The 115,343-nt window shown below is 58.6% G+C and carries 102 protein-coding genes, 1 tRNA gene and 6 pseudogenes (1 of these 109 running past the window's edge); 55 read left to right on the top strand and 54 right to left on the bottom strand.

Annotated features, from left to right (window positions below; genetic code table 11):
- The 6 genes in view from QO231_RS15995 to QO231_RS15970 are tightly spaced (at most 15 nt apart) and all read left to right on the top strand, a layout consistent with a single transcriptional unit that may run on beyond the window.
- Positions 1–256, top strand: partial view of a c-type cytochrome gene (locus tag QO231_RS15995; protein ID WP_316778521.1) — the 3' portion only. The gene continues 197 nt to the left of window position 1, outside the view; 256 of the gene's 453 nt are visible here — the last part of the coding sequence; the start codon falls outside the window, past its left edge; its stop codon occupies positions 254–256.
- 15 nt (positions 257–271) lie between these two features.
- Entirely contained in the window at positions 272–1,636 is a 1,365-nt protein-coding gene (locus tag QO231_RS15990) for a cbb3-type cytochrome c oxidase subunit I (RefSeq protein WP_316778518.1), read from the top strand.
- Between the two features lie 5 nt (positions 1,637–1,641).
- A complete protein-coding gene (locus QO231_RS15985; RefSeq protein WP_316778515.1) occupies positions 1,642–2,448 on the top strand; it encodes a CbbQ/NirQ/NorQ/GpvN family protein in 807 nt (268 codons plus the stop codon).
- 10 nt (positions 2,449–2,458) lie between these two features.
- The gene (locus QO231_RS15980) at positions 2,459–4,387 is read left to right on the top strand and encodes a nitric oxide reductase activation protein NorD (RefSeq protein WP_316778512.1); all 1,929 of its coding nucleotides are present in this window, start codon (positions 2,459–2,461) and stop codon (positions 4,385–4,387) included.
- The gene (locus QO231_RS15975) at positions 4,384–4,932 is read left to right on the top strand and encodes a cytochrome c oxidase subunit 3 (protein ID WP_316778510.1); all 549 of its coding nucleotides are present in this window, start codon (positions 4,384–4,386) and stop codon (positions 4,930–4,932) included. The genes QO231_RS15980 and QO231_RS15975 overlap by 4 nt, the downstream gene beginning before the upstream one ends.
- Before the next feature lie 5 nt (positions 4,933–4,937).
- On the top strand, positions 4,938–5,204 hold the full coding sequence (locus QO231_RS15970) for a cytochrome C oxidase subunit IV family protein (protein ID WP_316778507.1): 267 nt from the start codon (positions 4,938–4,940) through the stop codon (positions 5,202–5,204).
- Between the two features lie 123 nt (positions 5,205–5,327).
- Here the strand turns inward: QO231_RS15970 and QO231_RS15965 are convergent, their stop codons facing one another.
- On the bottom strand, positions 5,328–6,032 hold the full coding sequence (locus tag QO231_RS15965; RefSeq protein ID WP_316778505.1) for a Crp/Fnr family transcriptional regulator: 705 nt from the start codon (positions 6,030–6,032) through the stop codon (positions 5,328–5,330).
- Between the two features lie 161 nt (positions 6,033–6,193).
- Between QO231_RS15965 and hemA the strand changes: the two genes are divergently transcribed.
- Complete coding sequence (gene hemA, locus QO231_RS15960) at positions 6,194–7,417, top strand: 5-aminolevulinate synthase (protein ID WP_316778502.1); 1,224 nt, start codon at positions 6,194–6,196, stop codon at positions 7,415–7,417.
- A gap of 69 nt (positions 7,418–7,486) precedes the next feature.
- Here hemA and QO231_RS15955 read toward each other — a convergent pair whose 3' ends face one another.
- The 11 genes and pseudogenes from QO231_RS15955 to QO231_RS15905 form a co-directional block, all read right to left on the bottom strand.
- Positions 7,487–7,912: a c-type cytochrome gene (locus QO231_RS15955; protein ID WP_316778499.1), complete on the bottom strand. Its 426-nt coding sequence runs from the start codon at positions 7,910–7,912 to the stop codon at positions 7,487–7,489.
- 28 nt (positions 7,913–7,940) lie between these two features.
- Positions 7,941–8,843, bottom strand: coding sequence for an FAD:protein FMN transferase (locus tag QO231_RS15950; RefSeq protein WP_316778497.1), 903 nt, complete (start codon positions 8,841–8,843; stop codon positions 7,941–7,943).
- A gap of 589 nt (positions 8,844–9,432) precedes the next feature.
- Positions 9,433–9,591 carry a hypothetical protein gene (locus QO231_RS15945; protein ID WP_316778494.1) on the bottom strand — a complete coding sequence of 53 codons (159 nt, stop codon included), beginning with the start codon at positions 9,589–9,591 and terminating at the stop codon, positions 9,433–9,435.
- A 35-nt stretch (positions 9,592–9,626) separates the two neighbouring features.
- Positions 9,627–10,037, bottom strand: a pseudogene (locus tag QO231_RS15940) (transposase); the annotation flags it as partial.
- A gap of 136 nt (positions 10,038–10,173) precedes the next feature.
- Entirely contained in the window at positions 10,174–13,764 is a 3,591-nt protein-coding gene (locus QO231_RS15935; protein WP_316778490.1) for a hydantoinase B/oxoprolinase family protein, read from the bottom strand.
- A gap of 74 nt (positions 13,765–13,838) precedes the next feature.
- The gene (locus QO231_RS15930) at positions 13,839–15,122 is read right to left on the bottom strand and encodes a TRAP transporter large permease (protein WP_316778488.1); all 1,284 of its coding nucleotides are present in this window, start codon (positions 15,120–15,122) and stop codon (positions 13,839–13,841) included.
- Positions 15,122–15,685, bottom strand: coding sequence for a TRAP transporter small permease subunit (locus tag QO231_RS15925; protein WP_316778485.1), 564 nt, complete (start codon positions 15,683–15,685; stop codon positions 15,122–15,124). The genes QO231_RS15930 and QO231_RS15925 overlap by 1 nt, the downstream gene beginning before the upstream one ends.
- Positions 15,686–15,768: 83 nt before the next feature.
- Positions 15,769–16,812 (bottom strand): TRAP transporter substrate-binding protein, encoded by a 1,044-nt coding sequence (locus tag QO231_RS15920; protein WP_316778482.1) that lies wholly within the window; start codon positions 16,810–16,812, stop codon positions 15,769–15,771.
- A complete protein-coding gene (locus tag QO231_RS15915; protein WP_316778479.1) occupies positions 16,809–17,651 on the bottom strand; it encodes a putative hydro-lyase in 843 nt (280 codons plus the stop codon). The genes QO231_RS15920 and QO231_RS15915 overlap by 4 nt, the downstream gene beginning before the upstream one ends.
- A gap of 83 nt (positions 17,652–17,734) precedes the next feature.
- Positions 17,735–18,631, bottom strand: coding sequence for a LysR family transcriptional regulator (locus tag QO231_RS15910; RefSeq protein WP_316778477.1), 897 nt, complete (start codon positions 18,629–18,631; stop codon positions 17,735–17,737).
- A 203-nt stretch (positions 18,632–18,834) separates the two neighbouring features.
- Positions 18,835–19,047 (bottom strand): annotated as a pseudogene (locus QO231_RS15905) (transposase); the annotation flags it as partial.
- Between QO231_RS15905 and QO231_RS15900 the strand changes: the two are divergent.
- Positions 19,016–19,114: pseudogene (locus QO231_RS15900) on the top strand (ATP-binding protein); the annotation flags it as partial. The pseudogenes QO231_RS15905 and QO231_RS15900 overlap by 32 nt on opposite strands.
- A 205-nt stretch (positions 19,115–19,319) precedes the next feature.
- On the opposite strand, the gene QO231_RS15895 reads toward QO231_RS15900, so the two are convergent.
- The 4 genes from QO231_RS15895 to QO231_RS15880 all read right to left on the bottom strand — a co-directional run bounded on the left by QO231_RS15895 (position 19,320) and on the right by QO231_RS15880 (position 22,746).
- Positions 19,320–19,808 carry a universal stress protein gene (locus QO231_RS15895; protein WP_316778475.1) on the bottom strand — a complete coding sequence of 163 codons (489 nt, stop codon included), beginning with the start codon at positions 19,806–19,808 and terminating at the stop codon, positions 19,320–19,322.
- Between the two features lie 27 nt (positions 19,809–19,835).
- Positions 19,836–21,176 (bottom strand): TRAP transporter large permease, encoded by a 1,341-nt coding sequence (locus QO231_RS15890; RefSeq protein WP_316778473.1) that lies wholly within the window; start codon positions 21,174–21,176, stop codon positions 19,836–19,838.
- The gene (locus QO231_RS15885) at positions 21,176–21,724 is read right to left on the bottom strand and encodes a TRAP transporter small permease (RefSeq protein WP_316778467.1); all 549 of its coding nucleotides are present in this window, start codon (positions 21,722–21,724) and stop codon (positions 21,176–21,178) included. The genes QO231_RS15890 and QO231_RS15885 overlap by 1 nt, the downstream gene beginning before the upstream one ends.
- A 62-nt stretch (positions 21,725–21,786) precedes the next feature.
- Positions 21,787–22,746: a TRAP transporter substrate-binding protein gene (locus QO231_RS15880; RefSeq protein WP_316778623.1), complete on the bottom strand. Its 960-nt coding sequence runs from the start codon at positions 22,744–22,746 to the stop codon at positions 21,787–21,789.
- Positions 22,747–22,978: 232 nt separating this feature from the next.
- On the opposite strand from QO231_RS15880, the gene QO231_RS15875 reads away from it, so the two are divergent.
- The 3 genes and pseudogenes from QO231_RS15875 (at position 22,979) to QO231_RS15870 (ending at position 25,195) form a co-directional block, all read left to right on the top strand.
- Positions 22,979–23,896, top strand: a complete 918-nt coding sequence (locus QO231_RS15875; RefSeq protein ID WP_316778463.1) for a LysR family transcriptional regulator — start codon at positions 22,979–22,981, stop codon at positions 23,894–23,896.
- A gap of 162 nt (positions 23,897–24,058) precedes the next feature.
- Positions 24,059–24,184, top strand: a pseudogene (locus QO231_RS26280) (IS6 family transposase); the annotation flags it as partial.
- Positions 24,185–24,265: 81 nt separating this feature from the next.
- Positions 24,266–25,195, top strand: a complete 930-nt coding sequence (locus QO231_RS15870; RefSeq protein ID WP_316778460.1) for a hypothetical protein — start codon at positions 24,266–24,268, stop codon at positions 25,193–25,195.
- Positions 25,196–25,648: 453 nt separating this feature from the next.
- Here QO231_RS15870 and QO231_RS15865 read toward each other — a convergent pair whose 3' ends face one another.
- From QO231_RS15865 to QO231_RS15855, 3 genes are read right to left on the bottom strand one after another with little or no spacing between them, the layout of a single operon-like run.
- Entirely contained in the window at positions 25,649–25,951 is a 303-nt protein-coding gene (locus QO231_RS15865; RefSeq protein ID WP_316778457.1) for a chorismate mutase, read from the bottom strand.
- On the bottom strand, positions 25,929–26,495 hold the full coding sequence (locus QO231_RS15860) for a TetR/AcrR family transcriptional regulator (protein ID WP_316778454.1): 567 nt from the start codon (positions 26,493–26,495) through the stop codon (positions 25,929–25,931). The genes QO231_RS15865 and QO231_RS15860 overlap by 23 nt, the downstream gene beginning before the upstream one ends.
- Entirely contained in the window at positions 26,483–26,836 is a 354-nt protein-coding gene (locus QO231_RS15855; protein WP_316778451.1) for an amino acid synthesis family protein, read from the bottom strand. Before QO231_RS15855 ends, QO231_RS15860 begins: the two co-directional genes overlap by 13 nt.
- Before the next feature lie 706 nt (positions 26,837–27,542).
- On the opposite strand from QO231_RS15855, the gene QO231_RS15850 reads away from it, so the two are divergent.
- Positions 27,543–28,112 (top strand): tetratricopeptide repeat protein, encoded by a 570-nt coding sequence (locus tag QO231_RS15850; protein ID WP_316778449.1) that lies wholly within the window; start codon positions 27,543–27,545, stop codon positions 28,110–28,112.
- 4 nt (positions 28,113–28,116) lie between these two features.
- On the opposite strand, the gene QO231_RS15845 is transcribed toward QO231_RS15850, so the two are convergent.
- The 4 genes from QO231_RS15845 to QO231_RS15830 form a co-directional block, all read right to left on the bottom strand.
- Positions 28,117–28,515, bottom strand: coding sequence for a hypothetical protein (locus tag QO231_RS15845; RefSeq protein ID WP_316778446.1), 399 nt, complete (start codon positions 28,513–28,515; stop codon positions 28,117–28,119).
- Between the two features lie 66 nt (positions 28,516–28,581).
- Positions 28,582–31,923, bottom strand: a complete 3,342-nt coding sequence (locus QO231_RS15840) for a M10 family metallopeptidase C-terminal domain-containing protein (protein ID WP_316778443.1) — start codon at positions 31,921–31,923, stop codon at positions 28,582–28,584.
- Positions 31,924–32,877: 954 nt separating this feature from the next.
- Positions 32,878–34,188, bottom strand: coding sequence for a glutamine synthetase family protein (locus tag QO231_RS15835; protein WP_316778440.1), 1,311 nt, complete (start codon positions 34,186–34,188; stop codon positions 32,878–32,880).
- Complete coding sequence (locus QO231_RS15830) at positions 34,185–35,042, bottom strand: MurR/RpiR family transcriptional regulator (RefSeq protein ID WP_316778437.1); 858 nt, start codon at positions 35,040–35,042, stop codon at positions 34,185–34,187. The genes QO231_RS15835 and QO231_RS15830 overlap by 4 nt, the downstream gene beginning before the upstream one ends.
- A 213-nt stretch (positions 35,043–35,255) precedes the next feature.
- On the opposite strand from QO231_RS15830, the gene QO231_RS15825 reads away from it, so the two are divergent.
- The 9 genes and pseudogenes from QO231_RS15825 (at position 35,256) to QO231_RS15785 (ending at position 43,339) form a co-directional block, all read left to right on the top strand.
- Positions 35,256–36,029 (top strand): N-formylglutamate amidohydrolase, encoded by a 774-nt coding sequence (locus QO231_RS15825; protein ID WP_316778434.1) that lies wholly within the window; start codon positions 35,256–35,258, stop codon positions 36,027–36,029.
- A complete protein-coding gene (locus tag QO231_RS15820) occupies positions 36,026–36,664 on the top strand; it encodes an isochorismatase family cysteine hydrolase (RefSeq protein WP_316778432.1) in 639 nt (212 codons plus the stop codon). Before QO231_RS15825 ends, QO231_RS15820 begins: the two co-directional genes overlap by 4 nt.
- The gene (locus QO231_RS15815; RefSeq protein WP_316778428.1) at positions 36,665–37,984 is read left to right on the top strand and encodes a M20 family metallopeptidase; all 1,320 of its coding nucleotides are present in this window, start codon (positions 36,665–36,667) and stop codon (positions 37,982–37,984) included. It begins immediately after the preceding gene.
- Positions 37,981–38,817, top strand: coding sequence for an alpha/beta fold hydrolase (locus tag QO231_RS15810; RefSeq protein ID WP_316778425.1), 837 nt, complete (start codon positions 37,981–37,983; stop codon positions 38,815–38,817). Before QO231_RS15815 ends, QO231_RS15810 begins: the two co-directional genes overlap by 4 nt.
- Before the next feature lies 1 nt (position 38,818).
- Positions 38,819–40,036, top strand: a pseudogene (locus QO231_RS15805) (ABC transporter substrate-binding protein).
- Between the two features lie 55 nt (positions 40,037–40,091).
- Positions 40,092–40,826: an ABC transporter ATP-binding protein gene (locus QO231_RS15800; RefSeq protein ID WP_316778424.1), complete on the top strand. Its 735-nt coding sequence runs from the start codon at positions 40,092–40,094 to the stop codon at positions 40,824–40,826.
- Positions 40,823–41,542 (top strand): ABC transporter ATP-binding protein, encoded by a 720-nt coding sequence (locus tag QO231_RS15795; protein WP_316778421.1) that lies wholly within the window; start codon positions 40,823–40,825, stop codon positions 41,540–41,542. Before QO231_RS15800 ends, QO231_RS15795 begins: the two co-directional genes overlap by 4 nt.
- Before the next feature lie 11 nt (positions 41,543–41,553).
- Positions 41,554–42,405, top strand: coding sequence for a branched-chain amino acid ABC transporter permease (locus QO231_RS15790; protein ID WP_316778418.1), 852 nt, complete (start codon positions 41,554–41,556; stop codon positions 42,403–42,405).
- A 1-nt stretch (position 42,406) separates the two neighbouring features.
- Entirely contained in the window at positions 42,407–43,339 is a 933-nt protein-coding gene (locus QO231_RS15785; RefSeq protein WP_316778415.1) for a branched-chain amino acid ABC transporter permease, read from the top strand.
- Between the two features lie 305 nt (positions 43,340–43,644).
- Here the strand turns inward: QO231_RS15785 and QO231_RS15780 are convergent, their stop codons facing one another.
- The 3 genes and pseudogenes from QO231_RS15780 to QO231_RS15770 form a co-directional block, all read right to left on the bottom strand.
- Positions 43,645–44,673 (bottom strand): bestrophin family protein, encoded by a 1,029-nt coding sequence (locus QO231_RS15780; protein ID WP_316778412.1) that lies wholly within the window; start codon positions 44,671–44,673, stop codon positions 43,645–43,647.
- A gap of 633 nt (positions 44,674–45,306) precedes the next feature.
- Positions 45,307–45,584: pseudogene (locus QO231_RS26275) on the bottom strand (transposase); the annotation flags it as partial.
- Between the two features lie 44 nt (positions 45,585–45,628).
- Positions 45,629–46,564, bottom strand: coding sequence for a LysR family transcriptional regulator (locus tag QO231_RS15770; protein WP_316778406.1), 936 nt, complete (start codon positions 46,562–46,564; stop codon positions 45,629–45,631).
- Positions 46,565–46,686: 122 nt separating this feature from the next.
- Here QO231_RS15770 and QO231_RS15765 point away from each other — a divergent pair, with 122 nt between their 5' ends.
- Positions 46,687–47,700, top strand: a complete 1,014-nt coding sequence (locus QO231_RS15765; protein ID WP_316778403.1) for a D-cysteate sulfo-lyase — start codon at positions 46,687–46,689, stop codon at positions 47,698–47,700.
- Between the two features lie 166 nt (positions 47,701–47,866).
- On the opposite strand, the gene QO231_RS15760 is transcribed toward QO231_RS15765, so the two are convergent.
- Entirely contained in the window at positions 47,867–48,751 is an 885-nt protein-coding gene (locus QO231_RS15760) for a LysR family transcriptional regulator (RefSeq protein WP_316778399.1), read from the bottom strand.
- 271 nt (positions 48,752–49,022) lie between these two features.
- Between QO231_RS15760 and QO231_RS15755 the strand changes: the two genes are divergently transcribed.
- The 4 genes from QO231_RS15755 (at position 49,023) to QO231_RS15740 (ending at position 53,384) form a co-directional block, all read left to right on the top strand.
- Positions 49,023–49,988: an ABC transporter substrate-binding protein gene (locus QO231_RS15755; RefSeq protein ID WP_316778396.1), complete on the top strand. Its 966-nt coding sequence runs from the start codon at positions 49,023–49,025 to the stop codon at positions 49,986–49,988.
- Between the two features lie 86 nt (positions 49,989–50,074).
- Positions 50,075–51,130, top strand: coding sequence for a quaternary amine ABC transporter ATP-binding protein (locus tag QO231_RS15750; protein ID WP_316778394.1), 1,056 nt, complete (start codon positions 50,075–50,077; stop codon positions 51,128–51,130).
- Complete coding sequence (locus QO231_RS15745) at positions 51,127–52,668, top strand: ABC transporter permease (RefSeq protein WP_316778391.1); 1,542 nt, start codon at positions 51,127–51,129, stop codon at positions 52,666–52,668. The genes QO231_RS15750 and QO231_RS15745 overlap by 4 nt, the downstream gene beginning before the upstream one ends.
- Positions 52,665–53,384: an alpha/beta fold hydrolase gene (locus tag QO231_RS15740; RefSeq protein WP_316778388.1), complete on the top strand. Its 720-nt coding sequence runs from the start codon at positions 52,665–52,667 to the stop codon at positions 53,382–53,384. The genes QO231_RS15745 and QO231_RS15740 overlap by 4 nt, the downstream gene beginning before the upstream one ends.
- A 128-nt stretch (positions 53,385–53,512) precedes the next feature.
- On the opposite strand, the gene QO231_RS15735 is transcribed toward QO231_RS15740, so the two are convergent.
- Positions 53,513–54,295 (bottom strand): dimethylarginine dimethylaminohydrolase family protein, encoded by a 783-nt coding sequence (locus QO231_RS15735; RefSeq protein ID WP_316778386.1) that lies wholly within the window; start codon positions 54,293–54,295, stop codon positions 53,513–53,515.
- Positions 54,296–54,515: 220 nt separating this feature from the next.
- Here QO231_RS15735 and QO231_RS15730 point away from each other — a divergent pair, with 220 nt between their 5' ends.
- From QO231_RS15730 to QO231_RS15715, 4 genes are read left to right on the top strand one after another with little or no spacing between them, the layout of a single operon-like run.
- Positions 54,516–55,316: an ABC transporter ATP-binding protein gene (locus QO231_RS15730; RefSeq protein WP_316778383.1), complete on the top strand. Its 801-nt coding sequence runs from the start codon at positions 54,516–54,518 to the stop codon at positions 55,314–55,316.
- Positions 55,317–55,354: 38 nt separating this feature from the next.
- Positions 55,355–56,128, top strand: coding sequence for a transporter substrate-binding domain-containing protein (locus QO231_RS15725; RefSeq protein WP_316778380.1), 774 nt, complete (start codon positions 55,355–55,357; stop codon positions 56,126–56,128).
- 6 nt (positions 56,129–56,134) lie between these two features.
- Positions 56,135–56,887 carry an ABC transporter permease gene (locus tag QO231_RS15720; protein ID WP_316778378.1) on the top strand — a complete coding sequence of 251 codons (753 nt, stop codon included), beginning with the start codon at positions 56,135–56,137 and terminating at the stop codon, positions 56,885–56,887.
- The gene (locus QO231_RS15715) at positions 56,887–57,654 is read left to right on the top strand and encodes an ABC transporter permease (RefSeq protein ID WP_394356608.1); all 768 of its coding nucleotides are present in this window, start codon (positions 56,887–56,889) and stop codon (positions 57,652–57,654) included. Before QO231_RS15720 ends, QO231_RS15715 begins: the two co-directional genes overlap by 1 nt.
- A gap of 178 nt (positions 57,655–57,832) precedes the next feature.
- Here QO231_RS15715 and QO231_RS15710 read toward each other — a convergent pair whose 3' ends face one another.
- Entirely contained in the window at positions 57,833–59,467 is a 1,635-nt protein-coding gene (locus tag QO231_RS15710; protein ID WP_316778376.1) for an MFS transporter, read from the bottom strand.
- Between the two features lie 583 nt (positions 59,468–60,050).
- Between QO231_RS15710 and QO231_RS15705 the strand changes: the two genes are divergently transcribed.
- From QO231_RS15705 to QO231_RS15695, 3 genes are all read left to right on the top strand, one after another.
- On the top strand, positions 60,051–61,622 hold the full coding sequence (locus tag QO231_RS15705; protein ID WP_316778374.1) for an inorganic phosphate transporter: 1,572 nt from the start codon (positions 60,051–60,053) through the stop codon (positions 61,620–61,622).
- A 7-nt stretch (positions 61,623–61,629) separates the two neighbouring features.
- Positions 61,630–63,471: a Na/Pi cotransporter family protein gene (locus QO231_RS15700; protein ID WP_316778371.1), complete on the top strand. Its 1,842-nt coding sequence runs from the start codon at positions 61,630–61,632 to the stop codon at positions 63,469–63,471.
- A gap of 63 nt (positions 63,472–63,534) precedes the next feature.
- Entirely contained in the window at positions 63,535–63,831 is a 297-nt protein-coding gene (locus QO231_RS15695) for a hypothetical protein (protein ID WP_316778368.1), read from the top strand.
- 395 nt (positions 63,832–64,226) lie between these two features.
- Here QO231_RS15695 and QO231_RS15690 read toward each other — a convergent pair whose 3' ends face one another.
- From QO231_RS15690 to QO231_RS15675, 4 genes are all read right to left on the bottom strand, one after another.
- Positions 64,227–65,510: a TRAP transporter large permease gene (locus tag QO231_RS15690; protein ID WP_316778615.1), complete on the bottom strand. Its 1,284-nt coding sequence runs from the start codon at positions 65,508–65,510 to the stop codon at positions 64,227–64,229.
- Positions 65,511–65,571: 61 nt separating this feature from the next.
- Positions 65,572–66,108: a TRAP transporter small permease gene (locus QO231_RS15685; protein WP_316778365.1), complete on the bottom strand. Its 537-nt coding sequence runs from the start codon at positions 66,106–66,108 to the stop codon at positions 65,572–65,574.
- Positions 66,109–66,204: 96 nt separating this feature from the next.
- A complete protein-coding gene (locus tag QO231_RS15680; protein WP_316778363.1) occupies positions 66,205–67,254 on the bottom strand; it encodes a TRAP transporter substrate-binding protein in 1,050 nt (349 codons plus the stop codon).
- A gap of 20 nt (positions 67,255–67,274) precedes the next feature.
- Entirely contained in the window at positions 67,275–68,348 is a 1,074-nt protein-coding gene (locus tag QO231_RS15675; RefSeq protein WP_316778361.1) for a pyridoxal-phosphate dependent enzyme, read from the bottom strand.
- Positions 68,349–68,450: 102 nt separating this feature from the next.
- Here QO231_RS15675 and QO231_RS15670 point away from each other — a divergent pair, with 102 nt between their 5' ends.
- The 7 genes from QO231_RS15670 (at position 68,451) to QO231_RS15640 (ending at position 77,520) form a co-directional block, all read left to right on the top strand.
- A complete protein-coding gene (locus QO231_RS15670) occupies positions 68,451–68,915 on the top strand; it encodes an Lrp/AsnC family transcriptional regulator (RefSeq protein WP_316778358.1) in 465 nt (154 codons plus the stop codon).
- Between the two features lie 199 nt (positions 68,916–69,114).
- Complete coding sequence (locus QO231_RS15665; protein ID WP_316778355.1) at positions 69,115–70,269, top strand: amidohydrolase; 1,155 nt, start codon at positions 69,115–69,117, stop codon at positions 70,267–70,269.
- Positions 70,266–71,429, top strand: coding sequence for a M24 family metallopeptidase (locus QO231_RS15660; protein ID WP_316778353.1), 1,164 nt, complete (start codon positions 70,266–70,268; stop codon positions 71,427–71,429). Before QO231_RS15665 ends, QO231_RS15660 begins: the two co-directional genes overlap by 4 nt.
- A gap of 9 nt (positions 71,430–71,438) precedes the next feature.
- A complete protein-coding gene (locus tag QO231_RS15655) occupies positions 71,439–72,194 on the top strand; it encodes a maleate cis-trans isomerase family protein (RefSeq protein ID WP_316778350.1) in 756 nt (251 codons plus the stop codon).
- Between the two features lie 459 nt (positions 72,195–72,653).
- Positions 72,654–74,066 carry an APC family permease gene (locus tag QO231_RS15650; RefSeq protein WP_316778347.1) on the top strand — a complete coding sequence of 471 codons (1,413 nt, stop codon included), beginning with the start codon at positions 72,654–72,656 and terminating at the stop codon, positions 74,064–74,066.
- A gap of 223 nt (positions 74,067–74,289) precedes the next feature.
- Entirely contained in the window at positions 74,290–75,450 is a 1,161-nt protein-coding gene (locus QO231_RS15645; protein ID WP_316778345.1) for a TAXI family TRAP transporter solute-binding subunit, read from the top strand.
- Positions 75,451–75,537: 87 nt separating this feature from the next.
- Positions 75,538–77,520: a TRAP transporter permease gene (locus QO231_RS15640; protein ID WP_316778343.1), complete on the top strand. Its 1,983-nt coding sequence runs from the start codon at positions 75,538–75,540 to the stop codon at positions 77,518–77,520.
- A gap of 246 nt (positions 77,521–77,766) precedes the next feature.
- Here QO231_RS15640 and QO231_RS15635 read toward each other — a convergent pair whose 3' ends face one another.
- The 6 genes from QO231_RS15635 to infA all read right to left on the bottom strand — a co-directional run bounded on the left by QO231_RS15635 (position 77,767) and on the right by infA (position 81,264).
- Positions 77,767–78,873 carry a mechanosensitive ion channel family protein gene (locus tag QO231_RS15635; protein WP_316778339.1) on the bottom strand — a complete coding sequence of 369 codons (1,107 nt, stop codon included), beginning with the start codon at positions 78,871–78,873 and terminating at the stop codon, positions 77,767–77,769.
- A 227-nt stretch (positions 78,874–79,100) separates the two neighbouring features.
- Positions 79,101–79,175: transfer RNA gene (locus QO231_RS15630), tRNA-Phe, on the bottom strand.
- A gap of 83 nt (positions 79,176–79,258) precedes the next feature.
- Positions 79,259–79,441: a DNA gyrase inhibitor YacG gene (locus tag QO231_RS15625; RefSeq protein WP_316778336.1), complete on the bottom strand. Its 183-nt coding sequence runs from the start codon at positions 79,439–79,441 to the stop codon at positions 79,259–79,261.
- Positions 79,438–80,460, bottom strand: coding sequence for a ribonuclease E/G (locus QO231_RS15620; RefSeq protein ID WP_316778333.1), 1,023 nt, complete (start codon positions 80,458–80,460; stop codon positions 79,438–79,440). Before QO231_RS15620 ends, QO231_RS15625 begins: the two co-directional genes overlap by 4 nt.
- Positions 80,457–81,035, bottom strand: coding sequence for a Maf family protein (locus tag QO231_RS15615; protein WP_316778331.1), 579 nt, complete (start codon positions 81,033–81,035; stop codon positions 80,457–80,459). The genes QO231_RS15620 and QO231_RS15615 overlap by 4 nt, the downstream gene beginning before the upstream one ends.
- 10 nt (positions 81,036–81,045) lie before the next feature.
- Positions 81,046–81,264: a translation initiation factor IF-1 gene (gene infA, locus QO231_RS15610; protein ID WP_010137880.1), complete on the bottom strand. Its 219-nt coding sequence runs from the start codon at positions 81,262–81,264 to the stop codon at positions 81,046–81,048.
- 424 nt (positions 81,265–81,688) lie between these two features.
- On the opposite strand from infA, the gene QO231_RS15605 reads away from it, so the two are divergent.
- The gene (locus tag QO231_RS15605) at positions 81,689–81,958 is read left to right on the top strand and encodes a hypothetical protein (RefSeq protein ID WP_316778310.1); all 270 of its coding nucleotides are present in this window, start codon (positions 81,689–81,691) and stop codon (positions 81,956–81,958) included.
- A 41-nt stretch (positions 81,959–81,999) separates the two neighbouring features.
- On the opposite strand, the gene QO231_RS15600 is transcribed toward QO231_RS15605, so the two are convergent.
- The 3 genes from QO231_RS15600 to QO231_RS15590 are packed head-to-tail and all read right to left on the bottom strand — an operon-like array spanning position 82,000 to position 84,972.
- On the bottom strand, positions 82,000–83,406 hold the full coding sequence (locus QO231_RS15600) for an efflux transporter outer membrane subunit (protein WP_316778307.1): 1,407 nt from the start codon (positions 83,404–83,406) through the stop codon (positions 82,000–82,002).
- Between the two features lie 19 nt (positions 83,407–83,425).
- Positions 83,426–84,571, bottom strand: a complete 1,146-nt coding sequence (locus QO231_RS15595) for an HlyD family secretion protein (protein ID WP_316778304.1) — start codon at positions 84,569–84,571, stop codon at positions 83,426–83,428.
- Positions 84,572–84,573: 2 nt separating this feature from the next.
- Positions 84,574–84,972, bottom strand: a complete 399-nt coding sequence (locus tag QO231_RS15590) for a hypothetical protein (RefSeq protein WP_316778302.1) — start codon at positions 84,970–84,972, stop codon at positions 84,574–84,576.
- Between the two features lie 485 nt (positions 84,973–85,457).
- Here QO231_RS15590 and QO231_RS15585 point away from each other — a divergent pair, with 485 nt between their 5' ends.
- The 4 genes from QO231_RS15585 to QO231_RS15570 are packed head-to-tail and all read left to right on the top strand — an operon-like array spanning position 85,458 to position 90,517.
- Entirely contained in the window at positions 85,458–86,708 is a 1,251-nt protein-coding gene (locus QO231_RS15585; protein WP_316778299.1) for a sarcosine oxidase subunit beta family protein, read from the top strand.
- Between the two features lie 11 nt (positions 86,709–86,719).
- Entirely contained in the window at positions 86,720–87,007 is a 288-nt protein-coding gene (locus tag QO231_RS15580) for a sarcosine oxidase subunit delta (protein ID WP_316778298.1), read from the top strand.
- Complete coding sequence (locus tag QO231_RS15575; RefSeq protein ID WP_316778296.1) at positions 87,004–89,961, top strand: sarcosine oxidase subunit alpha family protein; 2,958 nt, start codon at positions 87,004–87,006, stop codon at positions 89,959–89,961. Before QO231_RS15580 ends, QO231_RS15575 begins: the two co-directional genes overlap by 4 nt.
- A gap of 1 nt (position 89,962) precedes the next feature.
- Positions 89,963–90,517 (top strand): sarcosine oxidase subunit gamma, encoded by a 555-nt coding sequence (locus QO231_RS15570; protein ID WP_316778612.1) that lies wholly within the window; start codon positions 89,963–89,965, stop codon positions 90,515–90,517.
- Between the two features lie 51 nt (positions 90,518–90,568).
- Here the strand turns inward: QO231_RS15570 and QO231_RS15565 are convergent, their stop codons facing one another.
- The gene (locus QO231_RS15565; RefSeq protein ID WP_316778293.1) at positions 90,569–91,573 is read right to left on the bottom strand and encodes a GlxA family transcriptional regulator; all 1,005 of its coding nucleotides are present in this window, start codon (positions 91,571–91,573) and stop codon (positions 90,569–90,571) included.
- 117 nt (positions 91,574–91,690) lie between these two features.
- Between QO231_RS15565 and QO231_RS15560 the strand changes: the two genes are divergently transcribed.
- Positions 91,691–92,320: a helix-turn-helix domain-containing protein gene (locus QO231_RS15560; protein WP_316778289.1), complete on the top strand. Its 630-nt coding sequence runs from the start codon at positions 91,691–91,693 to the stop codon at positions 92,318–92,320.
- Positions 92,321–92,322: 2 nt separating this feature from the next.
- On the opposite strand, the gene QO231_RS15555 is transcribed toward QO231_RS15560, so the two are convergent.
- From QO231_RS15555 to QO231_RS15540, 4 genes are all read right to left on the bottom strand, one after another.
- Entirely contained in the window at positions 92,323–93,390 is a 1,068-nt protein-coding gene (locus QO231_RS15555) for a heme-dependent oxidative N-demethylase family protein (protein WP_316778287.1), read from the bottom strand.
- Positions 93,391–93,398: 8 nt separating this feature from the next.
- Positions 93,399–94,364, bottom strand: coding sequence for a PDR/VanB family oxidoreductase (locus tag QO231_RS15550; protein ID WP_316778285.1), 966 nt, complete (start codon positions 94,362–94,364; stop codon positions 93,399–93,401).
- Complete coding sequence (locus tag QO231_RS15545; RefSeq protein WP_394356609.1) at positions 94,361–94,969, bottom strand: dimethylamine monooxygenase subunit DmmA family protein; 609 nt, start codon at positions 94,967–94,969, stop codon at positions 94,361–94,363. Before QO231_RS15545 ends, QO231_RS15550 begins: the two co-directional genes overlap by 4 nt.
- A gap of 83 nt (positions 94,970–95,052) precedes the next feature.
- Entirely contained in the window at positions 95,053–96,189 is a 1,137-nt protein-coding gene (locus QO231_RS15540; protein ID WP_316778278.1) for an aminomethyltransferase family protein, read from the bottom strand.
- 277 nt (positions 96,190–96,466) lie between these two features.
- Here QO231_RS15540 and QO231_RS15535 point away from each other — a divergent pair, with 277 nt between their 5' ends.
- From QO231_RS15535 to glnT, 6 genes are all read left to right on the top strand, one after another.
- Positions 96,467–97,825 carry an ammonium transporter gene (locus QO231_RS15535; RefSeq protein ID WP_316778275.1) on the top strand — a complete coding sequence of 453 codons (1,359 nt, stop codon included), beginning with the start codon at positions 96,467–96,469 and terminating at the stop codon, positions 97,823–97,825.
- Between the two features lie 14 nt (positions 97,826–97,839).
- On the top strand, positions 97,840–98,055 hold the full coding sequence (locus QO231_RS15530; protein WP_316778271.1) for a hypothetical protein: 216 nt from the start codon (positions 97,840–97,842) through the stop codon (positions 98,053–98,055).
- Positions 98,056–98,201: 146 nt separating this feature from the next.
- Entirely contained in the window at positions 98,202–99,098 is an 897-nt protein-coding gene (locus QO231_RS15525; protein WP_316778268.1) for a class II glutamine amidotransferase, read from the top strand.
- A 1-nt stretch (position 99,099) separates the two neighbouring features.
- On the top strand, positions 99,100–99,783 hold the full coding sequence (locus QO231_RS15520; protein ID WP_316778265.1) for a GXGXG domain-containing protein: 684 nt from the start codon (positions 99,100–99,102) through the stop codon (positions 99,781–99,783).
- A gap of 10 nt (positions 99,784–99,793) precedes the next feature.
- Positions 99,794–101,134: an FMN-binding glutamate synthase family protein gene (locus tag QO231_RS15515; RefSeq protein ID WP_316778263.1), complete on the top strand. Its 1,341-nt coding sequence runs from the start codon at positions 99,794–99,796 to the stop codon at positions 101,132–101,134.
- 67 nt (positions 101,135–101,201) lie between these two features.
- Positions 101,202–102,533, top strand: coding sequence for a type III glutamate--ammonia ligase (gene glnT / locus QO231_RS15510; RefSeq protein ID WP_316778261.1), 1,332 nt, complete (start codon positions 101,202–101,204; stop codon positions 102,531–102,533).
- Positions 102,534–102,605: 72 nt separating this feature from the next.
- On the opposite strand, the gene QO231_RS15505 is transcribed toward glnT, so the two are convergent.
- From QO231_RS15505 to QO231_RS15475, 7 genes are read right to left on the bottom strand one after another with little or no spacing between them, the layout of a single operon-like run.
- On the bottom strand, positions 102,606–103,046 hold the full coding sequence (locus QO231_RS15505; protein WP_316778259.1) for a group II truncated hemoglobin: 441 nt from the start codon (positions 103,044–103,046) through the stop codon (positions 102,606–102,608).
- A 36-nt stretch (positions 103,047–103,082) separates the two neighbouring features.
- On the bottom strand, positions 103,083–104,378 hold the full coding sequence (glyA, locus tag QO231_RS15500) for a serine hydroxymethyltransferase (protein ID WP_316778256.1): 1,296 nt from the start codon (positions 104,376–104,378) through the stop codon (positions 103,083–103,085).
- Between the two features lie 24 nt (positions 104,379–104,402).
- Positions 104,403–107,033 (bottom strand): phosphoenolpyruvate carboxylase, encoded by a 2,631-nt coding sequence (locus QO231_RS15495; RefSeq protein ID WP_316778253.1) that lies wholly within the window; start codon positions 107,031–107,033, stop codon positions 104,403–104,405.
- Positions 107,034–107,068: 35 nt separating this feature from the next.
- Positions 107,069–108,040 (bottom strand): 2-hydroxyacid dehydrogenase, encoded by a 972-nt coding sequence (locus tag QO231_RS15490; RefSeq protein ID WP_316778251.1) that lies wholly within the window; start codon positions 108,038–108,040, stop codon positions 107,069–107,071.
- Positions 108,041–108,052: 12 nt separating this feature from the next.
- Complete coding sequence (sucD, locus tag QO231_RS15485; RefSeq protein WP_316778249.1) at positions 108,053–108,934, bottom strand: succinate--CoA ligase subunit alpha; 882 nt, start codon at positions 108,932–108,934, stop codon at positions 108,053–108,055.
- A complete protein-coding gene (locus tag QO231_RS15480; protein ID WP_316778246.1) occupies positions 108,934–110,130 on the bottom strand; it encodes a malate--CoA ligase subunit beta in 1,197 nt (398 codons plus the stop codon). The genes sucD and QO231_RS15480 overlap by 1 nt, the downstream gene beginning before the upstream one ends.
- 25 nt (positions 110,131–110,155) lie before the next feature.
- Positions 110,156–111,400 (bottom strand): aminotransferase, encoded by a 1,245-nt coding sequence (locus QO231_RS15475; RefSeq protein WP_316778242.1) that lies wholly within the window; start codon positions 111,398–111,400, stop codon positions 110,156–110,158.
- A 231-nt stretch (positions 111,401–111,631) separates the two neighbouring features.
- On the opposite strand from QO231_RS15475, the gene QO231_RS15470 reads away from it, so the two are divergent.
- From QO231_RS15470 to QO231_RS15460, 3 genes are all read left to right on the top strand, one after another.
- Positions 111,632–112,249, top strand: coding sequence for a response regulator transcription factor (locus QO231_RS15470; RefSeq protein WP_316778239.1), 618 nt, complete (start codon positions 111,632–111,634; stop codon positions 112,247–112,249).
- A 109-nt stretch (positions 112,250–112,358) separates the two neighbouring features.
- Complete coding sequence (locus QO231_RS15465) at positions 112,359–113,336, top strand: HpcH/HpaI aldolase/citrate lyase family protein (protein ID WP_316778236.1); 978 nt, start codon at positions 112,359–112,361, stop codon at positions 113,334–113,336.
- Positions 113,337–113,788: 452 nt separating this feature from the next.
- Entirely contained in the window at positions 113,789–114,613 is an 825-nt protein-coding gene (locus QO231_RS15460; protein ID WP_316778235.1) for an aspartate dehydrogenase, read from the top strand.
- Positions 114,614–115,343: the final 730 nt, after the last annotated feature.

Raw genomic sequence — 115,343 nt, 5'->3', positions numbered from 1 at the left:
CTCTCTCCTTGGCGAAGGCGCATATTTTGCCCCCGAGGTCGGCAATGTGATGATCCGCTGGGGCGTCGATGATGACCCCGACGCGGCCTATGAAACCCTGCGCGGCTGGATGGAAGCGATGCCAACCGGAATTGAGGGTCGTCGCCAGATGCCGGCGTTCGAACTGACCGACGAGGAATACCGCGGACTGGCCGATTTCCTGTTGTGGACCGGCACGATCGATACCCAGGGCTGGCCGCCCAATGACGCCGGCTGAGAAAGGGCAAGCAAGATGAAATATCAAACCCAAAAGATCGCACTGGCCTACTTTTCTGTGGCCTTGGGACTCTTCGTTATCCAGATCGTCGGCGGGCTGCTTGTCGGCTTTGTCTATGTCAGCCCGAACTTCCTTTCGGAACTGATGCCATTCAACATCCTGCGGATGCTGCACACCAATTCGCTGGTTGTCTGGCTCCTGCTGGGGTTCTTCGGCGCAGCTTATTTCCTGATCCCCGAAGAGGCGGAACGCGAAATCCACTCGCCCATGCTGGCCTATCTGCAGCTTATCATCCTTGTGGTCGGGACGCTGGGCGTGGTGCTGACCTATGTCTTCAATCTCTTCGAAGGCAACTGGCTGCTGGGCAAGGAAGGTCGTGAATTCCTTGAACAACCCAAATGGGTCAAGGTGGGCATTGTCGTCGCGGCGCTGATCTTTCTCTACAACGTCTCGATGACGGTGCTGAAGGGCAAGAAGACCGCGATCACCAACGTGCTCCTGCTGGGTCTCTGGGGGCTGGCGCTGCTGTTCCTATTCGCCTTCTACAACCCGTCCAACCTCGCGCTGGACAAACAATACTGGTGGTTCGTGATCCACCTCTGGGTCGAAGGCGTGTGGGAACTGATCATGGCCTCGATCCTCGCCTACCTGATGCTCAAGCTGACCGGCGTGGACCGCGAAGTGGTCGAGAAATGGCTGTATGTCATCGTGGCGCTGGCATTGTTCTCCGGCATCCTGGGCACCGGGCACCACTTCTACTGGATTGGCGGACCGGGGTATTGGCAATGGATCGGATCGATCTTCTCGTCGCTCGAGGTGATTCCGTTCTTCGCCATGATGGCATTCGCCTTCGTGATGGTCTGGAAAGGTCGCCGGGATCACCCGAACAAGGCGGCACTCCTGTGGTCGCTCGGCTGTGCCACGCTGGCCTTCTTCGGTGCCGGTGTCTGGGGCTTTCTGCACACGCTGCACGGGGTGAATTTCTATTCGCACGGCACCCAGATCACCGCCGCGCACGGACACCTTGCCTTCTATGGCGCCTATGTCTGCCTCAACATCGCGATCTTTACTTACGCGATGCCGATCCTGCGCAACCGCGACCCCTATAACCAAGTGCTCAACATGGGTGCGTTCTGGCTGATGTCGAGCGGCATGTGCTTCATGACCTTCACGCTGACCTTTGCCGGTACCGTGCAAACCCACATGCAGCGGGTTCTGGGCGAATACTTCATGGACGTGCAGGAGCAGTTGGCGATCTTCTACTGGATGCGCTTCTTTTCGGGCGTGGTGGTGTTCATCGGCTTGTTGATGCTGGTCTATGCGCTCGCAATGCCGCGCAAGGAGGTGATCTCGGATGATGCCTCGGTCCCGGCGGAGTGAACCCCATGGACGGAAGTTTTGATCAACGGGAGGGGGTGCAAGCCCCCTTCTATCTCGCACAGGGCGATGAATGCGAAGTCTTTGCCGCAGCGCATGCCAACACTCTGCCGCTCTTGCTCAAGGGCCCGACCGGCTGCGGCAAGACCCGTTTCGTGACGCATATGGCGGCGCAGCTGGGCCGTCCGCTCTACACCGTCGCCTGCCATGACGACCTGTCCGCAGCAGACCTGATCGGTCGCTACCTGTTGAAAGGCGGCGAAACTGTCTGGGTCGACGGGCCGCTGACCCGCGCGGTGCGCGAGGGCGCGATCTGTTACCTCGACGAGGTGGTCGAAGCGCGCAAGGATGTGACTGTCGTGTTGCATCCGCTGACCGACGACCGGCGCATCCTGCCCATTGACAGGACCGGAGAGGAACTGGAGGCCGCTCCGGGCTTCATGCTGGTCGCGTCCTACAACCCCGGTTACCAGAACATTCTCAAGACCCTGAAACCATCGACCCGCCAGCGTTTCCTGTCGCTGGAGTTTGATTTCCCCGCTCCATCCGAAGAAGAGCGTATCGTCGCGCAGGAAAGCGGGCTGGACCCTGCACGGGTCAAGGCGCTGGTGCGGTTGGCGGGCAAGCTGCGCGGACTCAAGGGTCAGGATCTGGAAGAAGGGGTGTCAACCCGCCTCGTCGTTTATGCCGCAACGCTGATCCAGCAGGGGATGCCCGTCGAACGGGCAATCCGTGCGGCTATGGTGGAACCACTTACCGATGACGAGGATATCAAACGCGGGCTCCTCGATCTGGTCACGGCCGTCTTTGGGTGAGGCTCGGCCGATGTCCCGGATCACCTTCGAGCCATGGGAACCCGAAGAAAGCGTCGGGAAACTGTGGCATGCCTTCGCCAGTCGCCTGGATGCGCCCGAGGCGCATGGAGGAGCCGCGGTCGACCTTTCCGAGGTCGGCGGGCGGCTGGCGGTTCTCTTCAGAGGCCTGGGTGGCAGCGCGTCAGTCGAGTTGCGCCCGGTCTCGGAGGAAGTCAGCCGCCACAGGCTGTCGTGGCGACGAAAGCTGGGCACCGATGCGGAGACAGTCCCACGCGCCAGTTTCGACGGAGAGGTGTTGCGGATGCCCGCGCGACTTGCGGTTTTCCCGGCGCGCGAAGCAAATGCCGCGCTCTACATCTGGCTCGCAGCCGCCGCCGCCCATGCGCCCCAGCGATGCGCCGACGATGATCCCCTGCGTGCCGATCTGCGCGCCCTCGCCGCGGCGCGGGAAATGCTCTCCACGACATTGGACAATGCGCCCGGGTTGCAAGCCTTGCATGACGCACTGTGCGAAGCCGTGCTCGCCCAACGTCCGGCACCGGCCCTGCCCCGCATCGAGGCACAGGTCGAAGCGATCGTACGCCATATGCTTGGCGACCCTTTGCGCGACACGGCAGCAGATCTTTGGAACGCAATGGATCGCGGCGACCTCTCGGATCTCACCGCCCCGCGCGGCTATCGCCCTTTTCGTCCGGTGCCGCTCTGGCCCGACCTGCGGGCCGTCGAAACCAGCGACCGGCACGAGGCCGAGGAGTCCGAAACCGGCGAGGCGCCCCCTGAAGACAGCGAAGGCAAGACCCATCGTGCCCGCCGTCGCAAATCCGACCTGGCCGAGCGTCGTGACAGCTTCATCCTGCACAAGTTCGAAGCCATCCTGTCATGGGCCGAATTCCTGAACATCAACCGGCGAGTCGATGACGACGACCCCGAGAACGCCCGCAAGGCAGCCGACGATCAGGACGAGATCGGTCTGGGTCAGATTACCAAGGCGCCACCCACCAAGCTGAAACTGCATCTCGATCTCGCGCCCGAGGATGTCGACCGGGAGCGCCTGTCCCAGAAACTGACCTATCCCGAGTGGGATTGCCGCACTGGCGCATATCTGCCCGATCACGCCCGTGTGCTGGCCTCGGTGACGGCCCCGGCGGACGAGGCCTATGCCCATGGCCCCGCCGCCGCACGGCGCATCCGCGCAGTCAAACGCCAGTTCGAGGCGCTGCGTCCGGGGCGTGTGACCACGCGCGGCCATCTTGACGGCGATGCGCTGGATATCGATGCGGCCGTGCGCTCCGAGGCCGACCGCCTTGCCAGCGGCGAAGCCTATGAGCGGGTCTGGATGCAGACCCGCCCCGAAGCACGCGATCTGGCTGTATCGATCCTGCTCGATGTGTCGCGCTCCACGGAAAGCGCGGTTACAGGCCGCGCGGTGATCGACATCGAACGCGAGGCACTTGATGCACTGGCCTGGGGGCTCGACGCCTGCGGCGATGATTTCGCCATCCACGCCTTTTCCTCGCTGAAACGGCATCGGGTCTACGTGCAGACCTGCAAGAGCTTTGACGACCCTATGGGCCCGATGGTCGAACGGCGCCTTGGCGCGTTGCGTCCCGGATTCTACACGCGGATGGGCACGGCGATCCGCCATGTCTCTGCTGATCTGGCCGGGCAGAGCCGCAAGCGCCGGCTCTTGATCGTGATCACCGATGGCAAGCCCAACGACCTTGACCACTACGAAGGGCGCCATGGCATCGAGGACACCGCCATGGCGATCCGCGAAGCGCGCCGCGCCGGGCAATCGGTCTTTGGGATCACCGTGGACAGCGACGCCAAGTCCTGGTTCCCCCGGATGTTCGGCCAGGGCGGCTTTGCAGTGGTACCAAACCCGGAAAAGCTGATCTTTGCCCTGCCCCGCATCTATCGCCAACTGGTTGGCGCATGAGTGCGCAGGGCGGGCTGGAGGAACTGCCGGGCGAGTTGATGATGTGGGTGCTCATCGTCAGCGAGCTGCTGGTCTTCGCGGCTGGTTTGACAGCATTTCTGGCTGTTCGGATGACTGACCCGCTGGGCTTTGCCGAAGCACAGGATCACCTGTATCGCACCGGAGCTGCGCTGAACACGGCAGTGCTGATTTCCAGCGGGTTCCTTGCCGCGCAGGCGCTTGTCTGGCGACGCGTCGAAAAACGCACACATGCGCGGGTGGCGCTGGTAGCGGCGGCCGCATTGGGCGTGCTGTTCCTGGGTATCAAGGGTGCGGAATACGCCGGCAAGGCGGCGCAGGGCATTGCCTGGGATACCCATCCATTCTTCACATTCTACTACGGTCTGACGGGGTTTCACGCCGCCCACGTGGCGGCAGGCGTCCTGCTTCTGCTGCTGGTGGCCGTGCGGGACGCACCCCAGAACATCCAGACTGCGGCAATGTTCTGGCACATGGTCGATTTGGTCTGGGTGCTGCTGTTCCCGGTCATCTATCTCCTGGGATGAGACACATGGGCCTGTCCAGTTCTCTGCTAAAGACATGGCTCTGGCTGACCGGGTTGAGCCTTCTGGCGGCCGTGGCAACGCTGGCACCGATGGCACGCTGGGTTTTGGCCGCGGCGATCTTGCTCTTGGCGCTGCTCAAGGCGCGCCTCATCCTCGCGCGCTACCTCGACCTGTACCGCGCCCCGGGCTGGTTGGCCGGTGCCACGCTGGTGTTTGCGATCTGGACGGTTCTGGCGTTCGGTCTCTACCTGATCCCCGTTCTTATGCGCTGATTTCGATGGCCTGAAACGCGGAGTTGAGAAGCTGCCCAGTGCACCTGGTTCGCGCGCCCCAGAGACAGTGCGGATCGTCGGGTTGTGTCCAGCGGACCGCAGCATAGGCGCGTTCCGATCGAATCAAGATCTGTTCCACGCATCGGCAGGGTCGGTTTCGACAACACTGCGCAACCGTTCTGTATCGGCAATCTCGGCGTGATTGCGTCTGATGCTGACACCAACGGTCTTGAGCCGCGAGAACGCCCGGCTGAGGCTCTCGGGTTTCATCCCCAGCCGCCCCGCGATCAGAACCTTGTCGTAAGGCAACGTGACCCGGCAATTGCCGCCCCCCTCCTCGCACAGTTCAAGAAGAAAGCGCGCCACGCGCTGCGCCCCGGTTTCAGCCTTGAGTTGTTCAAGTTGCGCGACCAGTGAATGAAGATGGTTGAAGGTCGCCGCGAGCACCGAAATGCTGACCTGCGGATCGCGGTGGATCAGCTGAATCAGGGCGTCGCCGGGGATCAGGACGGTGGTACAGGCCGTGGCGGCCTCCGCCGATACAGGATAGGTTCCCTGCCGAAGCGCCACCGGCTCGCCCATGCTCTCACCTTTCGTGAACACGCCCACCACCGCTTCCGCGCCGTTGGGCGCGATACGGTACAATTTCACCCACCCCTCCAGCACCACATGAATGCCCGGGCACTGTTCGCCCTGGAGGAACAGGGTTTCACCACGGTCGGAGTCTCGGAAAACCCCGCGAGACAGGATTGTTTCGACATGCTCTTCGGGCAGGGAACGTATGAGCACCGCGTTCCGTGCAATTGCTTTATGGGCCTCATGCGCCACGAAACACTCCTCTTGGAATACTAAGATGGATCCTACACCAAGAAATCAGGTGCCGCACCCCCGAACGCCCTCCCTTGAACGGTGACTTGACTATTGTCATGGAGACCACCGCCCGCGTTTGCCAGATTGCATCCAGCCATCGCAAAACCGGGAGCCAAATCATGGATTATCAAGAATATTTCCACAACCGGTTGGAAGGGCTGCACGCCGAAGGCAACTATCGCGTGTTCGCGGAACTTGAGCGTGATTGTGGCGCATTCCCCGCCGCGCGACAATACACCGGACGGTGCGAACGCGATGTGACCATCTGGTGCTCCAATGACTATCTCGGCATGGGTCAGCATCCCGAAGTTCTGGCCGCTATGCACGAGGCGATTGACCGCTGCGGCGCCGGTGCGGGTGGCACGCGCAATATCTCGGGCACCACTCATGACCATGTGCTTTTGGAACGCGAGCTGGCAGACCTGCATGGCAAGGAGGCAGCACTTCTGTTCACGTCCGGCTATGTTTCGAACTGGGCGACTCTTGGCACGCTGGCATCCCAAATTCCCGGTTGCATCGTGTTTTCCGATGCCCTCAACCATGCCAGCATGATCGAGGGCATTCGCCATTCCCGCGCGGAAAAGGTGATCTGGAAGCACAACGACCTGGCCGACCTCGAGGCCAAACTGGCTGCGGCCCCGGCCAATACGCCCAAGCTGATCGCCTTTGAATCGGTCTACTCGATGGATGGCGACATTGCCCCGATTGACGGCATCTGTGATCTGGCTGACCGATATGGCGCCATGACCTATCTTGACGAGGTGCATGCCGTCGGGCTTTACGGCCCCCGTGGCGGGGGTGTGGCCGAGCGTGAGGGGCTCATGCACCGGTTGACCGTGATCGAAGGCACGTTGGGCAAGGCATTTGGCGTTGTCGGCGGCTATATCGCCGCCTCTGCCGCGCTCTGCGATTTCGTCCGCAGCTTTGCCTCCGGCTTCATCTTCACCACCGCCTTGCCACCAGCCGTTGCCGCCGCCGCTGCCGCATCGGTGCGGCACCTCAAGACATCCGAAGTCGAGCGAACGTTGCAGCGTCAACGCGTTGCCCAACTGCGAGAACGCCTCGATGCCCTGGACATTCCTCACCTGCCCAACCCCAGCCACATCATCCCGGTGATCGTCGGTGATCCGGTGAAATGCAAATTCGTGAGCGATACGCTGCTGGACGAATTCGGCATCTATATCCAACCGATCAACTATCCCACGGTGCCCAAAGGCACCGAGCGACTGCGCATCACCCCGTCGCCGGTCCATACCCCCGAGGATATCGATCGCCTTGCCGCCGCCCTGGGCACGTTGTGGCAGCGCTGCCAGATCGCGCGCATCCCGGTCGCGGCGCAATAGAGTTTCTCTTTCACAATAAAAAGCCCGGCCGCTTTTCAGCGTCCGGGCTTTGTCAATTTGTCATGTCAATCAGCTGTCGGCCGGCGATACCGTTACCAGATAGGCTGCCATGTCGTCAGCGTTCTTGCGATGCTTGTAGGTCATCTTTGTCTTGACCTTGGACTCACCCAGCACCTCTTCCAACCACGCCTTCGGGTCGGTGATGTAGGCCGCGACGTTCTCCTCGTCCCAGACCAGACCCGTTTCACTCACGGCTGCGAGCGACTCGCCGTACCGGAAATCCGGATCTGAACCGGCAACGCGACCGATCACCCCATAGAGGTTCGGCCCGGTCTTGCCGCCTTTCTGGATCACTGTGCCGTCGGTGGCGATAACGGCGTGACAGGATTTGCAGAGTTTGAAATCCGCTTCTCCGTTTTCGGCATCCCCTGCAAAGGCCGCACCCGCCAGCATCGGCAGGACAGCCAGAACCGGGACGAATTGCTTGATCCCCATAGCGAGTCTCCTCTGGTTGCGCATTCTCTCAGACGTATAGGCTCTCCAGCCGGGCATCCTTGACTTTTCTCAAGAGCTGCTCCGCCTCTTGCCTTCCGGCGGCAAGACACAAGCCCGTGGACAGCCCGTCCGCCATTGCGGCGCTCTTGGCGCTGACCGAGACCTGGCGGATGGTGGGCGCGACCATGCCTCCGCCGCGCGGATCGATAATATGTCCGACAAGCCCCCCGGCATCCATGGTTGTGCCCAGCGGAGCCGATGTTGCCAGCGCCCGCCCTGACAAATGACGCGCATTCGCCTCACCTGCGATAGTCACAGGCCAGCCTGTACCTGTGTTCGCAGACCCCAAAGCAACAATCTCGCCGGTATCGATCAGCACATCCACCACGCCCTCTGCCCGCATCAACCGAGCCACGCGGTCCGCGATGTAACCCTGGGCAATCCCGTTCAATGAGAGTTGCTGTCCGTAGTCTAGCGATACACGACCTGCATCGAACCGCACGCGGTCAAACCCGATCCTGCCGCGCGCGTCTTCCAGCTCCGCCCGCGAAGGTGCATGCCCCTGCCGATACGACATCGCCAGCACGCGCCAAAGGGGCTGGACCGATGGATCGAACCGTCCTTCTGTCACAGCATGAACATGCCGGGCGACGGCGAGGCAGTCGAGGAACTCGAACGAAGGGGTTTGCAACGTCCCTGACGCATTTAGCTGCGAAAGTTCGGACTCCGGGCGATAGAGGCTGAAGATATCCTCCAACCGGTCAATCTCAGCCCGTGCCGCCTCGGTTATTGCAACGGCGCGTGGATGATCCAGCACGATTTGCGCAGGGGCACCCAGGGCGGAGCCTTGCCAGCGAAATGCACGCGCCTCGGGAGCGACAAGACAGGCGGCGGAGACGATGGTCAGAAAACGACGGCGCGTCAGTGTCATGTCATTGGTTTCCTATTTCGCGCGACGGGGCCTGCAAGCCGACGGACCTATAGACGTCGTCAGCAGCCCGCCCCGCACAACCGACGGAACCGCTCAGACTATGGCGGAGGGCGAAAACGCCCAAGATGGCGACCCGAAGAGACGTCACCGCAGACTCCGTATTAAGCATACTGCTATCGCCTTCTTGGGTTTGAATTCTTGACTTTGGTCAAATGGATGCCGACCGGGGCCATCAACCTGGCGAGAACCGGACTGAAGCGTGCACACATGTGATTTGGTTGTGCCGCTGAAGGGACCCGAACCCCCGACCCCATCAATACGAATTTTGAAGCCCACGAGTTGAGCGCTGCAGGGCAACACCGCCTAGAGTCGGTTAACAACTTGCGAAAAATTGATAATTATCCGGCTGAGCCTAGGGCTGCGTTTGACAAAAAAATGTGAACGTTCAACCTACATCCCCTTCTGATTCCGATCCTGAGCGCAGATGGGGGCCCCACCCCATCAACGGGTCCAGGCTTTGATTGTGCCGAACGGGTGCTCGACGGTTGAGCGGCGAAGGCCCATCATGGCCGGGTCGCGACACAAGCGGTCACGCATCTCGTCGACCGGATGCTCGTGTTCCCACCCATTGCCCGGCAGGCGATTGCAAAGCAATCTGCCGAGAGGGGGAGATGCGACGCTCCCTGCCGGTTGTGCAACGCGATTTGACGGGGCAACTCAGACAGGCGGTGGTCCAGTATCGCCGCACAACCAGCCCGCTTTTCTCCGTCGTGTAGCGGTACTTCAGCGTCTCGCCTGCCGGACATCGGTAAACATCCGCATCTGCGTCATAGGCAAAGTCGGCTTTTGCGGACCTGCCTTTCTTGCGGTTTCCGAATGTCTCGGGCCGGGGAGGATTGTCGTGATGCCATCCTCGTGACGGGCTGGAATTTCCCGGCCGCTGAAATAGCCCTTGTCTGCCACCGCGCACATTTCGTCACGTCCGAGAGCGGCCTTCGCCGCCTTGGCCATCGGCGACAGTTGTTCACGCTCGTGCCCGGCATTGATCACGTCATGTGTGACAATCAGATGGGTCTCGGTGTCCACCGCGGACTGGGCGTTGTAGCCAACAAAACCGCTGCCCTTGGCGCTGGTGGCCATGGAGCAGGCATCCGGATCCGTCAGGGATATCTGACTGTCCGGGCTCTCCCTGAGCGCCTGGCCCATGTCCACCAAGCGTTCGATCTCCTGCCGGATAGTCTCGGGAAAGTGTGCGGTCTGGCTCGACGCGCCAAGCGACGCAACCGAAATCCGGAACTTTGCGACACCACCCAGTGCGAATGCAAGAAATTCAGACCCCATATCCGCCGCCGCCCGGAGTGTTCATGACAAAGACGTCTCCGACTGCCATTTCTACTTCGTCGTTGCCTGCCAACGGAGATGTTTCACCGTTTGCCCGTTCGACGAAGTTCAGACCGGTGAGCCCCGGTTGCCCGCCAGCCGCTCCGGCAGGAACGGTCTTTCGGTGGGACGATAACACCGTTGCCGTCATCGGTTCGAGGAATCGCAACCTGCGGGTGATCCCGTCGCCGCCTTTGAAGGCTCCGCCGCCACCGGATCCGCGACGGATCGAGAACTCATCCACCCTGACCGGAAAACGCGTTTCAAGCACTTCGGGGTCGGTCATCCGGGTGTTGGTCATGTGGCTGTGAACGGCACTGGCTCCGTCAAACCCCTGTCCCGCTCCTGTGCCTCCGCAGATGGTTTCATAGTTCTGATGTCGGTCGTTGCCATAGACGAAATTGTTCATTGTACCTTGCGAGCCGGCTATGACACCCAGTGCGCCATACATCGTGTCGGCGATCGACTGGCTGACTTCGGTGTTGCCTGAAATGACCGCTGCGGGGTAGTCCGGGTTGATCATCGACCCCTCCGGAACCCTGAGCTCCAGGGGTTTCATGCAACCTTCGTTCATGGGGATATCCGCCCCGACAAGGGTCCGGAAGACATAGAGAACCACCGCGCGACAGATTGATAGCGGGGCGTTGTAGTTGAGCGGATCCTGAGGCGAGGTTCCCGCAAAGTCGATGATGGCCTGGCGCGTGCTCTTGTCCACCGTGATCTTCACATTGATATGTGCGCCGCTGTCCATCGGGTATTCAAACGAGCAGTCTTTGAGGACATCCAGTACCCTACGCACGCTCTCTTCCGCATTGTCCTGCACGTGCCCCATATAGGCATGGACCACCTCAAGGCCGAATTGGCGCACGATGCCGTTCAATTCGCTGGCCCCGGTTGCGTTGGCGGCGACCTGCGCCGCAAGGTCGGCCATATTCTGGTCGATGTTACGGCAGGGGTATTTGCCCGAGGCCAGCAGAGCGCGTGTCTCTGCCTCTTGCAGCTTGCCCTGTTTGACCAGAAGGAAGTTGTCGATCAGTACACCTTCTTCGTCGATATGACGGCTGTCTGGCGGGGCTGATCCCGGCGTCTTGCCGCCAATGTCCGCATGGTGCCCACGCGAGGCGGCGACAAAGATGATCCGGGTTCCAGCCGCATCAAAGACCGGCGTGATCACGGTCACGTCTGGCAAATGGGTTCCGCCATTGTAGGGGTTGTTCATCATGAACACGTCGCCGGGGCGGATCTTGCCCTTGTTTTGCGCAAGCACAGTGCGGACGCTACCGCTCATCGAGCCGAGGTGGACCGGCACATGCGGTGCGTTGGCGATCAGGTCACCGCTTGCATCAAAGATCGCGCAAGAGAAGTCATATCGCTCCTTGATGTTCACGGAATAGGCGGTATTCGCCAGTGTCGCGCCCATCTGTTCGGCGATGGACATGAACAGGTTGTTAAAGACCTCCAGCATCACGGGGTCCACCTTGGTGCCGATGGCCTCCTGGCGCCGCAGAGGCGTGATCCGGCGCAACAGCAGGTTGCCGCCGGCGATGCTCTCGGCCTGCCAGCCATCCTCGACGACATTGGTGCCGGTCGGTTCGACGATGATTGCAGGCCCGGTGACGGTTTGACCCGTCGCCATCCTGGTCCGGTCCACCATGGGAACATCACGCCAGTCACCCAGGCAATACATGCTTGCCGAAGCGTATTTTTCGGCATCCCGAGAGGCGACTTCCGGCAATGTCACGGCTTCGCCGGTTGCCCCGATGGCCTCTGACGTCAAGAGATCGATGATCAACTCTCCGCGTTCCGGCACAAACCCAAAGCGCTGCTGATGCGCCGCTTCAAAGCCCGACCGCATGTCTTCGGCGGAGCCGAAAGGCACGCCGAGGGCCTGATGCGATCCCCGCGGACGAATATGGGCGGTTCGCACAAGGCTGATCGCGCCGTCCGGGATACCCTGCCCGGACACTTCGGATCTTGCCTCTGCATCCAAGCGGTCAAGGACGCCTTTCGCCTCGGAAACCTCGTCGATGGTCAATGCGAACTGATGCTCGCGGATCGCGCGCACATCCGCCAATCCCATGCCAAAGGCCGAAAGGACTCCGGCGAACGGATGGATAAAGATCGCCTCCATCCCCAAGACATCTGCAACCTGGCACGCATGTTGTCCGCCGGCCCCGCCAAAGCAGTTCATCGTGTATTTGGTCACGTCATACCCGCGTTGCACGCTGATTTTTTTGATGGCGTTGGCCATATTCTCGACAGCGATCCGCAAGAATCCCTCGGCCAGATCTTCGGGGCTGCGAGCCGCTTCGCCGGTTTCTTCGGCGATCAACCTTGACATCTCTTCGAACTTGGTGCGCGCGGCGGCGGCATCCAGCGGATCCGTACCATCCGGCCCGAACACATGGGGAAACTGATCCGGCTGAATCTTACCAAGCACCACGTTGCAATCCGTCACCGCCAATGATCCGCCGCGCCGGTAGGAGGCCGGGCCGGGGTTGGCGCCCGCACTTTCCGGGCCGACCTGCATCCGCCCGTTGGCATAGGTCAGGATCGAGCCGCCCCCTGCGGCGACCGTATGGATGCTCATCATCGGGGCCCGCATCCTGACACCTGCGACTTCGGTCTCGAAGGATCGCTCATACTCACCCGCGTAGTGGCAGACATCAGTCGAGGTGCCGCCCATGTCAAAGCCGATGAGCTTGTCAAATCCGGCGGCCTCGGCACTGCGCACCATACCCACGACACCCCCTGCCGGCCCCGACAGGATGGCATCTTTGCCCTGAAACAGCGACGCATCGGTGAGCCCGCCATTGGACTGCATGAACATCAGCGATCCGCAGCCCCCCCGGCTCGCCCCTAGCGCATCGCTGACCTGTCCGACATAGCGGCGCAGGATGGGCGACAGATAGGCGTCAACCACGGCGGTGTCGCCGCGCGATACCAGTTTGATCAACGGGCTGACCGCATGGCTGAGCGACACCTGTGTGAACCCGGCCGCCCGCGCCAGATCGCCGATCTGTTTTTCATGCTCCTGAAACCGGTAGGCATGCATCAGCGCCACGGCGACCGAGCGGTATCCCTTGCCATAGGCATCGGCGAGGGCCGCGCGGACCTCGTCGACATTCAGCGGCGTGATGACCTCGCCATCCGCCGCAAGACGCTCATCAACCTCGATCACCTCATCATACAGCAGTTCCGGCAATACAATCTGCAGATCAAAGAGGCGCGGCCGGTTCTGATATCCAATCCGCAGCAGATCCCGCATACCCTTGTTGATCAAGAGCAAGGTCCGCTCGCCCTTGCGTTCCAAGAGTGCGTTGGTCGCAACCGTTGTGCCCATCTTCACGGCCTCGATCGTCCCGGTCGGAATTGGATCGCTGCCGTCAAGCTTCAGCATGTCGCGGATTCCGTGAACCGCCGCATCGGGGTATCGCTCGGGATTTTCAGACAAGAGCTTGTGCGAGATCAGATCTCCGTCGGGCTTGCGCGCAACGATGTCTGTAAATGTGCCGCCACGATCGACCCAGAACTGCCACATGATTCATCTCTCCTGTTTTGCGGACACATTGTCCCCGCGTCTATCTTCAGATCAGATTGCCGGACTGGCGGCGTCTAGTGGTAGAACAGGCTCGGCAGCCAGAGCGCGAGGCTCGGGAAGGCCAGCAACAATGCCACCATCGCAAACATCGTCACGACGAATGGAGCGGAGCCCTTCATGACATCACCAATCGAGCCACGTTCACGAATGCCCTGGACAACATACAGGTTGATCCCGATCGGAGGTGTTATCAACGCAGTCTCGAGCAGCACCATCAGCAATATCCCGAACCAGACCGGATCATAGCCGAGCGCAATGACAATTGGCGTGACGAGCGGTGCCGTCGTCAGCAACATCGAAAGCGTTTCCATGAAACAGCCCAACACGACGAGCACTGCGATCAACACCAGCATCGTTTGAAACGGGCTGAGACCCAGCCCCTCGACAGAGGCCGCCAATGCCGTGGTGACACCAATCACCGAGAGAACGAAGTTCAGAAAGACCGCAGCCAGAATGATCAGCATGATCATCGAGGTGGTGCGCATTGTCCCCTCGATCGCGGCGCGCAACATGTCTATCGTCAGTTTCTTGTTGAAAGCCGCCAAGACAAGCGCCGCGACGACTCCTAGGGCCGCAGCTTCGGTCGGTGTCGCCCATCCGGCATAGATGGACCCCACGACCACGACAAATATTCCGATCGGAGGAATGAGCGCTGGCAGGGCGCTGATCCGCTCGGCCCAGGTTGCGCGCAATGCTTCACCGCCCCACTTCGGCTTGATCAGGCAAAGGACAACCACGGTCAACATGAACAACGCAGCCAGCATGAACCCGGGAACAAAGCCCGCAAGATAAAGCTCGGGCACCGATGTATCGGTCAAGAGCCCGTAAAGGATCATGTTGATCGATGGAGGGATCAGAATGCCCAGTGTCCCACCGGCGGCGATTGTTCCCAGAAACAGCGGCTCATTGTAGCCCCGTTTCTCGATCTGCGGCACAGCCACAGTGCCAATCGTCGCGGCGGTTGCCACGGACGAGCCGGATGTCGCGGCAAACAGGGCCGATGATCCGATATTCGAGTGCATCAATCCGCCCGGCAACCAGCCAAGCCATTTGACGATACCCTCATACATCCGTTCGGTGATACCTGCCCGCAGCAGGATTTCACCCAGCATGATGAACATCGGGATTGCCACAAGCAGAAAGTCGGTTCCGTTCTGCCATGCGGTGTCACCAAGTGCGCGCCATAGCGGGATGCCGGCATCCCATTGCAGGATCAGTCCCAGCCACCCGAGGGCAGCGGAAATCGGTACGGCGATTGCAATCAGCGCAAGCAGAATGACAAGTGTTTTAGTCAGCATCAGACTGTCTCATCTTCGATTTGTTCAGAAAGAGTCTTCATGCCGATCAACTGGTCGGCCCTTTCGCCACGTCCCGTGAACAGGTTGGCGAGTGCCGCAATGAACATCAGGACTCCGGTGGCGACGAAGAACAGCCACCCAATGAGCCAGGGGATTTGTGGAATAGCCAAAGGCGTGCGCATCGGCGTGATTGATCGCGATCCGTTTTTTAGCGTGTCCCCCACCAGGCTCCAGGCCATATAGGCCACCACCGCGCCAAACCCGACGAGCAGCACCAGTCCAACGAGGTCGGCAACCCGCTGCATGGTTTTGGGAAAGAACGTATAGACCGCGTCAACGCGAATATGCGCGCGCTCAAACAGCGCATAGGCAAAACCCAGAGACGTTGCGACCCCGAAGGCATAGCCAGATATTTCGTCAGCGCCGCCTAACGATACATTCAGGAACTTTCGCAAGAAGACTTCGATCGTAACGAGGATCGCGGACCCGAGGATAAGGCTGCCGCCGACCCAAACAAACACGCGCGACACGGTCTCTGCGGCATTCAGCGTTCTGTCAAACATGTGTCAGGCCTTTCCGGACGAGATCGAGAAATTCTGACGCGGCCGGGAGCGCCCCGGCCGCGTGGTCTGGTGCTTGGTACAGACTATTTGGCCACTGCGGTCAGCCCCAGGACCGGGCCGATCGTTTCGTTCCAGGTGGCCGTGCATTCCGCGCCGCAACGCTCGGCCCAGCGGGCCAGGATCACGTCGTTCGCAATTTGGTCACGCACCGCCAGATCCTCGGACGAAGGCTCAACCAGCACCATGTCTCCAGGTTCGCCAATGTCGCAGGCCCCGCCGGTAATGCAGGCGATTGCGACTTCATCCTCGGTTGCGGTTTCGGCCCACATTTCCTCGTTGAGGGCAGCGATCTCAGTCGAAAGCAGGGCCTTTTGATCGTCTGTCAGGCTGTTCCACTTGTCCATGTTCATCGCACCAAAGGCCAAGCCCCAGCCAACCCTGAGCGTGTAGGCGTGGGTTGCAACCTGCTGCCAATTTGCGGTGTAGGCCGACATGGTACCTGTTATCGCGCAGTCGACGACGCCCTTTTCCAGCGCCGGAATCACTTCTGCGAAAGACACGGTCACCGACGTTCCGCCGACGCCCTCAACGAAATCGCCGAGTGACGTGGTATATACACGGATCTTCTTGCCGCTGAGGTCCGCAATGCTGTTGATCTCGGCGTTGCACCAAAGTGTCTGGCTTGGAAACGGATAGAGCATCAGCAACTTGGCGTTGTAAATCTCGGCAAAGGACTTCTCGAGTGTCGGAAAGAAGGCATCAGCAACTTTGCGCTGTGTTTCGATGTCCTGCGTGAGCGACGCAAGATCTGCCCCCTCGAAGATCGCGTCCTCGGCCGCCACATATCCCGGCAGACCGAAGGCGAAATCGAATACACCGTTCTGGACCATGCGCATGATCTCGAAACCCTTCAAACCCAACTCGGTCTGGGGTTTGATGTCGCCAACGATCTTGCCATCCGTGGCAGCCGCGATGCGTTCGTTCCAGAAGGGGCCCTCGTGCTTGATGTAGTTCGTCAGATTGCCCCAGGTTCCTACGGCACGAATGCTCACCGGGTCTTCGGCAAGTGCACTGCTGGCCATCAGGGCAAGGCACGCAGCACCGATTGTCACTTTCACATTGTTCATTGGTCAAATCCTGTTGTTTGAGGTCGCGAATTCTGAATGATCGGGTTTTCGGCATCTTCGGGCACATCGGTGATCAGCATGTGACCGGGTTTGTGGGTGATGCAGATCGGCAGGCCGGCTTGTTCAATCGCAACTTGTGGCGTGACACCGCAGGCCCAAAACACTGTCACATGACCATCTGGCACCGGGGCCGGATCGCCCCATTCCGGACTGGCAATGTCCTTGATTCCGATCTGCGCCGGATCGCCAGTATGAACGGGACCACCATGGGCATGAGGGAACCTGCGCGAGATACCGGAGACAAGTTCAAGCTGATTGGCAGGAACAGCACGCATGCTGACCACCATTTTTCCATGAAACGGGCCGGACGGCACAGTTTCGATGTTCGAGCGGAACATCGGCACCGTCGTATTGTTTTCGATATGCCAAAGCTCGACACCGGAATGCATCAAGGCGTGTTCAAAGGTGAAGGAACAACCCAGAGCGAACGCGACAAGATCGTCCTGCCAGATATCAGCGATGTCACTCACCGTGTCTGAGAGTTTGCCATTGCGGTAGATGTTATAGGCTGGCACGTCGGTTCTGATGTCGATGTCATGGCCCAGTGTAAACATCATCGGATTGCCTGTATCCGACACGCCCGACAGGGGGCAGGGCTTGGGGTTGCGCTGACAAAAGCGCATGAAGTCCAGGGCATATCGCTCGGGCAGGATCGCCAGATTCGACTGCAGGACTTTTGGCGCGAGCCCCGCCGTATGCGAGCGGTATGCGCCGCCCCGAATGGCGGCCCGGATCGAGTTTCGATCCATCGCCTTGAGGTCTTTGTATGATGATGCCAATGCCTGCCCCTCTTCCCGGGCACAGCTTGGCAATACTCAATCTATAAAATCAAATCGATTATTTCTTATCGGTTCGATAGATTTTATTGATCACCGTCAAACTCGGTTGCCACCCCAAATGCCATTCTGGCCGCAGTTTCAATCATGTGGCTCTTGGGATCACCCAGATAGGACGCGGTGAAGCTCAAGGGGTTTGGCACCCAACCCGGGTCGAATTCTCGGATCTTTCCGGCGTCGGTATAGGGTTTTGCCAGTGCCTTTGGCAGTGCCGCGACACCGATGCCCGATTCGACAAGCCTGAAACAGGCTGAAAGCGAAAACGACGGAAACATCCTCACATCTGGCCCAACCCGCTCGAGCAGAAGCGCCTTTAACTCGCTGTAGGGTCGGGTGTTGCGGGCATAAGTCAGAACCGGCATGCGCAGAAACTCAGAGGGATTGCTGTGCTCTGGCTGCACATTGGCAGCAACGTACCAGGCCAGCTCAAATCCGGGCAGATCGACATTGTTGACCGTATACTCGGAAACCGGTCCCAACAGGATCGCAAGGTCAATCTCGCGATCAAGCAGAGCCGCCCGCAGATTCACCGAGATATCGACATTGATCTCAACTTCGAGCTTGGGAAACTTCTTGTGCAATCGTGTCACAAAGTCAGGGAGCCAACATTGGGTGATCGTCTCGGACGCCCCGATGCGCAGATACCCTTCGAGCCCCTCGGGATCGACCACGTTCTTGTTGACCATTTCTGCGAGGTGCTCGAAACGCTCGGCATACCTGAGAAACAATTCGCCGTGTTTTGTCAGCCGAAGCCCGCCGGGCCCTCTGTCGAACAGGGACTTGGACAGGCTTTCTTCGAGGTTCTTGATCCGGGAGGTCACCGCCGGTTGCGTCAAATTCAAAACCCGCGCGGCTTTGTTGACGCCACCGAAACGCACCACGGACAGAAAGGCGCTGATCTGATCCAAGTTGATTCTGGTCATTCTGCCAAACTGCGCGAGAATCGGCCCGATCGGAAGCTATTTTGGTCCCAGCACATGCTGGACCCTTTCCAGTCAGCAGCCCGGCGCGGCCCGAAGGAGGGTTTTACGCTGGTGGTAGGAGTTTCATTACACGCCCGGGCCGAAGTCTAGGCGCCGGGCCCGAAGTTCGAGAACCGAGTTTCACCGCCGGACCATCGCCGAGTGTATGGAATGGTCACTGCCAAGGTCTTCTGATGCCTGCTTAGCGTGCTGAAATCAGGCACCGACCAGTTGAGGCCGACGAGCCGCAGAAGGCTCTCGACGAAGCCTGTGGTCTGCCTGAGGGCCATGCCGAAGAGGGCTTTCATCGTCAAGCATGTCTGGATCGCGGCATCGCTATACTGCGGCTGCCTGCCGTTCAGCCCATCCGGTGGCGCGCTATCGTTCCACCTTCTCAGAAAACTCTATGAGCGGACCAGCGTCGTCATCACGACCAACCTCACGTGCAGACGGCCCCCGCCGGAGCCTTACGAAGTTTCGTAATTTTGTACGGTCGTATCCATCTGAGCCCTCCATATGCTTCAGGCTCATTTCCAGATAACAATCAGGCAATTTCTACGAGGGTGATGGGAGCGCGCTTACGTTGAATCGGGACCCAGTGCTCTTTGGAAGCCCGAATGTCCACAGACCCGAGCGCAACGGTCCCGTATCAAGTTGTGTGGGGAACCACCAGAGTTGGTACTGACGAGCGCCTCAAAACTCTTTTGACCACTGTCCCGATGAAAGTATGCCCGGTGCCATGCTCATGTGTCCCCATTACGATCATGCCACAATTGAGTTCTCTGGCGCGTGTCAGAATTTCTTCTGCCGGATGACCATCAACAAGTTCAACTGAACTGACCGTTGCGTAGGCGTCCCTGTCAACAGCCGACAGCGTTTTGATAAACGCCTTCTGATTGTCTTTCAGCAGTTGCTTGACGGATTCATGGCGGTTCTTGATCGCCAGTTTCCTGGAGGCATCATCCTGCATGAACATCTGCATCGTCACCACTGCGTCCTGCGACAGTGGTTCCGTCACATGAAGCACATGAAGCTTGGCATTGTTGGCCTGCGCCATGCTCAGGGCAAAACGCAGGGCGTTGTCGGAATTCTTGGAAAGATCGGTTGCGACCAGGATATCTTCAATTTTCGGCAACATGCGTTAGTTCCTTTTTCTGATCGCGGTTCAATATCCAAAAAACCTTGGTAACCAAAGGGATATCTCGGGAACAAAGGCAATAATAAAAATTGCGACCGTATTGATGAAGGCAAACGGCAGAGCTGCTACCGATATCTTCTCAATCGAGATGTTGGATATTCCCGATGCGATGAACAGGTTCTCGCCCAAGGGCGGTGTCTGGAAACCAATACCGAGGCAGCACACCATTACCACGCCAAAGTGGATGGGATCGATGCCGACACTATAGGCAACCGGCAACATGACCGGAACGAGGATCAGGATCGTTGCCAGCGTCTCCATAAACATGCCCACGAAGAGCAGGAAGAAGATTACCAACGCCCAGATGACATAGATGTTGTCGGTGACAGACAGCATTCCGTTCGCGATGGTCGCCGGAATTTGGTTCTCGACCAGAAGACGCCCAAACACAGTCGCAGTGAACATGATCAACAGAACACGCCCGGTAAGCCAGGTTGTGGTCTCAAGCGCCGTGAACAGTTTTTGCCAACTTAGCTCTCGGTAGATGAACGCGCCTACGATCAGTGTGTAGAAGATCGCCACAATTGCAGCTTCCGTAGGAGTGAAGAAGCCCGAATAGATACCGCCCAAGATAACCACCGGAGCCATCAGTGCCCAAAAACCGCGATACAGCTCGCACCAGATCTGACGCGCAGACCATCCTTCGGACGAGCCTTTGTAGCCGTGTTTTTTCGCAAGGATATAGTTCATCAGCAACAGGCTACCGGCGATCAGGAACGCTGGCATGAACCCTGCAATGAACAGTTTCGGAATCGAGACCGTCTGAAACTGGCCAAACTGTTCAACTGCCGCCGGCGGGGGTGGCATGCCAAGCGCTGCGATACCGAAGATGATCAAAGGGATCGACGGTGGAATGACAATGCCCAGGCCGCCCGAAGATGCGGTGATGGCAGATGCATAGCTCCGTCCATAACCGCGTTCGATCATGGCTGGTATCATCAACATCCCTACGGCAGCGGTTGTCGCCGGACCAGAACCAGAGATTGCCCCAAAGAACAGGCACGCAAAAACGGTCGCCGCGGACATACCGCCTGTGAAGGGTCCCGCGAAACTCTCGGCCACGTTGATCAGCCGTCGCGACAGACCCGCGGCTTCCATCAAAGCACCGGCGAGGATGAACGCAGGCAAGGCCATAAGCGGGAACGAGCCCACAGAGGTGAAGGCGATTTGGACGAACTTTATCGGGTTCTCGTCAAGGTACAGAAACGAGATCAGTGTCGACACGCCAAGGGCAACGGTAATCGGAGCCCCGAAGAACATGAGAAGCAGGAAGCCGCCGAAAAGGATAAGGATGATCTGGGATTCCATTACTTCTTCTCCTGCTCAAGTTCGGCAGCTTCAGCGCGCACTTCTTCCAGATCGATGGCATCAGGATCGCGGAGATTTTCGCCTAGAACGATCTTCTTGTAGTTCACCTGCAGGACGCGGAATGTCATCAAGGAGAAGGCGATGGGCAGAACGATGTAGACCCAACTGAGGTGAAAACCCATTGTCTGAGAGGACTGGAACTTGTTCATCTTGTTGAAGATAAAGTCGATCGACAGGTAGACGAAATAGACGTTGAAAAAGACCCAGAACAGGTCCGCAAAGGCCTCGATGTACTTGATAGCACCAGACGGCAAAAACTTGAATTGAAAGGTCACGCGGTTGTGAGCGCCCATTTTGGCGGCGTAACTCGCGCCAAAGAAAACGAACCAAACGAACATGTAGATCGACAACTCTTCGACCCATGAGAAAGAGAAGTCAAACAAAGTCCGAACGATAACCTGCAGGAACAGCAGGCACACAAATATCGCTAGCAAGGTGCGACAAATATAGCTCTCAATGTTATCAATCACATACCAGAATTTTGTCATTGGCCCCTCGCTGTCAATTGAGAAAAGCGCCCGAAGGCGCTTTCCACTGTTTTCGTTGAGACTTACTGGGAAACGGGGTCCCGACCGATTTCTGCAAGCACGGCGTTCAGCTTGTCTACGCCGCCTATGCTATCGTAGAATTTCGGCCAAACGGCTTCTGTGGCCAGTTTGATGAATTCTTCTTCGTTGTTTTCCGGATCCGTGATTTCCATACCTTCATCCAGAAGGATCTGTTTGATTTCAGCCTCCTTGTCCCGCAGGAATTGTGCAGATGCGGCTGTTGCTGCCTTGCCTGCTTCCAGGATGATGTTCTGATCTTCCTCTGACAATTCCTGGAACACTTGCTCAGAAATAATCAGTGGCTCGATCGAGAAAATGTAGCGGATGTTGGTCACGTACTTCTGAACTTCGTAGAACTTCATGGCGTTGATGGTGGTGTAGGGGTTGTCCTGACCGTCGACAACTTTAGTCTGCAAGCCTGCAAATGTCTCCGACCATGCCATCGGCGTCGGGCTGATGCCCCAGGCCTTATAGGTATCAATCATGATTTCATTTTTTGGAACACGGATCACCAGACCCTGCAGGTCGGCAACGGATTTGACCGGCTTCTTCGAGTTGGTCAGCACCCGGAACCCTGTGTAAGTCCAGGCAATGATGCGCACGCCCGCGTCGTTGATTGTGTTCTCTGTCAATTCCTGACCGATCGGGCCTTGGGTCAGCTTTTCGGCATCTTCCAGGCTCAAGATCACATATGGCAGTGTGAAGACGCCAACCGTAGGTGAAAACGGTGTAACGTTGTTGATCGCCAAAATCGACATATCCAGCGTGCCGATAGCGGCTTCGTTCACAGTGTCCTGTTCCGAGCCAAGTTGCCCATTCAGAAACAGAGTTGCAGTATGTTTGCCACCCGACAGTTCTTCGAGCGCCTTCACAAAGCCGATACCTGTCGCCTCTTGGCTGCTGCCGCCACTGTCGCCTACAGCGATCTTGAAATTCTTGGCGTACGCCGGTGCGGCTGCCATCAGTACGACAGCAGACGCCACCGTAGCAGCCGTCGATAGGTATTTCATAAGTTTCATTTGGTTCCCTCCAGTTGTTGGTCTTGGTTTTGGTTGGCCCAAGCTTGCGGGCAAGTTGGGCTGACCGTCAATCGGCAAATCGCGATCTAGGTCTTAACTGCCCTTACTAGGTTGCTTCTTGGTTGCAGTTAATACAAAGTTCTTGACGTAAGCGTCGATAAAATGGAACCTTTTTATGGTGCGAAAAATCGCCAGCAACCGCATCACTGATGTGGACATCCGACTGCTTGCCATATTCAAGACCGTTGCGGCGTGCGGGGGGTTCACGGCCGCAGAGTTCGAGCTGAACATCGGCAGATCCACCATCAGCAAGCATATTTCCGACCTTGAAACCCGGATCGGATTCAAACTATGCCACCGTGGCCCGGCCGGCTTTTCACTGACATCTGACGGGAAGCTCACTCTGGAAGCTGCGGAAGACCTGTTCGTGTCACTGGACAGATTTCAGGAAAGAGTTGATGAGGCGCACGCCGACTTTTCCGGGACACTCCGAATCGCCTGTATGGATCACTCTTCGACCAACCCGGAAGCCAAGGTTTTCGAGGCAATACGCATGTTCCGTGACATCGCACCGGGGGTGACGCTCGACATTTCCCATGAGACACCCACCGTCATTGAAGACGGTGTGATCAACGGAAAGCTAAATCTTGGGATTGTTCCATTGCACCGGAAATCTCCGATGCTGACATATGAAGATTTGTACACGGAAGACATGCGTCTTTATTGCGGAAGAGGTCATGCTCTATTCGGAAAACCGACCAGGGAACTCGGCTTGGACAGGCTGAGAAGTTTTGCTTATGTTGGCCTGAGCTTCAACTCACCGAACATGGAAATCCATCAAGAGCTTAGCTTGCGCAAATCGGCCTTCGCGCAAAATGAAGAAGCACTTACGCTTCTCATCTTGTCCGGTCGTTACCTAGGTTTCTTACCTACGCACACAGCTAAACCCTTTCTGGACGCAGCGCTTATGCACGAGCTGGAAAACGGCACTGTCAGATACACATCCAGAATGTCCGCCATTGTACGAAAGAGCGCCTCCGCCGGTAGGCGGCTAACAACCTTTTTGGATTGCCTGACTGCTGCTCACACGTAGCACCATCTTCAGTTCGTCCATGCCAAGTGGGTTTCAATCAAGGTATGTGAAACCTGGATCAGCCTTTTGGCACATATCGACCGAGGGGTTCACTTGGTGAATCCCTCATGATGGCTGATTTCCATGAGCAGTTTGATCACCTTGCGGTTTTTGAGGTTGATCATGCCACGCAAATCCCCGTTCAAGCACCATCGCTTTCCCCGTGACGTCATTCTATGCGCCATCCGCTGGTATCTGCGCTGCCCGCTTTCCTATCAGAACGTGGCTGATCGCGTTGCCCGGTGTATTGTCTATCGCGTTCGCCTTTGCGATTACTTGCTGGCTCGAAAAGCCGTCGCATCCATTACGGTGGCAGTTTAGGAAGCACTGATGAGTCTTGCGATGATCAAATACGCGGCCATCGGAATCGCGGTCTTGTTGATCGCCACAGAATGTGTGTTGCGTTGGGGCGCAGGTCTCGGCGACCCGCCTCTTGCAAGGTTGGACCCTTCAACAGAATACGAACTTGTCCCGTCGGCGACATATCGGCGTTGGGGCAACACGATTGCAATAAACGCCAATGGTATGCGGGCACCGGAACACCCTGCTTTGCCTGCCAACCAGGACCGACACCTCCTCCTGATTGGTGACAGTGTGATCTACGGTGGTCATTTTCTGGACCAATCCGAAACCATTTCTGCCCGGCTCGGTGAGTTGCTAGGCGATGATCCTCGCCTTGCTGGGTGCACACTCCGGGTGCTTCCTATGGCCGTCTCAAGTTGGGGGCTTGTAAATCAAGCCGCATTCCTGAAAAAACATGGGCCGTTTGGGGCAAGTGCAGCAGGCATCGTGGTATCGGCCCATGACCTTTATGATGTACCAGGCGCCACGTCCGACATTCTGCCCTACCGCACAGAACCTTCTTGGACTGCGATTGGTGATGCGCTGCAAGCCGTAACGGAACGCTATCTCCGATCCTCTCATGCAACGGCAGACAGTCAGTCACCAGCGGTCCGGGCACAGCTTAGCTTGGCGGCTCTTGATCAAATCGCAGATACCTTGATGGACCAAAACGTGCGCCCTATTTTGATATACCATCCGACGACCATGGAACGCAGCGGAACAATTCGTGCGGCACAGTCAAGGTTTCTGGAATGGTCCGAGGCCCGTGGCATTCCGTTTCTGGATCTTGGAATGGTACAGATGGCCGAGAACGACTATCGTGACGCGATCCACCCAACGGCAACCGGCGCACAGCGTATCGCGCAGACGATCGCCCCTGTGATTGGGAAAAGCCTTCCACGCTGCCTTGATTTTTGACTGTCTATCAATTTGTGCGGTTGGTGGAATGAGGTTTTGGAATGCGAGATGCTGCTGCCAGCGAAACCTTTCTCAAACCTGTCGTTTTTATTGACGCCAATTTCGGTTAGAGGTCGTTCGCATGTGGCCAGCCACCACATCGTGGACTTGAAACACCAGATCCGGAAACGCACATCGCCAAAACCGTAAAGCTTGTGCACAGTTACCGGGCCGGATGCATCACAGACGTCTCCAACGCGTCGATTGAGCAGGTGGTCAACGAAGGAGGGGCTGAAGAGCCTATGGATACCGACAACCGATGAAACTGTTGTACAGCTTCACCAGAGCAGCCTTTCGCAAATCGTGCAGAATCTGGTGTACGAGACGTCTGTCAGCGGGACAGGGACGAAGCAAGATTTCGCCCAGAGCACACCAGACTACTTGCGACGCGATGTGCCGCCGATACTCACTTTGTCAGGCCCCCAGTTCTTTGGTTTCCCGTGCGATGGACCATTCGATGAGTTCTGTCCACAGCGAATGCACAAGGTCTGGGTCTAGTTCCAGTTCGATGGCGGTTGCACTGACTTTGTCCAGAACTTCTTCAACGCGGTCCGCTATTCTCGCGGGCAAACCTTCAATTCGTTTGAGATCAACTGCGCGGTCTATGTAGCGGCTTCGCGTGACCAGCAACGTGATGAGTTCGACGTCGATAGCGTCGATCTGCACGCGAAGTTCTGCCATGGAATTGCAGGTTTCAGGCGGTACAAGGCTGTCCATTGCTGTTGTCCAATCTGTGCTTATTGCGGGCGGTTTGGCCTGCCCAAAAGTTGACGGAGATGCCGCAGGGCACGCTCCGAGCGTTCTTCGAGCAGGCCATTGTAGGGCGTGGCAGGCGGCCAATGACGCGCCGGATTTGCTGATCTCCGATCAAAAAATCCAGGTAAAGACCGACGGCCGCACCAGAACGCTCGAAGTTATGGTAACCCTCATTTCTGGCGCGCAGCAGCACCTGTTCCAGCAAAGGAAAGACCGCCTCTCGACCGGCCCAAGACAGTGTTTCGCCCAGCTGGCCACTGCTGTCAGCCGCAGCGGCCCGGTTCAAGGCAATCGCGCGGTCGCCAGCGAGCAGTTCAAGCAGTTTCGGACCAAGTGTGCCCGGAATCGAAGGGGCATCATTGTCGGTTTGCAACTCGGCTTCAAGGTGGCCTTTCACTTCTTCTGCGTTGCGGGTGACAAGCGCCTGAAACAGGCCATGCTTGTCGCCATACCAATTGTAAGGCGTCTCATTCGATGCGCGCGCCTTTTTGGCTATTCCGAGCATCGAAGTGCCGCAATATCCCTCGGTCTCCAACAGCTCATACGGGTTTGCCCAGTCGCGTGCAACAGGGCCGCACCGTGCTCGGCCGCGCCCTGTGGGCCGACGATTGTGGCCATGCCATATGTGACGCAGGGCGCGCTAAGCGCCGCCATGGCGTCTGCGGCCAATCGCGCGCCTAGCGTGGCGCCATAGTCGAGAAGCTCGGTCAGGCCGTCCTGGTCAACACCTGCACAGGGATTTCGCAGCATCGCTAGGGCGGCCACCCGGGTCAACGGGGTGCAGGGCCCACCCATCTCGTCGGTCTCGCTCCGGTTGCGGATCAGCATCGTTTTTCGTATCTGCATCACGCATTCTCCTGCAATGTCGCCGAAAGGGCCCGGATCTTGAGTATCCGAAAAGGACCGCTGCGGGAAGAACGAGGGCGAACAGCCCAGCTCCAAAGAGGAGTGCATCCTCCGGTGCGCCTGTACGACCGAAAATCCAGCCTGCCGCTGGCGGGGTTGCCGTCATGATCGCGAAATAGACCGTGAGAAACACGCCCATGCCGAGCGCCCGTCGTTCCGGGGCCATGGCCAGTCCGGCCAATGCCACTATCACCCCGGCCGGCGCCGTTCCGACGAGACCGAAGATCAAGCTCGCTGCCAGGCCTGCACCGGGCCCGCCGAGAAGCATCAGCGCCAGGATTGCCCCAAGCAATTCCGGCACACAGGATCAATCCCCACTCTTGCGGCAGGAGACCTTTGGTCCGGGCTGCGGCAGAGCTTGGCGTGCGCATTGTTCTCGAAGGCAACGTTCGGCGCGCTGGCGACCGGGTGCGGGTGACGGCGCAACTGATCGACGGGCTGACAGGCGGTCACGTCTGGTCCGACGTCCATGATAGCGAAACTCGCGATGTCTTTGATCTGCAGGATGCAAACCACCGTGCATCGCAGCACAATCGAGGAACCGGTCGAACGCCTCAGCCGCCCGGACCTGACAGTGTGGGAACTGACGATGCGGGCTTGGTAGCTGCTATATGATTTCACGCCCGAGGCTTATGCGTCGGCAAAGATGCTCCCTGAGAGTGCACTGGCGCTCGACCCGGAAAGTGCCGAGTCCAACCTGGTCCTGTCGTTGATCAACCATCCCATCGCCATTCTGGGCTTTGCATCGGACTCAGGCCCTGCCATGGAAGCGGCCTACGCACTTGGCCGCCGCGCAATACAGCTCGACGACCGAAACGAATACGCCCATTGGGCGCTTGGCATCGGTTGCTGGGGTCTGCACCGGCTCGACGAAGGGATCGCGGCGCTGGAACGCGCAGTTGAGCTCAATCCCAATTGCTCACTCGCCTACGGCAGTCTCGGGACCGCGCGTGAAATTGCCGGACGGCCCGAGGAGTCCATTGCGAACCAGGAAATTGCAATCCGCATGAATCCTCGCAATCCAAGCATCTTCTTCTGCTTCTCGGGTCTCGCATTGGCGCATCATACAACAGGCGATTTTGATGCAGCGATACTCTGGGCCGAGCGCTGGCCTGCTCACCCAGTTCGTCGCCGCGAACAAAACCCGGTTTCAAGTGACGGGCGGCACCGCAAACCAAACGATCGCGGCGCGCCATTCACGAATTTGCGTCGCTGACCATTCAGTAGATGGCTTTGTTGAGTGTGACGTCGGCTGTCGAGCCTGCCTTGAACTCTGCGCTGCCCCGAGCGATCAGCCAGCCATCAATGTCTTCCAGACGCGCAACGATCTCCCGCGCTGACGAAGCAATCGAATCTACCGGCAAGAACAGTGAAAAGGCTATCGTCTTTGACTTTCCATCACTGCTGAGGGTGGTTTTTGCGCGTTGATGCCGCGAAGCATCCTGAATGGCAGGGTCATCAACATAGACATCGACCTGACCCTTCGGAATAGACTCGCCGCCTTCGAACCTGACAACGCCGCGCACAGCTATCGATTGCGCAGCGACTGGCATGGCCGCCACTGCGGCGGCAGCGCCAGCTGTGATAAGCACCGCGCGCCGGTCAATCGTAGGCTTCATCATCATTCTCCAAAATCGCCATGACGTCGACATCGGAGGGGACCGGGGTCCCCGCCCGAAAGCCCACTAGATAACAATGAAATCACTTGCCGAAAGATCCAGATTTGCGCTCAGGCGCGCAAACTGAATGGCTTCATCGTCGCCCGTGCCGTCAGAGTCGTAAGATAAGGTGCCATCGTTGGTGTCGTAGATGATGCGGTCGCTGGCATCAAACGCCACACCTGCCGAACTCATATGGAACGCGTCAAAGCCAAGAGCGCCATCGCCGCCCACATTCTCGAAGATCAGATTGTCGAGCAGGATCAGGTCATCATCGACATCGAAATCCATGATCCAATCGACATTGCCGTCTTCAAGCGCCGTGGAAAAGCGGAAGGAATCCTCGCCGACACCGCCATACAGCAGATCTGCCGCCATTCCGCCGTCCAGAAGGTCGTTGCCGCGGCCGCCGCGCAGGGTATCGGACCCCGCAATGCCTGGCTGAAGCGGAGGCGGCGGAAAATCAACCGATACGTTCAGTTCGTATGTCGAGCCCTCTGGCACCGTTTCCGCCCAACCACTGCCCGGAGCCGTCGGCGACCAGCTGCCCTCCAGAATGTAGTAGGTTCCGGTTTCCTCGACGGTGAAGGCAATGCTTGAATCCCGGTTGCTTGTAGAGCCGGGATCGCCGCCGCCATCGTCGTTCTGGGCGACGATCGTACCGCTGCTGTCCAGTAACCTGACCCAGCTGTCATGAACGTTGGGATCGGCGATCCCGTCGATGTCGATCGAGATCTGAGTGCCGGCGGCGAGGTCGATACTATAGTATCCGCCCAGACCATTTCCGGTAGCGCTGACGGTTGTGTGAAGCACGGTTGTCGAATCGAAGATGTTCGGATCTTCGGCCAGCGAGAAGTTGTTTGAGATGTCAAAGGCCGTTGCTATTGAGTTGTTCGTCGCATCCGGTCCCAGCGTGGCATAGCCGGTGCCCATACCCGGTTGTGGCAGAGGTTCGCCCTGATAGGCGAAATCGCCAAGCAGGGTGTCATCGCCACGGCGACCCTTGATTACATCCGAGCCTCCCTGACCGGTCAGGACATTGGCCCCATTGTCGCCTCTAATGCGATCATCAAAGCCCGAACCGGCGATGTTCTCGATGGAGACATAGGTGTCACGGGCAGATTTGCCGCTGTCCAGCTTGAGCTTGAGCCCCTTGGCCGCATTGGCATAGTCCGCCGTGTCGCTGCCAGCGCCGCCATTCAACAGGTCGGCACCTCCGCCACCGCGCAGGATATCGTCGCCCGAACCGCCGGAGAGCTCGTTCACCTGATCGTCGCCGATGAGCGTATCGTCGTGGAATGAACCGATGACGTTTTCAAAGCCAACGACAAAATCGTGACGGATGACGGTGCCGCGCCCGACAATCTGGACTGGCCCGTCCGCATCGCCGCCACTGGCTGTCTCGTTCGCGAGATCAACCGTCACACCGTCGGAACTGCCGGCATAGACGACCGTATCGATCCCGTCGCCGCCGTCCATATAGTCCTGACCGCCGCCACCGATGATCGTGTCGTTCCCGTCTTCACCATACAGGATGTCGCCGTCGGCGCCGCCATCCAGGATGTCATCGCCGCCGCGTCCGTTGAAAACGTCGCCGCCGCCCCGACCCCAGAAATGGTTTGCGTCGGACGTGCCGATGAAACGATCGATGCGGTCATCCGAGCCGATCAAGTTCTCGATGCTGTAGAAGGTATCGCCCGATGCGGTGCCGCCACTGGCGATGTTGGTCTCGAGGTTGACGAGCAGTTGGAATGGGCTTTCCCGGCTGTAGTCGACCGTATCGACGCCATCGCCGCCCCGGAAGATGTCAATACCATCCTGGCCGCTTAGCGTATCATCCCCGTCACCGCCGTCGAGAATATCGTTACCCTGACCACCGAGGATCGTGTCGTTTCCGCCGCCGCCATAAAGCGTGTCATTGCCGTCGTCGCTCTCGGTCTGATCCTCGAGATTCGCAAACGCAATCGTATTGTTGATGTCCCGGCTGGCGAGCGAGTCGCGCCCGCCGAAGATCAGGTCATCGCCGCCCTGCCCAAAGATCGTATCGTCGCCCGATCCCCCGTCGAGCGTTTCGCCGCCTTCGGTGCCGATGATGATGCTGGTCAATGTATTGTCGCCGATGCTGGGCACCGGTTCGCCGCCGTCATCGTTTGGCTGGGATGTCGAGTCATCGGCGTAGATGATGTTTTCGACGTTGGCGATGGTTCCCACGTCCAGATCGCTGGACAGCACGATGACCGTGTCATTGCCGCCATTTGCCTCTTCGCGCACGATATCGTCAGCGGAATCGACAAAATAGACGTCGTCGCCACCGTATCCCGCCATCCGGTCATTGCCGCCGCGGCCGTCCAGAACATTGGCACCGTCGTTGCCGATCAGGATATCGTCATGGCTGCTGCCGATACCGTTCTCAATGTAATACTCGGTCGCATCCGCATTGTGCCCGTCAAATATCGACACGTTGTTGCGATGCCCGTTCACGCTTGAAAACTGTCCGGCGCGCAAATCAAGGATCGTGCCCGCAGTCGAACCGGAGAAGTCTATGGTATCGGTTCCACCGGTGTCATGGATCACAAAACCGATATCGTGCTGCATGCCGTAGGCTGTGAGCTCGTAGCCATACTCGGTGCTGTTGAACCCGTAAACGTTATCGCCCGTCATGAGGTCGATGGTTTGATAGGTCCGCACCCCGTCCGCATCGACGGTCGAGAAAAAGCGGCGGATGACGGCCTCGATATCGGCCATGAGCGGTGTTGCTGCGGACCAGCGGGTGTCTTCACCAACGTCGATTCCGTCGAAATAGGACATGACGCTGTATTGCTGCCGGTCATATGTCCAGGTCGCATTGTTCAGATAGTTGATCTGTATGCCACCTGGGCCGCTGTAGTTGTACAGGCCGGGATGGTTCAGGCCGAACTCATGGCCAAATTCGTGAATGAAGGAATCGAACACATAGCCGCCGACATCCGTCTTGTTTGGCTCAGTGTCATGAAAGCGCTGACCGATGCTGACATACCGATTGCTTGAAAAAGCGCTGCCATCGCTCGGCTCGCCCAGTTCGGGGCTGACGACCCGCATCCAGTCCGTTGAGCTGTCCCAGGGCGTGTCGTAGACGATCTCGAATTCCAAAGGCGTAACCGAGGACCACATCTGCAAGGCACCAACAGCGGCGGCCTGATACTCTGGATGGTTGCTGAGTTCCTGTACATTGATTCTCAACGGTTCCGCAGCGATCGCCGGGGTAAGACTGCGATTCAACGCTCCGACATAATCGAGGAACGCCTCGTAGTCTTCGCTCTTGCCATAAGGATTATCCGGCGTCTGGTCATTGACCCACCATTCGACCGCAGTTTCGCTTGGGTTTGGCATTTTTGGAACTCCCTGTCTTGACAAACAAAAGTAGCTTCAGATGTAAGGTTTCCTTGCTGCCGGTAACCGGCAGTCATCATGTTCACGGCCCAATCAGGCGCGTCACATTCGATGATCGAGAACATTGCAATAACAACCATTGCTAATGTCAATCGATCGACTAACAACTATTGCGAAAGACACCAAGAGTCTAGGGATAGCACCAATTGGGTCGCTCAAACTTGAGGCCGCCGACTGGCGTTAGCGATCGCGTGGACGCCCTCTCGCGGGCTTTGTTGCACAACTTCGGTCAAGGAATACATCTCATGAATCCAGTGCGATAGCTGGGGTGTATTGGCAAACGGGCGACCTTCAGGGTAAGCATCCGGGGAGGGCTGCGGCGAGGTCAGGTCGCGCTTTCAAAGGCCATCGTTTCCTTTACGAAATTGCGGCCTAAACCATCTGAACCCATTTCAGATCTCTCACACGACTGCGCGATGTTGAGGACCTGCCGGCCATGCGCGGTGTTGCCGTCAGCTATGAACCATCTGCTCTTTGGTCGGCAACTTCGGGGTCGCATATAGGGGCTCCCCCTCGACATCGATCACCGCTGCCTCAATGGGCTCAACAATCGATCCGAAGGGTCACGCAAACCGGCCCGACGGCAAGAACAAGCCCCTTGTGTTTTGCAAGCAAACCACTGCCGGACCGTGCAGGGGGACGGATTCAATCGCACCGGAAAGCACAGCGCTCTCTTTCCGTCCAAACCATATCTAATCCGTCTGCCACCTGCGCCGCGAGACCCCTCCAGCAACGTTCTACCGCCACGCCCGAGCCGACGTCCATTGGATTTGCAAAGGCATCTCGCGAGCGTTGAAGGTATCCCCTATCACCCCGCCCGGAACTTCGCGTGTTCTCGAGAATAACAAGATATACTTGGACTTTGCCGGATATCATCAGGTTTCCCCCGATGCATCAGTAGGTTTCTTCATACGCCGCACAGCGGGCGTCAGTGTCCATGTCGGCCAGATAGGCGATTTCGGAAGCCTTGTGCGCGCGGTAGACAGGCGCAAACGCCTTTCCGAACCAGCCATTGGCCAACGGGTTTGCCTCGAATTGCTCAAGCGCGGCTTCCAGTGACTTTGGCAAACGGACGAAGCCGCGCTCGGCCAAGGTTTTCGGCGAGAGCAGTGACAGGTCCTCTTCGGTCGGGGCAGGCGCAACCAGACCTTCTTCGATCCCCTGACATCCGGCGTGTACGATCGCTGCCAGCGCCATATGCGGGCAGGCGGCGGCGGCGGCGGCGCGGTATTCGATGTTGAACTGCCGCGCGATAGAGGCCGGATCTTTGGCCGTGACCGGGCAGACACGCAACGACGCTTCGCGATCCCGAAACCCGAGATTGTTATAGGCCGCCGACCAGCGATGCGGGGTCAGCCGCTCGTAGGAAACCACCGATGGTGCCGTCAATGCGATGATGTTTTCGAGGTATTTCAGCACGCCGGCAGAAAAGGCCGAAGTAAGCTGTGACATGCCGCAGGCACCGTTTTCGTCATAGGTGACGGGTTTGCCATCATCGTTGATGAAACTCATGTGGATGTGAACGCCATTGCCTACGCTGTTCACGTCACGGATCGGAGTGAAGGTTGCTTTCTGTCCCATGGACCGGGCGGCAGACCGGGTCAACTCGCGCAGTATCACGGCAGCATCGGCAGACCGCACGCCTTCATCCGGGCCCACGACAACCTCGTATTGATTGGGGCCGTATTCCTTCATGATGCTGTCGGGGTCGATGCCGGCACGCTGAAGCGCGGCCACCAGCGTTTCGCAGAGCGCGCGCTGAAGCTCGAAACCCTCGCGCCCAAAGCCTTGATTATCCACCGCCGGCTTGCCCTTGAGCTGAAATTCATGCTCGAAAGCCGAGATCAGGCGCACGCCCGACACCCGGTGCAGACGGTGAAGAGCGGATTTCAGCAAGGACCGGGTACAGAACTCCCATGGCTTCCCTTCAAGCGTGACAATGTCAGCCAGCATGAAATGCTCGGCCGGGCCGGCGCCGAAATCAACACGGACTTCTGCGGTTGCGTCAGGGATCAGCAACAGGTCCCCCAATGCGCCGAACGGGCTTTCGCCAATGCCATCAAAGCAATTGATCAGCACATTGGTGGGAGTCCAGCCAACGCCGCGCACCAGCCGCTTGTCCAGCTGATCCGCGGGAAACGCTTTGCCGCGAACTTTGCCAGCGAGGTCACATGTGGCAGCAAAAATCAAGGGCGTAGGGGTCATGATGATCTGTCCTTTTGGATGATCCGGGCCGCGTCCCAGGCGTTGATCCGGGCCTCTGTCTGCTCCCAGTTGTCTTCAGCAATGCGGGTGACGATCGCCTCGGTGACGGCCAGCGCGGCGGTATAAGTATCCCACAGTGTTCCGCTTTCGATCGGGACGGGGATGACCTCGGAAGCGTATTTGGATATTGGCGACAGCCACTTGTCGGTCATCAGAACCACCCGTGCGCGCAGGTCCTTGCTGGCTTTTTCGCTCAGTTGCTCAAGGCTGTGCTGGTACCGTCTGAAATCGACGATGAACAACACATCCCCCTGCCTCATACGCAAGAGGTATTCCGGCCAGACATCGATATTCTCAGGAAGATGATACACGCCCTGCCGGGATTGGCGCAGGTGAAATGACAGCTGCTTTGCAATCGTGTCGCTGATCCGTCCTCCCACGACGTACACATCGCTGCGCGAGTCGCTCAGAAGCGTGCAGACACGTTCGAACTGGACTTCTGTAATGGCTTCGGATGCGATGGCCATCTGCGCGGTCGCGCGGGCAACAAAGTCGCCCAGATACCCCCCCTCGACGGATCGCGAGCCACGGTGAATCTCGGTCGGTGAGCGCTGCCCCTCCTTGATTTCCGCAATCAGGTCGCGCTGAAACTCCTGATAGCCGGCAAGACCGATCTTGGTGACAAAGCGTGAGATAGAGGGCGGCGACACCTCGGCTCTTTTTGCAAGTTCCTGAATAGAGGCGAGTCCCGCATAGGGGTAATCCGACAAGATGGCTGCCGCCAGCTTCCGTTCGCTCATGGTCAACCCATCCGCCGCCGATTCTATCCTTTTTTTGACAAGCAATTCTCTCATGCTCCTGAAACCCTGAATTCAATCCTTGCTGGAAATAAATTTTCAGTCAATCAAGATATGTTGGCTTTGAAAAATATTGTTCGTCTACTTGCCGGGCTGACAAAGGGGGATTCTGGGGGAAATGATGTTGTTCGGATTTGGCCTCTCGCTTGTTCAGGACGGCACCGGGTTAGATATGATTCAACGTGCGGGCTCTTTGCCGGAGGCCCGGTGGTGAAAACTGACGCAATAAAACGCGGATTCCTCTGCTCTGCGGACCCCGATCCGGTGGAATGGGTGAACTCCGACAGCACGGCGCCGGTCCTGTTGGTCTGCGAGCACGCCGGGCAGGCAGTACCTGCGGCGCTCGGTGATCTGGGTTTGCCCCCCGGCGCAATTGACGGTCATATCGGCTGGGATATCGGGGCAAAGGTGCTGGCCTGCGCACTGGCATATCGGCTTGATGCACCACTGGTCATTCAACGCTACAGCCGTCTGGTGATTGATTGCAACCGACCACCTGATGCGCCGGGTTCCGTGCCCGAGGTCAGTGACAATGTCACTATTCCGGCCAACCTTGATTTGACTGCCGAGGCAAGACGGGTGCGTCGGCGAGAGGTATTTGACCCTCTGGATCATGCAATAGAACAGGGATTTGCCAAGGCACCGCGGCGCGCGGCCTTCTCGGTGCATTCCTACACACCACATTTAGGTGGGCTGGCCCGCAATTGGCATGCCGGTTTCCTGTCCCGTCGAGATTCAAAGACTGCACAGATAATGCTGGATCATATTGTCCTGCACGCCCCGAATCTGACACTGGCTGTGAACCAGCCGTATCAGATCGATGATGAAACAGACTGGTTCCTGCCGGTTCATGCTGAACCGCGTGGCATAGCCCACACTCTGATCGAGGTTCGCAATGACCTGCTGACCGACCCGGACGGGACCGCCCGATGGGCCGACCTGCTGGCCGGGGCGATCACCGAAATTCTGGAATGTCAAAAATGACCATGACGCGTGAAATCCCACTGACCCCTGCGCAATCGGCGCTCTTGTTCATCGATGTCCAGAACTTTGCGGCCCATCGCGACGGGGGCGAGTTCACCGCGCTGACTGATGCGCAGTTTCAGAAAAAATATGGCTGGCTCTTTGAGCGACTCGAACATGTCATACCGCGCATGCAAGCTTTGCAGGCGGCGTTTCGGGCGAAACAGATCGAGGTCATGTACACCACGATCGAGAGCCTGACTCTGGATGGTCGCGATCGGAGCCTGGATTACAAAATCACCGGCTTCAACGTGGCCAAAGGATCATGGGACGGCAAGGTGATCGACCAAATCGCCCCTGTCGGGGACGAGATCGTTTTCCCCAAATCCTCATCCTCGGTCTTTGTCTCCACACATATCGACTACGTGTTGCGCAATCTGGGTGTGAAGCAACTGGTGATCTGCGGGCTCTTGACCGACCAATGCGTCGAAGGTGCGATCCGCGATGCCTGCGATCTTGGGTATCTCGTCACACAAGTCACCGATGCCTGCGCAACAGAGACTCAGGCCCGCCAGGACAATTCGCTGTCCACAATCAAAGGCTATTGTCGGCAGGTCACAACCCAGGAGTTGCTTGATGAGCTGGAGGGCAAGTAAATGAAACCTGCATTGCAAGCTGTATTGGACGTCATCGAGGCGGACCGCGATCATGTTGTCGCGCTCACGCAGGATCTGGTGCGCATCCCGTCGGTAAATCCGAAGTTTCAGTCGGAACAGGGCCTGCACCGGGAAGCCGATGTGCAGGATCGGATTGAAGAGGAACTGCGCCCGCTTGGCTTTGATCTTGACCGTTGGGATGCGTTGGAAAACCGCCCAAACGTGACCGCAGACCTGCCCGGCTCGGAAGACAAGAGCATGATCCTGTGCGGCCATATCGATGTGGTGCCGGTTGGCGACAGCGCTGCATGGAGCCGCGATCCCTTTGGCGGACAACTGGAGGACGGCCGGGTTTGGGGCCGCGGTGCCGTAGATATGAAAGGTGGCGTGGCAGCCTGCATTTCGGCAGCACGTGCAATTCGCAAAGCCGGGATCGAACTGGACGGGCGACTGTCGATCCATAGTGTGGTCGATGAGGAGGCCGGCGGTTTCGGTGCGATCGATCTGGTCGAGCGCGGTGGCACCAAGCTGGCCAGACATGCGATCATCGCTGAGCCGACATGGGGCCACGTTATTCCCGCCGAAGGCGGCCTGAGCTGGGTTCGGGTTACAATTTTCGGGAAACAGGCGCATGCAGGGTGGCGATTCAACGCGCTCTGGCCGCAACATGACAGCCTTGGCCGGCTTGAACCAGGTGTGAATGCCATTGAACTGGCCAATCGGTTTTTGAACGCGTTGCGCGATTTCGAAGCCAGCCGCTGCCGCAGAACCAACCACCCGCTCCTACCAGCCGGACTGGCCACTATTAATCCCGGAACGATCATGGGCGGCGCGGGCATGGGCCCGGACGGCAATCCGGCGGTGATGAGCAATGCCGCCATGATCTCGGACGTTGTGACCATGGTTCTGGACTACAAATTCATGCCACAGGAGAACTTCGGCGACGTTCAGCGTGAATTTGAAGAGTTCATTGCCCATTTTGCCGCGATGGATCCGTGGATGCGGGAAAATCCGCCGAAAATCGAGTGGGATCTTTGGGGATTGCATTTCCCGCCAATGGACACGCCTGTTGATCATCCGCTGGCACAAACCGTTTTGACAAGGGCAACAGAGTTGCAGCTTGCAAAGCCGGAAATAAAGGGGTTCGAGGCGGTTACAGACGCTGCGCACTATGCTGGCAAGGGTGTTGTGCCGGTGATTTATGGCCCGGCGGGCGACGGATTTCATGGCGACAATGAATGTGTCGAGGTCGGCAGCCTGATCGAGACGACCAAAGTGATTGCCGCATCTGTGCTGGACATGTGCGGTGTCAGGTCATGAGCGATCTGCACCACATCGAAACGAGCCATGGAACGCTTGCTTACCGTGAAAGTGCCGGCGATGGGCTGCCGGCATTGATGATCCACGGCAATTCCACTTGCCGCGAGGTGTTTCGAAATCAACTGGACGGGGCAATCGGCGCCGCACATCGCTGTGTGGCCTTTGATCTGCCCGGCCATGGTGCAAGTGAAGACGCCCGCGATCTCGACCGGACCTACAATGTGCAAGGCTACGGTGCGGCGGCCATTGAGCTGATGCAGGGCCTCGGCATCACTCGCTATGCGGTGCTTGGGTGGTCGCTCGGTGGGATAATCGCCATCGACATGATGTCGCAAAGCAAGGCGCTGGCAGGTGTGATGATCACCGGATCGCCTCCGATCACCCAGGGCAAAGGGGCGGTGGCGGAAGGGTTCTGCGGCGATATCGAACACTCGATAGCGTCCAAGCAGCTGCTGTCGGACGAAGAAATCGACATGTTCGCAAGAAACACCTGCGGATCAGATGCCCCCTATGATCCGTTCCTGAAAGACGCCGTAACACGGTGCGATGGCCGCGCCCGGTCGTTGATGATCGCCAAACTGGCTTGTGGCATCGGCCCCAACCAACAGGAAATTGCCGTGAACGCACCGAACCCGTTCGCCATCGTCAACGGTGCGTTGGACGCCTTTATCCACAACGATTTCATCGCAGGGCTGCCCTACAGGAACATATGGCAACGCAAAGTCCACGACATTCCCGGGATCGGCCATGCGCCATTCTGGGAGGCTCCGGAGATGTTTGATCCTTATCTGAGCGGATTTCTGAATGACGTAACCAAACCAACGGGAGAGTAAGATGAAACGCAGAACACTGCTGGCAACAGCGACCGCAATGGGCCTGCTGGCATCGGCTGGCGTCGCCGCCGCGGATGTCATCAAGATCGGCGTGCTGGCGCCTGTTTCCGGCGCACAGGCCGCGGACGGTCAGGAGATGGTCAATGGTGCACAGCTTGCGATCGACGAACTGAACGCCGCAGGTGGTGTTGCAGGGCACACGTTTGAATTGGCCGTGGGCGATGTCGTTGACGGTGCCGCTGACAAGGTGACAACGGCTGCGGAACGTCTGCTGGGCGATCGCGATATGGGCGCCATCATGACCGGCTATGCCTCGGGTTAGAACTTTGAGATCGAACTGATGGCCGAAATGGAAATGGTCTACCTGATTTCAGCGAACTCCTCGCAGACCGAAGCCCTCATTTCGCCTGACCCCGATGCCTTCCAGACCGTCTGGTCGCTGACGCCATCATTCGCCGGGTACAATACCGAAATCGTGCCGGTGATCGAAAACCTGGCAGCGGACGGCAAACTTGATCTGCCCAACAAAAAGGTTGCCCTGGTCGCATCGGACAATCCCTATTCCAAAGGCATCGCAGATGGCATGGTAAATGCGTTTGAAAGCGCAGGCTGGGAGGTCGTCACCAATGACTTGTTGCCGTTCGGCGAGATCAACGACTGGCGCGGATTCCTGGGAACAGTGCGTGAGGCCGAACCCGCGGTGATCATCAACACCGACTACGTGTCGGCCAATGCGGCGCTTTTTGTATCCCAGTTCAACGAGAACCCCACCGACAGCCTTGTGTTCATCCAATATGCGCCGTCCGTGCCGGAATTCATCGAGCTGACCAAAGAGCAGTCTTCGGGTATCGTCTACAACCTGTTGGGCGGCATCCTGAATACGCCAACCAACCCGCGCGCTGCCGAGGTTGTCGCAAAATACGAAGACGCCTATGGCAATGCCCCCGGCACCTACGGGGCGGCCCTCTACGAGCAGGTGCAGATCTATGCCGCAGCGCTCGGTGAAGTTGGCGATCCTGCGGATCGCGTCGCCATTGGCGCGTCCTCGACTCAAACCGCAATGGGCATGGTGTCTTTCGATCCCGCCACGCACCTTGCTGTTCAGTCAAACGATGGCATCCCGCTTCAGTTTTACCAAATCCAGGACGGTGAGCGCGCTCTCTTCTACCCGCCGGTCTATGCGACTGGTGAGTTCATCGAACCCAGTTGGATGAAGTAAAAGTTGTCAGGCCGCAGCGGGCATTCCTGCGCGGCCTGATGGCCGGAGGCAACCAATGAGCAACCCAATTCTTGATGTTCGCAACGCAACCAAGCGCTTTGGCGGGCTGACAGCCGTCAATGACGTCAGCTTTATCGTCCGGCGCGGTGAACTTCTGGGAATTGCCGGACCAAACGGGTCGGGCAAAAGCACGCTGTTCAATATCGTTTCCCGCATTCCATTTGGCCCGACTTCGGGAGGGATCTGGTTTGATGGTCAGCAGATTGACCGCATGGCGCCGCATAAAATTGCCGGGATGGGATTAACGCGCACATTCCAGAAGGATGTGGAATTTCCCGATTTGACCGCGTCCGAAACCGTGGGGGTTGCGGCCACCTATGGCAAAGGATTGCCACGCAATGAGCTGCAGGGTTCAGTGCAGCAGGCGCTCGATCTGGTTGAGTTCGACCCTGAGCGCCGTACCATGCCGACCACCGAACTGTCGGTTTATCAACGCAAACAGCTGATGATCGCCTCGGCGCTTGTGATGGACCCGAAGGTTCTGATGCTGGACGAGCCGGCCTCGGGTTTGACCCGACCCGAAATCTCGGCCCTTGAGGCGCTCTTGCGCAAGATCAACGCAACCGGAATCACCATATTATTGATCGAGCATGTGCTGAGCCTGCTCATGGCCGTTTCAAAACGGCTCATTGTACTCAACCAGGGTGCACTGCTGTCCGAAGGGGACCCCACCGAGGTGATGAAAGACCCTGCCGTGGTCGAAGCCTACCTGGGAACGCGTGCCGCATGACAAACGTTTTGAACATCGAAGGAATTGAAGCTGCTTACGGCAATGTCACCGTATTGCGCGGGATCAACCTGCATGTAGGGCAAGGTGAAAGTATCGGATTGTTCGGACCAAACGGGCATGGGAAAACCACTCTGTTGCGGGTGATTTCCGGATTGATGAAGCCAACTGCGGGCAAGGTAACATTTGACGGTGTCGACATCACGGCCGCCCGCCCACCGGTGATTGTTTCCAAGGGGCTGGTACAGTCGCAGCAGGGCAACACATTATTTGGTGACATGGGCGTTGCGGAAACACTGCAAATGGCGGCCTTTACCAAACCAGCCCGCGCGCAGGCCAAACAATCGCTGGCGCAGGTTTATGGCCTTTTTCCGCGGCTTGCCGAACGCGGACCGCAAAAGGCAAAAACACTGTCAGGTGGTGAGAGGCAGATGCTGTCCATCGGAGCAGCCCTCATGTGCGCCCCGCGTCTGTTGCTGCTTGATGAACCGACACTGGGACTTTCTCCAAAGTTGAAAGAAGAACTTGCTGTCGCGCTGAAGGAAATCTCGGCTTCTGTGCCTGTCGTCGTCGTCGAACAGGACGTGGAATTGCTTCTGTCGCTGGCAGACCGTCTCTATCTGATCGAACATGGCGAGGTGGAGCGTGAGATTGGGCAAGACGACGCGCCAGACCATCAGGAAATCATGGAAATGTACTTTGGGGAGCATGCAGGCTGATGGAACTGCTTATGACGACCCTTGTTTCCGGTGCTGTGCTGGGCGCGCTCTATGCGCTGATGGCCAGTGGGCTCAGCCTGGTCTGGACGACGCTTGGGGTGTTCAACTTTGCGCATGGTGCGTTGATGATGATCGGGGCCTTTGTGGCCTGGACTGTGTCTGAACCCCTGGGTCTTGGCCTTTGGGTCGGAATGATCGCGGGTGTCGGGGCTGCTGCCTTGCTTGGGGTGATTATCGAATTTCTGCTCGTACGGCCGTTCTACGGACGCCCAAACATGCTGTTGATTACTGTGATGACGACGCTGGCGGCGATGATCATTATGGAAAAGGCCGCTCAGATCATCTGGGGCGCGCGGCTCAAGCAATTGCCCAGGTTGATAGATGGCGACGTGTCGTTCTTTGGCGCGGTGTTCTCCGCACATGAGGCGCTGATTGTCCTGATTGCGCCGATGATCCTGATTGCACTCTGGGCCTTTGCGACCAAAACAGCCACAGGCCGCTCCTTGCGGGCCGTGGGCCAAAATCAGGATGCCGCCGCGCTATTGGGGATCAATGTCCCTTTGACATTCGCGCTTGCCTTCGGGTTGGGAGCCGGCCTTGCCGGGTTAACAGGCGTCTTGCTTGGGGGCATACGGTTCGTCACACCGTCGCTCGGGGTTGAGCCCTTGGTCAAAGCAATGATTGTCGTCATCTTCGGCGGGCTTGGATCTCTTGGCGCAACGGTCGGGGCGGCCTTTGTCATTGGAATGGCCGAGGCATTTCTGGTACTTTTTGTTGGCCTCTACTGGACCCCATTCATGCTGTTCTTCGGCCTGATCATCGTTCTCGTATTCCGACCAAACGGTCTCTTTGGGAGGGCCTGAGATGGCTCGGACATTTCTCTTGATTGCAGGATTGGCGGTCTTGGCGGTCGTGCCCGCGTTTGTAACCGACAGTTACACGCGCCACCTGTTCATTCTTGCCTTTGTCTATGCGGTGATAGCGTCGAACTGGGACTTGTCTCTGGGCTATGCGGGCCTGTTTAACTTTGGTCACCTGACGTTCTTTGCCGTTGGCGTTTACACCGCCGCAATTGCCGCGAAGACCCTGGGCGTTGATCCCTGGCTCGCCATTCCCGTGGGAGGTGTGACGGCCGCGCTGTCGGCCCTGATTGTCGCGCTGCCAGTGGCTCGGCTCAAGGGCATCTACGTGGTTCTGGTGACCTTCGGCTTCAGCCAGCTTGTGCTGCAACTGATCCTGAGCCAAAGCCAGATCACCGGTGGCGCGGGAGGCATGGTGCGCATTCCGGGGCTTGAGATCGGCGATTACCGATTCATCCGCGATTTCAAATTTGGCTATTACTACGTGGCATTGGGATTGCTGACGATATCGACACTCTATCTTCTGTGGTTGACCCGCTCACCCTTTGGGAAATCGTTGTTGGCGGTGCGTGACAATGAAGACTACGCACAAGCGCGCGGTATATCCATTGCGCGTCAACGTGTATTGGCCCTTGTGGCAAGTGCGGTGTTTCCCGGAATTGCCGGCGGCTTTTTTGCCATCTATCTGCGCGTCGCAGCGCCCGAGGTTCTGAGCTTTGGCACACTCAGCCTTGCACTCTCGATGGTGCTGATTGGTGGCACCACTACGATCATTGGGCCGATCATCGCGGCACTCGCGCTCACGTTCGCCACCGAGGCCATGGCCGGTTTCCGTGGCATGGAAGAAGCCCGCTTCATCATTGTCGCAATTGGCATGATCCTCGTTCTGCGCTTTGTACCTGGCGGGTTGGCACGCATGATACCCGGCCATAAATGACTTATAGCATTTCGCGTCTTAATTGGATCATCTGGTGTCACCTAACGCGTTGAAATCTATGATTTCAGGCAGCGTTAGGTGATTCAGGTTTAGCGCGGAAAGCTCTTGGATGCACGACCCGGCACGAAACACGCTTCCAAAGGTAGGTAGCGTTCCGAATATTGATGTTACTTTGCTCTTCGGCCCAGGCTCGGCCGCAGTTGCAACGCGGTGATCATCGCCGGGTCCGGCAGGTCGCGTTGGCAAGATCAGGATAGGCTGGTGGGCTTCCCGGGATCGACCAGGCGCAGCGCTCGCCCCTATTTTCAATAGGCCACATCTTCGACAGGCGGAAGTGGGTCCGGAACATTGTCCATTTCCATCGTCTGCCGCAAGTCAATTTCGATCATCCGGCTGATGGTGGAAATCGGGACATCGGTGGCATCACCATTGAATGGATCTTCCAAGGACGCGCTCACCTGTTCGGTCAGATAAAACACCCAGCAGATTAGCAGGCAGAACGGGATCATAGAGAGCGTGTAGCCGGCAAACGCCCACCTTTCCCAGCCTTCAAGATCAACTGGAATTGTGTAAAGGTTCACAAAGGCCAAGGGCAGCATGAAGATAAAGATCCATGTAAACAGCTTGCCGATATCTGCAACCTGTCGAGGGAACGGCGCGTTCTTGATGCGCTCACAGGATCCTTGCGCGTCATAGAAGCGCGCAAGCCTGTCCATCATCGCGACATGCCGGTATGCATCAATTTTTCCCTGATCTGCCAGGCTCTGTAACTCTTGCCCCTGTCGGAACAAGAGATAGCTCGCCGCATTCGTCTTTGTGTCCAGCAATGCCGCGTCCGCGTCTGACAGGTGGGTGCGATAACTCTCGGGCGTCTGGTGTAGGTCCTTTCGGTTCTCGAGACGACGCAGGCCGAACATCCACTTTTGCTGACGGGCGTGTCTTGGGTTTTGCACGCGCAACTGAAAGGCAAGCGCGTTGACCCAAGCAATGTGGCGTTCAATCAGCCTGGTCTTGATATCTGGATCGACGGTCATGCTATCGGACGGCATCAGGTTGGCAACGGCATTGCCCCAGTCGCGGCTAGAATTGACGATTTGCCCCCATATGGTGCGCGCCTGCCACCAGCGCGCGAAACACGACGTGTTTTTGAATCCCAGGTAAAGCGATACCGCGATACCCACCGTTGTCACCAACGGAATCGGCAGGCCAATGAATTCAAAGCCTCTGATCTCGTCCAGATAGACAACGAGCAATTCCCAGGATGCGACGAGTAACAGGAACCGCCAGGAACCGGTGAGTACTTTTTTGAAACGCAATCCGCCATGCAGGATCATCGTAGATAAACCTGCGCAATGATCACGTCATCAGGTGGATCAAGGGGCCGCTTCGGTACCGGCGGCTGCAATGGCAAGCGGCATTCGCATCTGGCAACTCCACGGAAGACAAGTCGCGCCATCGGTATCACAACGCCCGGCTGTTGCATCGTGTGTTTCGCAGCCATCAAAAACACGGACCTGGCGTTGCAGGCTTCAATAGCCACAGCAATAAATTTTTGGAGTGCTTCTTCATGCAAGCACAAGACAGCACCGCCGACCAACTGGCGGGCTGCATACTTTTGCTGAACAGATCACTGCAACCGGCCGTAGGTGCAATCGAAGAAACCGCCGTTTCTCCTCCGATCCCGAGGTATCGCTTCTGGGAACAATTATCCGATGTCCTTTTTGGCCGCGTTTCATCTAAGGCACATCCTAGGTTAACAGGGATATGGTATGTGGCAACGCCCGGCTGGTCCAGACGGCAAAACCAGATAGTGTCGCAATTTCCAGCATGGCTTGAGATTAGGGCGTCAGGCGGACAGATTATCCTGCGAATTCGACCACAGCCCAAAGGCGAGCTTCCCTGATCGGTCGAATTTGTCCTTTGCGGACCATGCGGGCGACCTTGATGCCTGCGAGCGTTGCTGTGGCTGACTTCAATGTAGCAGGGTCCGGGCCACAGGACTTCAGCAACTGGCGATGATGCCGGAAACGACGCAGGTCGCCAGCTTCGTCCGGCATGGCCGTGGCGTTGGCGGAACTGGTCCCGGGAATTGTTGTCGGCAGTTCATAGCCTGGCGGATCAGACAGGAGCGCGACATCCCGTGCCTCAATCTCACAGCGTTGGCGAATGAGGCGACGGCTTCTGCCTGCACAAGGTAGAACATGCGCACAGCGTCGGACCCTGGATGAACAGGCAAGCCGACGGCGGTGGTGGGCTACCCGGAGTGTTTGGATTTCACCAAAGCTGTTCTCATTGAATGGTGCGATCCGCGTTTTCCGGCAAGTGATGCGGTGCAAGGAAAGGCTGCAGATGTTTGTCAAGATGTTGCCATATCTTCTCACCTGTCTCTGACTGCGCTTCCGCCAAACGGACCATCCTGATTGTCAGCGGCTGCGTGGGCAGCACGTCGTCAACCCGCACCAGCGTCCCCTGTGTGAGGGCATCGGCAACCAGAGAGTGCGGCAACCAGGCGACGCCGATTTCATGCACGGCATATTGCAGAATGGCCAGCGTCAGGGCGCTTTCGACGACGGGCAATGCGGTGATACCCTTGGGCAGACGCGGGGCGATCATCCGGGAATAGACCTGACCAAGAAAGACGTCGGGCGGGTAGCTGATCGTCGGAAGTGCGGCATCCGTCGCTCTGCTGCGCATTGCGGGCGCACAGACCGGGATCAAGAGATCTGACCCAAGTGTCTTGGTTTCAAACGCGGTTCCGGGGTCAGGCATTCTTTCATCCGGGACACCGTACATCATCGCGAACTCCACTTCGCGCGAGATCAGACGCAACAGGCATTCGTCCTGGTTCCCCGAACGCACGCACACCGAGGTTTCGCCATCATGCGTCAGAGCGCGGACGATCTTGGGCGATACGGTCGTGGTCAGCGCGTGTTGGCAGACAAAGGACAGAGACTTGCTTGTCGGATCATTCGCAGACTTCAGGCTATGTCGCAGTCTGTGCAAGCGTGTACTGAGCTCACGCAATTCAAGTTCCAGCGCCTGTACTCCGGGCATCAGAGATATGGGTTTGCGGCGGCGGTCGAACAACGTCGCGCCGATGCTGTCTTCGATGAGGCGCACCCGGCGGGTGAAAGCGGACTGGGTCAGGAACCGCTTTTCTGCTGCGCGTGCCAACGAGCCGCTATCGAGGACCGCCAATATGTCATCAATCCATTCAAGCCGCATGGGCCGCGAATACCAGGATCCGTTATAACATGCAAGAAATGCAAGTTAACCACCGCACTTTGCAATAGATGTCTGCTTTTGCGGGCGGTAAGTTGATGACAACCAATTTTAGGAGCTGCCTCATGCATCTTGCCCGCTTTCCGCGCCTGCACCTTGCCCACCTTCCAACGCCACTCGAGCCGATGAAACGGCTTTCAAAGGAGTTGGGCGTAGAGCTCTGGATCAAGCGCGACGATTGCACCGGCATGTCAACTGGGGGCAACAAGACCCGCAAGCTTGAATTCCTGATGGCGGAGGCCGAAGCGCAGGGGGCTGATATGGTGATGACGCAGGGGGCGACCCAAACCAATCACGGCCGCCAGACTGCGGGGTTTGCTGCCAAGTTGGGGATTGATTGTCACATCCTGCTGGAAGATCGCACCGGTTACCAGGATGCCAACTACAACACCAATGGGAATGTACTGCTCGATCATCTTCATGGCGCGACCACTCAGAAGTTTCCGGGCGGCCACGACATGCCCGGCGAGATGGAGAAGGCTGCCGAAAAGAAACGCGCAGAGGGACGCAATGTCTATGTCATACCCGGGGGCGGATCGAACCCAACTGGCGCGTTGGGTTATGTCAACGCAGCATTTGAGCTTCTGGCTCAGGCCAATGACCGCGGCCTGAAAATTGATCGACTGGTGCACGCAACCGGCTCTTCGGGAACTCAGGCAGGGCTTGTTACCGGAATGTGCGCAATGAACGCGCAGGTGCCCGTCCTCGGCATTGGTACAAGGGCTCCAAAACCCAAGCAGGAGCAGATGGTGTATGATCTTGCATGCAAGACTGCCGAAAAGCTGGGGTGTGCCGGAGTGGTCAAGCGCGAAGACGTGATGGCGAACACCGACTACGTGGGCGACGGATATGGCCTGCCAACAGCAAGCGGCATAGAGGCAATTCAGATGTTTGCCGAACTGGAAGGCATCCTCCTCGACCCGTGCTATTCAGCCAAAGGTGCGGCAGGGCTGATCGATCTTGCGCGCAAGGGCGTGTTCAAAGACGAACGGGTGATTTTCCTGCACACCGGCGGCGCGGCGGCCCTTGGTGGTTATGACTTTGCCTTTGATCATCAAAACCGCTGGGTGTCTGTCTGAGCCACGGGACCGCGCCCCTTCGGCATCCCTGAAGGCAGGGGCGCCGAGGCGACGGCTACGATGTATCCCGCTATCGATTGACATGAACCCGCAGATACTGTCGCGGGTTGCTCACCAAACTGAGGGGACCGGAAAAGTTCCGGGTCGGCCAATCGCTTTCGCGGTGTCACAACCGATCCCACAGCAGTTGTGTGGGCTGGTCGATGATTGCCGGATTGGACAAGGCAGAAATCGTCAGCGTTGTTCGCCACGTATCATCGCCGATCGGCACCAGGGATCCATCGCCAAGCTCAGTCGAGATCGCGGTTTCCGGCATCCAGGCAAAGCCGCTGCCGGTCATCAGGCGCCTTTTGATCGTTTCGACCAAACTATCAACATAGATCGTCTCGGCATTCAGCGGTTTCCGGTCGACGGTGTTCTCAACAACCATGCCGAGAAACGACGAGCGGTCATAGGCAAGATAGGGGATCGGCGGACCAGCTTGGCTTGAAAGGTTCCAGTGCCTGGTCCGCGCCGGTTCTTCGGCGGCCACCGGGATCAAGCGGTCTTTCAACAGATCCTTTCTCCTGAAAGCGGTCTCATCGATCATCGGCGACACCGAATGATGGTAATAGCATAACATGATGTCCACCGCGCCCTCGACCAACAAATCGCAACAGGTGCTCAGGGAATCGGACAAGACGCGGGTGCGCAGATCGGGGATTTTCAGTTGCAACTCTTCGATCCGGTTGGCCAGAAAATTGACTGCAATCGTGTGAAGCGCGGAAAACCGAATAAATCGACTATCGCCCCGGTCGGCATCCCGCAGTGCTTGACGTGATTCTGTCAGCTGCGAAATCGCGGCGAGCGCGACCGGCAGGAACTGTTGACCTGCCTCTGTCAATTGAACCGGATAGGTTGCCCGGTTGACCAGCGGCAGGCCAACCCAGCTTTCCAGTGCCTTGATTCTACGACTAAACGCGGACTGTGTGATGTTCCGTTCATCGGATGCACGGGTAAAGTTCAGAGTCCGGGCGAGGCATTGAAAATCACGTAGCCAATTCAAATCCAAGGGGGTGTTCCTACAAATCAAGAGAGGCGTTTGGCAAGCATAGTCAAAACTATGCGCAAAGCGAATAGTTTGATGAAATGTTCGAATTGGCGCTATGAAAACCTCTTGATCTAGACTTTGGTTTAGGATCCGGCGGTTTGTCCCAATCTCGGCCTTCATCGCCCGGTTGCGGCCTGGGTCAGGCCTGTACCAACCCCATCACGCGACGGGAAACGCAGATACACAAAAAAATGACGCCAAGACGCGGCGCAAATCAACAGAGGAGACGATCATGGGAACATCACTGAAATCACTCGGCCTGGCGGTTGCTGTCGGCATCTACGCGATCCCCGCTGTCGCTGCCGAGGAGGTCAAAATCGGCGTGCCATCCTGGACCGGTGCGCAGGCCATCGCCCATCTGCTGGGCGCAGTCGTGGAAATGCGCATTGGCGGCACAGTGGAATTTGTGCCGGGAAACAACGCCACGATCTTTCAGGCAATGGATCAGGGCAAGGGCGACATTGATGTACACCCCGATGTCTGGCTACCCAATCAGCAAAGCTTCACCCAAAAATATGTGGATGAGGCTGGCACAGTGACCTTGTCGTCGAACCCCTATGAAGGCAATCAGGGCTTTTGCGTCAGCAAGGATTTTGGCGAAGCCAACAACATCACCGACATCGCCGATCTGGGCCGGCCGGATGTGGCCGCGCTGATGGACAGTGATGGCAATGGACGGGGAGAGATGTGGATCGGCGCGCCCGGCTGGGCCTCGGCCAATGTGAACGAAGTGAAGGTGCGCGATTACGGTCTGATGGACTTTATCGAGCCGGTCCGCGCGGAGGAAAGCGTCAAGACCGCGCGCATCAAGGACAGCATCGCCAAGGGCGAAGGATATGCGTTTTACTGCTACAAACCGCATGCGGTCTGGTACATGTTTGACGTTGAAATGCTTTCCGAACCGGCATTCGATCCCGAAAAATATGTAATGGTACAGCCGTCGGACGATCCCGATTGGTTCGACAAATCCACGGTCGCTTCGAAAGATGCGTTGAAGGACGTGCAGATCGCGTGGTCCAACTCGTTGATTGAGAGGTCTCCTGCGATTGCCGAGTTCTTCGCCAACTTCGAGTTGAACGCCGATGACGTCTCAGGCTTTGCCTATGAGATCAGCGGCAAGGGCCGTGACCCGGCAGAGGTTGCCCGTGATTGGGTCGATGCCAACCCTGATCGCGTGGACGCCTGGCTGGGTCTGTAATCCCACGATGACATCCAAGGTGGCACCCCGAGCGGGGTGCCATCCAGAAACGGCACGACCCAATCAAAATAACCTTCGGGGGACACATGGGCGACGATACCGTTATCGGGATTTCAAATGTCTGGAAGATTTTTGGCGCCAAGCCGGCGATTGCCCTGCAGGCGATCCGCGACAAAGGGCTGACCAAGGCCGAGGTGCTGGCGGAATACAACTGCGTGGTCGGTGTGGCTGATGTCAGTCTATCGGTAGAACGCGGTGAAATCTTCTGCATCATGGGCCTCTCGGGCAGTGGCAAGTCCACTTTGGTGCGCCATTTCAACCGATTGCTTGAGCCCACCGATGGCAAGATCGAGATCGAAGGCATCGATGTGATGGCGTTGGGTCCGCAAGAGCTTCAGAAGTTTCGCAACAACAAGATCGGCATGGTGTTCCAGAATTTCGCGCTGATGCCGCATCGGTCTGTACTCGACAACGTGGCGATGCCGCTTGAAATCCGGCAGGTCAGCAAGAACGAACGAATGCGCCAGGCGGCCGCCATACTCGACATTGTCGAGCTGGGTGCATGGGGTTCGAAATTTGCGCATGAATTGTCTGGCGGGATGCAGCAACGTGTCGGCCTGGCCCGCGCGCTGGCCGCCAACCCCGATGTCCTGCTGATGGACGAGCCGTTTTCGGCGCTTGATCCGCTGATCCGGAGGCAATTGCAGGATGAATTTATCCGGCTGAGCAAGATTCTGAAGAAGACCACGATCTTTATCACGCATGACCTGGATGAGGCGGTCCGCATCGGCAACCGGATCGCCATCATGCGCGATGGCAAGGTGGTACAGATTGGAACCTCTGAAGACATCGTCATGAACCCGGCCGACGATTATGTAGCCGATTTCGTTGCCGGCATTTCACGGCTCAAGGTCGTACGTGCCCACGCAGTCATGCGGCCTATACCCGAACACATCGCCGCCCATGGCCCACTCGCATCAGATGCCCCGCGGGTCAATGAAGGCGAAAACCTGAGCACACTCATCAATCTGGCGATCGACAACAGCAGCGCCATTCTGGTGGAGGATGGTGGCAAGGACGTCGGCGTGATTACACGCGCCGATCTACTGCGCACCGTGATCGAAGGGACCGAAGTGTCATGAACACCTCTGATGTGAACCCGCTGGAGGATACCGAAAGCGAAGCCGCCCTAGCATATGCCGAAGAACGACGCGAAAACATTCGTACCTTTGTGCGGACCAGCCCTGACTACTACATTCGCAATTTCGACAAGATCGGTGCCTCGTCCAAATTCACGCCGACGTTCAACCTGATGGCGGGGCTGTTTGGCCCGGTGTGGTTTGGTGCGCGGGCCTTATGGTCGTGGGCGCTGCCCTTCCTGATTCTGGAAACACTCGCTCTTGTTCAGATCGCGCGCGGTCTCTTCGGTGATCTTGCTGCCGACGCCATGGCGCGCATCGCTTCCATCGAAGGGACACTGGAACTGCGCCGTCAGCAACTGGCCGCCGCGATCGAGAACAATTCAGACAAGATTGATGTCTATCGTCGCACCGTCGCGTCCCTTGAGGAAAACATTGGCGGGATCCGCGCCGAGGCCGAGGCGCTGGCCGCCGAAGGCAGCTCAATCGCTTTGACCGGCCTTGCCACCCTGCTCGTCGTGAAGGCAGTACAGTCGCAGGTGGCCAACTGGGCGCTTGAGGCCCGTTTTTCTGACTGGCTGTCGGATCGCACGATCCGATCAGCCATGCCGTTGTCGCAAATCCTGTTTAGCGCGGTCTTCATGGCACTCATCGTTGCCGCGGCGATGATGCATTACAGCTTCCCCGGGCGCTATTCACTGCTCAGCCAGTTCCCCACGGATCCGAGCATTCGCCTGACCAGTATCACCTGGGTGGAAGAGTTCATCGCATGGTGCGTGCGCAACAGCGAAGCCTTCTTTGACGGGCTGACATTTGGCATCCGCGCGCTGCTTGATGCGCTCGAGGTCATTCTGGTTCAGACGCCGTGGATTGTGATCGCCAGTCTGATCATACTGCTTACCTGGTTAACCGCAGGCATCAGCACGTCGATCTATTCCGGGGCCTTTCTGGCCTATATGGGTCTCTTGGGTTTCTGGGAAGGCGCGATGACAACACTTGCGCTGTTGGGTACAGCAGCATGCCTGTCGATCGCGATAGGTATACCGTTGGGCATGTTTGCCGCCCGCCGTCCAAGGTTCTATGCGGCTATCCAGCCGATCATGGACTTTATGCAAACGATGCCCGCTTTTGTCTTCATGGTTCCTGTCATTGCATTTTTCGGCGTGGGTAAACCGGCAGCGGTTGTGGTTACGATGATCTTTGGCGGCACGCCGGTGGTACGCCTGACCGTTCTTGGCCTGCGGGGCGTGCCGGAAAGCGTGCGCGAAGCCGCGATCAGCTTTGGAGCCAACAAGTGGTATCTGCTGACCAAGGTCGATCTGCCTTTGGCGAGCCCGTCGATCCGCGCAGGGATCAACCAGACGATCATGTTGTCACTGGCGATGGTCGTCGTAGCCTCGCTGATTGGAGCCAAGGGACTGGGCGAAGATGTGCTGGAGGCGCTGCAATATGCCAATGTGGGTCAAGGTATCCTCGCCGGGTTTGCGATCCTGTTCTGTGCCATGATCCTTGACCGCATCGTACAGGGCGGGCGCAAATGACGCCGGTCGTTTTTGTGCATGGGTTTTTGGGTGGCAGTCGGCAATGGCAGGGGCAAACGGAAGCCTTGGCAGAGTTAGACATCATCGCTCTGGACCTGCCGGGGTTTGGCAAGAATGCGCAGCTCGAAGCCTTGGGAAGCATTGCGAGTTTTGCGGAATGGGCGCTGGACGGGTTGGTGGCGCAGGGTATCCAGAAGTGCCAACTGATCGGCCACTCTATGGGAGGGATGGTCGCCCAGGAAATGGTCGCCCGTGCGCCCGAACGCATCGACCGGTTGGTGCTCTATGGGACCGGTCCGATCGGGGTATTGCCGGGCAGGTTTGAAACCATTGGAACGTCAAAGCGCCGCGCCCATGCAGACGGGCCCCAGGCCACGGCCAGGCGAATTGCGGCAACCTGGTTCCTTGAACGGGAACAGGCTGCGGCATATGAAGCCTGCGCAGCGATCGCCGAACAATGCAGCCTGCCATCAATTCTCGCAGGGCTGGATGCGATGCAGAGCTGGAGCGGTGCCAAACACCTGGCGGACATTGTGACCAAGACGCTGGTGATCTGGGGTGATCGGGATCGTACTTATCCCTGGAGTCAGACCGAGCAACTCTGGCAGTCCATTCCTGGCGCCAATCTCGCGGTCATACCTGGATGTGCCCATGCGACACATCTGGAGAAGCCCGGACTGTTTAACAGGGTCCTGGGAGACTTCTGCGCAGACTGACCGGAGGGCGGCGGCGAAGTATTGTTGGGCAACCTGATATCACCTAGAGCGTTGGAATATATGATTTCAGGCAGGTTGGGCGAGTCAGGTCTGACGCGAATCGCTTTGGCGCCCGCCAAACGAGATGTTCAGAACCGCAGCGACAAACATGACATGCCGCCATCAAGCTTGGCACATTCAGAGTTGTCGATCTCAACCACTTCATATCCCGCTTTGTGCAGCTTTTCCGTCGTGCGCGGGAAACCAGCGGGGCAAAGCACATACTGATTAAATCGAATGCTGTTTGCCGCTGCCTCTTCGCCCTCGGCCACATGCACCACGCGGTAGCCCTCGAAACACCCCGAAGCATCCAGCCGTTTTGTGGACAAGATCGTTTCCGCGTCCAAGAGCGAGCAATCCGTTTTGAAGTGCAGCACACCGGGAGGCGTGAATACCTCGCGCAGGGTATGGCCCCATTCGGTCACGATCGCTGACAATTCGGCCACGCCAGCGGCATCCGTGCGATCAGAGCGCCCCACCAGAATCTCGCGGCCCGTGACCAGGATGTCGCCGCCTTCGATATGCCCCGGCCCATTGATTTCGCGGACGTCGTCATACACCGCGCGCAGAGTTGAAGCCATCTCGGGCACCTCACCCATACGGCTGGGCGCGCCGGGGCGCATCAAGACGGCTCCTTGTGGCAGGCAAAGCGCAGTATCCTCAACGAATACCGCGTCTGGATAGGCGTCCAGCGGCGGCAGTTCGATGATTTCAGCGCCGGTTTTCTTCAATGTGGCCACGTAGTCCGCGTGCGCCGCTAACATCTTGTCGAGATCAGGGGTTCCAATATCCTCGGCGCGCAGCCCATTGGTGATGCTTGGGGCAGGACGGCGGGTGATCGCGCGGGAAAACTCGAAGCTTGGATTGGTCATGAATGGCTCGTTTCTTTGTATTTCATGCGGCTGGACAGGGGCCTGACTGCGCGAAAGTGCCAGCACAGGGTTCCCCCAAAGCCCCCTTTGTCATCAAGGCAACCACAATCACGCCAAGCCCGCAACTCTCGAACGACGCACCTTTTCGGGTGGCGATGCAATCACCTTGCCTAATTCGAAAAAGCGGGCTTAGCTGTGCCCTGAATTGCAAGGAAACCTGATGGCAATCGCAAAACCGGTCACCGCCACCAGCCCAATGCCCGCAGTGCAAGACGAGGCGATCCGCGTCACTGACCTGCACAAGTCCTTTGGCCCGCTTGAGGTGTTGAGAGGCGTTTCTCTGACCGCCCACAAGGGTGATGTTGTCGCCATTATTGGCGGCAGTGGTTCGGGCAAATCGACCTTATTGCGCTGCATCAATTTTCTGGAAACTCCCAGTTCTGGCCGCATTGCCGTGAATGGCGAAGAGATCGAGATGCGGGCAGACGGATCACCCGTCAATCGCCGTCAGATCGAACGTATCCGCACCCGACTTGGCATGGTCTTTCAGGCGTTCAATCTCTGGACCCACCGCACCTTGCTGGAAAATGTTATCGAGGTGCCGGTCTACGTGCTGAAAGTACCCCGTGCCGAGGCGATCGAGCGAGCCAGGGTCCTGCTGGATCGGGTTGGTTTGGGTGACAAGGCGGATGTATTCCCGTCTTTTCTGTCTGGTGGTCAGCAACAGCGCGCCGCCATCGCGCGGGCCCTGGCCGTTGATCCAAGCGTAATGCTGTTTGACGAACCCACCAGCGCGCTGGACCCGGAACTTGTGGGCGAAGTGTTGACCGTTATTCGTGACCTTGCCGCAGAGGGGCGCACGATGTTGCTGGTCACGCATGAGATGAAATTTGCCCGCGAAGTGGCAAGCCATGTCGTGTACCTGTTTGAGGGTCGGATCGAAGAGCAGGGACCGCCAGCAGAACTGTTCGGCAATCCGAAATCCGCCCGGCTTAAGCAATTCCTGCAAACAGTCGGCTAAGAAACGTAACCTAAGAAAACCAACAGGGGAAAAGACCAATGACAATCAGAAAACTCGTAATCGCCAGCCTTGCAACGACCGTACTGGCAACAGGTGCTGCCACCTCCGAAGAAGTGAAAATCGGTATTGCTGCTGAGCCCTATCCACCATTTGCCTCGCTCAATGCATCGGGGGAGTGGGTCGGTTGGGAAGTCGAAGTCATCGACGCTGTTTGTGCTGCCGCAGAACTTGATTGCGTGATCACGCCTGTCGCTTGGGACGGGATTATCCCATCCCTGACCGGCCAGCAGATTGATGCCTTGATGGCCTCCATGTCGATCACCGAAGAGCGGCAGAAAACCATCGATTTCAGTGACCCGTATTACAACACACCGGCCGTAATTGTTGGGGCCAAATCCATCGATATTGACGCGACGCCGGAATCGCTGGCCGGCAAAATCATCGGCATTCAGGCTTCGACGATCCATCAGGCCTATGCGAATGCATACTTTGGCGACGCCGCCGAAATTCGCGTCTATCAGACCCAGGACGAGGCCAATCAAGACCTTGTATCGGGGCGCATCGACGCGACCCAGGCCGACAGCATTGCCATGGCTGATTTCATATCGACGGACGCTGGTGCCTGTTGTGAAATCAAGGGCCCTGTGGCCAATGACGAAGCGATCCTTGGCCGAGGCGTGGGCGCCGGTGTGCGCAAAGGTGACGATGCGCTGCGCGAAAAGCTGAACGCTGGCATCGCCGCGATCTTGGCGGATGGCACCCATGCGGAAATCACCGCGCGGTACTTCACCACCAGCATTTACAACGAATAGAGCCAGGTGGACTCATTTCTCCAAACACTTGGGTTGAGCGAGAGCATTGCGTTGCTCTCGCTCGAGCCTCCCGGATGGGGTGGCAACCTTCTGCGTGGACTCGTGAATTCGCTGCAGATTGCGTTCGGTGCCTTTGGTTTTGGCCTGCTGATCGGACTGTTCGGGGCGTATGGGAAACTTTACGGCGGGGTGGTCCTGCGTGATCTCCTTGGCATTTACACCACTGTAATCCGGGCGGTACCAGAGTTGGTGCTGATCCTGATCCTCTACTATGTTGGCACGGATCTGATTAACAAAGCCTCGCAAGCGATGGGATATGGGCGTGTTGAAATCAGCGGTGTTGTTGCGGGCATCTGGGTGCTGGGCATCGTTCAGGGTGCCTATTCGACCGAAGTCTTGCGCGGTGCGATTCAGGCTGTGCCGTCGGGGCAGATAGAGGCGGCACGTGCCTTTGGCATGCCGCCGCTTATGTTGATGCGCCGTGTTACGATCCCCGCGATGCTGTCCTTTGCCACGCCCGGGCTGGCCAATCTGTGGCTGATTGCCACCAAAGATACCGCACTTCTGGCCATCGTCGGATTTAGTGAACTCACCCTTGAAACCCGACAGGCCGCGGCCAGCACGCGGGCCTATTTCACCTTTTTCCTTGCCGCTGGAGCGCTATACCTGATCGTAACGCTCTGCTCTGGCGCCGTGTTCGCCCGCATCGAAAAATGGGCACGTCGCGGGCAACCCTCTTTGCGCAGCGGTGAACGCTGATGCGTTTGCGCGACCTTTTGCAACCACACCGAATTGTACTAATGGCGCTGTTTGCGGGCCTGGTGCTGTGGTGCGCGGTTTCGTTGCGGTGGGACTGGATTCCAGAATATGCACCGCTCGCGATCGAAGGAATGTGGCGCACCGTTTGGATCATGGTTGTCACGACGGTTCTGGGGTTCTTGCTGGCGATCCCGCTGGGCCTCGCGCAAGCGGTCGGGCCCTGGTATCTGTCCGCGCCCGCCCGCGTTTTTTGCACGGTCATTCGCGGCACCCCGTTGCTGTTGCAAATCTGGCTATTCTACTACGGGCTTGGCTCGCTCTTTCCGCAAATTCCCTGGATCCGAGGCAGCGAGTTGTGGCCCTATCTGCGCCAGGCATGGCCCTATGCGGTCCTCGCGCTGACGTTGTCTTTTGCGGGATACGAAGGCGAAGTGATGCGTGGCGCCTTCACCAGTGTGAACAAAGGACAGCTTGAGGCCGCAAACGCCTTTGGTATGCCGCGTTTCACCATTTTTCGCCGGATCTGGTTGCCACAGGCCATTCGCAACGTCCTGCCCACTCTTGGAGGTGAGACGATCCTTCAACTCAAGGCGACACCGCTGGTGGCAACCATCACAGTTGTCGAGATCTATTCGGTGTCATCTCGGGTGCGCTCAGACACGTTTATCGTTTACGAACCGCTGCTGCTGTTGGCTGTCTTTTACATGATCATCGCGGGGCTGATCACATTGATGTTCCGCCGCTTTGAAGAGCGCGTCCCGAACTGATAGGTACGCCCCATCTAATTACCGTCGATCATTGCCTCCGCTTGAGTGCGCTGAATTGCCATTCCACGCCAATGCTTTCGGCTCTTGAAGATAACAGACACCAGTTTCTCTGTTCTATCCTCGATCTACTCTGACTTTCCAATACCCATGGCAATTCATGAGAAGATACTGTCCGTTGCTATTGCTTCTGTGATCCGAAACCGGATTTCAATGGCATGTCATCTTTGAGTGGCACCGCTTGGCGTTCGATCATCCGGTGCACCTTCGGGAGCTTCTCGCCACGATGCAGCCGGACCAGCCGTGCGTAGGAATCGGCGTCGGCCTTAGTGCGGCGCTCGTGATGGCGCACATACTCCACCCAGGTCGGGACATGGTAGGTTTCGGTCCAGATATCCGGGTTCTCGAGATCCCGCAGCAAGGTCCAGTGTTGCGCGCCGTCCCGAATTCGTATGCGCCGCCTTGCGTGCATGGCTTCGAGGAACGCCGGAACGTCATCTTGCGCGATTTCATAGTCGATCAGGATCATGATTGGCCCGCTGCGCTGCCGCAGATCAAGCCGCAGCGGAGGTTCCTGAAACGCGTTCAAAGGATCCAGGTCAAGGTTCTCGAGATTTGGCAGCGGCACAAGACCTCCGACCACGGCCCCCAGAACCAGAACCACCGCCGAAGCCAGCATCGCAGTGCTCACGCCGTAGCCTTCTGCCATCACGCCCCAGGCCCAACTGCCGCCCGCCATGCCACCAAAAACGCCGGTCTGATACAACGCGAGGGCCCGCCCAAGCACCCATCGGGGAGTCGAAAGCTGTACGGTAGTGTTGAACAGCGACAAGGCGATCACCCAGCTCGCGCCGGCCAGCAGCAAGGCAACGGCGCTTGGCAGATAGTGGGTGCTTAGACCCAAGGTCACGTTGCTGCCGGCAAATGCCACGAAAGCCCCGCGCGTGATCACCTCGCTGCGAAAGCGGGTCCGCAGCCTTGCGTTGAGCAGCGCGCCGACCACCGCGCCAATGCCGAAGCAGCCAAGCAGGATACCATAAACGACCGCGCTGCCCCCCAGAATGTTGCGGACCACCAGCGGCAGCAAGGCCAGCACCGCCACCGCCGACAACCCGAACAGAAAGGCCCTAAAGATCACCTTCATCAGATTTGGCGACATTGCCGCATAGCGCAGCCCGGCGGAAAACGCGCCGCCCAACGGTTCGCGTGGCAGGCGGCGTTCGGGATAGGCCGGACGCCAGGACCACAGCGCCGAGATGATCGCGACATAGCTGAAGGCATTGACCGCAAAGGCGACCGCAGCGCCGGCAGTCGCGACGATCAAGCCACCCGCCGCCGGCCCGATGCACCGCATCAGGTTGAAGCCCATGCTGTTCAGGGACACCGCCGACGAAAGCTGATCGCGGGCCACGATATCCCCCATCGAGGCCTGCCACGACGGGTTGTGCAACGCGGTGCCGCAACCGATCAGGAACGTGAAAGTCAAGAGCAGCGCTGGAGTCAGCAGTTCCTCGAACGCCATGATGGCCAGCAGCACCGAAACAGCCAACATGAAGCTCTGCGCAACCAGCATCACCCGTCGGCGATCAAAGTTGTCGGCAAAAACCCCGGCCAGCAGAGACAGAACCATGATAGGCAGGGTGACAGAGGACTGTACCAGCGCCACCATGCTTTGCGAAGAGGTCAGGCTGGTCATCATCCAGGCCGCCCCGACCGCCTGCACCAGCCCCCCGAAATTCGAAGCAAGCGCAGCAACCCACAAGGTCCGGAACGTCGGATTGCGGAACAGTGTTAAAGTTGGTGCAGCTTTTGCCAATCTCGTCGGTCCTGCGTGTTGCGCCTGTTTCACCCTCAATCGGATCACCGATCCGTGTTGATAAGCAACGATCGAATTGTTGGTCTTCCACACACTTAGTTCGATTGCTCAAGAAGAGCCATCTCTCTGAGGCGACATCACGCGTGAGCCGAAAGCTGTCAGTAACTTGATCAAGGCGGTTTGGGCGGATCCCAGACAAGTTCTTACCGGCGAAATCAATAACTCGTTACGCGAGGTCCAAATCATCGTAGAATATTTGGAGGAACCATTACGGCAGCGGTCTCGTAACCGTCGGCAGCATTCCCGCGTGTTTCTTCCTCCAATTCAAGCATGACGCCGGGCTGGTCGCCGCCTTTCGGCGGATCTGCGCAGTCGGCGCGCCTCGATCATGCGATCCGCCCAAATTGATCTGGCACAAGGCAACGCTGGGAAGATCCTACTACACTTCCAACGGGACTTCTTAACGGCGCATGCCTTTCCGCGATCCGTGGCGAGCAGGGAGATGAATCCAAGCGCGCGCGCTGAGTTTGGGAGTACGTTTCACCCAATAGCCTGATCTGGGTTGCGGGTCAGGGAGCATTGGATGAAGATCAAGGATTATCTGAAGATCGAAAACGCTACGCGTATCAGCCGATCCGAGGTTGGGCGACTGGGAACGGCGATCATTTTCGTCGTCGGCGTGATTTTGTTCACCGGGTCGAAGTTTGCCCAAGTGGAGCAGTCATATCTGCTGATTGCGGCCGCGGTCATTGGCGCCTACATGGCGATGAACATCGGCGCCAATGACGTCGCCAACAACGTTGGGCCTGCGGTCGGCTCCTTTGCGCTGACACTTACCGGTGCAATTGTTATCGCTGCGATATTCGAGGCTGCAGGAGCATTGGTCGCCGGCGGCGAGGTTGTGAAAACCGTCAAGAATGGCATCATTGACCCTGTCGACCTGGGCAGCAGTGATGAATATGTCTGGGCGATGATGGGCGCGCTTCTGGGGGCTGCGATCTGGCTGAATGCCGCGACCTGGCTTGGTGCGCCAGTTTCTACGACCCATTCGATCGTCGGCGGAGTGATGGGTGCCGGAATTGCAGCTGCCGGATGGGAAATCGTCAACTGGGGCTCGGTCGCGAACATTGCAATGAGCTGGGTGATCTCGCCGGTTGTCGGGGGGATATTCGCCGCCGGGTTTCTCTATGCTCTGAAAAAGCTGATCTTCTTCAGACGCGATCCTATCGCGGAGGCCGCAAAAGTCGTGCCGGTCATGATCGCGATCATGGCCTGGGCCTTTACCACCTATCTTGCCCTCAAAGGCATCAAGCATATCGTCGTGGTATCGTTTCCTTGGGCGATGGTTCTAGGGCTGATTGCGGCACTCATCACACTGCTTGTCTTGCGACCGATGATCCGACGAAAGGCGCCACAGCTCAGCGCGGACCGGGATGGGGTAAACAGGCTCTTTACTGTACCGCTGATCTTTTCCGCCGCGCTGCTGAGCTTTGCACATGGCGCAAACGACGTTGCCAACGCTGTCGGTCCGCTGGCCGGTGTCGTCGACGTTCTGTCCGCCGGGGCGGGCGGTGCGGCTGTATCCATCCCGCTCTGGGTGATGGCAATTGGCGCGTTGGGTATATCGGTGGGATTGGCGCTGTTCGGGCCAAAGCTGATCCGGACCGTCGGGTCCGAAATCACCGAGCTCGACAGATCGCGGGCCTTTTGCATCGCGCTGTCCGCAGCGATCACAGTGATCGTCGCGAGCCAACTCGGAATGCCGATCAGTTCGACACATGTGGCGCTTGGCGCAGTGTTTGGGGTGGGATTTCTGCGGGAGTTTCTGGACCAGCGTATCGGGCGCGTGGTTGAGGGCGTTTTGGCCGGACATCAGGGCGAGCCGGATTTCATCCAGACCGAGGCCGTCCTGCGCGACTTTCAGAACGCGCCGGTGGAAGAGAAGCAACGTATCCTGGCCGAATTGAAAAAGATGGGAGCCACAGCGGTGATCACCGCCGCCCAACGCAAAGAGCTGCAAAAGGCTTTGAAAAGGCAGTTGGTCAGCCGCGCGTCGCTGCTCAAGATCGTCTCGGCATGGATCATCACGTTGCCGGTGTCCGCCTTTCTCGCAGCGCTTTTCTACTTTGTCTTGCGGGGGATGATGTTGCCGTGACGTGCAAATGAAATATCAGCTACGTAAGGTGCTTTTGCCGGTCACGATCGGCATGTTGATCGCGGGCTTCTGGGCCAGTTCGGAATTTCAGGAAATCGCGGCGGGCGTTGCGATCTTTCTGTTCGGCATGCTGATGCTGGAGGATGGTTTCCGGCAATTCAGCGGCGGAATTCTGGAGCGCATATTGGAGCAGGCGACAAGGTCAATGCCCAGATCAATGGCCTTCGGGCTGGTCACGACGACAATCGTGCAATCCAGTTCGCTCATCTCGGTGATCACGATTTCGTTTCTCAGTGCCGGTCTGATCAGCCTGGTTGCAGGGATTGGAATCGTCTTTGGTGCCAATATCGGCACCACCACCGGCGCATGGCTGATTGCCGGTTTTGGCCTCAAGGTCAATATCTCGGCCTATGCGATGCCGCTGCTGGTGATCGGAGTCGTGCTGGTCTTTCAAAGATCGAAATACCTGCGCGGCACCGGCTATGTGCTGGCAGGGCTTGGTTTCCTGTTCCTTGGCATCCACCACATGAAGATCGGCTTCGAGACTTTCAAGGATACATTCGATCTGAACCGGTATGCGATGACCGGCATAGCGGGCTTGCTGGTCTACACGCTGGTGGGTGCGCTGGCGACTGTCATCATGCAATCCAGCCACGCAACATTGGTGCTGATCATTACGGCGCTCGCCGCAGGCCAGATCAGCTATGAAAACGCGCTTGCTCTGGCGATAGGGGCCAATATCGGCACAACGATAACCGCAATACTGGGCTCTCTCAGCGCGAACTATCTGGGCAAGCAACTGGCGCTGTCAGATGTCGTTTTCAAGGTATCGACGGCTGCAGTCGCGCTGATCCTGATCGTTCCGCTGCGGGGTTTCGTCGATGTGCTCGGCGGCATGATCGGCATCGCCGAAGATGATTTTGCGCTCAAGGTCGCGCTGTTTCACACGATTTTCAACGTGATGGGTGTCGCGATCATGCTGCCGCTGCTGACCCGGCTGATCGCGTTTATCGAGACCGTCATCAAGGAACCGCAGGCTGACCTTAGCCGACCGAAATATCTGTCCGAGGCCGTTGACGAATTTCCCGCGACCATCGAAGCGGCGATGCGCAAGGAGGTCAAACATCTCTACGACAACTCGGTGGAGTTGATTGCGCATGGGCTAAATCTGAGCCGGCATGAGATTTTTGCGGCAACCGACGTGGCCGCAACCGTGCGAAACAGTCGCAAAACCTTCGAGTTCGATATCGACGAACGCTACGAGACACGTGTGAAGACACTCTATGCAGCAATCGTGGAATTCACGACGCGCACCGGGGAGAAAAACATGCCGCCAGATGTGTTGGACCGTGTCTATGCAATGCGCGATGTGGCTGGCCAGGTTGTGCACGCCGTAAAGGCGGTGAAGCACCTGCGCCGCAATGTCACCACCTACACCACCCACAATCAGGGTGCGGTTACTGAAATCTACAACGCACTGCGGACCGAAATCGCACGGATCCTCGTTGAAATTTACAAACTCGACCTCGCAGAGCCCGAAGACCGCAGCAATCTGTGGCTGGACGGAGAAGCCGCGCAGGTCGAGGAAGATGCGCGCAACAGTATTCGCGTCGTGGATGCGTTGATCCGCAAGGGCAGCCTTGATGCGGATGCCGCAACGTCGTTTCTCAACGATTCCGGTTACGCTTACACAGCCATGCGCGATTTGCTCACCGCTGCACGCGCCTACTACATCGAATCCGACAGCGCCGTCGCCGAGGTTGAACGCATTCTGGCGCTTGATGAAGATGAAGTCAGTGAGGTGGTCGTCGAGAACGCCGATGCCACGTCCGAAAATACCCATGGTTAGGACAGTCGGATCGCCCGTTGCGATCTCGGCTGCGCCGACAGGTTCAACGCAGGAGACAACAAGATGGGGTTAAAGAAATATGCTGCCAAGCTCGACGACTACTTCACGCGGCTGAAGCGGGGCAAAGCCGGAAAAATCAAGCCTGACCATGTGGAAAAGGTAATCGCCAAGCTGCGGGCGAAGGCCGAACGGCTTCAGCTCGAGATCAAGGAAGCCACCAAGGAGTCAAAGAAGGCGCGGCTGGAACGCAAGGTTCTGATCGCCAACGAGCAAATCAGGCGCGCGCAACTGCTGCTCAAGGAAATCGACAGCACAGCCAAGCCCGCCGCCGGGGTGGACACCAAGACGCCCGACACTTGATCGTTCTCTTTCGGGCACCCCGCCTGTGACCTAGCGGCATGTCGCAATGCAGCGGAATCTGAACAATCTGAGTCGGATTTACTGACTTTCCGGCAGCTCGACAATCGGGAGCAGCGCAGTGCTACAGACACGGAAGTAGAGGAAACGGTCGGCCTGAGAAGGTGTGAAGCGGCGTGAAACGGTGAATTTCAGACACTTGGCAAAAGACCATTGGTGACCCCGCGCAGGCCGCGGAACCGGGCCGCTCGTGAATGCAAAACTGATAAGGTGATTCTAGTTGCTGTCAGTGCTGAGCGACATTTAACAGTGCAGAGTTTTTAGTGCTGTCTGTCCCGGCACCGGCAAGTCGTTGCGGATGGCGAGGATCGGTGACCCGCCATCCGCCTTTCGCATTGTCAGAACGCCGCGAGGTCCCTGAGGAACAGCGCGATGCTTGGGAAGAAGATCAGCAGCGCCGTCATCATGGCGAGGATCAGGAAGAACGGGAGCGTCCCTCTGATCACCTCCAGATACGGTTTGTTGAAGATCGCGATTGCCGTGAAGATGTCACATCCAAAGGGCGGTGTCGCCGACCCGATGGCCATTTGCAGCGTGACCATGACCCCTACGAGAACTGGATCGATACCTGAGGCGTCGACGATCGGAACGAAGATCGGCGTCAGGATGACAAGCACCACGAGCGAATCCACGAACATGCAACCCACGAAAAAACAAAGGGCGATGACGAAAAGAATATACTCGTCCGACGCTCCTTCGAGGTTGAGAGGTTCCAGAAGCCCCTGCGGTATCTGCTCAAACGAGATATACCACGAAAACGCCTGACCAATGCCGACAAGGATAAACACGACGGCCGTGATGAGACCCGTGCTGAGTGCCGAGTCCAGAACGTCGGTGAGTTTCAGTTCGCGGTAGACCACGCATTCGACGATCAGCGCATAGAGGACCGAGAATGCGGCGGCCTCGGTCGGGGTTACCGCACCGGAATAGATTCCGCCCACGATAAGGACCGGGAAGCCCAGCGGCAGGATCGCCTTGCGGAAAGCCGCGCGCCGTTCGGCGCCGGTCTTCTTCGGGACAGAGACGATCTGATCACCCTGCAGGACGCTGTAGAAATAGCAGTATACCGAGAAGAACACTGCAAGCAGGATGCCAGGGCCGATCCCTGCGATAAACAGTTCGCCGACACTGGTGTTGGCAAGCGTTCCGTAAAGGATCATCCCGATGCTCGGCGGAATGAGGAAGGCGATATCACTGGCGTTGATGATGAGCGCCATGACAAAGCTGTCCTTGTAGCCCGCCTTCAGCAGCTTAGGCCGCATGATCTGACCGATGGATACCACGGTTGCCTGGGTTGAGCCCGAGACGGACCCAAAGAGCGTGCAGCTGATACAGGCGGTGATCGGCAGGCCGGCCCGGCGGTGTCCGAAGTAGGCTTCGATCAGGCCTAGCAGGTTGTTGGCGGTATGCCCACGCGCCATGATATCGGCCGCCAGAATGAACATCGGCACGGCGATCAACGCGTTCGGTGAAATGCCTGTTACCATCTGCTGAATGATGACACCGGTATCGCTCTGCGAAAAATGAACAAGTCCGATCAGCGCAGCCACGGCCAGAGGGACGACCATCGGGAAGCTGAGAAAGAGCAGGATCACCATCGTTGCGACGAGGGTGAAGGTGATGACGTAGATATCCAGCTCACCGGCTACGATATCGCCAAGAAATTCAAGAATACCCGACATGTCAGACTCCAATGTCCTCGGCTTCACTGTCCTCGACCTCGTAGGAATGCCAGGCGCCAGCGTGGGTGATGTTCATTACGAAAGCGATCAGGTACTGAATGCTTGCCATGAAGAGTCCGATCGGGATCACCGCGTAGATGATGTAGACCGGGAATTGCAGAGCCGGGCTCAGACGGTTCAACGACTTGATCTCCAGGACGTAGAACACCGATTGATAAGCCAGGAACAACAGAAGCAGACCAGTTGTTAACGAGATCAGTGTCAGGATCGCTTTCTTTGACCGATTGCTCAGAGCGTCGTATAGCGCCGTCATGCGGATGTTCCGGCCTTTGCGGACCGCATAGGCGAAGCCGACAAAGGTTACGCTTACGATCAGGAACTGGTTGAGTTCCTCGGAAAAGTACAGGCTCTTGCCAAAGGCGTAGCGGCCAATGGCGTTGGCGGTCGAATTCACCATCATCAGCAAGATTGCAGTGATGATAATGAATTTCTCGATGTATTCGGTGCCTTTGCTCAAGGCCAGCAACAGGGTGTTCATGTCTCTCCTCCCTGGACACACATCTAAGGCGTGCCCTCAATCGAAAGGTGTGATCTCCCGTTTGGAAACCACACCTTACTGCAATCCAAGATTGGCTTACGAGGCGCCCTTCACCTCCTGAAGGAGACCTTCGAGAATCTTGGCCGCGCCTTCGCGCGCCGCAGGTTTCTCAGCCTCGTCGTAGGCGTTTTCGACCACGGTGTAGAAGGTTTCGTGCAGGGTGGCGCTCTTCTCTTCAAAGACGGCACGCTCTTCTTCGGTCAATACGATAACCTGCAGATCTGGGCGCTCGGCTTTGATCTTTTCCATATTCTCCGCATTGATCTTGATCTGGTAGTCATGGGCCGCTTGTTCGGCGTCAGCGATGGCCTTCGTGACCATTTCCTGTTGCTCGGCGGGCAGGCCATTGAACCATTCGAGGTTGGTTGAAACAGTGCCGACATAGGGCTGCTGGCCCGGGAAGATCAGGAAGTCCTGAACTTCGTGCCACTTGGCATTGTAGATGAAATAGACCGGGTTCACCATTCCGTCGACGGTCTTGAGCTGCAGCGCGCCGTAAACTTCACCCCAGGACAGCGGCGTCGGGTTGGCGCCGAAGGCCTTGAAAGTCTCGACCGGGATGGTCGAGGTGAAAGTGCGGATCTTCTGACCTTCGAAATCGGCCGGGCTACGGATCGCCTTGTTGGCGCCCCAGGCCATTTCGCCTTCCGAGATCATGGTCAGAAGCTTGAGGTTCACTTTCTCGAACTTCGCGCTCAGATCTCCGTAGATGGTCGGGCTGGTGGTCAGCACCTTGCGGATAACGTCAACATCGCCACCCAGAACATAGGGGAGATCGAGAACCTGCGCTTCGGGCACGTAAGAGCCCAGATGACCGGTGCCGACCGACAGGAACTGGACAGTCCCTTTCGAGGTCAATTCGACGATGTCATTCTCGGTGCCCAATTGCCCGTAGTAGTAGATGCGCACCTTGATATCGCCGTCGGATTGCGTCTTGATGCTGTCGGCAAAGGCCTGTGCAAAAATGTCCTGCACGTCGCCTTTGTCCTCTTCCGAGGCGAACTTCCAGGTGTCGGCAATTGCCGCCGTGGAAAGACCGGCGGCAAGCAGCGCCGGAAAGATCAGCTTGCTGATGGTATTTTTCATGTTGGTCCTTTCTGGCCCGCTCACGCGGGGCCTTCTGAAATGATGACAAGGGGGCGAATTTCCTTGCCGTTTGGCTGTTCGACAGGTCGTTTGCAGAGCGCGCCATATCCGGCAGCGCCCGACGGGGTCGTAGCGACACCGATTGCGGCGAGGGCATCGGCGGCGGCCTGACCTTCTTCTTCAGTCAGGGTTTCGTAGCTCACGTCGCAGCGCTCAAGCACGCTCCAGGCAACGATCGAGGGGTCCTTGCAGTCAAGGCGGCCCATGTTGGATTCAGGTCCGGCACCGCGGGTCGGTTCGCCGGCGAGGTGGCTCGCCTTGAGGCAGGCGGCGGCTTCGGGTTCGGCGATGATGAGTTCGGGCTGTTCGGCCCAGTTCAACCGGATCATATGCGCCATCGCTGCGGCCAGACCTCCGACCCCTGCCTGCAGATAGACATGCGTGGGCCAGCGGCCCGACGCCTCAAAGGCGACGCGCAACTCCTCTGCGATGACGCAGTACCCCTCCATCACCCATTTCGGAATTTCGGTGTAGCCTTCCCATGTTCCGTCAGCGAGAAGTGTGTCCCCCGTACGCTCTGCATCGGCGATCGCTTCGGCGACGCTGTCTTCATAGACCTCTCCCGACCGCACAACTTCGGCACCCAACGCCTCGAGACGACCCGCAAAGCCGGCCGGCACGGTCTCGGCCAGATAGATGCGCGCCTTGGCACCCATCGCGCGCGCGCCCGCCGCAACGCCCATGCCATGATTGCCGGCACTGGCGCAGACAAAGGTATGGGTCGCGGCAAATTCGCGAACGTCCGCATCGGTCATGCGTTCGGGCGTCAGGGTCTCGCCGGTTTTCTCAAGCCAGCCGTGAGCCAGGATCTGCGCAACCGCATAGGGCGCCCCGAGCGCCTTGAAGGCGCCAAGGCCCATGCGCTGCGTCTCGTCCTTGGCGTAGACGGTCAGACCGTCCGGCCCTGCGATTTCGTGCATGGGCGACACGGTGTATAGCTCCTGTGTCTGAAAGAACTCCAGGGCGCGGGTGAAGTTTGGATGAAAACTGAGTGTGTCGATGGCTGGCATGGCGAGTGTATCCGATTTTGTCATGATCCCAGATCTTAGCATCAGCCGACTATTTCCTTTTTTCGTTCTTGCCCCTAACCTCGAGAATAAATTTCACATCGGCCCTTCAGAGCGCGGAAATTGTTCATGAGCACTGAGTTGGATGAAGCAGACCTGACCATTCTGAGAACGCTGCAGGCGGATTGCCGAGTCGGCCTTGAGTATCTCGCGCAGGAATGCAGCCTTTCGGTGCCCTCGGTTCAACGGCGGCTGAAGCGGTTGCGAGAGTCCAATTTGATTCTGAAAGAAGTAGCGGTGCTTGATCCGGCTCGATTCGGATACAAGACGACATTTATCGTACTTGTCGAACTAGACCGGGAATCGCTGCATCAGCTTGATTTGTTCCGAAAGCGAGCAAAGGCCGAGCCGCAGGTCCAGCAATGCTATTATGTAACCGGCGACGCGGATTTCATCTTGATCTGCACGGCACAGGACATGCAGGACTTCGAGGCTTTGACCCACCGGCTGTTCTTTGAAAATTCGAACGTCCGGCGATTCCGCACATCGGTGACGATGGAGCGCACCAAGGTTGGGTTGAACCTGCCGATCTGAACTGCAACCGAAATGCAGGGGGCGGTAGTTGCAAAAGGCCGATCGCATCCGAGTCGGGTCAGGCCAATGGGACCGAATTATCAGAAAAAATCTGAGCGGCCCCGGTTTGTGCAATTTTTTATCCCAAAGAGGCTGAAACTCGATGCCTATTGCGCATCGCGGCTGTGTATACCGGACTAAATCAAAGGATGGTTGCACCATGAGCGATTTCGAGTCTCGTTTGACACAGCTCCGGCAGGACCTTCACCGGCACCCCGAACCGGGCTTTCAGGAGACACGGACCAAGGCGGTCGTAGCCGAGCGCCTGCGGTCACTTGGCATTGACGTGCATGAGGGCGTTGGCGTTGTCGGCGTGCTTCGGGCCGGTACGGGGAACAAGGCCATCGGCCTGCGTGCCGACATGGACGCGCTTCCGATCAGCGAGACTTCGACTCACGGCTATGTCTCTGCATCACCGGGTGTCATGCATGCCTGCGGTCATGACGGGCACACCACGATGCTTCTGGGGGCTGCCGAACGTCTGGCGGAAAACCCGTCCTTTGACGGCACGGTTGTCTTTCTGTTTCAGCCGAACGAAGAACACGGCCTTGGCGCGCGCGCGATGATCGATGAAGGCTTTCTCGAGCAGTTTCCGGTCGAAGAAATCTATGCCATCCACAACCTGCCCGGTGCCCCTACCGGCCAGATCTCGACACGCGCGGGCATCATCTGCAACAGCGAGACGTTGTTTGAGATCGCCGTGATAGGTCGCGGCGGTCATGCCTCGATGCCGCAGACGGGTGTTGATGCCATCACCGTTGGTGCCGAACTTGTGCTCGCCCTGCAGTCGGTGGTTGCGCGTAAACTCGCACCCGCATCCGGCGCGGTCGTTTCGGTCACCGAATTCCTGACTGACGGTCAGCGCAACGTTCTGCCGGGAAATGCCACGCTCAAAGGCGATTTTCGCGCCCGTACCCCCGAGGACCGCATCGCCATCGAACGGTTCATGCGCCAGATCGCCGAGGGCGTCGCAGCCGCGCACGGGATCGAGGCCTCTGTCGCGTTTGATACCCAGTTTGTCGAGACCATCAACGCCGAGACACCGGTCGAGGCAGTCTACCGAGCGGCAGAGGCAACGGGTTGCGACCTTGTCCGAAACCGTACCCCGATGAGTTTTTCAGAGGATTTCGCGCAGTTTTCGGCCGCCGTGCCGGGGTGCTTCCTTCTGCTCGGCAACGGAGAAACCGGGACGCACGCGCGACCTCTCCATGCCTCAGACTATGACTTCAACGATGCGCTGCTGCCAATTGGCGCAGACTTCTGGGCCAAGCTGGTCGAAGACCGGCTGCCCCTGCGAAAGGACAATCTATCATGACTGCCCCAGATCGAGGTTTCAGGGAAGAAGAATTCGTCAGCCGCACGGCACGGGCGCAGGAAAGAATGGCCAAGGCCGGAATGGCCGGCCTGCTGCTGACCACCGAACCGGAGGTCCGCTATTTCAGCGGATTTCACACACTGTTCTGGCAAAGTCCCACCCGCCCCTGGTTTCTGTTTGTTCCGGCAACGGGCAAGCCCATTGCAATCATTCCCGAGATCGGTGCCGACCTCATGCGGCACACCTGGATTGATGACATCCGGACATGGAGCGCGCCCGCGCCAGAGGATGACGGGATCAGCCTCCTGACAGACTTCCTGTCGCCCTATGCGCAACGCGGCGATACCATCGGCCTGATGAAGGGTCATGAGACGCATCTGAGGATGCCGCTTGGCGATTACGAGCGGCTTATGGCCGGGCTTGGCGCGCTGGTCATAGCCGATGCCACCAGCCTCGTACGCGGGCTGCGGATGGTGAAATCCGAGGCTGAGATCGAAAAGATCGCGCATATCTGTGCCATCGGATCGCGCACTTTCGCGCGGGTTCCCGACATCGCCCACGAAGGCCAGCCTCTCGAAGATCTGTTCCGGGCCTTTCGTCGTGAAGGTCTTGCCCAGGGGGCCGACGACGTTCCCTATCTGGTAGGCGGTGCCAATACAGGCGGCTATAGCGACGTCATCTCTCCGCCGTCGCGCCGCCCGCTGGCTCGGGGCGATATACTGATGCTTGACACCGGCGCCAACTGGGATGGGTACTTCTGCGACTTCGATCGGAACTTTGCCATCGGATCGGCGGACGATGCCTCGCGACGTGCCTATGATGTTCTCTGGCGCGCCACCGAAGCCGGAATTGCAGCAGCGCGTCCGGGGGCAACATGCCGGGATCTGTTCCTTGCGATGCAAGGGGTGATCGCCGAGATGGACGATCAGGGCGGTGATGTTGGCCGCCTCGGGCACGGGCTCGGGATGCAGCTGACCGAATGGCCATCGCATGCGGCCTGGGACACGACAGAGATAACCGAAAACATGGTTCTCACGCTCGAACCGTCGCTGGGCTATGGCGATGGCCGGATCATGGTCCACGAGGAAGACATCGTGGTACGTGCGGACGGAGCCCACCTGTTGACCGAGCGCGCCGCGCCGGACCTTCCGATCATCTGAGGTATAACCATGAAACTCGACTTCCAGACAGACAGCGGCATTGGCACGCGTGCGAATCTCGGCGTGATCGTTCTTGAAACCGACGAAACGCTGGAGCATGAATTTTCGCGAATTATGGCCCGCTCAGGCGTCGCGCTCTATCACAGCCGGATCGCGATGGTGCCGGAAATCCGCCCCGATACTCTGGCGCGCATGGAACTCGATCTGCCCGCCTCGGCGCGTCTACTACCACCATCGCTTCGCTTTGACGCCATCGGTTTCGGCTGCACCTCGGCATCAACGGTGATCGGATCGGAAAACGTGGCCTTGGCCGTGCAGAGCGCCTGCCCCGGCGCACAAGTGACCGACCCGCTCGCAGCCCTGATCGCGGCAGGTCGGGCGCTCGGGGCAAAACGGCTTGGCTTTGTCACGCCCTACGTGGCCGAAGTCTCGGCCAGGATGCGGCAAAAGCTCGAGGACGCCGGGTTCGAGATCGTGGGTTTCGGCTCTTTTGAGGAAGGCAACGACCGCGTCGTGGCGCGGATCACCGAGGACTCGATCCTTCAGGCAATCGAGTCTGTCGCCGCCGAGGCGCCCTGTGATGCCGTTGTCGTGTCTTGTACGAATTTGCGATGTCTCGATGTCATCCCTCGGGCCGAAGCAAAGATCGGGGTGCCGGTGATTTCGAGCAACCAGGCGCTTGCCTGGCACATGCTATGTTTGGCTGGGATCGACGACACCTGCGCCGAATTCGGGCGACTCTTTGCGCAGGGCCCAAGGAGTTAGGCTCGTCATCGATACGTACGTCCACATGCGGCCAATGTGGATGGGCTCGGCAGATGCCGATTTCGCTGAAGGCTTTCAAGCACCTGGCCAATCGAAAAGCTGGCAGGCTTCGAGCGGGGCGGATAGTCTTCGAAATATGCCCGAAACTGCCCCACAAGCGCCTGTGCAGAGACCTGCAAGTAGGTCGTGCCGACGCGCCAATGTCCATAGTGCATGGCCTCATGCTGGGCCCGCACAAATGAGTCACCATAAGCGTGCGTTTGGCAGCGGTTCTGACCCGCGCAACATGTCGACAGTTGATAGCCAACGATAACGTGCAGCGCGTCACGCAAATACCATTCCGGAGCAACACACACCCACAGATTGCTTGCGGTACGCCACGTCGCAACCTAAGCTATAATATAAGTCGACTGCGCTGCCTTCGGGTGCCCCAATAACAACAACAAAGAGGGAAATTTCATGTCTGAGGGAAAATTCGTTCGGGTCCTGGGTGCCCCTGATGTCATCGCTCTGGCATTTGGGGCGATGGTAGGTTGGGGTTGGGTCGTGCTTGCCGGTAGTTGGGTTGTCTCAGCCGGGGCCGTCGGCGCCATGCTCGCCTTTGCGATCGGAGGATTCGCCGTGATCCTGATCGGACTGACATACGCCGAACTCGCCGCCGCGATGCCCCTGACCGGAGGGGAACATGTCTATAGTCACCGGGCGCTCGGTATGGGCGGGTCGTTCTTTTGCACCTGGGCGATCATCCTAGGGTACATTTCGGTGGTCGCCTTCGAGGCTGTTGCCCTGCCGACCGTGGTTGAACACCTCTTTCCGAACTATAAGGTTGGGCTCTTGTGGAATGTCGCCGGGTGGGATGTGTATTTCACCTGGGCGATGGTGGGCTGCCTTGGTGCGGTGGCGATGACCTGGATCAACATCCGTGGCATTGAGACATGTGCGCTGCTGCAAAAGGTAGTGACGTTGCTGATCCTCCTTGTGGGCATCATGTTGATCACCGGGGCACTTTTCAACGGCGAGACAGCCAATATGGAACCGCTCTTTGTGGGCGGTGCTGGCGGTGTCATGGCGGTGCTGATCATGACGCCGTTCATGTTCGTCGGCTTTGATGTGATACCTCAGGCCGCAGAAGAGATTAACCTGCCTCACAAGACCATTGGGACCATCCTGATCGTCTCGGTCATGATGGCCGTGGCGTGGTACATCCTGATCATTCTGGCCGTCGCGCTGGCGATGCCATCTGCTGATTCCGGCGCATCAAGCCTGGCCACGGCCGACGCCATGACCACCTTGTTCGGTGGCGGCTGGGCTGGCAAGCTTCTGGTCATCGCCGGAATTGGCGGCATTATCACCAGCTGGAATGCGTTTCTGGTTGGTGGCAGCCGCGCGGTTTACGCAATGGCCCATGCCAAGATGCTCCCTGCGTTCCTTGGCAAGTTGCACCCAGTCTACAACACACCGGTGAACGCCATCCTGATGGTAGGTTCCCTGTCTGTCATTGCTCCATTTTTCGGGCGCAAGTCTCTGGTCTGGCTCGTGGATGCCGGGGGGTTGGGGATCGTCGTGGCCTACGCCACAGTCACCGTGTCCTTCTTGCTTCTTCGCAAAAACGAACCGGACATGCCCCGACCCTTCAAGGTCCCCTATGGCAACACTGTTGGCTGGGTAGCCCTTGCACTGTCGTTGGGTATCATCCTGCTTTACATGCCGTTCAGCCCGGCGGCGCTGGTCTGGCCGTATGAATGGGCCATCGTCGGAGGCTGGGCTATCCTTGGTTTTCTTTTCTACGTTTGGTCGCGAATGACGCACGCGGGCGAACCCGACCGCATCCTGGCCGCGCAGCTAAACGCTGAACCTGCGGCGGCACAGTAAAGTTAACTGACCCACGCCAACGCGATCCAGTACTTTGATCTTGAACAGCCCTTGATGCAGGGCTCCGTTCGAGTTCTTTTGTGATGCTGGCCGACCCTCAAATGTGACATGCGTCAATAATTTGACCGCAGTGCGGAATTGACTTTCGCAGCCATCGCATTGTTCACTGACGGATGGACCTATTGGGTATGCAATCTCAAAGGTAATTTAGGGAGAGAAGTTCATGCGTGTATTCTTGTTGGCAACTGCGATATCTATCGCGGCGGGTGCTGTGTCGGCTCAGGAGGCCGACCTGCCCAAACAATTGACCTGGACAGCCTATGGCACCGGATCAGCAGGTTATAACCAGGCGGTCGCGATTGGAGCGGCATTGCAAGAGGCGAGCGGCGTCAATCTGCGTGTACTGCCCGGCAAGAACGACATCGCTCGGACAGAACCCCTGCGACAGGGCAAAGTCCAGTTCTCGGCAAACGGGGTGGGCGGATCGTTCATGGCCCAAGAAGGCGTGTTCCAGTTCGGTGCCGAAAACTGGGGCCCGCAGCCAGTGCGCGTCCTTGCTGCCAACAACGGCGGCACAGTCGGGCTTTCTCTGGCCGTGGCGGCCGAAGCCTGCGAAAAGGCGGGCAAACCGGGCTGCGATGGTTTCACCTATGCAGACCTCAAAGGCATGCGTGTGGCTTGGGTCAAGGGTGCGCCGGCGCTCAATGTCAACAATGGCGCCTATCTAGCCTATGGCGGACTGACATGGGACGACGTAGAGAAGGTCGAATTCGGCGGCTTTGGCGACAGTTGGGCCGGCATGATCGACGGCAGTGTCGATGCGGCGTTTGCCTCAACAAACTCTGGCCGCGCATATGAGGCCGCATCTGGTCCGCGTGGCGTATACTGGCCCCCTATTGATGCGAACAATGCCGAGGGTATTGCCCGGATGCAGGCCATCGCGCCGTTCTTTTCGCCAATGACCGCCAAGGTGGGTGCCACCATCGATGGCACAGATGGCGTGCCGACGGCGGGCTATGCCTATCCGGTTCTGATGACCTACGCCGTGCAAGATGCAGATCTGACCTACAACATGACCAAGGCGATGAACGAAAACTTTGACGGCTTCAAAGACAACGCGCCCGGCATCAGCGGGTGGGCACTAGACAAGCAGAACTTCCAATGGGTTGCGCCCTATCACGAAGGGGCCATCCGCTACTACACCGAAATCGGTGTCTGGTCTGATGAGGACCAAGCACACAACGATAACCTGATTGCGCGCCAGGCGGCCTTGATGGCCGCATGGGATGAACTCAAGTCCGAAGCCCCTGCGGACTGGGAAGCGGCATGGGACGCAAAGCGTCGTGAGGCGTTGGAAGCGGGTGGTTTCGCTGTCGTTTTCTAGGCGGCGCCAAGCCTATCAAGGGCGGGCCCAAGGGCCCCTCCTCTTCTGTTGTCCGCTATCAGCCGGACCTACCCAATCGAGACACAAATGACAGCTCAGGATGGTGCCAAGGATCGCGGCAGTTCAGCACTTGAGGCGGAACGCAAAGCCGAGCGGTTGACCTTTTCCGGCCCCGCGCAATGGATGATCGTAGTGTTCACATTGGCCGCCATCGGTGTGGCCATCAATCAGCTCTTCAATCTGCGCCTTGGTGGATATTCCCTGTTGGAGGGGATGTATCTGTATGTTCTGGCGGGCCTGTTTCTGAGCCTGACCTTCATCACCTTCCGCGCGTACGGTCCTCCGTCCTCGCATGTGCCGTGGTATGACTGGTTGCTGAGCGCAGCCACGATCGTGATCATAGGCTTCTTTGTTGTCACTGCCGGGGCCAGCCTGGATGGAGGTTGGGAATACGCGGCACCAGAAAAGGCGATCTGGGCCTCCATCGCGCTCTACCTGCTGATCCTCGAGGGCACGCGCCGCGCAGGTGGGTTGGTGTTGTTTTTCATCGTGTTGGTGTTCTCGCTCTACCCGACATTTGCCGAACATGTGCCCGATCCTCTCAACGGTTTCACCCAACCTTTCACCGACGTGATCCCCTATTTCATGATCTCGTCTGAGGCGTCGTTTGGCATCCCGATGCGCGCATTTGGCAATCTCGTGATCGGTTTCATCCTGTTTGGCGCTGTCTTGCAATTCACCGGCGGCGGCAAGTTTTTCAACAATCTCGCCATGGCGCTGGTAGGTGGCTATCGCGGAGGTGCGGCGAAAGTCTCAATCTTTGCGTCCGGCTTTATGGGGTCAATGTCCGGCTCCGTGATCTCCAACGTGCTGACGACGGGCGCAGTTTCCATCCCGGCGATGAAAAAGACCGGGTTTTCCCCGCGATATGCGGCCGCGACAGAGGCCTGTGCCTCAACAGGCGGCGTTCTGATGCCCCCCATCATGGGGGCAACCGCCTTTGTCATCGCGTCATGGCTCAGCCGCCCTTATGTAGAGATCATGCTGGCGGCGGCGATCCCGTCCATACTGTATTTCTTTGGATTGTTCGTGCAGGTCGATGCCTATTCGGCCCGACGTGGCCTGACCGGGCTGCCCAAGGTTGACCGCCCCGCCGTGCTGAACACCCTCCGTGAGGGCTGGCTCTATATCGCGGTCTTTGCGCTGCTGATTTTTCTCATGGTGGCCTTCCGCTGGGAAAAGACAGCGCCGTTTTATGCCGTCACCCTGCTCCTGGTTGTGAACCAATTTAACAAGAACGACCGCGTGTCGTGGCAAGGGTTCCTGAACATCATCGCCTCTGTGGGCCGCACCCTGTCGGAACTGGTCGCCGTGTTGCTTGGCATTGGTATGATCGTGGGCGCATTTCAGGCCACAGGCCTCACCGGGCCGCTGGCGAATGAGTTGGTGCACATGGCGGGCGATTCCCTGACGATGTTGCTTATCATGGGGGCGGTGACGTCGTTCATCTTTGGCATGGGGATGACGGTGACAGCTTGCTACATCTTCCTCGCTGTCGTGCTTGCGCCCGCTCTGGTGCAGGCCGGCCTGAACGAACTCGCTGTGCATTTGTTTATCCTTTACTGGGGCATGGTCAGCTTTATCACACCACCCGTCGCTCTGGGTGCATTTGCGGCCGCATCGATGGCAGGTGCCAATGCATTCCAGACCGGGTTCGAGGCGATGAAGTTGGGCGGAGTCATCTATGTCATCCCCTTCTTCTTTGTGTTGAACCCGGCGTTGATCGGCCAGGGCCCACTGATAGAGGTCGCCGTGGTTCTGGCCTGCGCCTTGATTGGCGTGTGGTTCATTTCTGCCGCGCTTCAGGGATATGTAAGCTTCGTTGGACCGCTCAACTCCAGCCCGATGACCGCAGTGATGCGCCTGGTTCTGTTCGTTGCCGGGCTGCTCATCGCGGCCCCCATCGGCGGGATTGCGGGCTTGAGCCACTTTATGTTGACGCTTGTTGGATTTGCTATCGCCATCCCACCGCTTGCCATCGCATGGCGGGACGGGCAAGGAGTCCGATGAACCGAAAACTCTCGCTTGGCAAAACAACACGGACTGTTTCAAACGCCGTGACGGGATACAGGTACGCATTGTAGTGCATGGGTTGCCTGAACAGGCAAAGGCAAAGCCGTTGGAAATCTGGTTCCAGGATGCGGCGAGGTTGGCCAGAAAGGAACCCTGACCCGCATCCGGGCAAAGCGTGGAGCCCGCGCAAAGGAACCACGCGCCACAGATGGATCTACATATTTGGGGCGGCATAGGACATTTTCATGCCGGGCTGCTCTCTGCCGACTGCGCAACAGGAAGCGGCTCTTTGAAGGTGAGCGTCCGATAGGGGAAGGGGATTTCGATCCCGGCCGCATCCAGGGCGCCCTTGACCTTTGCAACCACTTGATCCTTGGAGCGGCGCACCTCCAGGGGTTCGGAACCAGTCCACCACGTCACTTCGAAGTTGATTGAAGAGCTTGCGAATTCCTGCGCAAAGATCTGAATGGGGTGTTTGGATTGGTCAACCGTATCGCATCCTGACACCGCCTGAGCGATGACATCACGTGCGGCATCAACGTCTTCATCATATGCAACGCCGCAAATAACAGTGACACGGCGGGTATCTTTAAATGTTTGGATTACAACAGGGTTCTTGAACAAGATCGAGTTGGGCACGATCACCAACTGCCCGTCTGTTTGCAGGATATGGCTTTCGCGAATGGCAATACGATCCACCTTGCCGTCGATACCCTCGCATTCGATATGATCGCCGATGCGCATCTCACGCCGGAAGAGGATGATGATGCCGGCGAGAAAATTCTCGAAGACATCCTTGAATGCAAAGCCGATGGCAACCGATCCGATACCGAGGCCTGCAAGGATACTTGCAGGCGTCAGGCCGGGGAAGACGATGACTGCTGCAATCATGATCCCCATGATCCAGACGAAAATCGAAGTGAGCAGGCTGAATAGGTCCTTGAGACTTTGACGCAGCTTCATGCCGCGCATGACCCGCGCGACAAGGTACTGTACCAGCTTGTTCAACACGGCCGTAAGCAAAAGAACAAATATCGCGACAGCGAGTTGAGGAAGCAAGGCGATAGACGCTCGGGCAATCTCGGTCAGTTGCCTTAGAAGAATCTCAACGGGTTCCATATTGCTTTGTTCTCCATAGGGCGAATTTGGTGTCAAAGGGCCTTGATGCATGGGCCCCCGCTCAGCTGATATCGCGTGCGGTCCTTTCGATTCAGGATGCTGTAGGTGCCGCATAAGCCCAACGCAGATCGCGGTGATAAGTTCCCAAAGCAGGAGCATCCGGTGATAAATTGGGCTGAGTACAACGAAAGCTTGCAGTGGCGAGCCGGAAGCACGATGTTTGCGCATCATACTCTTGTGGCTCGACGGGCGCTGAACCCGTGTCCCGCCCAGAATGTGCACTATTCCCGACAATGGGCGATAGAGCGAAGCGTAGTCGCAGGCTAGCTGGCATTTTAATTTTACTGTTCAGCCAAAGCGAAACACATGACTTTGGCACCCATAGGACACCCAGCCTCAAACTCGGATCGGAATGTGAACCGAGAAATGATGCAAGATTTTGATTTTATTTGATTTAGTGGTGCCCGGGGGCGGAATCGAACCACCGACACGAGGATTTTCAATCCACTGCTCTACCCCTGAGCTACCCGGGCATCGGAAAGGCTGTGGCCTTTGGGTGCGGGCGTTCTAGGCTCTGTGCGGGGTAGTGTCCAGAGGCTTTTTGCCATGCCGATGTTCAATGTGGGCGGCGTGTCTCCGGTTCCGGGTCATCAGGGGCGATTTCGATGTCATCCTGGCGTTGTGACGGAACCGCGTAGGACCCGTTTAGCCATTTGCCAAGGTCACGGTCCGCGCAGCGTCTGGAGCAGAATGGACGGTAGCGACGCTGTGTTTCGGCGTCACAGATCGGGCAGCTCATGTCAGAACCCCGTCAAGTGGCGTGCGGCCTCGTTTGCGCTGCAGTTCGTAGTGGCCGAGCGGCGTCCAGCCGACCAGCGCGGTTTCTTCGCTGTCGGAACGAAAGGCGGCGCGGAGGGCAGTTTCAAAGCTGCGCCGATCCTTCTTGGGCATTGGCGCAAGATCAAGCGTGATCTGCCCTCCAAGACCGCGCACGCGCAGGGCGCGCGGCAGGGCGCGGGCACAGGCCAAATTGGCCTTGATCCCGGCGGCGAGCGAACTGTCAGGACCGGTGTTTACATCAACGGCAATCAGTGCGCGCGTGGGTTCGATGAACATGCGCCCTCCGCCTGCCAGCGGCTCGACCGGTCCGCATGCGGCGGTGAGCGCATCAAGAACGCCATGATCCGCAAACCCTTGCGCTTCGGTTACGATCTCGGCCGGTGCAGTCCAGTCACGCCAGGCCAGTGCATGCGGTCCGTCGCCATCAAGCAACGTTTCGGTTTCGGTGCCGGTGTCGTCTAGAACTGCACCGGCCAACTCCGCCATGCGCGCGATATCTTCGGCGATTTCGTCCTGGTCTGCCCCGTCGCAAGATGATCGCAGGATCAGGCCAAAGGGCGCGCCCTCCATCGTATCATGCGCGATCTCCAGCAGGCGGTCGCGTTCCGCGTCGTCGCGAATGCTGCGCGACAGGTTCAGGCCGGGTGTGCCGGGGGTGATGATCGCATAGCGGCTCTTGAACAGGAGTTTCTGTGTGACAGGAATGGCTTTGCCCGGCTCCGCATACCCGGTCACCTGGACCAGCAGCAACTGTCCGGGCGCTAGTCCCTTGACCTGGCGCAGGAATGCCGATCCGCCCGGTACAGTCAGGAACATGCCGCCTTGTCCCTTGACCGGACGATCTGCGCGGGCGCGATAGATGGTTCCGGGCGCCGGAGCATCGCTTTCGATCAGAAAGTCGTCAAGGTGACCATCAACCATCAGTGCAGCGGCTTCTCGGCCTTCCAGATGATCGAGAATGATGCAACGTCCCCTCATGATGGCTCCCGATACAACGGCACGCCTACGGCCTGAAGGATTCCGGCGGTTTCGGCAAGCGGCAGGCCGACAATACCGGTGAACGATCCGCTGATCCAAGGGATGAACGCCCCGGCAGGCCCCTGGATCGCATAGGCACCGGCCTTGCCCTGCCAGTCGTTGGTGGCGAGATAGGCGTTGAGTTCACAATCCGAAAGACGCTTCATTCGCACGGTGCTGACGACCTCGGTTTCCCGCAATACCGCGCCTCGGCGCACCGCGACGGCGGTGATCACACGGTGGCGGCGTCCGGACAAGGCCAGCAGAAACGCTGCCGCCTCGCCCGCATCCGAGGGTTTTCCCAGAATGCGACGGCCCAGAGCCACGGTGGTGTCGGCGCAGAGCACGACATCATCTGCCTCTGCCTGAACCGAAGTGACCTTTTCGCGCGCGATACGGGCGCAATACGGGCGCGGCAGCTCGCCTTTGCGTGGGTCTTCGTCGATCTCGGGCGGGCGCACCGCATCTGGCGTCAGCCCAAGCTGCGCCAGCAGGTCCAGCCTGCGTGGGCTGCCCGATCCGAGAATGAACGCCATAGGTCAGGCGTTACTTGAAGCGGTAGTTGATCCGACCCTTGGTCAGATCATAGGGGGTCATCTCGACCTGAACCTTGTCGCCGGCAAGGACGCGGATGCGGTTCTTGCGCATCTTTCCCGCCGTATGCGCGATGATTTCATGGCCGTTCTCAAGTTCGACCCGAAATGTCGCATTCGGCAGGAGTTCCTTCACGACACCGGGGAATTCGAGGATATCTTCCTTGGCCATGTTGTCTCCATAGTGACGGATCCCGCCTGTGGGCAGGGTGTGCGGCTAGATGATGCTTTTCCAGTGGCTTTTCAAGCGTTCAATCCGCAATGGCCAGCATTTGTGACCGAATTGAAACGTGTCGCGGCGAAAAAGCGGGGTTCTGTGAGTTCAAACCGCGGGATGTGAGGTGCTTTGCGCGAGTGGGCCAGAGGTGCCCCAGCGAATCAACTAATCACCCGCATGACTTGGGTGTGGACAGGAAAGAGGCAGCACCTCGCAGCCTACGCGGCACAAATGTTCTGTACATTGTATGCCAAAGAGGGAAACCGAAACGAACCCCATGAGTCCACGGGACAGCAACCAACGGAACTCCTTGAATGGTGTCGTGCTGGAAATCTGACCCGAAATGTGACAAGGTGCGGGAAGTCCCGAGGAGATCGAATTGCGTGTTTTCATCCTGGCACTTGCCACCACCTTCTGCGCAGGCACCGTCAGCGCGGACCAACAGGCCGCAGAGGCGTGCAAATCCAAACTCTCGCCGATTGGCCAGGAAATCTATGCTGCCTCCCTGGCACAGCACCCGACGGAGGCGACGGGGCGCGAGATCGTCAAGTCCGAAGTTGAAAAACTCATGGCCGAAGGAAAGATCAGCATGTCCGATGCGCGCAGTGAAGGACAGGCCGCCGGCGATTGCCTCAAATTGCTGAAATAGCGGCGCGCGCCATCCTCTTCCAAACGGTGCTGACCCGGTTCTCAGATGCTTTCGCCCAGTGCCATATACAGCAGAATACGGTTGTTTAGCAGCGCCGCCTCGGTTTCGATCACGTTCACCTGTCGCTCGAGCTTGAACTGCTGCAGGATCAGTAGGCCGGTCATGTCGATCGTGCCCTGAATGTACCGATCGTTCGCGAATTCCAGCGCCTGGTTGGCATCTTTCAACGACTCCCGCCAATTGGCCAGTTCGGACCGCAGCACCTTTTCGTTGGCCAGCGCGGTCTCGACTTCGTTGAACGCCTCAAGCACCGTTTGCCCATATTCCGCTACTGCTGCCGATTGCTTGGCCGACATTCTGACCACGTCCGCCTGCAACGCACCGCCGGCAAAAATGGGCTGCAGCAAATTGATACCGATCCGAAGGAATTCGGGATTGGTGCCCAACAATGCCAGTTCGGGATCGAGCAATTTGCCGCCCGCAGCGCTCAGGGAAATGCCGGGCAAGCGGGCTAGTTTCGCGGTTTCCGATTTATAAAAAGCGGCGATGACCTTGTTTCGGGCCGCGATCACATCCGGACGACGGTCAAGTAATGAAAGCGGCAGGCCCGAGGCCGGTAAGCTTGAAGGCATCCTGGGAAAACTGGAGGCGGGCTTCAGTTTCAGACCCGGATAACGGCCCACGAGCACTTCCAGGCTGCCGATTGCCTGATTCTGCGAGGTCTGGATCTGACTCGTCGCGGCCTTTGCAGCGGCGACGCGGGAGCGGGCCTGAACCACGTCAAAATCCGAAACCTGACCAGCAGCGGCCTTTTTGTCGGTGAGGTCCAGAAGATCGGAATAAACCGTTGTGGCCTGGCGGCTGACAGCAATCAGCCGGGCCAGTTCGATATTGGCGATCCAGGTGCGGGCCACGGTGGCGGCGATCGATTGCTGCAGATAGCGGGCGTCCTCGGCGATGGCCCTGGCCAATGCGGCACTGGCCGCTTTGTTGGCACGCAGCTTGCCCCATACATCCAGCTCCCATGATGCCGCGATAGCGCCTCCCTGAAGGGTGCTGGTGCGATCCCGTTTTGTCAGTTCGGAGCGCTGGCTGCCAAGCTCAAGCCCGACCTGAGGGAGAATGGGGGCGCCGGAAATGACCACGGTTTGCAGCGCGGCTTCGACGCGCGCGGCGGCGGCGACAAGATCGCGGTTGTTTTCCAGCCCCTCCCTGACGAGGCTCGTCATGTTGGGGTCGCGAAAGCTGGCGACCCAGTTGCCGCGAACTGCCGATGTCGCCGCGCCGGACGTGGACCATGCCGCTGGGATTGCCGTGCCAGCCGGCAACGCCTCGTCAAGGATGGCGGTGTCGGTCGGCACCGGTTGAAGCTCGCACGCGGCGAGTGCCAGAACACCGAGAATGGCGCCCATCAATCTCTGCGGTACGTTGTTTGCAACGAATATCATGCGGTTCCCCAAGAGATTTCTAGATCGGCAACGGATAGACCCAACGGCCCCAAGTATAGGTTCGCAACGAGATTTGACCCAGCCATGTAAACGGATTGTCGCTGGTCAGGATCAATGTTGCCCCACCGACCCCGATGCCAAGCCGAACCGTGGGGTCGTCCAGGGTGATCTTGACAGGTAACCGTGCTTCCGTATGCAGGGGAATGTCCGGAAACAGCGGCAGGTTACCAGACGGGGTGTATTGCCCCCGCCGGCTCGCATACCAGATCTCTTCCACCTTGCCGCTGAAATGCTTGCCCGGGTAGGTGTTTATCGCCACCACGACAGGCTGGCCGGGGCGCACGTTCATCAGGTTCTCCTGACGGTAGGCCGCGATCAGATAGGGATCCTTGTCTATGATCAGACTGGCGATCGCGCCAACGCGCAATTCGCCGGACACCATGCCTTCTTGCACCTGCAGGTTGACGATCACGCCATCATTCGGAGCCTTCAATTCGGTATGTTCCAGGTAGTACTGCGCCTGTTCCAGCGCAGCTTCGGCCTGGATGACCGATGTGTTCACGCCATCGATCTGTGAGGCGTAGGCGAGTTCGGCACGCTTTTGGGATTCCTGCGCTTCTGCAAGTGAGGCCTGCGCAGAGTTGACGCGGGACGTCCATTCATCCGCAGATTCCTGCGAACCCGCGCGTTGCGATGCCAAGGTCGTGAAACGCTCTTGCTGAACCTTGGCAAAATCGAGATCGGATTGCGCGCGCGTGACAGAGTCCTTGGCGGCGGCAATGTCCGCTTCCAGGATCTTGGCGTTCTGCTTGGCCGCGACAACGGCGGCCTCCGCAGACTGGACCTGTGACTCGTATATGCTCTTGTCAAAGACAAACAGGATATCGCCTTTCTTGACGGGTGCGTTCTCCTTTACACGCACCTCTGTCACAAGTGTCGGTTGGGGCAGCCGGGGCACCAGTTGGACGGTATGCCGCACGACCCGGACATCGGTTGAAAACGGTGACTGCATTCGCGTTCCGACCAGCGGCACAATCAAGAGGTGGAGAAGAAAGAAGGCCGAGATCAAACCCCATGTCGGCGTAAAGCGCAGCCACTTGAACTTGACGAAGACCACCCAGACGAAAAGCAGATAGACAAGCGTGATCGCGACAACACCCAGCATGCTCAGGCCTCCTGTTCGTTGGCTGAGGGTGCGGGTTGTTCAGGTTCCGGCAGTTCCTCCTTGCCATAAGCGTATTTTTTCAACCGCGCGAGGTCTTCCTTGATCGCCTCGCGCTCTTCATCCGGAAATCTGCGGATATCAATCACATCAGTAGGCTTGAATGCCCAGGTAAAGGCTTGAATCCACGGAACAATGGCCAGAAAACCCGTCCACCCCATGGTATAGACCGCTTCGGCCTCGGGGTGGTTTCGTGAAACGGCGATGCGGCCCGGCAGACCCAACAACCACGCAAGCGCCGCCAATCCGCCAAACACACATATCATCCCACAACCAAGCGCCACAAAATCCCAGAAATAGTAGGAGTTCTGAATTGCGGACCATCCGCTATCGGCGTTTTCCATCGTTTTCCTCGTTTTAGGGCTCGCCCGGCTTGAAACGCGCCGGGCCTCCCGGACGTGTTTCGAACCTGCGAAATTCGCGTTGACCTCGGCGCGAGAGGCTTGTCTTCTTGTTGATAGCGGTTGTCTGGGAACCTCGTAAGGGTTTTGCTCGCGGTACTAAACGTGTGGTTGTCAAAATTGCCGAATTTTTCAACGTGGTCAATTTAGTTCGGCGTTCGATTTCACGACGCCAGCTTGCAAGACCCTCAAATTTGCACCTGCGCCGGCCTGAAATCCCGGCGCGATCCCGAAAACACCTCGCAAGTACAGGTGCGTCCACACTGTGCCAAATGGCGTGGGCAATCCCGATGACGGTCAGGCTCGTGGCGCGTAATCAGGGTTCACGATGATGTGGATGTCGCATTTGATGTGGTTCTTGTCCGATCCCAGACTCCTATTTTTCGATTGGATGCTGCATCGTGGTGTCGCAATTGAGCGAGGTCGCGATGAGATATTCAGGTTTGCGGGTGATCAAGGAGGCCCTCACGGGGCACAAGGGCTGGACGCCTGCATGGCGCGATCCCGAGCCGCAGGCACAGTATGACTACGTGATCATCGGCGGTGGCGGGCATGGGCTGGCAACGGCCTATTATCTAGCGAAGCACTTTGGCAAGAAACGCATCGCGGTGCTGGAAAAGGGCTGGATCGGCGGTGGCAACGTGGGCCGGAACACGACGATCATCCGCTCGAACTATCTTCTGGATGGCAACGAGCCGTTCTATGAAATGTCGCTGAAACTCTGGGAAGGTCTGGAGCAGGAGTTGAATTACAACGCGATGGTCAGCCAGCGCGGCATCCTGAACCTGATCCACAGTGACGCGCAGCGCGACGCCTTTGTGCGGCGCGGCAATGCAATGATCCTGAATGGTGCCGATGCCGATCTGCTCAGCGTCACTCAGATCCGTGACCGTTACCCATTCCTTGACTTCAACAATGCGCGTTTCCCGATCAAGGGTGGGTTAGCGCAGCATCGGGGCGGCACGGTACGCCATGACGCGGTGGCCTGGGGCTATGCGCGCGGCGCGGACAGCCACGGCGTCGATATCCTCCAGAACTGCGAGGTGACCGGATTTCGAGTGGAAAACGGCGTTTGCAAAGGGGTCGAGACCTCTCGCGGGTTCATCGGCGCGGGCAAGGTCGCGGCCTGTGTGGCCGGATCATCGGGTCGGCTGATGGCCAAGGCCGAAATGCGCCTGCCGATCGAGAGCCACGTGTTGCAGGCGTTTGTCTCCGAAGGGCTCAAACCTGTGATCCCCGGCGTCATCACCTTTGGCGCGGGCCACTTTTATTGCAGCCAGTCGGACAAGGGCGGACTGGTTTTCGGTGGCGATATCGACGGATACAATTCCTATGCCCAGCGCGGTAACTTGCCGGTGGTCGAAGACGTCTGCGAAAGCGGCATGGCGTTAATTCCGGCTCTCGGGCGTGCGCGTTTGCTGCGGATGTGGGGCGGCATCATGGACATGTCGATGGATGGCTCGCCGATCATCGACGCAACCCATATCGACGGCCTCTATTTCAACGGTGGCTGGTGCTATGGCGGGTTCAAGGCCACGCCTGCGTCGGGCATGTGCTATGCGCACCTGCTGGCCACCGGCAAGCCACACGAAGTTGCCACCGCCTACCGTTTTGACCGGTTCCGGCGCGGTTACATGATCGACGAAAAAGGCATGGGCGCACAGCCCAACCTGCATTGAGGTGCTGAGACATGCTTATTGACCATCCCCTTCTTGGCCCTCGTGATTCCCAGGAATTCACCTATTTGGGTGACGCATCCCTGATTGATCGCCCCGACTGGCGGGCCGAAGATGCCGCCAGTCGATTTCACGACTATCTCTACCAACGAGACAACCCAGCGGGTGAGCACCGTGAGTTGTGGTTTCACGAAACCGGCGACCGCAGCTGGCTTGTGGTGACGCGCAACACGGTGACACATGAAATCACGTCTGTTGAAATGGCCCGCGACGTGGCCCGAAGCAGGGGGCGCGGCAAATGATACAGGTCAACAGACTTGACGGTGGCCAGATCAACACCGGCCGGACGCTTGATTTCACCTTTGATGGCAAGAGGTACCAGGGATATCCCGGCGATACGCTGGCCTCGGCGCTCCTGGCCAACGGCGTGCGTCTGATGGGCCGGTCGTTCAAGTATCATCGCCCCCGTGGCGTCCTGACCTCTGGCAGCGAAGAGCCGAACGCGTTGGTCGAACTGCGCAGCGGCGCGCGGCAAGAGCCGAATACACGCGCCACCACGGCAGAGCTCTTCGACGGGTTGGAAGCGAACAGCCAGAACCGCTGGCCCTTACTGAAGTTCGACGCGATGGCGATCAACGATCGGTTTTCGAACTTCCTGACCGCCGGGTTCTATTACAAGACTTTCATGTGGCCCGCCGCGTTCTGGGAAAAGCTCTACGAGCCGATCATCCGCAAGGCCGCTGGTCTCGGGTCGCTGTCGTTGCAGGAGGATCCCGATCAATATGACAAGGGCTTTTTGCATTGCGATCTGCTGATAGTCGGCGCCGGGCCCTCCGGGCTGGCGGCGGCACTGACGGCGGGGCGCGCGGGTGCACGGGTGATCCTCGCAGACGAAGACTTCGCCTTTGGCGGTCGCCTTAATGCCGAAACCTTTGCCATTGGCGACGATTCCGGCCCAGACTGGGTCGCGACCACGTTGGCCGAATTGCAATCCCTGACCAACGTCCGCTGCATGACACGCACAACCGTGATCGGCGCGTTTGATCATGGCATTCAGGGCGCGGTCGAACGGGTTTCGGATCATCTGCCGACCCCTGCACCCGACAAGCCACGGCAAATCCTGTGGCGCATCTACGCCAGGCGGACCCTGCTCTGCGCCGGTGCGATCGAGCGCCCGATTGCCTTTGAAAACAATGACCGTCCCGGCATCATGCTGGCAGGAGCGATGCGTGCCTATGTCAATCGCTGGGCCGCGACACCTGCGCAAAAGGTCGCGATCTTTACCAACAACGACGACGGCCACCGCACAGCTGTTGATCTGATGTCCAAGGGCGTCACGGTCGCCGCCGTCATCGACACCCGCACCGATGCGCCGCGCGTCGCCGATTGTGAACTTCTGTCGGGCGCACAGGTCGTGGACACCTCCGGTCGTCTGGGGCTGTCATTTGTCAAGCTACGGCTCGCAGACGGGTCCGAACGCACCATCGAATGCGGTGCGCTTGGCGTTTCCGGCGGGTGGAACCCGAACGTGCACCTCACCTGTCATCAACGCGGACGCCCTGTCTGGAACGAGGCGATTGCCGCATTTGTTCCAGGCGGTGATCTGCCGACAGGTCAGAGCGTTGCGGGCGCGGCACGTGGTGAATTCTCGACCCATGCAGCACTTCGTACCGGCTCCAAAGAAGCCGCCGCCGCATTGCGTGATATCGGCATCAAGGCCCGCGCCATCGCCCTGCCCAAGGCAGAAGATGCGCCCGTAAACTTGCAACCGTTCTGGTATGTCGGCGAGGGCAAGGGCCGCGCTTGGCTGGATCAGCAGAACGATGTGACCGTCAAGGACGTAAAACTGGCGCATCAGGAGAATTTCCGGTCGGTCGAACATCTCAAACGCTACACCACGCTTGGCATGGCTACGGATCAGGGCAAGACGTCGAACATGGGCGGGCTTGCGATCATGGCCGAACTTGCCGGCAAGTCGATACCGGAGGTCGGCACGACAATCTTTCGCCCGCCTTACACACCTGTCGCAATGGGGGCCTTTGGCGGCCGTTCGCGCGGCAAGCATTTTCACCCGGTCCGCGAGACACCCAGCCACAAATGGGCCGTCGAGCAAGGCGCGGTCTTTGTCGAGGTCGGCAACTGGCTGCGTGCGCAGTGGTTCCCGCGCCCCGGCGAAACCACCTGGCGCGAAAGCGTTGACCGCGAGGTGCGCGCCGTGCGGGGTTCGGTCGGCGTGTGTGACGTGTCAACGCTGGGCAAGATCGACGTCCAAGGCACCGATGCGGCGGACTTCCTGAACAAGGTCTATTCAAACGGGTTTGCCAAGCTGGCGATTGGCAGAACGCGCTATGGGCTGATGCTGCGCGAAGACGGCATCGCGATGGATGACGGAACCACTGCGCGCCTGGCCGAAGATCACTTCGTGATGACCACGACGACGGCGAACGCGGTCAACGTGTACCGCCACATGGAATTCGTACGCCAGTGCCTCTGGCCCGATCTCGATGTGCAGTTGATCTCGACCACCGAAGCCTGGGCACAATATGCCGTGGCCGGGCCGAGCGCGCGCAAGCTGCTGCAAAAGATAGTCGATCCCGAGTTCGATATGTCCAACGAAGGCTTCCCCTTCATGGCTTGCGGCGAAATCACCGTTTGCGGCGGTCTGCGCGCGCGGCTGTTCCGGATTTCGTTTTCGGGCGAACTTGCATACGAGATCGCGGTGCCCACCCGCTATGGCGATGCTCTGATCCGGCGGATCATGCAGGCCGGCGAAGAGTTCGGCGTCGTGCCCTATGGCACCGAGGCACTTGGCGTGATGCGGATTGAAAAGGGCCATGCGGCGGGCAACGAGTTGAACGGAACGACCACTGCGCTCAACCTCGGCATGGGCCGGATGGTGTCCAAGAAGAAGGACTCAATAGGGTCCACCCTGTCAGAGCGCGAGGGGTTGAACACCGACGACGCCCTGGCCCTAGTCGGCGTCCTGCCCAGGAACAAGACCCAGAAGGTGACCGCCGGCGGGCACCTGATGAGCCTGGGCACTCCGGTGGATGCCGCACACGACCAGGGCTATGTCACGTCGGCGGCCTACTCGCCAATCCTCAACAGCTCGATCGGAATCGGGTTCCTCAGGAGCGGCGGCAACCGCATGGGCGAAACCCTGCGGCTGGTCAGCCCGCTGACCGACAGCGATATCGAAGTCGAGGTCGTTTCCGCGCATTTCGTTGATCCAGAGGGAGACCGTCTCCGTGCATGATATGACAGCACTCACAGCGCTTGGCGGTGCATCCGCGCAGGTCGACACCTTTGACGGATTGGAAATCTCGGAATGCCCGGACTGGGCGTTGGCCTCCTTGGCCGGACGCCTCGGGCAAGAGGCGGGCAGCGCCAAAGCCGCACAGGCCTATCTCGGCAAACCGCTGCCCGATGTTGGCACCTGTACCGCCGCCACACCGTTCTATGTCTTCTGGACGGGCCCCGACCAATGGATGATCGAGGCCCCGCATGACAGCCATGAGGACCTGGCCGCACAGGTAAAGGCCGCCGTATTGGACACCAGCTCGGTCACGGAACAGACCGATGGCTGGGTGCGCTTTGATCTGGCCGGGCCGCGATGCCATGACGTGCTGGAGTTGCTCTGCAACGCCGACACGCGGAGCATGGCGGCGCATACAACGACCCGCACCCGGATGGAGCATCTCGGCTGTTTCCTGATCTGTCGCGCCGTCGGACATTTCAGCGTGCTTGGCCCCCGCTCCTCGGCAGGCAGCCTGCATCACGCCCTAATCACGGCGGCCCGCAGCGCGATCTAGAGTGTTTCGCGATGGGTGACACCAGATTGTCCAACTGACACGCGCAACGCCCTAGGACGGGATCGACCGGTTCTTTTCGACTCGGAACAGGTTGATCTTTTGCCGGTCCTGTTGCGGCGTGGTCCCGAACGCCTCGCGATAACGCTGCACCATCGGCGCGGTGGTCGCATAGCCCACGGCCAGTGCAATGCTGGACATGCTGTCGTTGGAGTACAGAACAAGCTGGCGCGCGGCATTCATGCGCAGGTTCCGATAGTAGTGCGACGGACTCTGTCCCGTCGCCGCCTTGAACTTGCGCTCAAGCTGGCGGGGAGAAAGGCCGACGATCTGCGCAACGTCGTCGACGTGTACAGTGTCCCCGATATGATCACCAAACACCTGCACCGCGTGCTTCACCGCCGGTGGCAACATGTCTGACGTGCTTTCGCGGTGCACCGTCGGCACCTTCTGGCGCACCCCTTGTCCGCGAACCAACGGATGTTGAAACCAGCACGCAACTTCGGTCATGACGTCTTCGCCCAGCCTCTGGTCGATGAGGCCGAGCATCAGGTCAAAAACGGCAGAGGCCCCCGAAACGGTCAGCCGGTTACGGTCAATAATGATGACATCGCTTTGCACCCGGTGGTTCGGAAATTCTGCGGCGAACGCGGCCTCATAGCACCAATGCACGCTGCAGGTATGGCCATCCAGCAACCCTGACCGCGCGAGCGGAAACACTCCGCCACTGACGCCACCGATGCGCACGCCATGGCGTCCCAGACTGCGCAGCAGACCGTTGGAAGGCTTTGGAGTGTCAAACATGGCGCGCGGCCCTGACAACAGGAACAGATAGTCCAGCCCCGATACATCGCCGAGCATCAGATCCGGATCGAATCCCACAGCTGCGCTGGACTCGACCCGCGCGCCGGATTCCGAGACCAGCTTCCATGCAAATGCGCGCACCCCGGATATCTCGTTGGCTGCGCGCAAGGGCTCTATGGCCGAGGTCAGGCAGGACATCGGAAACCCGGGGAAAATCAAGAACCCCAAAGTGATTGTATTATCACTGTCATTCACTACAATCTTCCTGACAGGAAAGCCTGGCCTTGGTCAAGCCAATTTCGAACACTGGAAATTCGCCGGTGGGAAACATAAAGGGTATTGGGAACAGTGAGCAAGAATTCGGACGTAACCATGACTGCAAAAGCCCTGTCTCAGAACCCGCACCGCGTAACAGAAGACCGAGAAAAGGTCCTCGAAGTGGCAATTGGCCGGGAAGTGCGGGCGTTCCGCAAGCAACAGAACATGACCGTGGCCGATCTGGCCAAGGCGACGGGCCTTTCAATCGGGATGCTGTCCAAAATCGAAAACGGCAATACGTCGCCTTCGCTGACGACGCTGCAAACGCTCGCCCATGTCTTGAGCGTGCCACTGACTGCCTTCCTGCGTCGCTTCGAGGAGACGCGCAGCGCGGTTCATACCCAATCCGGTCGCGGCGTCGAAATGGAGCGCGAAGGCACCCGTGCAGGCCACCAATACCAGTTGCTCGGCCATATCGGATCGAACGCCAGCGGTGTCGTGGTCGAACCCTACCTGATCACCCTGACCGAAACCTCTGATGTGTTTCCCACGTTTCAGCATGAAGGGATCGAGACGATCTACATGCTCGAAGGCGAGATCGGCTATCGACACGGGTCTGATGTCTATACGCTGAAGCCGGGAGATACGCTGTTCTTTGACGCCGACGCGCCGCACGGGCCAGAACTCCTTGTAGAGCTTCCGGCCCGTTACCTTTCAGTAATCTCTTATCCGCAAGCCCACTGACTCTAGGCTTTCAACGGTGGCTCGCTGTCCAGATCGGGCCATATCCCGTCGGAGGTGGGCAGACCATCGTCAAACTTCGACAGGTAGTCGACGATCATCGGGCGGTTGTCGATAAAACCCTTGTAGGTCGCCAATTCCTCCGGCAGGTCCCGGATGACCCGATGCAGGCGGCGGCCCCATTTCGGAACGGTCGTCAGATCCTGCAAGGCAATCAGGTAGCAGCGGATCGGAAACACCAGCGCGTTTGACCGTGGCAGTCGGAAGAATGTTTGCAGTTCCACCCGCAGATATTGCTTTTCGCCGACATTTTCCGGTGTAAGCGTGGTCTTTTGGATGCCCCATTTGTGATAGTTTTCGGGGCTGGTATCCAGCAGCGGGTTGACTGTCATCGTCCAGTTCAGCCGCCGCGCCGGCATCCCCTGCTGAATGTTCAGCAGGAACTTCAGCGCACGAACAAAGATACCCATTTCGTGGGCTTTGGGCACGGGCGCGTGCCATTCAAAGAAGTTCATCCCGATGTCGAAATCCAGCGACCAGTCAGCCTGCGTCGTCACCATGCCGGCATCCATCCACAGGTTGTCGTCACGCTGATCCAGCACGGCGAAATCCCCCTGCGTCTGGCGGGTGATGTATTCCATCGGCCCATAGGGCAACGTCGCCTCGTCCATGAAAACAAAGCTGTCGTCGATGCCCATCGGCTTGTTGATCCAGCGCCAGTTGTTGCCGTTGCGGTGCAACTTGAACAGATCGGGATAATCCTCGGACTTGCTGATCATGATCAGTTCCAACAGATCCCACCCCGCCAGCGTCATGTGCGGCAGCGACTGGCAGCGCAGCGGGTCTTCGGCGAGGACCAGCGCGCGGTCCTTCATTTCGGCCAGGTAATGCTCGTCGACATCGAACCGTTTTTCATAGATCGAACCCTTCGGCCCGCCCTGATGTTGCTCCATGTTCACCGAATACATGTAGCTGTCTTCGTGAAACGGAAACGGAAACCGTTTGATCGCCCAGTCCGAGTTGCGGAAGGTATAGTCGTTGCGAAAGGTTTCGTCGTTGAACTGAATGGTCATTGGGACTCCTACCTGTCCAGTACCAGTGTCTTGCCTTCAAAGCGGCTGACGCATGGCATGATTTTCTTGCCGCTGGCCCGCTGATCATCTTCGAGCCAGTGATCGCGGTGCAGGAACTTGCCGTCATAGCCGATCACGTCGGTTTCGCACTGGCCGCACGCGCCGCCACGACACAGGTACGGCGCATCGACTCCGGCCGCCTCTATCGCTTCCAGCAGGCTTTGATGCTCGCCCACCTGAACCACCTTGTTGCTGACCGCCAGCTTGACCTCGAACGGCTTGCCCGATTGCGGCGCGAGGAATTCCTCGTAATGCACGGCCTCGCGTGGCCATCCCAGCTCGGCGGCCTTGCCGCGTACCCAGTTGATCATCCCTTTCGGACCGCAGACATAGATATGCGTCCCCAGTGGCTGACCATCCAGAAGGTTCTCAAGATCGATCGCCTGTTGCTGGTCGTCATAGTAGATGTGGACGTTGTTGGGATGCGTTGCCGTAAGCTCGTCGACATACGAGCCCAACGCCTCGGACCGGCAGGCATAATGCAGCTCGAACCGGCCGTTCATCACGTCCAGTTGCTTGATTTGCGCAAGGAACGGCGTGATGCCGATCCCCCCCGCGATCATCAGGTGTTTCCTGGCCCGCAGATCAAGCGAGAACAGGTTGACCGGATAGCTGATGGTCATCGCATCACCGGGCTTTACCCGTTCATGCATGAACAATGATCCCCCTCGTCCCTGGTCATCACGCCGGACCGAGATGGTATAGGCGCTTTGATCCATCGGATTTGACATCAGCGAGTAGGGATTGAGCCGGTGAACATCGCCATCCTGCATTTCCACCACGGTATGCGCACCGCCTGAAAACGTCGGCAACGGCCCACCATCGCTGCGCTCGAAACGAAACCGTTTCACCAGCTCGTTGAGCTGCACCACATCGGTGACCGTGACTGCAATCTTGTTGGTTCCGGCGCTCATGAATACAACCTCACCGGTTCGGGAACGTTTCCGGGGTCTTCTGCGTCGATGCAGACCGCCTGATAGGCCGCCATCCGGCGCGAAAAGTGGTCGCGCACAAACAGGTTCAGCCCACAATGCGAACAGACAAACGGGTCTGTGATGACGTCTTCGGTAATGCCCTTACAGTGCACGCACTGCATCCGGCGCGCCACTGATCCGCGATGCTCGGTCTGGATGGCGGTGTGCGGGATGCCGGCATCGGTCGCCTCGCGCATAACTTGCCCCATCAAACCCTCAGTCCCGGACAGATACACCTGCAACCCCATATGTGCATCGCTCAGCGTGCGGCGCAGACGCGGTACCGCGGCTTCGTAGCTGGGGCCGACATAGAACTGGCGGGCGTCAAGCCTGGCCAGTTGGGTGACAAAGCTCTCACCGGTATCACGAGGGATGTAGATAATTTCAGCCGCCTGCATCAGCCCGCCATCGGCACGCGCCAGATCAAGCAACGCTTCTGCGCCTTCGGCATCCGCGACCATCAGATGCGACTTGGCTGTGCGTGGCTCCAGAGTGCCCCAGACAGGGCGGCTGGTGATGGATTCGGGAAACTGGAATTTCGACATGCGCCTATCGTTCTCCATGGCTTCGCTGGTTTTGAGCATTCGGTTTGTTTGCGGGCGCAGCGGTGTCGCCGCGCCCGATCCGCCTAGCCTTTGGCCGTGCGGCGTTTCTTGTCCGGGTCATGAAATGGCATCGAATGGGCGACGCATTTGATCTCGCCGCCGGCGTTCTTGACGCTCATCTGCGTCCCATCAACTGCGCAGTCCACCGGCATCCGTGCAATACCAACGTTCCACTTGTTCAGCGGAGAGTACATCCCGATGGTGACGACTCCGACCTGCTTGCCATCCTTCATCAGCGGCGCGCCCTCTTCGGCAGGCTCCTCGCCTTCGAGTTTCACGCCGTAGATCTTGAAGCGCTCCTTGCCTTCAAGGCGGTAATGTTCTTCTGCACCCCGGAAACCGGTCTTGCCCGGTGACACCGTGAAGTCCAGCCCGAGTTCCCAGAGCGTATCGCCACCCTTTTCGTCTTCGAACGGGTACATTTCCGAATTGTCATAGGGAAAGAACAGCAGATAGCTTTCCGCCCGCAACAGATCGAGCGTGGTAAACCGTGTCGGGATGATCCCTTTGGGCGCACCCTTTTCGACCAGCGTGTCCCAGATATGCGGCGCATCCTGTCCACGGCAGAAAATCTCGTACCCACGTTCGCCGGTGTATCCGGTCCGCGAGATCGTTACCGGCTTGTCAAACAGGGTCGTATGCTGGTGACTGAAGTAAACCTGGTCACGGATGCCGGGAACGCCCTGCTCCTCCAGAAAGTCGACGGCCTTGGGGCCCTGCAGCGAAATGTCGTGCAGGTTGTCGTCAAAGCGCACATCCACGTCACGGCCCAGTGCCGCCATGGTCAACTGTTCATGTCCACCGCCGGTGCCATGCACGACCATCCAGCTGTTCGGTCCCATGCGATAGATCACGCAGTCATCGACGAACTTGCCCTCGTCGTTCAGCATGGTGGCATATGACGACCGGCCCGGTTTGATTTTCTCGGTGTTGCGGGTCGTGGCGCGGTCGATCACATGGCCCGCATGCGGCCCGACAAGGTGCACCTTATGGAGACCCGAGACATCCATGAACCCTGCATTGGTGCGGATCGCCATGTACTCCTCGGTCTGGTCCTTGTCATAGGTCCAGGCAGTGCCCATTCCGCCCCAATCCTCCAGCTTGGACCCCATTGCGCGATGCCGGTCCGCCAGCGTCGAGAATCTCCAGGATGCGGTCATTTCAATCTCCCCGTTTCGTCAGAATCATTTATCTGATCCGATTTTGTTTCATCTTTCCAAGGGTTTTGGTTGCCCGAACGACCCATTGGCATTGCGGATATCTAACCCTGTCTTCCTCTCAAATCTGAGAAGAATTTTTCTTGGCCTTGCCATCAAAAAGCGAAGCCAGCGACGCTTTCAGTTGACATCGCTCCATCAATAAATGCAAGTATTAATGAAAAAAAGTTTACTGACAGGCAAAAGTCTGTCGCAAAAAACCTCAAGAGGGAGACGACAAGTGGATGGCAATCTCAACGCACTAACGACTGTTTTCACGGAGTTCTATTACTGGGTAACCGTGGTTTTCATGTTCCTGATTCACGTGGGTTTCTGCATGTACGAAGTCGGCGCCAGCCGAAATCGCAACCACATGCACACGCTGATGAAAAACATCATGATCATTCCATTGGTCACGATTACATTTTTCCTGTTCGGGTGGTGGATTTACTGGGCGTTCCCGGACTTTCCCTTTTTTGGCGGACTGAACCACGAAATGGCCAACGCCAATCTGCCCTGGTCGGAAAACATGGCCACCAACCTGGACGACCGAATCACCGGCGTGTTCTGGGCGGCCTTCCTGCTGTTCTCCTGGACCGCAGCCTCGATCGTGTCGGGCGCCGTGATTGAACGTATCCGCTCCAGCGCGTTGTGGGTTCATGCCGTCCTGATCGGATCGGTCTTCTGGATCATCGACGCCGCCTGGGGCTGGCATTACGCCGGCTGGATGGTCAAACACCTCGGCTATCACGATGCCTACGCATCCGGCGTTATCCATGCCGTTGCTGGTGGCTATGCGCTTGGTGTGATCATGGTGTTGGGCCCGCGTCTGGGCAAGTTTGCGGCGGATGGCACGCCCCGCGATATTCCGCCTCACAATCCCTGGATGCTGACCATCGGGATCTTCCTGATCTACACAGGGTTCTGGGGGTTTTATGCGGCCTGCAATGTACCTGTAATTGCCCCCGAGGTCATCGACGGCCAGATCGTCGGAACCACCTGGACGGCAACCAATATCTATCTCGCGCCAACCACGCTGTCCGCAATCACATTCAATTTCCTGATGTCCCTGTCGGGCGGTCTGATGGCGGCATATGTGGTCAGCAAGGGCGATGCATTCTGGACCTTTTCCGGCGGGCTCGCCGGTGTCATCACCGCATCGGCAGGCAATGACCTTTATCATCCGATCCAGGCCATGCTGATCGGTGCGGTCGGCGTCGTCATTGTCTACAACCTGCATTTCTGGGTCGAGCGGCGGTTCAAGCTTGACGATGCGGTCGGCGCGGTCGCCGTGCATGGTTACTCCGGCGTCGTCGGACTGATCATCGCAGGCTTTGTTCTCTGGGGCGCTCCATCGTCGCCTTACGAAGGCTATGCCACAGTCAACCCGCTGGGTCAGACGCTGGGTGCGGTGATCATGTTCTTCGTTCTCGGGTTCCTGCCCGCCTATATCGTCAGCAAACTGCAGGCGGGCATGGGCGTTCTGCGCATCCCACGTGAGGTTGAACTGCAAGGCCTCGATTACGCCGAGCACCACGCCTACGAAGACGCCAAAGAGGCGATCATCGACGCTGACAAGGCCATTCTGGCTCAACACTGAGAGGAGAGACTGACATGTCTACTATCGGTTACAAAGACTGGGCCGTGGATCTGGCCGACGTTGGTGCGATCTATCCCTTTCAGGGTTACGAAATTCTGATGACCATTTTGTGTGTCGTATTCTGGGTCGGATGGCACCGGATCCAGTTCAAACGCGAATCCGAACATCTGGAGAAGGCGCGCGAGCTTGGAGACAAGGACAAGGTTGCACGCGCCCTTGAACGATACTGACCCGATCTGTCTGAAAAGACGTTTGAGGGCGCCGGCATTGCTTGGCGTCCTCATTTTTCCTTTAAGGTAAAAAAGTTTCTTAACAGTTGATGTGGTGCTGGTTCGATGCTACGCTCTGACTCGCGTAATTTGAAAGGGTCGGCGCCATGTGCGGAATCGTGGGACTATTCATCAAAGACAAATCTCTGGAGCCGCAGCTAGGCGCTCTGTTGACCGACATGCTGGTCACAATGACAGATCGCGGACCAGACAGCGCCGGTATTGCGATTTATGGCAGCGAAAGCGCCAGCGCAGCCAAGCTGACAGTGCAATCTGATAATCCGGACGCCGATTTCGCCACACTCGGCGATGACTTGTCCAAGGCAATCGAAACCCCGGTCACGGTGACGGTGAAAGACACCCATGCCGTGCTTGCAATGTCCGCCGACAAGATCGCCGAGGCCCGCCAGGCGCTGCCGGAACTCCGCTCGGATGTGAAATTCATGAGCACCGGCGAGACCATGGAGATCTACAAGGAAGTCGGTCTCCCCAAGGATGTCGCCGCCCGGTTCAACCTGTCCCAGATGAGCGGAAGCCACGGCATCGGCCATACCCGCATGGCGACCGAATCCGCCGTGACAACGCTGGGGGCGCACCCGTTTTCAACCGGTCTTGATCAATGTCTCGTGCACAATGGATCGCTGTCGAACCACAACAGCCTGCGCCGCAAGCTGCGCCGCGAAGGCATTCACATCGAAACCCAGAACGACACCGAAGTCGGTGCCGCCTATCTGACCTGGAAAATGCAGACCGGCAGCACGCTGGGCGAAGCGCTGGAAAGCAGCCTCGACGATCTCGATGGGTTTTTTACCTTTGTCGTCGGCACCAAGGATGGGTTTGGCGTTGTCCGCGACCCGATCGCCTGCAAGCCCGCCGTCATGGCCGAAACCGATCAATACGTGGCCTTTGGCAGCGAATACCGTGCCCTGGTCAACTTGCCGGGCATCGACACCGCCCGCGTCTGGGAGCCCGAGCCCGCAACCGTCTATTTCTGGAACCACTGAGATGCAGACATTTGATTTGGAGTCCCAGGGGCTGCGCGCCCTGAATGAAGCCCTGCACGCGCAGGCAGAGAATACGAACCAGACCGTTTGGGAAGTGGTCAATGCCCGCGGCAGCCATGCCATCGCGGTCGGTCTTGACGCCCCTATCGAGGTCAACGTCATGGGCTCGACCGGCTACTATTGCGCTGGCATGAACAGCCAGGCCACCATCAAGGTACACGGCTCTGCCGGGCCGGGTGTGGCCGAGAACATGATGTCCGGCACCGTGATCATCGAGGGCGATGCCAGCCAGTACGCCGGTGCGACCGGCCACGGTGGTTTGCTGGTGATCAAGGGCAATGCCAGCTCACGCTGCGGCATCTCGATGAAGGGCATCGACATCGTCGTGCACGGCAATATCGGCCACATGTCCGCCTTCATGGCGCAATCCGGCAACCTGGTCGTTTGTGGCGATGCAGGCGATGCACTGGGCGACTCGCTTTATGAGGCGCGGTTGTTCGTGCGCGGCTCTGTGAAGAGCCTTGGTGCCGATTGCATCGAGAAAGAGATGCGTCCCGAACATGTCGAAATCCTGCGCGATCTGCTGGAACGCGCCGGTGCGGATGCCAAGCCGGAAGAATTCAAACGCTACGGTTCTGCCCGCCAGCTCTATAATTTCGATGTCGACAATGCAGCGGCGTATTGAGGAGATGGACATGAAAGACCAGACAGCGCCCGCCACTCCCCGGACAGAGCCGATTCAGTCCGCGACCTTTTCCAACCCGATCAACGCCGAGATCCGGCGTGCCGCCGCGACCGGGATCTATGACATCCGCGGCGGTGGCGCGAAACGCCGCGTGCCGCACTTTGATGACCTCTTGTTCCTCGGTGCATCAATCTCGCGCTATCCACTCGAAGGGTATCGCGAGAAATGTGATACCCGTGTCACCCTGGGCACCCGTTTCGCCAAGAACCCGATTGAACTGGACATTCCGGTGACCATCGCGGGCATGAGCTTTGGTGCCCTGTCCGGCCCGGCAAAAGAGGCGTTGGGCCGGGGCGCATCGGCCGCCGGCACCTCTACCACCACCGGCGACGGCGGTATGACACCCGAAGAACGCGGTCATTCAAGCAAGCTCGTCTATCAATACCTCCCGTCGCGCTACGGGATGAACCCCGTCGATCTGCGCAAGGCGGACGCCATTGAAATCGTCGTCGGTCAGGGTGCCAAGCCCGGCGGCGGCGGTATGCTGCTGGGCCAAAAGATCAGCGACCGCGTCGCGGCGATGCGCAACCTTCCCAAGGGAATCGACCAACGCTCTGCCTGCCGCCATCCCGACTGGACAGGACCGGACGATCTGGAAATCAAGATCCTCGAAATCCGCGAAATCACTGGCTGGAAGGTTCCGATCTACATCAAGATCGGTGGCACCCGACCCTATTATGACACCACACTGGCGGTCAAAGCCGGGGCTGATGTCGTCGTTCTTGACGGGATGCAGGGCGGTACCGCCGCAACGCAGGATGTGTTCATCGAACATGTCGGCCTGCCGACTCTCGCCTGCATTCGTCCCGCCGTTCAGGCATTGCAGGACATGGGCATGCACCGCGAGGTACAATTGGTCGTATCGGGCGGCATCCGCACCGGCGCCGATGTGGCCAAGGCCATTGCACTTGGTGCCGATGCCGTGGCAATCGGTACGGCCGCGCTTGTGGCGCTTGGTGATAACGACCCGAAATGGGAAGACGAATACCAAAAGCTCGGCACCACGACCGGCGCCTATGACGACTGGCACGAAGGCCGCGACCCTGCGGGCATCACCACCCAGGACCCAGACCTGATGGCGCGCTTTGACCCGATCGAGGGTGGTCGGCGGCTGAAGAACTATCTCAAGGTTCTGACGCTCGAGGCGCAGACGATTGCACGCGCTTGCGGGCACAATCACCTTCACAACCTCGAACCAGAAGACCTCTGCGCGCTGACAATGGAAGCCGCCGCAATGGCCAAGGTGCCGCTCGCTGGCACAGACTGGTATCCCGGCAAGTCCGGGTTCTGAAACTGACACAAAGGCGCAGCTCCCGGGCTGCGCCATCTTGATTTCAACAGGGAAAGGAAGAAGGACCGTGACGACAGATCTGGCCGCCTTCGCAGAACAGAACAACATCAAGTATTTCATGATCTCCTTTACAGATCTCTTCGGTGGCCAGCGTGCCAAGCTGGTGCCGGCGCAAGCCATCGCAGACATGCAGGAGGATGGCGCAGGGTTCGCCGGGTTTGCAACATACCTCGACATGACCCCGGCGCACCCCGACATGCTGGCCGTGCCCGACCCTTCGTCGGTCATTCGGTTGCCCTGGCAACCCGACGTCGCCTGGGTCGCGGCCAATTGCGTGATGGAAGGCGAAGACGTCGCCCAGGCACCGCGCAATGTGCTGCGGCGGCTGATCGCCGAGGCCGCCCAAGAAGGCATGCACGTCAAGACCGGTATCGAAGCCGAGTTCTTCCTGTTGACGCCGGACGGGTCCCAGATCAGCGACGAATTCGATACCGCCGCCAAGCCTTGTTATGACCAGCAGGCCGTCATGCGCCGCTACGACGTGGTGCGCGAAATCTGTGACTACATGCTGGAAATGGGCTGGAATCCCTATCAGAACGACCACGAGGACGCGAATGGCCAGTTCGAGATGAACTGGGATTACGATGACGCCCTGAAAACCGCGGACAAGCACAGCTTCTTCAAGTTCATGACCAAGTCGGTTGCCGAAAAACACGGCTTTCGCGCAACGTTCATGCCAAAGCCCATCGAAGGGCTGACCGGCAACGGCTGCCACGCGCATATCTCGGTCTGGGACGCACCGGGCAGCGAGTCCAGGACCAACGTCTTTGCCGGTGCCAAGGGCGACAGCCAGACAGCGGAACTCGGCCTGTCGGAGCAGGGTTCGTATTTCCTCGGCGGGATCATGAAGCACGCCAGCGCGCTGGCCGCGATCACCAACCCGACGGTGAACAGTTACAAGCGGATCAACGCGCCGCGTACGATGTCCGGGGCGACATGGGCACCCAATACCGTCACCTGGACCGGCAACAACCGCACTCATATGGTGCGCGTCCCCGGCCCCGGCCGGTTCGAACTGCGCCTGCCTGACGGCGCGGTGAACCCATACCTGTTGCAAGCTGTCATCATCGCCGCAGGCCTGAGCGGCGTGCGCTCCAAGGCAGATCCCGGCAAGCGTCACGACATCGACATGTATGCCGAGGGCCACAAGGTGCGCGGCGCGCCGAAACTGCCGCTCAACATGCTCGACGCCCTGCGCGACTATGACCGTGACAAGGCCCTGAAATCCGCGATGGGCGATGAATTCTCTACCGCCTATCTGAAATTGAAACGCGAGGAATGGAATTCATTCGTGTCGCATTTCTCGCGTTGGGAAAAGATGCACACGCTCGATATCTGAAGTCGCATCAGTATGAAAAAGGCCGCCGCCGGGCGTCCCGGCGGCGGCCTTTTCGTGTTCTGAACCAGCGGTTCACGACCTCGGCCCGGGGGATTGCGCCGGTTCGGATGGCATTCCCCACGCCGCCAGATCATTCACCAGCATCAGGCAAAGCCGACGGAACACTGCACGCAATCGGTCGATCTCGGGATCATCCAGCCGGTTCATGGCCAGCGCCCCATCCATGCAGGTCAGCCAATCCTCGGCGTCCTGCGGCCCGATCGGCACATGCGCGTGGATCAGCCGGATATCCATGTGGCCGTGCTTTTCCATGTAGTGACGCCGCCCGCCCATGAACCCGGACAGAAAATCGAACAATTCCGTCCTTGCGAGAGGGATGCCATGGCCACGGGCGTGCAGCATCCGCAAGGATTGCCCCTCCGGGATGCTCTCCACGATATCGTAAAAATCATTCACCAGCTTGCGAAGTCCGTCTTCTCCGCCGATATGGTCGATCACTCTTGGCTTCGTCATGTCATTGCTTGTCATGGTCATGCTGAGTTTCGCAGATCAGATATCGGCGTACAACGGATACTTTGCGCAAAGCGCGGCAACCTTTGCCTTGACGCTTGCTTCGATCTCGCCGTTTCCATCGTCGCCATTGGCCGCCAGCCCATCGATGATCTCGACGATCATGTCGCCGATCGCCCGAAATTCCGCCTCGGCAAAACCTCGCGTTGTGCCCGCCGGTGTGCCCAACCGGATGCCAGAGGTCACGGTCGGCTTCTCCGGATCAAATGGAATCCCGTTCTTGTTGCAAGTGATGTTCGCCCGACCCAACGCCTTTTCCGTGGAATTGCCCTTTACGCCCTTGGGGCGCAGATCGACGAGCATCACATGCGTGTCGGTGCCACCGGTCACGATATCAAGCCCGCCCTTCATCAATTGGTCCGCCAGCGCGACGGCATTGGCGCGCACCTGCTGTTGATAGGTTTTGAATCCGGGGCGCAGGGCTTCGCCGAATGCCACCGCCTTGGCCGCAATCACATGCATCAGGGGGCCGCCTTGAATACCCGGAAAGATTGCCGAGTTTACCTTTTTGGCGATCGCCGCGTCGTTGGTCAGGATCATGCCACCACGCGGCCCGCGCAGCGTCTTGTGGGTCGTGGTGGTCGCGATGTGCGCGTGCGGGAAAGGTGACGGATGTTCACGTGCGGCGACCAGCCCGGCGAAATGCGCCATATCAACCATCAGGAGGGCGCCGACGCCGTCAGCGATCCCACGGAACCTGGCAAAGTCGATCTGGCGCGGAATGGCAGAGCCGCCAGCAATGATCAGCCTGGGCCTGTGTTCTTTCGCAAGCGCCTGCACCTGATCATAGTCAATCCGGTTGTCCGCTTCGCGCACACCATATTGTACGGCGTTGAACCATTTGCCCGACTGGTTCGGCGCGGCCCCATGTGTCAGGTGCCCGCCGCTGGCAAGGTTCATGCCAAGGATCGTATCGCCCGGCGCTATCAACGCCTGAAATGCTCCCTGGTTTGCCTGGCTGCCCGAATTTGGCTGAACATTGACATACGCACAGCCAAACAGAACCTTGGCGCGTTCGATCGCCAGGGTCTCGGCCACATCGACCCACTCGCATCCACCGTAATAGCGCCGACCCGGATACCCTTCGGCGTATTTGTTGGTTAGAACACTGCCTTGCGCCTCGAGAACGGCGCGGCTGACGATGTTTTCGCTGGCGATCAGTTCGATCTCGTCGCGCTGACGGCCCAGTTCACCGCTGATCGCAGCAAACAGTTCGGGATCGCTGGCGGACAAGGTTTCCGTGAAAAAGCTGTCGGGTTTTTGCGGCGCGTTCATTGCGTCTTCTCCTGAAAAATGGGGCTACCCGGTCCAGCCGAGGCCGGTCGCTATGCAGTTCATCGACTGCAACAACGGGGTGGAATCCATGTCTTGCGACGATTGGCGAGTGCGGGACAGCAGGTTGACCTGAAGTTCATGGATCCGGCCAAGTTCGCCGCGAACACGACTGAAACGGGTGCACATGTTGGGAAAGCGCTCGCCGATACCGGGTGTTCCGGTCAGGGACCGCAACTCGATACAGCTCTGATCATATTCCCGCCGCACATTGTCAAAGATCGCATGGCGCACCGTGCCGTCCGGAACCAGCGATGCATAACGTGCTGCGATGTCCATGTCGGCATGAAACAGCGATTTCTCCACCTCATCAACGATCAGCTGGAACAGGCGCGAGTGACGGAGCATCTCGGACAGAAGCCGATCACCCTCTGGCCCGCGCACCCGACGGAACGAGGCCAATGCCGTGCCAAAGCCGTACCAGCCGGTGATCAGGTGCCGGTTCTGCGACCAGGCGAAAACCCAGGGGATCGCCCGAAGATCGTCCAGCGTCTGCGCGCCAGACCGGCGCGCAGGCCGCGATCCCATTTTCAGCATTGCCAGTTCCTCGACCGGGCTGGCCTGTTGAAAATAGTCAATGAAACCGGGTTGTCGCAAAAGCGTGCAATAGGCGGTCTGCGACATCCCGGAAAGCGCCTCGAGCGCATCGTTGAACTCGGGTCGTGTCAATTGCGGTCGCGTGTCCAGCGCCTGAGTCAGAACCGACGAGGCCAGCAATTCGAGATTGTGCAACGCGGTTCCCCGATTGGCGAATTTCGACGAGACGACCTCGCCTTGCTCGGTGGTGCGCAGCCGGCCGTTGATTGTGTTGCGGGGTTGCGCGGCGATGGCGCGCTCGGTAGGAGCACCCCCCCGGCTGACCGATCCGCCGCGACCGTGAAAGTACTCGGGCCGCAAACCGTGGGACCCAAGCGCGCGCGCAATGTTGCGCTGCGCCTTTTCCAGCTCCCAGGTCGAGCACATAAACCCGCCGTCCTTGTTGCTGTCGGAATAGCCCAGCATGATCTCGACCAGATCGCCATCCTCCTTCAGGCTGCGGCGCGCCAGCGGCACCTTCAGAAGTTCATCCAGTATTTGCGGCGCTGCGCGCAAGTCATCAATGGTCTCAAACAGCGGCACCACCCGCAGATCCAGCTTTTCCGCGCCAAAACCAGCGTATCTGGCCAGCAGGAAAACCGCCAACAAATCGTCGCAAGATCGCGTCATGGACAGGATAAAAGGCCCAAGTGCCCGCCGGTCCGCACCAAGGCGCGTCTCTTTCAGGAGGTCCAGCAGGGACAGCAATTCCCGTGTTTCGGCCTCGAGCTGGTCCCGGTCGATCCGGGGCAAGTCCGCGTTGCCCAATTCCCGACGCAGTCGCATCGACCAATCACCTGACCCATAGTCCAGTGCGGCTCCGGTGCGTCGCCAGATATCGGCGAGCGCCTTGGTCGTCACAGAGGAATTCTGCCGGATATCCAGGGTGAAGGTCCGAAACCCGAACACCTCTGCGCGCCAGCGGATTGGTCGTATCAGGCGCGACGCCAGACGATCAGCATCGACCGCCGCCAGCGCGGTCTCGACCCTGCCCAAATCCGATATGAAATCGGAAACCCGAAGATAGGGGTGTTGCCCTGCCGGCGCGCGCATGGCGGCAATGCGGCTGCCCATTGCGCTGATCGCCTGCCGGAATACCTCTCCGGGATTGACACGGCGAGGCGCGGCCTTGGCATCAGCCGCCTTGATCACGGCCTGCAATCCGTTCAACGCAGACAAGGGAATATCGGCAATCGCCGCGCTGATGCTGACCTGGCTGGCTGCCGTCGTCAGATCGGTCTGGTACTTGTCCAGAACCGTTGCACGGGATCTGGCAAGTGCCGTCTTGGTGATTTGCGACGTTACGTTCGGGTTGCCGTCGCGATCACCGCCGATCCAGGAATGAAACCGCACGCAGGGGCGGCTTTCCGGCATCTCTCCATAGCGGTCCGAAACCGCGACCTGAAACCGGTCGTAGAGTTGCGGTACGGCGTCAAACAGGCTGTCACGAAAGAACTGCAGACCCCACTCGATTTCATCCACCGGCGTGGGCCGTTCCAGACGCAATTCGCCGGTCAGCCACAAGAGATCAATTTCACTCTCAATATCGGCCATGACCTCCGCGCGTTCACGCGGTGTCCAGCGCTGTGTTTCCAGTTTGACCAGCGCGCGATAGATACGGCGATGGATCTCGAGTACCGTCACACGCTTGGCTTCGGTCGGATGGGCCGTGATGGTCGGGCCAACCGAAAGCGCGCTGGCGGCGCGGGCAAAATCATCCGACGAAGCATCAGGGACCTGTGCCATCGCCCGCGCGAAACTGCCCTCGACCGCATCCGGCCCTTCCTGCGTCTCGACTCTGCGCCGGGTCCGCATGTCGGCATTCTCTTCGGCGATTTTCAGCAGGTGAAACCAGATGTTCAGCGCCTGAAGAAACGGCACCGGGTCGGTATCAAGCGAAAGTGGTTCCTCGCCGTTTTCCAAAGCCGGCAGGACCTGCGGCGCCCGATGTGCGATCACGTTGCGCCACAGAACAAACAGATCCGCCCGCAACCCATCGGCATAGTCCGGAGCGGTTTTCAAGGCCTCCGTTTCGGGGATGGCCGTGCCGCTCCCGATCAATTGACCCGGTCGCGCGGGGCGCGGCCCTCGAAAAAGTCGCGCAGGTTGTCAATGACACGGAACCCCATCGCCTCGCGCGATTCGCGCGTGGCACTTCCCAGATGCGGCAGCATCACCAGATTGTCACAGTCGCGCAAAACCGGGTTGATGCGTGGTTCGCCATCAAAAACATCCAGCGCCGCGCCACCGATGGTTTCGAACCAAAGTGCCTGGCTCAACGCCATTTCATCGATCACTTCGCCCCGCGCCGTGTTGATGAGAAAGGCATCGGCGCGCATCAGGTTGAGGCGTGATGTGTTGATCAGGTGGCGGTTTTCCGGCCCCCCCGGACAGTGAAGCGACACGAAATCGCAGATTGGCATCAACTCCTCGATGCTGTCCACCTGCGTTGCACCGCACTGTGCCAGTATCTCGGGCGCGACCTTGCTGCGGTTCTGCACGATGATTTTCATGCCAAATCCATGATGCGCACGGCGCGCCATCTGCTGACCGATGCGGCCATATCCGATGATACCAAGCGTCTTGCCCGACACCTTTGTCCCGATCAGATGGGTCGGCCGCCAGCCGGACCACATCCCCTGACGCACCTCACGCTCGCCTTCCCCGGCACGACGCGCTGCCATCAGGAGCAGTGTCATGGCCAGGTCGGCCGTGCATTCACTGAGCACATCCGGCGTATTCGTCACGCAGATGCCGTGATCCGCGACGCGGGCCATGTCGATGTGGCTGAACCCAACGCCATAGTTCGCGAGGATCTTGGTTTGTGGCCGGGCAAGTTCCAGTTCCGGAGCGCCGATCTTGTCGGTCACCGTCGGCAGCACCGCATCATAGGATGCCAGTGCCGCCTTGAAATCCTCGGGCGTCATCGGAGTGTCCGACACATTCAGGACCGTGTCGAAATGCTGGGCAAGCTGCGCCTCGACCGCCGATGGCCAGCGGCGCGTTACCAGAACCTTGGGTTTTGTCATCTGACATCCCTCCTATTGCATGACGCGCGCGATTGTTTCACCAATCACCGCCGGGTTTTCCGCGACCGTCACACCGGCTGCGGTCAGGATCTCGACCTTTTCGCTGGCGCTCTCGCCAAAGGCCGAAATGATCGCGCCGGCATGGCCCATCGTGCGACCCTTGGGAGCGGTCAGCCCGGCGACATAGGCCACCACGGGTTTGCTGATATGATCGCGGATGTATTCCGCCGCCTCTGCTTCTTGCGGGCCTCCGATTTCGCCGACCATACAGATCAGATCGGTATCTTCGTCCTCTTCGAACCGCTCGAGAATGTCGCGAAACGACGAACCATTGATCGGATCGCCGCCGATACCGACGCTGGTTGAAATACCGATGCCGCGTTCCTTCAACTGCGCCGCTGCCTCATAGCCGAGCGTGCCGGACCGTCCGACAATACCGACATTGCCCTGCAGGTAGATATGGCCCGGCATGATTCCCAACAGCGCCTTGCCGGGGCTGATGGTGCCGGCGCAGTTCGGCCCGGTCAGCACCATGCGGCGCTCTTTGGGATAGCGGTACATGTAACGTTTGACCCGGATCATGTCCTGCGCGGGGATGCCATCGGTGATGCAGACGCAATAGCGGATGCCCGCATCGGCGGCCTCCATGATGCTGTCCGCCGCAAAGGGTGGCGGCACGAAAACAAGCGTTGCGTCGGCACCTGTTTCGGCGACCGCGTCCTTGACAGTGTCAAAGACCGGCAAACCCTCGACCGTTTCACCGCCTTTGCCGGGAACAACGCCACCGACAACATTGGTGCCATATTCGATCATGTCCTTGGTGTGGAACCGGGCCATCTTGCCGGTGATGCCCTGCACGATAACCCTGGTGTCACGGTCCAGAAAAATGCTCATCAGATTGCCCTCACCTTGGTTGACTGGTTGAGATCGCTTTGCCATGCGCCCACGGCGCGCTCTGCGGCCTCGTTCAGGGTTGTGGCCCGGATCAGAGGCAGGCCGCTCTGCGCCAGGATCTTCTGACCCTCGGCCACGTTGGTTCCGGCCAGACGCACGATCACCGGCACGTCGACTTGCACCTCGCGAAGGGCCTGCACGACACCTTCGGCAACCCAGTCGCACCGGTTGATCCCGGCAAAGATGTTGACCAGCACCGCCTGGACGTTCTTGTCTGACATCACCAGCCGGAAGGCCTTGGCAACCCGTTCTGGCGTTGCGCCCCCGCCGATGTCGAGAAAGTTCGCAGGCTCGCCACCTGCCAATTTGATCGTGTCCATCGTCGCCATCGCCAGACCGGCACCGTTGACGATACACCCGATGTTTCCGTCCAGCCCCACATAGGACAGACCGCGGTCGGCAGCCCGGCTTTCGCGCGGATCTTCCTGGCTCTTGTCGCGGAGTTCGGAAATCTGCGGGTGCCGGAACAGAGCGTTGTCGTCAAACGTCATCTTGGCGTCCAGCGCCAGGATCCGGTTGTCGCCGGTGACGACCAGCGGGTTGATCTCGACCATCGTGGCGTCGAGCTCGGTGAACGCGCGGTAACATCCCTGCAGGGTGCGCACCAGTTGCTGCACCATCGCTGCATCGATCCCGAGTTTGAACGCGATCTCGCGACACTGGAATTCCTGCAAGCCCACAGCGGGCTCCACGGTGGCGCGCACTATGCTCTCGGGGCGTTCGGCAGAGATATCCTCGATTTCCATGCCGCCTTCGCCGCTGGCGACGATCATGATCCGCTGGCTGGTGCGATCCAGCACGAAGCCAAGGTAGATCTCGCGATCGATCGGCACGGCCGCCTCGACATAAACCCGGTAGATGCCTTTACCTTCGGGTCCGGTCTGATGCGTCACCAGCTTCTTGCCAAACATCTCTTCGGTGGCGTCCTGAATCTCTATGTCGCTGTCACAGACCTTGACTCCGCCGGCCTTGCCACGTCCGCCCGCGTGAACCTGCGCCTTGACCACCCAGCGTTCGCCGCCCATCTCGCGGGCACGATAAGCGGCCTGTTCCGGACTATAGGCGAGCGCGCCCTGCGGGATGACAACGCCAAAATTGCTGAGAACTTCCTTGGCCTGGTATTCGTGGATATCCATTATTGAGCTCCTCCCAAAGCGCTGACTATTCCGCGGCGATCGCCGTTTCAAAATGCCGGTCAAGCCGGTTCTGTATCGCGATCAGATCGACCGCCGCCCCCATGTCCTGCATTGCCTTGGCAAAGCGCGTGACAATCTCGGAAATTGCATCTGGCGTCAGCAGGTTCAGAATGCCGATACGAACCTGCACCGGTGCCGAAAGGGTTGGCCAGATACCAAAACCCTTTGCGCGGCAGGACTGGACCAGTTCCATTTCGCGACCTGCCAGGGATTCCGGCAAATTCAGCACAACCAGCGACGTCATGTTCGAGGTCACGGTGCAGCCCATAGCGGTCACGGCTTCGCGCAAGGCCGCCTCGTGAAAGGCATAGTCCCGCGCCCGTTGTGCCACGCTGTGTTGCAGGGTGATACGCAATGCCTCGTGAAAGGCGGCAACGGCATAGGGGCTGTGGGTCCGGTGATAGGTGCCTTTTTCCACGTCCTGTCCATCGACGATGCCCCAGTGGCGCGCTTCGAGGATCGGGTTGTGGACAAAGGTGCGGCAGCCGGTCTTGCTCAACTCGGTGATGTAACGGTCGGTGAACGACACAGGCGCATAGGTCAGCGGCAGACAGCAGATGCCCTTTTGCGGACAGGAGGCCCAGCCCGCGACGCCCGCGAAGTCATCGATCCGGAAGTCTTCGACCCCAAGGGAGGACACGGCATCGACCAATCCCATGACCCCGTGGCGGTCGCAGGCCTCCGAGAAACCCCGGATATCATTCACTCGGCCCGAGCCGGTTTCCCAATGCGCCATCGCAGCCCATTTGGGTTTATGCTCGCTCAGGGCCGCCTCGACGATTTCACCCGTCACCGATTGCCCGTGCGGCACATCAATGATTGTGACTGAGGCAGGCTTGGGATCAAGCGGGTTGGCACGCAGCTCGTCTGCGGTTGCGGCCTTCATCCGCACGGTCAGACCGTCGATGCCCGAGAATGTGCCGTTGTTGAATACGACGACGGTATCGCCCGGCATCACTGCGCTGAACATCACGTCCAGCCCGCTCCATCCGGTGCCGGCAACGCCAAATGTATAGATGTTGCTGGTTCCCATCACATCGCGCAGCATCTTCTTGCACTCGATCATGCCGCGCAGCACATCTGGTTGCATGTGATCCGCCGTGCCGGCACTGGCAAACCGTTCAAGAACCCGCGGGTCGGTGTTGCCAGGGCCGGGGCCTGCCGCCAAAGTATGGGGGATTTCCAGCGGCGCAAAGATTGTGTTGGTCATGGTCGCGACTTCCTGATGTAAATTTTTCTTATCCTCAGGAAACACGCGCTCGACTTTTTCAGCAACGTAAGATACTCCTGCCTTTGGGTATCTAATTGGGTGGGAAAACTACTACCCATTCGGTCAGGTATGCCACCGTATACCAAATTTCGACCCGCCCATGTGGGTAGTTTGTTCTGAGAAAGGACTAAATTGCAACCAGTTAGCAAAGTCGATCCCCAGATCTCCGTGATGCTTGCCGACAGCAACCCACTGGTTCTTTCGGCAATGTCGGAGTTTTTCGAGCGCGACCCGCGATTCTCCCTCGTCGCCACAAGCGCGACGGCCGAAGGATTTCTGGGCACGGTCATGCGGGTGCCGGTGCAGGTCGGGGTGATCGACTGGAACCTGCCGGTGCTGGGCGGCGCAAAGCTGATCGAGGTTCTGCGCGAGCACGAACAGGCACCGCGACTGGTGGTCTATGCCGATCAGGGCAGCAACGCGCATCGGGCCGCGATGGCGGCCGGTGCCGCTGGTTTTGTCGATCGCAGCGGGACCGTGGCGGGCCTGCTCGACACTTGCGCCGATGTCGCGGCAGGCAAAATGGTGTTCCCGTTCCTCGATGTCCGCGAGTTGCAGAAAGACCCGATCCACACGCTCTCGCGCCGCGAACGAACGATGCTCGAAGCGCTCTCGACCGGGCTGACAAATCGCGAACTTTCCAAGACCCTCGGCATCTCGACCAACACGGTGAAATTTCACCTCTCGAACCTCTACGAAAAACTCTCGGTCAAGAACCGCGCTCAGGCCATCGCATATTTTTACTCCAACCGGTTGCCTGGAAAGACCACGGATACGACCGAGAACTGAGCCGGTCGAACCGTCGAATTTCAACTTCAAGATTTTTATTGACAGGAAAGATTTTTTCACTCCTGCATAGGCCGCATTGGACGCAACCCCCAACAGGAGCCTATTCCCAATGAGCTTTCACCCTATTGAACAGGCCCCCGCACGGCTGAATCGCAGCGAACTTGCCGTGCCCGGAAGTCAACCGCAAATGTTTGAAAAGGCATCACAATCTGATGTCGATGTGATCTTTCTCGACCTTGAAGACGCGGTCGCACCCGACGAGAAGCCACAGGCCCGAAAAAACATCATCCAGGCCCTCAACGAAATCGATTGGGGCACCAAAACCATGTCGATTCGAATCAACGGGCTGGACACGCACTACATGTATCGCGACGTCGTGGACATCGTGGAACAGGCCGGCGAACGATTGGATCTGATCATGATCCCCAAGGTCGGGACCGCCGCAGACGTCTATGCGATAGACATGATGGTGACCCAAATCGAAGACGCCATGGGCCTCAAGAAACGCATCGGTTTCGAGCATATTATCGAGACCGCGCTGGGCATGCAAAACGTGCATGAAATCGCCGCCGCATCCAGACGAAACGAGAGCCTGCATTTCGGTGTCGCAGACTATGCCGCAAGCACCCGCGCAAGGACGACCGTCATCGGTGGCGTGAACGAAAATTACGCCGTGCTGACCGATGCCGACGCAGACGGAAATCGTGCGACCCATTGGGGTGACATGTGGCACTATGCAATCTCGCGCATGGTCGTGGCCGCGCGTGCAAACGGGTTGCGCCCGATCGACGGTCCGTTCGGCGATTTCTCTGATCCCGAAGGGTACAAGGCGGCGGCTTATCGGGCGGCGGTGATCGGCTGCGAAGGCAAATGGGCGATCCATCCCAGCCAGGTTGCATTGGCCAACGAAGTGATGAGCCCGTCCACGGAAGAGGTCGACCGCGCCGAACGCATCCTCAAGGCGATGGCCGAAGCTGAAGCGGCCGGCAAGGGCGCGGTATCCCTGGATGGACGCCTCATCGACTATGCCTCGATCCGGCAGGCCGAAGTCCTGGTCGAGAAGGCCCGGCAAATCGCGGTAGGCTAACCATTGACGCCGCGCGCGCGAAATAGGGTCGGTGGCTGTCATGGGCACCGACACGGCATCGGTCGGTGTTGGAGAACGCCGCCAATCGGCCCCGAGATCGTCCTGCTCGGCGAGCCGTTCCGGGCAGCATACGCGCAGATCAAGGTGATCGTGCAGGTGCCGGGGCAGAGTCGTTTCGCTAAAGGCCGAAGACAGTCTCCGAGTTTGGCTTCAGGTGCGCGGCATTGGCCCCATGAGACAAATGGAGTATGTGACGTCCTGTGGGCCGGGGCGTCGCGGGCCGGATGATATTCTCCTTGCTCTTCTCGTCACCAGCCCGCGTGATCGGGTTCACTTCAGAGCTGCGGCAGATCGGTGAAGGCACCCAATAGCCATGGATCCGGCCACGCAACGATCCGGAAATCATGGATCGCCGGATGACCGCCAAAGATGCAGGATAGAGAGACTGAACCATGCGGCTTGCACTGATCGGATATGGCAATATCTCCACCACCTTGCTCACGCAGCTTGGCGGGCAGATTGGCGGACAGCTTGACGCGGTGAGCGTTCTGGTGCGGCCAGATGCAACCGCCACGGCGCAAGCGCGCCTGGACCGTGACGCTGTCGACCTCACAACGGAACGAACCGTCTGTACCGATCTGAAGGGTCTGATGTCTGCCAGGCCGGATCTGGTCGTGGAATGCGCCGGGCATACGGCGGTGCAAGCCTTTGTGCCCGATGTGTTGAGGGCAGGGACCGACGTTGTGCTGGTATCGATCGGAGCGCTGGCGGATTCGGCATTGCATGACAGGTTGCTAGACGCCGCGCGCAAAGGCGGTGCCCGGCTGATCCTGCCTGCGGGTGCAGTCGGAGGCATCGATCTGCTCGCCGCGCTTGGCCCGGCTGGTGACTTGAAGGTGAGCTATCGCGGGATCAAACCCCCGACGGCCTGGGCCGGAACACCGGCCGCGGACACGCTGAACCTTGAAACGCTCGACCACGCAGCCGTGTTCTTCACCGGCACAGCCCGTCAGGCGGCCAGCGCATTCCCCAGGAACGCCAACGTCGCGGCGACCTTGGCCTTGGCCGGGGCGGGTTTTGAGGCCACCCGGGTGGAGTTGATCGCGGATCCGCAGGCCCCCGGCAATATCCATGAATACAAGGTCAGTTCGCCTCTGGCGCGCTACTCTATGCGGATCGAAAACCTGCCCTCGCCAGGCAACTCGAGAACTTCCGTTGCGACCGTATATTCCGTTCTGCGCGAGATCCGCAACCGGATCGGACCGGTGGCAATCTGAGGGAGAATTGTGCCTTGGCGCACGTCATGGGACTGGATGCAGCAGACAGCGAGGCAGTAACCGCATGGCCCCAACGCGGCCTGACGCTGTGCCCTTAGCGGGACGGATTTCGACGGCCCCGTCGGCCGGTCCGGCGCGCGGATTCTTGGGCTGACATGAATGCGTGATCGCACCGTCTCTGGCAGGCTGTCTGGGGTCGAAACAAAGTTTGGCCCTGCGCGCGGCAATCGCGGCCCTTCACGTCCAGGTTGCGACGGGGCCGGCGATTCTGCTTCACAACGGCCGGATCGTTCGACAAACGCCAGACCAACCTGATCCGTTTTCGTTCGGCGTACGCCAGCGGCCGTTCAGGGAATCACCTTGGGCCGTAACCTCGAGACAAATGTGCTCAAACGGCGCTTTCTCACCCCAAGATGACGGCTTGGGTCACTCTGAGGTCTGGGTAACGTCGTATCTGAGGTGATGCGGGGTCAGTTTGATCGTGTTTTCAACCATGTTGTCATTGGTTCTTGACATTTTTGGCAAGTGCACGTTGAACATTAGGAAAATAAAATTCACAATAGGAATATTGCAGGATTGGAGAGCGACATGGCTTTGGGCAATACAAAGGGTGTCTGGAAATCTGGGCGAGGGAAGGGTCGTGTGGCGCCGAAGGGTCGTCAGTACGAGGATTCTTCGGTTGCGGATGTTCGTGGGTTGCTGGGCGATGTGGCGGTTCGGCGGGATTTGC

It is taken from the genome of Sedimentitalea todarodis (assembly GCF_032595355.1).
Classification (GTDB): Bacteria; Pseudomonadota; Alphaproteobacteria; order Rhodobacterales; family Rhodobacteraceae; genus Sedimentitalea; species Sedimentitalea todarodis.
The sequence above is the reverse complement of the archived record's forward strand: the minus strand, read 5'-3'. Positions and strand labels throughout refer to the sequence as shown.

Bases quoted from the DNA above. Each gene is read 5' to 3' on its own strand.
- QO231_RS15990 (WP_316778518.1), top strand. From the start codon at position 272: ATGAAATATCAAACCCAAAAGATCGCACTGGCCTACTTTTCTGTGGCC.
- QO231_RS15985 (WP_316778515.1), top strand. From the start codon at position 1,642: ATGGACGGAAGTTTTGATCAACGGGAGGGGGTGCAAGCCCCCTTCTAT.
- QO231_RS15980 (WP_316778512.1), top strand. From the start codon at position 2,459: ATGTCCCGGATCACCTTCGAGCCATGGGAACCCGAAGAAAGCGTCGGG.
- QO231_RS15975 (WP_316778510.1), top strand. From the start codon at position 4,384: ATGAGTGCGCAGGGCGGGCTGGAGGAACTGCCGGGCGAGTTGATGATG.
- QO231_RS15970 (WP_316778507.1), top strand. From the start codon at position 4,938: ATGGGCCTGTCCAGTTCTCTGCTAAAGACATGGCTCTGGCTGACCGGG.
- hemA (WP_316778502.1), top strand. From the start codon at position 6,194: ATGGATTATCAAGAATATTTCCACAACCGGTTGGAAGGGCTGCACGCC.
- QO231_RS15955 (WP_316778499.1), bottom strand. From the start codon at position 7,912: ATGGGGATCAAGCAATTCGTCCCGGTTCTGGCTGTCCTGCCGATGCTG.
- QO231_RS15950 (WP_316778497.1), bottom strand. From the start codon at position 8,843: ATGACACTGACGCGCCGTCGTTTTCTGACCATCGTCTCCGCCGCCTGT.
- QO231_RS15935 (WP_316778490.1), bottom strand. From the start codon at position 13,764: ATGTGGCAGTTCTGGGTCGATCGTGGCGGCACATTTACAGACATCGTT.
- QO231_RS15930 (WP_316778488.1), bottom strand. From the start codon at position 15,122: ATGCTGACTAAAACACTTGTCATTCTGCTTGCGCTGATTGCAATCGCC.
- QO231_RS15925 (WP_316778485.1), bottom strand. From the start codon at position 15,685: ATGTTTGACAGAACGCTGAATGCCGCAGAGACCGTGTCGCGCGTGTTT.
- QO231_RS15920 (WP_316778482.1), bottom strand. From the start codon at position 16,812: ATGAACAATGTGAAAGTGACAATCGGTGCTGCGTGCCTTGCCCTGATG.
- QO231_RS15910 (WP_316778477.1), bottom strand. From the start codon at position 18,631: ATGACCAGAATCAACTTGGATCAGATCAGCGCCTTTCTGTCCGTGGTG.
- QO231_RS15895 (WP_316778475.1), bottom strand. From the start codon at position 19,808: ATGTTGCCGAAAATTGAAGATATCCTGGTCGCAACCGATCTTTCCAAG.
- QO231_RS15890 (WP_316778473.1), bottom strand. From the start codon at position 21,176: ATGGAATCCCAGATCATCCTTATCCTTTTCGGCGGCTTCCTGCTTCTC.
- QO231_RS15885 (WP_316778467.1), bottom strand. From the start codon at position 21,724: ATGACAAAATTCTGGTATGTGATTGATAACATTGAGAGCTATATTTGT.
- QO231_RS15880 (WP_316778623.1), bottom strand. From the start codon at position 22,746: ATGGCAGCCGCACCGGCGTACGCCAAGAATTTCAAGATCGCTGTAGGC.
- QO231_RS15875 (WP_316778463.1), top strand. From the start codon at position 22,979: ATGGTGCGAAAAATCGCCAGCAACCGCATCACTGATGTGGACATCCGA.
- QO231_RS15870 (WP_316778460.1), top strand. From the start codon at position 24,266: ATGAGTCTTGCGATGATCAAATACGCGGCCATCGGAATCGCGGTCTTG.
- QO231_RS15865 (WP_316778457.1), bottom strand. From the start codon at position 25,951: ATGGACAGCCTTGTACCGCCTGAAACCTGCAATTCCATGGCAGAACTT.
- QO231_RS15860 (WP_316778454.1), bottom strand. From the start codon at position 26,495: ATGCTCGGAATAGCCAAAAAGGCGCGCGCATCGAATGAGACGCCTTAC.
- QO231_RS15855 (WP_316778451.1), bottom strand. From the start codon at position 26,836: ATGCAGATACGAAAAACGATGCTGATCCGCAACCGGAGCGAGACCGAC.
- QO231_RS15850 (WP_316778449.1), top strand. From the start codon at position 27,543: ATGCTCCCTGAGAGTGCACTGGCGCTCGACCCGGAAAGTGCCGAGTCC.
- QO231_RS15845 (WP_316778446.1), bottom strand. From the start codon at position 28,515: ATGAAGCCTACGATTGACCGGCGCGCGGTGCTTATCACAGCTGGCGCT.
- QO231_RS15840 (WP_316778443.1), bottom strand. From the start codon at position 31,923: ATGCCAAACCCAAGCGAAACTGCGGTCGAATGGTGGGTCAATGACCAG.
- QO231_RS15835 (WP_316778440.1), bottom strand. From the start codon at position 34,188: ATGACCCCTACGCCCTTGATTTTTGCTGCCACATGTGACCTCGCTGGC.
- QO231_RS15830 (WP_316778437.1), bottom strand. From the start codon at position 35,042: ATGAGAGAATTGCTTGTCAAAAAAAGGATAGAATCGGCGGCGGATGGG.
- QO231_RS15820 (WP_316778432.1), top strand. From the start codon at position 36,026: ATGACCATGACGCGTGAAATCCCACTGACCCCTGCGCAATCGGCGCTC.
- QO231_RS15815 (WP_316778428.1), top strand. From the start codon at position 36,665: ATGAAACCTGCATTGCAAGCTGTATTGGACGTCATCGAGGCGGACCGC.
- QO231_RS15810 (WP_316778425.1), top strand. From the start codon at position 37,981: ATGAGCGATCTGCACCACATCGAAACGAGCCATGGAACGCTTGCTTAC.
- QO231_RS15800 (WP_316778424.1), top strand. From the start codon at position 40,092: ATGAGCAACCCAATTCTTGATGTTCGCAACGCAACCAAGCGCTTTGGC.
- QO231_RS15795 (WP_316778421.1), top strand. From the start codon at position 40,823: ATGACAAACGTTTTGAACATCGAAGGAATTGAAGCTGCTTACGGCAAT.
- QO231_RS15790 (WP_316778418.1), top strand. From the start codon at position 41,554: ATGACGACCCTTGTTTCCGGTGCTGTGCTGGGCGCGCTCTATGCGCTG.
- QO231_RS15785 (WP_316778415.1), top strand. From the start codon at position 42,407: ATGGCTCGGACATTTCTCTTGATTGCAGGATTGGCGGTCTTGGCGGTC.
- QO231_RS15780 (WP_316778412.1), bottom strand. From the start codon at position 44,673: ATGATCCTGCATGGCGGATTGCGTTTCAAAAAAGTACTCACCGGTTCC.
- QO231_RS15770 (WP_316778406.1), bottom strand. From the start codon at position 46,564: ATGCGGCTTGAATGGATTGATGACATATTGGCGGTCCTCGATAGCGGC.
- QO231_RS15765 (WP_316778403.1), top strand. From the start codon at position 46,687: ATGCATCTTGCCCGCTTTCCGCGCCTGCACCTTGCCCACCTTCCAACG.
- QO231_RS15755 (WP_316778396.1), top strand. From the start codon at position 49,023: ATGGGAACATCACTGAAATCACTCGGCCTGGCGGTTGCTGTCGGCATC.
- QO231_RS15750 (WP_316778394.1), top strand. From the start codon at position 50,075: ATGGGCGACGATACCGTTATCGGGATTTCAAATGTCTGGAAGATTTTT.
- QO231_RS15745 (WP_316778391.1), top strand. From the start codon at position 51,127: ATGAACACCTCTGATGTGAACCCGCTGGAGGATACCGAAAGCGAAGCC.
- QO231_RS15740 (WP_316778388.1), top strand. From the start codon at position 52,665: ATGACGCCGGTCGTTTTTGTGCATGGGTTTTTGGGTGGCAGTCGGCAA.
- QO231_RS15735 (WP_316778386.1), bottom strand. From the start codon at position 54,295: ATGACCAATCCAAGCTTCGAGTTTTCCCGCGCGATCACCCGCCGTCCT.
- QO231_RS15730 (WP_316778383.1), top strand. From the start codon at position 54,516: ATGGCAATCGCAAAACCGGTCACCGCCACCAGCCCAATGCCCGCAGTG.
- QO231_RS15725 (WP_316778380.1), top strand. From the start codon at position 55,355: ATGACAATCAGAAAACTCGTAATCGCCAGCCTTGCAACGACCGTACTG.
- QO231_RS15715 (WP_394356608.1), top strand. From the start codon at position 56,887: ATGCGTTTGCGCGACCTTTTGCAACCACACCGAATTGTACTAATGGCG.
- QO231_RS15705 (WP_316778374.1), top strand. From the start codon at position 60,051: ATGAAGATCAAGGATTATCTGAAGATCGAAAACGCTACGCGTATCAGC.
- QO231_RS15700 (WP_316778371.1), top strand. From the start codon at position 61,630: ATGAAATATCAGCTACGTAAGGTGCTTTTGCCGGTCACGATCGGCATG.
- QO231_RS15695 (WP_316778368.1), top strand. From the start codon at position 63,535: ATGGGGTTAAAGAAATATGCTGCCAAGCTCGACGACTACTTCACGCGG.
- QO231_RS15685 (WP_316778365.1), bottom strand. From the start codon at position 66,108: ATGAACACCCTGTTGCTGGCCTTGAGCAAAGGCACCGAATACATCGAG.
- QO231_RS15680 (WP_316778363.1), bottom strand. From the start codon at position 67,254: ATGAAAAATACCATCAGCAAGCTGATCTTTCCGGCGCTGCTTGCCGCC.
- QO231_RS15675 (WP_316778361.1), bottom strand. From the start codon at position 68,348: ATGACAAAATCGGATACACTCGCCATGCCAGCCATCGACACACTCAGT.
- QO231_RS15670 (WP_316778358.1), top strand. From the start codon at position 68,451: ATGAGCACTGAGTTGGATGAAGCAGACCTGACCATTCTGAGAACGCTG.
- QO231_RS15665 (WP_316778355.1), top strand. From the start codon at position 69,115: ATGAGCGATTTCGAGTCTCGTTTGACACAGCTCCGGCAGGACCTTCAC.
- QO231_RS15660 (WP_316778353.1), top strand. From the start codon at position 70,266: ATGACTGCCCCAGATCGAGGTTTCAGGGAAGAAGAATTCGTCAGCCGC.
- QO231_RS15655 (WP_316778350.1), top strand. From the start codon at position 71,439: ATGAAACTCGACTTCCAGACAGACAGCGGCATTGGCACGCGTGCGAAT.
- QO231_RS15650 (WP_316778347.1), top strand. From the start codon at position 72,654: ATGTCTGAGGGAAAATTCGTTCGGGTCCTGGGTGCCCCTGATGTCATC.
- QO231_RS15645 (WP_316778345.1), top strand. From the start codon at position 74,290: ATGCGTGTATTCTTGTTGGCAACTGCGATATCTATCGCGGCGGGTGCT.
- QO231_RS15640 (WP_316778343.1), top strand. From the start codon at position 75,538: ATGACAGCTCAGGATGGTGCCAAGGATCGCGGCAGTTCAGCACTTGAG.
- QO231_RS15635 (WP_316778339.1), bottom strand. From the start codon at position 78,873: ATGATGCGCAAACATCGTGCTTCCGGCTCGCCACTGCAAGCTTTCGTT.
- QO231_RS15625 (WP_316778336.1), bottom strand. From the start codon at position 79,441: ATGAGCTGCCCGATCTGTGACGCCGAAACACAGCGTCGCTACCGTCCA.
- QO231_RS15620 (WP_316778333.1), bottom strand. From the start codon at position 80,460: ATGAGGGGACGTTGCATCATTCTCGATCATCTGGAAGGCCGAGAAGCC.
- QO231_RS15615 (WP_316778331.1), bottom strand. From the start codon at position 81,035: ATGGCGTTCATTCTCGGATCGGGCAGCCCACGCAGGCTGGACCTGCTG.
- infA (WP_010137880.1), bottom strand. From the start codon at position 81,264: ATGGCCAAGGAAGATATCCTCGAATTCCCCGGTGTCGTGAAGGAACTC.
- QO231_RS15600 (WP_316778307.1), bottom strand. From the start codon at position 83,406: ATGATATTCGTTGCAAACAACGTACCGCAGAGATTGATGGGCGCCATT.
- QO231_RS15595 (WP_316778304.1), bottom strand. From the start codon at position 84,571: ATGCTGGGTGTTGTCGCGATCACGCTTGTCTATCTGCTTTTCGTCTGG.
- QO231_RS15590 (WP_316778302.1), bottom strand. From the start codon at position 84,972: ATGGAAAACGCCGATAGCGGATGGTCCGCAATTCAGAACTCCTACTAT.
- QO231_RS15585 (WP_316778299.1), top strand. From the start codon at position 85,458: ATGAGATATTCAGGTTTGCGGGTGATCAAGGAGGCCCTCACGGGGCAC.
- QO231_RS15580 (WP_316778298.1), top strand. From the start codon at position 86,720: ATGCTTATTGACCATCCCCTTCTTGGCCCTCGTGATTCCCAGGAATTC.
- QO231_RS15575 (WP_316778296.1), top strand. From the start codon at position 87,004: ATGATACAGGTCAACAGACTTGACGGTGGCCAGATCAACACCGGCCGG.
- QO231_RS15570 (WP_316778612.1), top strand. From the start codon at position 89,963: ATGACAGCACTCACAGCGCTTGGCGGTGCATCCGCGCAGGTCGACACC.
- QO231_RS15560 (WP_316778289.1), top strand. From the start codon at position 91,691: ATGACTGCAAAAGCCCTGTCTCAGAACCCGCACCGCGTAACAGAAGAC.
- QO231_RS15555 (WP_316778287.1), bottom strand. From the start codon at position 93,390: ATGACCATTCAGTTCAACGACGAAACCTTTCGCAACGACTATACCTTC.
- QO231_RS15550 (WP_316778285.1), bottom strand. From the start codon at position 94,364: ATGAGCGCCGGAACCAACAAGATTGCAGTCACGGTCACCGATGTGGTG.
- QO231_RS15545 (WP_394356609.1), bottom strand. From the start codon at position 94,969: ATGTCGAAATTCCAGTTTCCCGAATCCATCACCAGCCGCCCTGTCTGG.
- QO231_RS15540 (WP_316778278.1), bottom strand. From the start codon at position 96,189: ATGACCGCATCCTGGAGATTCTCGACGCTGGCGGACCGGCATCGCGCA.
- QO231_RS15530 (WP_316778271.1), top strand. From the start codon at position 97,840: ATGTCTACTATCGGTTACAAAGACTGGGCCGTGGATCTGGCCGACGTT.
- QO231_RS15525 (WP_316778268.1), top strand. From the start codon at position 98,202: ATGTGCGGAATCGTGGGACTATTCATCAAAGACAAATCTCTGGAGCCG.
- QO231_RS15520 (WP_316778265.1), top strand. From the start codon at position 99,100: ATGCAGACATTTGATTTGGAGTCCCAGGGGCTGCGCGCCCTGAATGAA.
- QO231_RS15515 (WP_316778263.1), top strand. From the start codon at position 99,794: ATGAAAGACCAGACAGCGCCCGCCACTCCCCGGACAGAGCCGATTCAG.
- QO231_RS15505 (WP_316778259.1), bottom strand. From the start codon at position 103,046: ATGACGAAGCCAAGAGTGATCGACCATATCGGCGGAGAAGACGGACTT.
- glyA (WP_316778256.1), bottom strand. From the start codon at position 104,378: ATGAACGCGCCGCAAAAACCCGACAGCTTTTTCACGGAAACCTTGTCC.
- QO231_RS15490 (WP_316778251.1), bottom strand. From the start codon at position 108,040: ATGACAAAACCCAAGGTTCTGGTAACGCGCCGCTGGCCATCGGCGGTC.
- sucD (WP_316778249.1), bottom strand. From the start codon at position 108,934: ATGAGCATTTTTCTGGACCGTGACACCAGGGTTATCGTGCAGGGCATC.
- QO231_RS15480 (WP_316778246.1), bottom strand. From the start codon at position 110,130: ATGGATATCCACGAATACCAGGCCAAGGAAGTTCTCAGCAATTTTGGC.
- QO231_RS15475 (WP_316778242.1), bottom strand. From the start codon at position 111,400: ATGACCAACACAATCTTTGCGCCGCTGGAAATCCCCCATACTTTGGCG.
- QO231_RS15470 (WP_316778239.1), top strand. From the start codon at position 111,632: ATGCTTGCCGACAGCAACCCACTGGTTCTTTCGGCAATGTCGGAGTTT.
- QO231_RS15465 (WP_316778236.1), top strand. From the start codon at position 112,359: ATGAGCTTTCACCCTATTGAACAGGCCCCCGCACGGCTGAATCGCAGC.
- QO231_RS15460 (WP_316778235.1), top strand. From the start codon at position 113,789: ATGCGGCTTGCACTGATCGGATATGGCAATATCTCCACCACCTTGCTC.